Below are 115343 nucleotides of genomic sequence, written 5' to 3'. Positions count from 1 at the left end.
TTCCCACTACGATGTCGACTTTGCCGCGGCGCAGTTGTTTGACCGTTTCACGTTGCTCGGCGGCCGTGCAAAACCGGCTCAACTTAGCGATTTCCACAGGGAATTCGGCCATTCGAGCACAGAAACTGTGGTAGTGCTGTTCGGCGAGCACGGTGGTGGGTACGAGCACGGCGACTTGATAGCCGCTGATCACCGCTTTAAAAGCGGCTCGCATCGCGACCTCGGTCTTGCCAAAGCCAACGTCTCCACAAATCAACCGGTCCATCGGCTTGGGCGTCACCATGTCGTTTTTAGAGGCGTCGATGGCGGTGACTTGGTCATCGGTTTCGACATACGGAAAACTGGCGTCGAATTGTCGTTGCCACGCCGAATCGGCATCGAACGAGATCCCGCGTCGCGACGTTCGTTCGGCCTGCATCTCCAGCAATTCGCTCGCCATGTCGGTGACCGCCGACTCCGCTGCTTTGCGTTGGCGTTGCCACGCTTGGCTGCCGATTTTGGCCAGTCGTGGCTGCGTCTTCGTGCCGCCCACGTAACGTTGCACCAGCCCGATCCGTGACGCCGGTACGTAAATTTTGCTGCCGCCATCAAACTCGATCGTTAAATGCTCGAGATGCTGGCCGTTCTTTTCGATCTGCTGCAAACCGCGATACAAACCGATGCCGTGAGACAGATGGACCACAAGGTCTCCGACGTCGAGCCGCAGCAAATCGGCAATCGGTTTGCCACGTGCCCGTGATCGCCCCCGTCGCACGGGGCTGCGATGAAAAAGCTCGGCGCCGGTCAGCACCAAAACCTCGAGACCGGTCAAGCGGAATCCACCGCTCAGCTCCGCGACGGTCAAGTGCAACCGGCCGCGTGAGTTCGCCTCGGTGTCACGCAGCAATTCGGACAACCGTTCGCTGTCCGCCGCCGTGTCGCCCACCAACACGATGTCGTGGTTACTGGCGACCGTATCGATTCGCTTGCAGGCCTCGTCGAGCGTCACCGCAAACCCATCGGCGCTGGCGGATTGCAAATCGATCACCTTGCCATCGACCGCCTCGTTCAGCGAGCTGGCCATCGCGATGCGAAATTTTTGTAGCGAGCCCACGAGCTCTTCAAAGCCAACAAAACGTGGGTCGTCTCCCGATCGATCGATGATCGCGTCGGCCGAGGCCTTGCAGTCCTGGGGATCTACCAACACGACCAAGGTGTCTTCGGGCAAGTAATCGGCTAGCAGCGCGAAGGAGTCGGTTTCGGTATCGGTTTTCTCTTCGACATCCTCGCCGCTGATCGCGGTGATCTCGACCTCCTTGACCGCTTCGATACTTCGCTGGCTGCCCAAATCGAAGCGTCGGATGGATTCGATCTCGTCACCGAACCACTCCACCCGGAGAGGATGGGGTTGATCGGCCGAAAAGATATCCAAGATCCCACCGCGGGTGGCAAACTCACCCGGAAATTGGACCGCCGTGGTCGCTGCGAACCCGGCTTCGGCCAACCACCGCCGAATCGCTTCGGGATTCACCTGTTCGCCCACCTTCAACACCCGCGTTGCGGCGTCGAGCCGTTGGCGTGAGGGGACGCGTTGCATCGCCCCGCCGATATATGCGGTCACCAACAAGGGGGCCGCGTCGTCGGGGGATCGGTCCTGCAGCCGCTGTAGGACCTGCAACCGCTCCGCAAATTCGGCGTCACGGTGGTGGTGATTGCCTGAGGATTGTCCGCCGGAGGAGAGCGGCAACGAGATCGAATCGGTCAATCCGAATGCGATCGCATCGCCGGCGACAATGTCAGCTTCCGCCGCATGAGGCAGCAGGAATAGCAAATTGGGGCTGTGCTGGGAGAGCGTGGCAGCCAAAAGCCCTCGAATCGAGCCCCAAACCCCGTCAAACGCCAACTCGACGTTGGTCGTTCGCCGCGATGGCTTGCCCGAAGCGAGTTTGCGGGGACGCAATTTTTTGACCTGCGCAGCAATCCCCGCAGCCTCGTTCAACAAACGAGGTAAATCGTGCAAACTCTTGGCGGTTGTGACAGTGGCGTGAGCCAAACAGACACCGGGATTGCAGGTAGTAAAAAAGCTACAGAAAACGTATCGTGTGCTGTGCATTCTGGAAACACCACCTCAAGATACATTTACGCAAGATAGGGAAACAATAACGATGACGATTGGAATTGGCATTATGGGTTGCGGCATGATCGCCGGCTTTCACTCCAAGGCGATCGCGGATGCGGCAGGAGCCAAATTGGTCGGTTGTGCCGACCGTCGAGCTGAGAAGGCTGCCGCCTTTGCTGCCGAAAACAACTGCAAAGCCTACGAGTCCTTGGAAGCCATGTTGGCCGATCCAGAGATTCAAGCCGTTTCGATCTGTACCCCCAGCGGGGCACACCTGGAACCCGCTTTGCTCGCCGCCAAAGCCGGCAAGCATCTGTTGGTCGAAAAGCCCCTGGAAATCACCACCGATCGCTGTGACCAAATCATCAAAGCGTGTGACGACGCCGGCGTGCAAATCGGGGTCACCTTCCAAAGTCGTTTTCACCAATCCAGCCAATTGATGAAAAAAGCGGTCGAAGCGGGACGTTTCGGCAAAGTCACGATGGGCGATGCCTACGTGAAGTGGTATCGCACCCAAGAGTACTATGACAGCGGTGCTTGGCGTGGGACTTGGGATCTCGATGGCGGCGGCGCCTTGATGAACCAAGCGATTCATAACGTCGATTTGCTGCTTTGGTTGATGGGCGATGTCGTCGAGATCAGCGCGATGATGGACACCATGACTCACGAGCGAATCGAAGTCGAAGACATTGTCGTGGCGAATTTGCGATTCGCCAACGGAGCACTCGGCGTGATCGAAGCAACCACGACCGCCTACCCCGGAGCGCTCAAGCGAATTGAGATCAGCGGCAGCGAAGGCTCCGCCGTCATCGAAGAGGAAGACATCCACACATGGAAGTTCCTCAACGAAGACGAAAGCGATGAAGACATTCGCCAATCGATGGCTGACAAAACGTCAACCGGCGGTGGCGCCGCCGATCCGTCTTCGATCGGGCACCACGGCCACATGTTGCTTGTCGAAGAGCTTGTTGCGGCGATTAAAGAAAATCGGCCGTGTGTGATCGATGGTCGCGAAGGCCGCCGCAGCGTGGCCGTGATCGAAGCGATTTACGAAAGCGCACGCAGCGGCAAACGAGTGAAACTGGGCTAAGAATCGGGTGAAACTGGGCTGGGAAATCGCAACTGGCAAAATTCGCAGCCACCTTCACTCGCCAATGAACCCTTCGTAACAAACGGGCCCCCTCGGGGCTCGTCGTGGGAGCCACGAGCGAATTGAAAAAGTTAAATTGAAAAATGTAAAGCGGCAAAACGGATCAGAGACTCGCGATGCATCCTCGCGTCCTCCAATTCAAAGTTTTCAGTTTACCATTTAGCTTTTTCAATGGTTCACGCTGCGGCCGAACCGTTTCGATGTCGCTTCTCGCTCGGGACACCGATATCGCTCGGGACATGGAATTTTCCTCCAACGGATCGACCGCACGTCCCGAACGAACCGCGGCATTCACGCTTTGCTTTTTAGATCCGCCAATTGTTTGCGTTCGGGCATCGCTTTGTAGAAAGGATCCAAGGGATAACATCCGCTAACGATGCCGTTGCGTGGCGCGGTCGTGCAGTCACTAAAGGTGCGGCACACTTTCTTTCGCGTCATCACGTTACCGTCAATGACATCGGCGGGCAGATCGGGATACGACAACACCATCCGTCCCAAGCCAATCGAATCGGCCATCCCGGTTCGCACCACGGCTTGTGCCACGTTCGGTAACCAGTCTTGCAGATAGGTGTACCCCGAACCCACGAGCGTCAAATTCGGATGCATTTGTTTGATCTTGGCCGTCGCTTGAATCTGGCGAACGACGCCGACCAAGGGATCTTCAGGAGGCTGATACCCATCGCTCGGTGGAAAGTAGGCGGGGCGTTGGATATGAGGATTGTAGTACGGGCTTCCCGCCGTGGTACAAACCAATTGGATCCCCAGTTCTTCGAAAAGCTGCATCAAACGCGACGGTTCCGCCAGATCGATTCCGTGGCCTGACCCATCGCCGCCGAAGGCCAATCGGGGATCCGCTTTCTCATCCGGCACCCCGACGCGGTCCTCGCCCGGGCGATAGGGAACAAAGTCAAACAGACTGATCCGCACGCCTAGTTCAAGTCCGGCAGCTTCCGAGCGAATCCCCGCAACAATCTCTCGCAGGAACCGTGTGCGATTTTCAAACGAGCCCCCAAATTCGCCCACGCGATCGAAACCACTTAACAACTCGTGCCCCAGATACCCATGGCAATGCTTGATATCGACGAAGCGATAGCCCGCTTTTTGCGACCGCACGGCGGCCCCGATGAAGTCGTCGATCAATCGTTTCAGATCGTCATCGCTAAGTAACGTTGAATCATCGGTGATCCCGAGACGCGGGTCGAGCGCAGGGTTGTGCTGCGGGATCAACGGCTCAGCGCGAGCTTTTTCATTGGGTCGGGCATAACGTCCCGAATGGGTCAGTTGCAGACCCACCAACAGATCATCGCTGTTGCCAAAACGCGACTCGTGAGCGGAAACGAGGTCCAAACGCAGCGACTCGATTGACTTCAGATTGGCTTCGGTCAAGAGCAGTTGGTTGGGGTTCGCCCGTCCGTCGTGGCGCACCGCGACCGCTTCCCCGCCCCAAATCAATTTCGCACCACTGATGCCAAAATTCTTCCATCGGCGACGTGTCAACTCGCTCGGTTGACCGTCGGTCGTGCCGTCCCAACCTTCCATCGGCAAAATGCAAAAACGATTTCCAATCAGATCGTGGGTCAGCTGAATGGGTTGCGCGAGCACCGATGCACCGCCCTGTTGGACGTTTTCATCGCTTGGCAATTCCAGTCCAAGCTCCGTGAGTCGAGACAGGAATTGGTCGTGCGTTTTTAAACTTGCAATGCGAGGGTAAGCCATAAGTCACCTTTCTTTGAAAATGGATCGACCCCAAGACGACGTCGATGAACCTGTCTGCGCGGCGGCGTTAGCCTGGGTTTTTCGCAACCCGACGCGTCCGCGAGGGACCACACTTGGACGGTCGTGTGCCAGCGGTCCCTCGCTGACGCTTCGGGTTAGGATTCGTTGAGCTAAGCAGGGAGGCAGGAATGATTGGGTGAAATCCCATTAGCCGCTTGAGCGTTAGCCCCGGTTGAACCACTTGAACCGTGGCTAACGCCAAAGCGGCTAATCTACCGAAAGACTCCTGCCTACCTGCTTAGCACCCTGCGGTGCATTTTACGGAACAACTCTTTCCTGGGTGCTTAGAGCAACCGCTCAAGGTCTTGCAAAATGCTCTCCAATACCTCGAGATCCGAGTCGGGGCGAGCGGGAGATTGAGCGTGCGTGAGGTTGGTTTGGATCCAACCACGCAAGTGCATGAACATCGCTGCGGAATGCTTGTACGCAGGAACGTTGGGGCGAAATGCAAACGCACCGAGATATTGCAGCAAATCGTTCAATTCATAAAACGCTGGATCCCCAGCCGCCCACAACGCATCGCGTTTTGCAAACGCATCCGGTGCAAACGTACTTAGCCCCAGCAAGTAATCGCTGCCATACATCACCATGTCGATGGCGAGATCGTTACCGGTCAAAACCATGAAATCGGGACGCACGCGATTCTTGAGAACCAATCGCTCCCACTCTTGCAGGCGACTGAGTGACGAATGCTTTGCTCCGGCACAATTCGAGATTCCCAACAGTTGCTCGTACACTTCGAGCGAATAAATCTTGCCGAAGGGTGCAAACATGTGGCCAAGCTCAAAGGCCAAAAACGAGTCGCAATGTTTGCTCAGCTCGAGATAGGAGTTCACGATCTGTTGATCGGATTGTTCCACCAAACCGTAGCTTTGAAACAGAATCGGAGTGCCGTCGTGCGTTTGGATCTGATTCATGCCGGTGGTATAAGCATCAGCGTTGAAGTGGTTGCCGGGCGTATCGTTTACGAACACGCCGGCGACGTACTGCTTTCCTGAGGCGATCGATCGCGTTCGCCGCAGCACTTCGGCACGGGTCTCTGCATCGATCAAATGGCCATAGCCGGTATCCATATTGACCGCGGGAACTAGGCCGGCCACCAGCGTCCGCGTCACGTGGGCATCAAACCCGCTCCAATCGACCTGGCCGTTTTCCAAAAACGGCAGCAGGATTGCCGACATACCGGTGATTTTGCGGCGCGGGGTTAAGAGCGAGAGGGGATCCAATTCAGCCACGAGCGATTACCTGATTGCGAAATGGGCGTTTTGTCCTTAATGAACAGTGAAAGCTAACAGGAATGCAGTAATTCGTCTTTGGAAATCGGGTTATACTTGGGTTTGCAAATCGGGCACCCTTGTCGGCAACCCTGGAGGATAAAGGCCATGGCCCACGAAAGCCAACCTGCGTTAACCGATCTCGCCCTCGACGAGACGCTGCCTCCGTGGGGGGTTTTGGTGTTAGAAAGCCATCACTCGCCACGCTTTACGATGCCGTGGCGGTCGCATCAATTCGTCAAACTTTTGTACGTGCTCAGCGGTCGCGGGACGCTCTACGTCGATCCGCAGGATCAACCGACGATGCAATATCCGTTCGAAGTGGGCGACGTGATCGTGGTCCGCGGCGGTGACCGGAATCGGATCGTCGATGATCCCGCTTCGGCGTCCAGCTTGTATGTGGGCTGTATCGCGACGGAGTTGCTCAGGTTTGACCCCAGTATTGACGCGCATTTGCGTTCGGAGTGCTATCGCCGCGACGGACATTTGGCCAGCCGAATTGCCAGCCGGCTGCGGCGAATGATCCACTGGCAAAACCGCGAGGATGCTGCGCGAGCGATCGCGATGGTGACCGATGCGATGCAATTGATCCAGTGGATTGTCGAACGACAAAACACGCGTGAGGATGATTCGGCAAAGCCCTTTGACGCCGTACAGGATGGGGACGCGAGCACTCGACTGTCCCCGGTCCCCCCAACTCCCATTCGCCAGAAAATCCAGCGGTATGTTAAGGAGTTGCAGACTCAATTCTATGAAGCGACCACGATCGAAGCGGCCGCTCGTCACTTGGGGATCCCACGCCGCCGTTTTACCAAGCTGTTTGCGGAGATCACCGGAGCGACGTGGTTGGGTTACGTTCGCTCGTTAGCGATTGAACATGCCAAGCTTCGCTTGCGTGATTCGGACATCCCGATCATTTCGATCGCCTTTGAATGCGGTTTCAATGACTTGTCGACGTTTTATCGCCAATTCAAACGCCAAGTCGGTTGCTCGCCCCTAGCCTATCGCGAACGAGTATCCCAAATGGAAAGGGGCTCCCAAAATAAAACCGACTTAGGACGGCACCAGTCGGTTGATCGTTGAGCAGGCTTGGTCGAGTGTCAGTATCCGTGCATAGCGATCACGCAAAGTGGCCAACGAGGCTTCGTGCAACTCAGGCGTCACCGTGGCGCAACAATCTTCTACGACCGTGACGAGGTAGCCCAAATCGCACGCATCGCGAACGGTCGTTTCGACGCACTCATTGGTATACACCCCGACAATGAACAACGATTCGATGCCGAGATTCTTGAGCACGTAATGCAGGTTGGTGGAAGAGAATACACCACTCGCCGTTTTGTTGATCACGATCTCGTCTCGCTCGGGAAGCGGCGCGATGGCTTCAAGGAAGTCCGCTTCACGCGAACCGGGGGGGGCGAGCAAATGGAGTCGTTTGTGCCCTTTGCCGCGGTCACGCCCGTCTTGAGTGAGCGATTGAATCCGCGTGTGAATCACTTCCAATTCATGGCTGCGAAACGCATCTTGCAGTTTTCGCACGTTCGGCAATACCGTCGAGTCGAGACGATTGAAGTAGTATTCTTGGGCTTCGGGCGAAACGCCACTTTGAGCTGCATCACGGAACACTCCATGCCCTGGGGCGGCGTCGAGATATTGCATGTCAATGCACAACAACGCCGTGTCGCGATCGACTAGAAAATCACGATGGGCCGGGTTGTCAATAAACGATTCATGATAGACCTCCTTTAGCGGGTCGATGTGTTCGGGATGAGAGTCGTCGGAGGGATGGAAATCGTTCATGAAACCTTGGGGATTAGGGATAAGTAGGGGGGGACGGATAAGTGATGGGGCAAAGCTCGAGCTTAAAACAGAGCAACTTCAACCGTTGCCAAAGCGAGGGAATCTCACGCTTGGCGCAGTCCCTCGCTGACGCATCGGGTTAGGATCGACTGGTAGAAAACTGCAATAGTGCGACTTCCTAAACTGACACGTGCGGGTTATTCCATCAACGGATCCAATGGGGATGTTTGCTTCAACATTGCGATAAATACCTCAGCGTTTGCAACATCACGTTGGCACCCGCTTCGATATCGGACCACGCGGTCCATTCGGCTGGCGAATGACTTTGTCCGTTCTTGCTGGGGACAAAGATCATTCCGATGGGCACGATGCCTCCCATGATCTGGGCGTCATGCGCCGCACCGCTGGGCATGGTTTGATAGTCGAGTCCCAGTTGCTGGGTTTGTTTAATCAGCGCCTCCACCACGTTCGTGTCGCAGGCCACCGGCGTGATGAAGCTTTTTTGTTCGAACTCGAACATCAAATGACGTCGCCGAGCGATCGCCGAGAGGGCTTTGCGAAAGGCGCTAGACAACTCCTCCAGCACCCCCTCGGAAGTGTCTCGCACGTCGAGTGAAAATTCGACCAATCCTGGGACGGTGTTCGCAGCCCCGGGCAGGATTTGCACTTTCCCGATCGTTGCCCGACTGCGATCGCTGCCGTTTTCTTCCAACACGCGAGGGACTTCATGGGCGAAGTCGGCGAGTCCCATGAACGCGTCGTTTCGCATTTCCATCGGTGTCGTGCCCGCATGATTGGCCTCGCCCCGTAACCAAACCGACCAGGTGAACAGTCCCGTGATCTCGTCAACGATCCCAATTGGGATGTGAGACCGATCGAGCACCGGACCTTGTTCAATATGCAATTCGAGATAGCAGGCGATCGAATCGGGGGCCCGTGCCGCTTCGAGTGCGGCAAAGGGATCGTGGCCGTGCCGACGCAATTCGTCTTGAAGCAGCACGCCGTCGAGGTCCTTCATCGTGGCCAATCGTTCGGGATTGATCATGCCCGCAAACGATTGCGAACCAAACATCCCTCCAAATCGCCCCTCTTCATCGCTAAATGCAATCAATTCGAGGGTGCGCTGGGGTTCGATTCCCGCCTCGTGCATCCGCCTCAGGCACTCTAGCCCGACGATGACGCCGAGGGTCCCATCGAGGGCACCGGCACAGGGAACGGTATCGATGTGCGAGCCGACTAAAACGCGGGGTTGGTCAGTCGAACCACGTAATTCGGCGGAAAGATTGAGGGCTCCGTCGGAGCTATAGTGCAGTCCCGCGTCGGTGATCCGCTGGGAAAGCCATTGCTTGGCCTGCATGTCCGCATCGGTAAAGGCCATCCGGTAGATGCCGCGATCTTCGCTACTTTGCCCAATTTCGGCCAAAGTCAAAATGTCCGTTTTTATCCGTTCTAGGTTAACTTTGAGGTTTGAGCCGTCGAGCATAGATACAAAGGGCCTTGTTCGCTGAGGAGGGGGAGATGTTGGCTGAGTCGTTTGGGGCTCGTGGTCGTTTGGGCTCGTTAATGCGACGCATCGGGAGAGCGGGCGAACGCAGCATGTTTGCTGGCATTGCCCCGGTAAACCCGAAGCCCCCCAACCCTAACCGAGGCACCTCGTCCGGCGAGCCACCGATCGTCTCGCCTCCCTACCATAACACGAGGGAACTGGGGTTGGTCTAGACGGGGTTGCTTTGATAAAGGATCAAGATGCCGCTTCAATTCAACCGGATCCGGAATCCGTTCGCCTTTCAACGTTTGAGAATTTGCATGACGATCTGCAGAAAACGCATCACGTTTTCCCTGGGCATGTCGTTTTTGTTCGCGTCGCTATCTTGCTGCTTGAGCGGATGCCAAGACGGCCCTCTGTACGCGCTCAAAACGGTCAATCCTTGGTTTGTGATGAAGGAATGGCGTGAAGACGAAGCTTACGGGGTCACCGATCACGAGCGGCGAAAGCAACTTTCCCAGCTTGCCGATTCGATTGAATATTACCCCGCGGATCGCCAAGAGTACTGGGCCAATCACCTGCAACAAATCTTAGAAAATGACGACAGCGCCGAGATGCGCCGGCTCGCCGTGCTGGCCAGCGGCAAAATCAAATCGAGTCGCAACTTGGCATTGATTGAGAAAGGCTTGGACGACGATAGCGTTAAAGTGCGAATGGAAGCGTGCCGAGCGCTCAGCCGGATCGATGACGAACAATCTTCGCGAATGTTGGCTTCGATGGTCGGCAAAGAATCCAACCAAGACGTGCGTCACGCGGCCATTGCATCGCTCGCCAAACACAAAAACGCGGTCTCGGTTAATTCCTTGCGACTCGCACTGTCTGACCGCAATCCGGCCACTCGGGATTTGACAATGCAGTCACTCCGAGGCGTGACCGGAAAGAACCTTGGGAACGACCCAGAGGTTTGGGTCGCAGAACTCGAGAAGAACGATTTCAATGACCCCAACACTACTGGAACCATGCTCCGCTAAAACGCGGGCTCTCTGCAACGTTTTGCGAGGTTCACTCGGGCTCGCAATCTTCTTGGCATCGACCGTGGTCGCTGCGACCTCGCCCGTTCAAGCATCGGAACCGGTGCGGATTTGGGTCGATGAAACGGGGCTGCACTCAATTGAAGCGAGCCTGCAAAGCATCACGGATGGCGTCGCGCTGCTGAAACGCGCCAACGGAACGAAGGTCAATATCTCCGTCGCTCAATTGAGCCAAGTGGATCGTGATTACATTGAGAGTTGGACCGACCACTCCGCGCTCCGCGAGAACCACCTTCGCTGGACCCCTCCGGTTTTACCCGAGCTTGTCGCCCAACCTGTTTTGGAATTGCCGCCGGCCTCGAGTCTGTTGGACGAAGGTCAACCGCTCGCACCACTGAGTGGCCCCGCCCCGACGAAAAACCAATCGTTTCCGTCGAGTTTGTTGCCCGATCCACAAGCCTTTGCCATCGCATTGCCATTCGGCAAGCAAACGTTGGGGAAAATTCATTCCTACGATTCATGCTCGCCTCCGCTCGCGATTGCCACGCCAACCCAAACATTCCTGGCGGTATCGATCAGCACGGGACTGAGCTCAACGCCCTCTCCCAACGCGAACCGAATCGTCCGCTTTGATCCGGCGACCGGCAACGTCTCGACCGTGTTGCAGTCGAACCAACCGATTACGATTTTGGACCATCACCAAGCCAGTGGACGGACGCTGGTTCTCAACGGACACCGAGTCATGGGCCAAGGGGGCGAGTTGGCGATCGCCAAGGGATGGGACGACGACACGCTCACAATCCAATACTCGCGAGCGTTGCCGAATATCGGATCCGCAAACGCCGGATCGTCCGCGCACACACGCCAACTGCACTGGGCTCGCTGGGTCGATGGCGAGCATGTCGTTGCGTCGATCAACGGCGAGATTGCCGTTTGGAATCTCCTTTCGGGACAATGCCTGCACCGTGTTTGCAACGTCCAGCCGAAGGTCACGCCGGCAATCTCCGCCGGACGACGCTACATCGCGGTGCCTACATCCGTCGGCGTCGAACTCTACCAAACCAGCGATGGCAGCAGCTTGGGCACCATCCCGATCGAATCGGGACGATCCGCTCAGGTGAGTTTTTCCCCACGCGGCGATTCATTGGCGATCATCACCACGTCCCGGCTCCGCGTTTGGGAACTCTCTTCGGCGACGCTGCGGGGCGAAGCCAAATCACAGCGTAGCCTCGGTAAAGGGGCCCCAGTCTGGATCGATACCGACTTGGTCTTGTCCTCCACCGGCGTGCTGTTAAGCATCTATCGCGGCGTGCCGGTTTGGCGCTACGATCTATTGGGTTCCACGATCAATGCGTATGGCGTCGCATCACCTAACAAAGGGATCGGGCTGTTATCGCGGCGCCCCCATGGTGAAATTGGCTTTATCGAAATCCCGCACGAAACGGCGCGTCAATCGTTTGCGTGGGTTGACGAACAACTGATGACCAACACTACCGCCCGCTGGGACCTCCCAGGAAAAAGTGTGCTTGGCGAAGATGGCTGGGCCGATCGTGAGCTCCGCTTTGCTCAGCGGGAAGATGCCAATCGCTAAGGGAGCCTAACCCGCATGTGGTCGCTTTGAAGTGGCACGCTTTTCATAACCCGACGCGTCAGCGAGGGAATATCACACTTGGCTCGGTCCCTTGCTAACGCGTCGGGGCATGATTTGCTGGTGAAAACGGCAATAACGCATCTTCAAAATGCGGCAGCGAGAGGTCACCGTCTGCGGCAAAGGTGTTTTCGTGATACGCGCGGGTTATCAAACTCGCTCTCGTAGCATGTCGTGCCGAACGATCTTGCCACAAGCATCCGGCGTCCGATGAAGCATCGGCGCTAGCGAGCTGGCGCGGCCACCGTTGCCGAACCTTCTTTGGTGCGGTAACGCGCCCAAAGCCGACGCAACGCTTCGGTGATCGGTTGTTCGATTCGATGCGTGACAATGATCGCCAGCGAAAAGGAAAAGATAACGGCCATCAAAAAGCTGATGTTCGCGGGAATCCCGGAATGATTCAAACGGTACATCAACACACACCCCAGGTTGTTGTGACACAGATAGAGTGCGTAAGAAATCGTACTGACATAAATCAGGGGGCGAACCCTTAGTAAGGGCATTTTTCCGTAGGCACACAGGGTCACCAGAGCAATGATCAACACGGTGGCGACCGGATTGTGTTTGCCATGATCGATGGAGTGGAAAACGCCACAAGCAACGACCATTCCTGCCAAGTTCTGCCATTTTTCTCCTGTCCCTGTTTTGATCATGTAGAGCAGAAAACCGATGGCAAACAGCGGCACAAAATCCAACAGCATCAACAAACGAATGCTCGACAAGACGACGAACCATCCTGCGTTGTGATGTACCGCGGTCGCGGCATCCAACAGCGGACAAACGACGAGCGACAGAGCACATAGCGTTCCCCAGCCCACAAAATATCGTTTCAACGCCCCTATTTTGAACAGCACCACGATGGTGATGTAAAACATCATCTCGACCTGCAGCGTCCACATCACAGGGTCGACGCATTCATACCCAAGCACCCGAGGAAGCAAGGTCATGTTGGCAAAGAACTGGGCCGCGCCCAACGGTTCGCTCGACAGCGGCATTTGCCGCGTGATCCAAAGATTGGCAACGATCACCATCAAGAAAATAGGCACGATGCGAATCATTCGAGCGGCGACAAAGTCGACCGGTTTGCCACGTCGCATCAGCGACATGCTGTTCACAAACCCGCTCAGGATAAAGAACATCTCCACGCCGTATTTGCCGTAAGGCCAATCCCAGCCCAACGGCGAAACGAATCCATACTTGACCGCATAGACATACGACAGATGGAAGAGCAGCAAATTGATCGCCGCCAGCGCACGTAGAGCGTCAAGCTCGACGATACGTTGGTGGGGTTTCAAAATCGCTTGAGGTGACTCGGTCGTCATTGCGGTCGCATTACTTGGCGGTAGGAAAGACGGACTTTGCAGGATCATTGAGCTGGGTTTCATGCCGAGCCCCGTCGCAGCAAGCTTGGGTTACTGCGATTACCCAGGTCGAGTCCTACCCCCCTGAGAGTGCGAAATGCGATGCACAGGCGAAGGAAGCTTAGCGATTGTGCCAATTGTGCCGGCAACGTTTGCAACTCGTTTCACATTCTCGTCGCTCGCTACACCGGTTGGGAGGTGAAACGCCGATTGGGCCGCGACTCGCGGTTTCCTCGCTCAGGTCGTGAGGTTCATCGACCGCCGCGTCAATTTTGACGTTGCTGTTTTTCGTGCCGGAGGCACTTTGGGTGATCGCCTTGGCCTGTCGTCCAAGGTTTCGGTTTTTGAGATAGGCATTCAATCGTGGAGCGGGGGATTGTGGCGAACGATCGAATCACGAAACGTCCCGCGGGGACATCGATAGATGTTGACGGGAATTCCTCGGACTGAAGTCCGAGGCGATCGGGAATTGTCACGCTGCGGCAGCAAATAACGCCACTTCAAAATGCGTCCACCGGGGAACGCATGCCGTTGCCACGTTGCTCGATCAGGCTTCCTCGGCCGCAAATTTTTTCAGTTTGCGGTCCAACGTACTGCGTTCGATGCCGAGGATCGCAGAGGCCCGGCTTTTGTTGCCATCGGTGTGCCGCAAGACTCGTTCGATGTGCTGTCGCTCCAGCGCCGCCAACGTCATTTCGACGTCGTCAGCATCGGCAATGGCTTGCATCTCGCTTGCGGTTGCGGTGGGCGAAAGGGCGAGGTCCCTTTCGTCGATCACGTTTTTGGGGTTCAGTACGACGGCGCGTTCGATAACGTTGCGAAGTTCACGCACGTTTCCCGGCCAATGGTATCGCAGCAGCCGTTTTTGGGCTTCTTCGGTAATCCTTTCGATTCGTCGGCCCATTTCTCGGTTAAAGCGTTCGAGGAAAAAGTGGGCTAACAACAAACAATCTCGTTCTCGTTTCCGCAGCGGCGGCACGATGATTTCAACGACGTGCAGCCGATAGTACAAATCTTGTCGAAACGTGCCTTGGGTCACCATCGCTTGTAGATCTCGGTTGGTGGCGGCCACGACGCGGACGTCCACTTGAATCGGTTCGTGACCCCCGACACGTTCAAACGGATGTCCCTCGAGCACACGCAGCAATTTTGCTTGTAGCTCTGCGTTCATCTCGCCGATTTCGTCCAGCATCAAGGTACCGCCATCGGCCATTTCAAATTTGCCACGTTTGCGGTCCGTGGCTCCGGTGAAAGCGCCCTTTTCGTGTCCGAACAACTCGCTTTCGAGCAAGGTTTCGCTCAGTGCGGCACAATTTAAACAAACCATCGGGCCTTCGTTGCGGCGACTGTTGTGATGCAGTGCCGCGGCAACCAATTCTTTGCCCACCCCCGATTCGCCGCGGATCAAAACCATGGCATTGGTGGGGGCGGCTAACTTGATTTTCTCGACGACCGTTCGCATCGCCTCGCTATTGCCGACCATACGCACCTTGTCGCTGAGTTGCTCTTGCAACAGTTCGGCTTTGCGACGGCTGAGCCGAAGCGATTGCGTCAACCGGCGCTGGGCATCCAGACGCGAGACCGATTCGGCTAGAATTTCGGCGACCGCCACGACCACTTGCAAGTCGTCACTTGCAAAGGGGCGAATCCCGGCGGCGGTGGTCAAGTGGATCATGCCCAAAAAGCGATCGCGATGGTCGCGGATGGGAGCCAAAATGATGCTTTCGACGTCGATTTCACCCCGACTGTTTTGCGTCGCCAATTGGTCGTCGCCAGCGATGTTGCGAGCCAGCAGCGCGTGACCGTTTTCGCCGGCGAGATTTTGTAGCAGCGTTTCGGGGGGCCGACGATAACTGCGAGCCCCGCTTTGCCGCGTGGCGACGAGCGGGATTCCTGAAATCGAGGCGGGATGAGGGGAGCGCTCGGAAAGATAAACTCCGGCCGTATCAAAGTGGAGGTGCGCAACGAGGTCATCGAGACACTCGGCGACGGCCGACTCGGTGTCCTCCAATCGCGCGAGCGTGAAGGCGAGCTTCAACAGTCGTCCGCGGATCGCGAGTGCGTCATGGCCGCCGGTTCGGGGGTCGGAGGCCTTGGTTGGGGGCGTGTTTCCAGTGGGAGTGTTTCCAGTGGGAGTGTTTCCAGTGGGAGTGTTTCCAGTGGGAGTGTTTCCAGTGGGCGCGTGTCCCGTGGGCGGGCCCCCGTGCGGCGTTCTTGCTGCGGATTCCAACGAGTGACCGTGCAAATAATCGCTGTGGCGGCGGCGATCGGTGATCGCGTCGGGACTGATTTCGATGGTCTGTTGATCGTCGCTGGCCTGGGCAGCCGAATCGCGGGCGAAATTCGATTCGTTGCCGTCGGTATGGATGGTGTGGGTGAATTGGATGGAAAATCCGGCGATCCCGATTTTGTCGCCGTCAGAAAGCGTGTGTGCAGCGGTAATTTTGCTGCCGTTGACGTAGGTCCCATTTCGGCTGCCAAGATCTTCGATCGCCCATTGCCCGCTGGAATTCGTGAGCCCGCTGGGATTTGTGGGCCCACTGGAATTTGTGGGAACGCCCGAGGCGGCTTGCGGAGGGGTCCAGAAAATCCGCGAGTGTTGGCGGCTGGCTTGCTCGCTGCGAATCACAATCTGGTTGGCGGAGGCTCGTCCTAAAAACGCCTCGGCGGGGGGCGAGAGCCGAAACACGTCACTCCAGCGGCCTGCGGACTGCAGCACGAGGTAAGCACCCGAACGACCGAGCGTCGAGCGAGTCTCGGCGGGGATTGGCGATAGGTTTGTCCGAGGGGCCTTGGTGTTCAAGCTAATCCACGCTGGGTGATAAAGTGAGAAGACGAGGTGATCGATGAAATAGGTTTAAAAGGTGGCGCCCGACCCCATCGGGCAAGCCATGGGGGGGCAGGCGGTGATGGACTGGACCCCCGACAAACCCCGTACGCCCGACAAACCCCGTTCGTGAATTTGACGAGTAGGAGCGATCGGTTAGTAGCGATCGGTGCCAGGAAGACCGACGGGCCGTCAGGAAGACCGATGACGGGAAAAACAACGCATTTTCGTGGTTTCACCCGCGTCCGCCGCTACTTTGCCGCCATCGATTCGATTCGGATTCTACGATGATTCCTGTCGCACCGGCATTTTACCGGAGAAACCATTGGTTTGTGGGTTCTCAGCGAACAGACTTCTGTTGCGATAAGGATTTTCCGCAAGTATCCTGTGAGATAGTTGCCTGTCGGACCGTCGTCACTTGTCGATTTACTGTCGCGGTTTTTATCAAATAACGGGTATCCATTCTAAGCCTTGAACCCTTCCCCCGCCAAAAAAACGCGTGCCGTTTTGCGGGATACCTCGGAGATCCACTCGATGGAATTCGGTCCACTACGCATCCTTCGCTTCGTCGCTTCCGTGATCGCGGTGATCGGCGTGTCCGCATCGCTGCAAGCGGGACTCAATAATATCCAAGGACGTCAGTCCGTCGGGGGGGTGATGATTGATGCCGAAGGGATGGTTCGCAACGCCACCCTCGCCGAGCAACATGAGTTGGCCAATGCCGCCCGCGCCGCGCTGAAGCAGGCTGAGGGCGAGATGGCCGAAGCGACCGAGTTACGAATGATTTCGTTGGCGAAGCTGCAACGCCAATTGCAAGCCAGTCGCGAAGCGGGGGAGCCGATTTCGAGTGAGGTCGAATTTTTGGCCGGATTGCAACGGATCGAGTACGTGTTCGTCGACCCTGACAAGCAAGACATCATCATCGCGGGCCCCGCGGAGCCTTGGAAGATGCTCGACGATGGGAGCGTGGTCGGTACGGTGTCAGGCAAGTCGACGATGCGGTTGGCTGATTTGATTGTCGCCCTTCGCACCGTGGAAGACGCCCGTAACGGTGGCATCAGTTGCTCGATCGAACCGACAGCCGATGGTCGCCAACGATTGCAAAATTTGCTTCGCAACGTGAAGCTACGTCCGGGGCAAAACCCCGCGATTTACGAAGCGTCGATGAAGCAAGCGTTTGGCCCTCAGATGATTCATTTGAATGGCGTTCCGCAAGACAGTCGTTACGCCCGAGTGCTCGTTGCGGCTGACTTTGAAATGAAGCGTGTTGCGATGGAGTTGGCTCCTTCGCATGTCGCCGGGTTGCCGAGCTATTTGCAAATGGCCAAGAACAGCCGTCACAACGCATCGCAAAATCCGCGTTGGTGGATGGCATGCAACTACGACACGATGCTAAAAAGCGAAGATGCGTTGGCTTGGAAATTGTCAGGCCAAGGGGTGAAAACGTTGACCGATCAAGATTTGGTGGGTGCCGATGGCGATGTCAAAGCCGCCGGGCGTAGCGATAAGATCGCTCAAACTTGGGCCGAAACGATGACCCAAAAGTATCCCGAGTTGGCACAAAAGATTCATGTCTTTGGCGATCTCCAGAACATTATGGACATGACCGTCGTGGCAACCTTGATCACCCAAGAACGCCTCGATCAAAAGGCCGGTATCGATCTCTCGCTGCTCAAGCAAGAGAGCGAAGCGGTTGAGTTGACCTCGTACGCCGTTCCCAAAGCCCTGCATCCTCAGTGCAGTTTTGTTCGCGGTCGCAGCGGTTGGACCGTGACCGCATCTGGGGGCGTCGACATCGATGCCTTCTCGGTGGTTGAGAAACAGACCGTCAACGCCGCCGTCGCGACCGAGCGAGAAGCATCGCTCGCCGCCGCAAGCGACCGTTGGTGGTGGAACCGCTAAGTCGACGCCGAAACGACGACGCCAAAACAAAAAAAACGCCCTGCCTCGAATTGAGGAAAGGGCGTTTTTTTTCGGGAAAACCGCAGCTGCCGGCCCCCAGATCCACTCTTGGTCGGCGGCCACCGCTTTGCTGCGGATGCGCCGCGATGGCTACCGAGGCAGTTGGCTACCGAGGCAGTTGGCTACCGAGGCACTCGGCTATCGAGGCAGGTGGCTACCGAGGCACTTGGGCGGGATGACGAAACTCCAGTGGCGGACGGCGCGAATAGCGGCCCGGATAGCGACTGTCGAATTTGTGTTGATCGCGAAAATAGGGATCGTTCATCAGATCCGGTGCGCGGAAGCTGCCCGTTTGATAGGGATCGTAAATGTATCCGTAGCCGTAAAAGGGATAGCCATACGGATTGCGAATATCGCCGCGATCGTTGCGCTGGTAACGCTCCGCACCGAGACTCAATCTAGGACTCAATTGCGACGAGGATGCGTGCGATTGCCAACGAGGAGGGTGCGAATGCGGTCGGTGATTTTGTGATTGAACTTCGCTGCCAAGGTTGACCCAGAGCATCACGGTCAGGGCGATAAAGCTTCGCAACATGTTACATCCATCGAAATAAGAGGAGGTGTTACCTTTGAAGCCTACAACGTTTTTCCCGGAAATCAAAAAAACGAAGCATCCATTTTGAAGTGGTGCGAGTGCTGCCTCAAACTTTACTTTTGGCGTTAGCCACGGTTTTAGCGACAGAACCGTGGCTAACGCCAAAGCGGCTAATCGCTTTAACCCCAATTCCTAGGCTAGACGAAGCACTAGTGCCGTTTTCACTGCAAATCATCACTCGAAGCGTCCGCGTGGGACCGAGTCATGCAGGTGGTTCCTCGCTTACGCGTTGGTTTTTCAAGATCACGCAACATGCCAGCCCACCGCAGCATTGCACTTCATGCGCCCCCTCGTGGTGCGTGGCATGGGTAATCGTGAGCGTTTAGAATGCCAAGGCCCAAGTCCATCGCCAAGTCGTGTCCGTGACGGCACGTTTCCTCCCCTTCGACGAAAGTCTGGCCATGCTCCTTCGCTATCGTACCGCGTTCTTTGTCTCGGCATTGATGCTCGGCGAACTGATCGTCAACGGCCCCGCCTCGCTGGCCCAATCAACGAATGGCTCTCCGGATCGCTCGGCTGCAAACGTGACCTCTCGGGCGAATTGGTATGATCAGCACCAAAAAGGCTTTCTCGATCTGTATCGCTGGCTGCACAGCCACCCCGAGGTTTCGTTCCAAGAGCAAGAGACCGCAGCGATGCTGGCCGGCATCTGGCGCGAGCACGGTTTTGAGGTGACCACGGGCGTTGGCGGACATGGCATTGTCGGAGTGATGGAAAACGGCGATGGCCCCGTGGTGATGTTGCGAACCGATTTGGATGCATTGCCGGTGACGGAGCAAACCCCGTTGCCGTTTGCATCGACCAAGCGAATCCAACTCGAGGACGGCAGTAGCACCGGAGTGATGCACGCTTGTGGTCATGATATCCACATGACCAACATCACCGCCGTCGGACGTTACATGAGTGAACATCGCGACCAGTGGTCGGGAACGCTGATGATGATCGGCCAACCCGCCGAAGAGCGTGGTGCCGGCGCCAGGGCGATGCTGGATGATGGTTTGTTCGAAAAGTTCAAGAAGCCTGATTTCGCGTTGGCCATTCACGTTAGCGCGGACATGGCAACGGGGACGATCACTGTGATGCCTGGCTACACGATGGCCAATGTCGATAGCGTCGACATCACGGTCAAAGGACGTGGCGGTCATGGTTCGGCGCCTCATGGGACGATCGATCCGATCGTACAAGCGGCGGAGTTGGTGTTGTCGCTACAGATGATCGTGAGCCGCGAAGTCAAACCGATCGAGCCTGCCGTGGTGACGGTGGGCGCGATTCACGGCGGCACCAAACACAACGTGATTGGCGATCAATGCAAGCTGCAATTGACCGTCCGCAGCTACAGCGAGGAGGTGCGCCAACAAGTGCTCGCGGCGATCCGCCGACGCAGCTTAGCGGTTGCAATGGCTCATAACGCTCCCGAGCCCGATGTGGAAATCAGCGAAGGCACACCCTCGCTGCGCAACAACGATGCCTTGGCGACGCAAATGGCGGCGTTGTTCGCCGAAACCATTGGCGAAGAGAATCTTGTCCCCGGTGAGCAATCGATGGGGGGCGAAGACTTCAGTCGCTACGGCATCGCCGGCGTACCGATCTTGATGTACCGAGTCGGGACGATTGACCCCGCCAGACTGCAGCGTTTTGAGAAACTTGGCATCCCCGCACCGACGCTGCATTCGGCCCTGTTCTATCCCGATGCCCCCGAGACGCTGCGGACAAGTTTCCAAACGATGACCGCGGCGATGTTGGAATTGATGAAACCGTAGCGGCAATCCACAGCGACGTGTCAATCAGCGACGTGTCAATCAGCGACGTGTCAATCAGCGCATCGCCGGCTCGACACTAGTCTTCGGGACGTTCACCCGCCTCGGCCATCTTCACCAACTTGGGGTCAAAGCGAGCGATCGGTTGCACAAGATCTTGTTGCGCTGCCATCACCGTTTCAATGTCTTTGTAGGCCATCGGGACTTCGTCGAGTCCTGCCGACATCAACGTCACGCCGCGTTGATCGAGGAACCGTTTGACCTCGTTCCATCGGAATTTACGTTTCGCGGCGGTCCGGCTCATCTTTCGCCCCGCGCCATGCGCTGCACTTTGGAGCGATGATTCGACACCCTTGCCACGAACGACGTAGCCGGGGGTTCCCATCGAACCGGGGATGATCCCCAGGACCCCTTTGCCAGCGGGGGTTGCGCCCTTGCGATGGACGATTAACTCTTCGCCCGCATGCGTTTCCTTCCAGGCAAAGTTGTGGTGATTCTCGATATCCAATAAAACCTCGACGCCCAAGTTTTCGGCGATCGCTTGGTGAATACAGGCATGGTTGGCGGCGGCGTATTGGCCCATCAAATTCATTGCTGCCCAATATTCCGCACCCGCTTGGGAATCAAGATCCAACCACGCTAGGTTCACGAGCTCGCGGGGAAGTTCGGGATGCATTTGTTTTGCCACACGGCTGTAGTAATCACAAACCGCCGCTCCGGTGCCTCGCGATCCACTATGGCTGAGCAACGACAAGTAGGTGCCCGCCTGCAACCCGAGATCGTCGGCGTCGAGCGTCAAGGTCCCGAACTCGACAAAGTGATTCCCGCTGCCGCTGGTGCCCAGTTGTTTCCAGGCGCGATCGCGATTCTCTTGGGTAATGTGCGAAACGTTCCAATCGGCGTCCATCACGTCGTGTTGGCGAGGGTTTCGGAAACGAGCTCCAATACCAAATTGAGTCTCTCGCTCAATCGAGCTTCGCAATCGGTCTCGTTGGTTGTCGAGGGCTTGGGGGGGCATATCGAGAACCGTCATTTTCATGCGGCACGCGATATCGACGCCGACCGCATAGGGGATCACACAATTTTGGGTTGCTAAAACGCCACCGATCGGCAATCCATAACCTTGGTGCGCATCGGGCATGAGCGCACCGCGAACGGACACCGGCAACTGACACGCGTTGGCCATTTGTTGCACGGCGGTAGGTTCGAGATCTTCGCCCCATTGTCGCCACGCGGCCGGTTGTTCGCGTCCGACGTAACGGGCTTGAGCGGCAAACACGCCGGAGAGTTCGGTCGCCAATTCTCCCCAAATTTCGTGTTCGAGATAGGCGTTGGGCGTCTCGACGACTGTCGCGATCCGATCACGAAGTTCGCGGTGCCCGAGGCCGGATTGGACCGCCAATGGAATGGCTTTCTTGGCGATCTGCATCGCCGTTCCTTTGGGAACGCCCAAGTTGCACAGTTCACGCGTTTTCATCGTCGAATCCCCTAAAGACAGAGCGATAAAGACGAAGCGATAAGGACAGAGCGATCAGGACGAAAGGAACGTTCCCTTCATCGTCCAAGGACGCACCCCCAGTCGCAAGCCTGGATTGGGAATCGTGGCGATTTGTTTTTGAGGAGCTTGTGCGGATGCACGTTCGCCGAGCGGCTCAACTCGCCTCGAACCCTTTCATTGAACTATCGGAGACAAGAATCGAGCGATAGGCTCACGAGATTCCGTTCCGATTTCCAATTTTTCTCGCTCGCGACCTCACGTCCGGTTTGCCGGACGTGAGGGTGACTTTGATGGCCACTGCGGTGCCGAAGCTCCGCAATGGCCATGGCATTGTGACGACTTCGTCTGCGGTTACGAAGCTTTGATGTCTTCGAAGGAGCGCAAACCGTAGGGGATTCCGACGTAGTCCAACACGCGGCAGAAACCTCGAAGGGCAACGCCGAATCCATCGGGACCACTGAAACCACCGAATTGACCGCCGCCTTTGACGTGCGGTTCCAAGTCCATGAAGACTCCATCGGCACCGCGAGCGATCATTCGCTTGTGAAGCTCTGGTAGGAAGCCCTTCAGATCTCGCATGATGGCTTCATGTCCACTGTCACCGACGTCCGCAGGAACAAAGTTGCTGAGGCTCGCTTCGTCAACATGCTCGATCCGGCCGGTGGGCGATGGATCGTGGTAGTCCTTGATGTGCAACCAACCCAAGCTGGGTTTCATCGCCAGGTATTCGCCGTAGGTTTCATCGGCGGTGAAGCCTTGGGTGACAATGTTGGCAGCATCAAAAATCGTCAACATCGCAGGATGGTTGACCTTTGCCGCGATCGCTTCGAGCAATCGTCCCGATTGGCCGACGAGGTTCCCTTCGACTTCCAGACCGAAAGTGAGGCCACGCTTATCGCACGCTTCGGCGATCGCACTCAATTGGTCGGCGACCTGATCAATATGATCTTCGGGCTTGGTGCCTTTGGGGTGATAGAACGCAAAACCACGAATCAACTTGGAACCGAACGCTTCGGCACGATCACACGCGCGAGCAACGTCTTCTTTCAAGTATTGATCAAATGGCACGAATTTGTTGGCGGTGCCATCATCGACGTCTTTCAGTTTCACTTTCCCGATCGGCGAACCGATGCTGCTGACCTTCAACCCATAGTCGCTTTGCATTTTGACCAAATGGTTGATCTCGGCGTCGCTGAGCATCATCACATTCTTGATTCCCTCGCCAGCGTCGACGAAGCGGATCGAGTAGTACTTCAGCCCCAGTGCGGCGAACGCCGAGTATTGCTGGACCGCAAGTTTTTCGTTGGCGGCTTCGTCAGCAAATCCGCTTAGTAAAATAGGAGTTGTCATAGCTTGGTGTTGAGTTTTTGAGGTTTGAGTAGCAAGAGAGAAAAAACGAAGGGGCGGTTCGAATTGCCCCCAAATCGGTTGGCCGCCTGTGACCCGTTGGGTCGGCGGCAGCTCCACAACATTGCGGAATGGCAATTTGCGGAATGGCAAGTTAAGCCACCGCGACGCCGGAACGTGCGGCTAAATCTAACAAATGGAAGCCTGCAGCTAAATCTATTCGTAAAACGGATTGTGTTGTCGCCGCGGTCGGGGGAGAGCATCCTCGAATCTCAAAACAACCCAAGCGTTTGAACAGGCGGTCGGCCTGGACAAAGCCTGCGGTCTGGAGGATGCCTGCGGTTTAGGCGAGCGGGATATCGGGGTATTGGACGATGATATTGCTGTTCAAACCGCCCCGAGGGGTCCATCGGCTCTCGACGGTCGCTTGCCGCGGCTTTACGACAGCGACAAAGTCGTCCATGATTCGGTTCGTAATCGCTTCGTAGAAAATTCCTTCGTTGCGGAACCGTTGCAAATACATCTTCAAACTCTTCAGCTCGACGCAGTTTTGGTCGGCCACATAGGTAAAGATGATGGTTCCGTAATCAGGTTGGCCTGTTTTAGGGCAAACCGAAGTAAACTCGGGGCAATGGTGCTGGATCGTAAAGTTTCGTTCCGGGCTTGGATTGTCAAAGACTTCCAAAAGCTCGCGAAAATGATTTGAGTCGTTCAATTTTGAGTTCTCCGCTTCGTAATTCAGGATCTTTGCAGGCTTCGTCGGAATCGGCCAGGGGGAGAAAGGCCGAAACGTCTATGCTGCGCATTTCAGAAACATTTGCAAGCCGTCAAGGCGAAGGCCTGTTGACCGGAACGGACAGTTTTTTCATCCGTACGAGCGGTTGTAATTTACGCTGCTGGTTCTGTGACACCCCCTACGCATCGTGGCGTCCCGAAGGCGACCCGGTTTCGCTCGACGCGCTCGTCCAAGCGGTCGCCGAGGCCGACGTTCGCCACGTCGTGCTGACCGGTGGTGAACCGCTGCTGCCCAAGGAATCGGTGCGATTGTGCGCGATGTTACGTGAGCGGGGCTACCACATCACGATCGAGACGGCGGGCACGATCGATCGTGATATCGCCTGCGATCTGATGTCGATCAGCCCCAAATTTCGTACCAGCACGCCGGACGCCAAGGCCCATCCGCGGTGGAGTGCGTTGCACGAGCAGCGGCGGATGCCCATCGAAACGATGCACAAATTGATTCGACAATCCGGCGATCATCAAATCAAGTTTGTCGTCGACAACAAAAGCGATTTCGACGAGCTACAAGCCATCGTCGAGCAACTTGACGTTCCCGCAGACAAGGTTTGGGTCATGCCCCAGGGGATCAACGAAGACGATCTCGACCAGGCTGCAACATGGTTGCGGCCTTGGACGACCGAGCAAGGCTATCGGTACTGTGACCGCATGCAAATCCGCTGGTACGGCAATCGCCGCGGCACCTAAACGCATCTCGTAGGCCCGGTGGGAACCGGGCTGCTTGCGATCGGCCGGTGGGAACCGGCCCTGCATCCTCCATCCCTTTTCAAGAGGCTCGATGAGAGAGGCTCTGCGTGGCCGTAGCAAAAGCCGTTAAGACTTTTGCCACGGCTCTCGGTCCAGCGCAACCGGAGCGTTCTGGAGAACGCTCCGGGAAGCCAATCCCCGCTTAGCTCAGCGATTGGCGCATCGAGACTTTGGCCTGCTCGAGCGCTGCGGGCAACTTCTCAGGATCCTTGCCCCCGGCTTGTGCCATGTCGGGACGACCGCCGCCGCCGCCGCCCACCACACTGGCCGCCGCGCCGACCCAATCCCCCGCTTTCACTCCGCGATCCACGAGCTCGCGACTGACACCGCCAACCAACAACACTTTGTCGCCTTGGATTGAAGCCAAGAGCACGGCGGTGGGTTTGTCGCTCTTCTTGCGAATTTGATCGATCCAACCCCGCATCACGTTCGGATTGGCACCAGGCGTTTCAGCTACGATCAACATCGAATCCCCCACCATTTCTGCGGTCGCGATCAAATCATCGGCTGACAATTTTCCTCCCGCGGTCACTTGGCGAAGTTCCTTGACCAATCCCAAGCGATCCGCGAGTAGCGCTTCGATGCGAGTGACGACGTCATCGATCGAAACATTCAAACGTCGCGTGATTTCGCGAACCGCCGAACGAATCGCGTTGTAATCGTCCGTGTTGACGGGCGTATCCGATTTTTTGACTTCAAACGTTTCGGAATGTTCAATCGGCTTGCCTGCCGAAAGTTCTTTTTTCAACTGGCGCACTTCCGCAAACAATTGTTCGGTTCCGGCCACCGCGTCTGGCAAACGACAACCGAGCGTCTTTGCCACATGGTCGAGCAATTCGCGAGTTTGGACACGATGCGATTCGGCCCGTTCGCCGGTCAACGCTTCGATGCGGCGAGTGCCTGCTGAGACGCTTTCCTCGACGACCACTTCGAACGCTTGCACTTGTTGGGTGTTGGTCAGGTGCGTTCCCCCGCATAATTCTTTGCTGAAACCACCCATCGAGACCATGCGTACGGGGTCAGGATACTTCTCACCAAACAACATCATCGCGCCTGCGGTTTTTGCTTCCGCTAGGGGGACGGTTTTCCAATCGATTGGTTGAGCCGCGTCGATTTGAGCCCACACGTCCTTTTCAATTTGGACGAGTGTCTCATCATCGATCGCATGTTGGTTGGTGAAGTCGAATCGCAAACGATCCGCTTCGACCTTGCTGCCTTGTTGTTGCGCATGATCGCCAACGTTCTTGTGCAGGGCATAGTGCAGGATATGCGTCGCAGAGTGGGCGCGGGACAAGGCGTCCCGTTGCGATTGATCGACCGTCGCGGTGCACACATCACCCTCGTGGATTTCCCCACGTGTCAGTTTGCCGTGGTGCACGATCAAACCGCCGTGGCGTTGAGTATCGATGACGTCAAATTCAAATTTGTCACAGCGGATCACGCCAACGTCACCGACTTGCCCCCCCGATTCGCCGTAGAAGGGAGATTGGTTCAAGACCAAGCGGAGCTCGGCATCGCCAGCGCGATCGAGATGGCTGAGCAATTGCCCTTCATCGTCGCCCTTGCCGCCCACGCCGGTGATAATGCCTTTGACGACCGCCTCGGATTCGATCGAATCGTAACCGAGAAACGGAGTCTCGCGGAGCGCTTCTTTAAGCGTTTCCAACGGTCCGGTTTGGAACAATTCCTTCTGGCCCGCACCGCTCTTGATCGAATGCTCGTGCATCGCGTCGCGATAGCCGGTCCAGTCGAAGGTAAAGTTTTGCTCGGCGCTAAGTGTTTGTAGCAATTCCGGGGGCACGCCATAGGTCGTGTTCAGTTCCGCGGCTTCATCGCCGGGGACCATCACGGCGGATTCCTCACGCATTTGTTCGAACAATTGGCCGATTCGTTTCATGCCGCCGTCGATGGTTCCGAAGAACGCTTTTTCTTCGGCCTCGATCACGTCCGCAACCCGTTTGGTCGTGGCGCTCAATTCGGGGTAAGGAACCTTGGCGCTCTCGGCCACCGCTTCGACCAATTGGTACAGAAACGGACCACGCAAATCCATTTGATAACCGTCCAATACGGCGCGGCGGATCAAACGTTTGACGACATACTTGGCATCCTTGGGACCTGGGTACACGTTTTCGTGAATCGCAAAGACACATGCTCGCGCGTGGTCGGTGATCCGTCGCAAGCGGCGACCATTGTCGCTTTCATACTCGTACTTCACCCCGCACACTTCCGATGCCGCTTGGACGATCGGGAACAGGTTGTCGATGTGGAAGTTCGTCGGCACGCCCTGCAATACACTGGCGGTCCGCTCCAGCCCCATTCCGGTGTCGATGTTTTTGCTCGGCAACGGTTTCAAGTTGTTGGGCGGATCGCCGACCCGATTGAATTGGGTGAAGACCAGGTTCCAAATCTCGACATCACTGCCGTCTTCGAGGTGGTAGTAGATTTCGCTGCACGGACCACAAACGCCATCGGGCCCTTCGCTGGGCGCCGAGGCAGGCCAAAAGTTTTCGTCCTCTTCCATCCGCGAAATCCGCGATGTCGGCAATCCGATCTTCTCGTTCCAATACTGAAACGCTTCGTCATCGTCCTTGTAAACGGTGACGCTGAGGCGTTCCCCTGGGATGCCGAGCCATTTCTTGTCGGTCAAAAATTCCCAAGCCCAACGAATGGCGTCTTCTTTGAAATAGTCGCCGAAGCTGAAATTGCCCAACATTTCAAAGAACGTATGGTGAAACGCGGTCCGGCCGACATTGTCGATGTCGCCCGTGCGCAAGCATTTTTGGCAGGTCGTTGCCCGCGTAAAATCGAGCTTCACCTTGCCGAGAAAGTGGTCCTTGAACTGGTTCATCCCCGCCGGAGTGAACAAAACCGAGGGGTCCCAAGTGGGAACCAAAACGTCACTCGGTTTGCGGACACACCCTTTGGACTCGAAAAAGGCAAGGTATTTTTCGCGCAGCTCGTCAGTTTTCATATCGCTCGTCTATGTTCGAAGCTTGGTAGAAGGCTTGGATTGAGGCGTTTCTGCCATCGGAGATCCCTTGATAAACGCATCCGGCGTCATCCGTATTCGTACCCCAATATGGAATGATCATATCGAAACGAGTCTTTTCGGCAGAGGGCACGTCTGAGATCCAAGATTCGTCGGTTAGAATCGAATACTGACTCGAACCCATTTACCAAGAAAACGCTGCCGGGGCAAAGTCGCTCCTCTGTCCCGCATTGATGGAGATCCGTTTTGCGGATTTTCGCCTGGGAACATGTGTCCAGCAGCAATCCCCTAACCTTAAGCGAATCACCCCCATGGCAATCCCTCCTTGGACCGTTGAATTATTGCGCCGCGGCCTCAATGACGTCGCTCGACGTGCACGCGAGCCCGAGACGCTGGAAAAACTGAAAGCTCAAGCGAACGAAATCATCCAAGAATTGCCTCAAACCGCTGCGCGCGGCTTCGACGCGGTCATGCGAGCAACCGAAGCGGGTAAAAAAAATGTGCAACGATGGTCGAAAAAGCAAATCGCAATCGCGATCCCGTTAGTCAACGCTTCGGGTACGCTAATTACCCCCCTGGGGACCGGTGTGCCGGTCGCGGAAGACGCCGTCGAAGCCGCCTACGCCTGTCTGCATGGCGACGTTCGCAATGACCATCATGCCGCTCAGCGGCTGACACGAGAGCTGCACCATCATCTGGATGCCTCCGCGGAATTGGAGATCGCCGTCGCGGCTAACTTTAACGCGATCCTGACCGCACTGGTGATCGGGATGAGCCAAGAGGAGATCCTCGTGCACCGCAGCCAAGCGATTCGTTTGCGCAGTGGTGGTTCGCTCGTCGACGCGCTCAATTCGCTGGTCCCGATCGTTCAAGAAGTCGGAGCCAACGATGCCATCGAAGCCTCCGACTTTGATGGTTTTCAGTCGTTCTGCTTGATTTTGGCAGATGATGAAACTCAAGCCGATGCCCCGAAACCGTTGGAGTTTGGCCGAGCCGAGGTCACCCAGGTTGTCGTGCTGCCCGTGGCGACCCTGAAGCAGACCCAAGACTCGAAATTGCCGTCCGTCGAAGCCGCGATCCAGGCGGGGGCCGATCTTGTGATCGTGGAAGGGGGCGGCATTTTTGGAGGCCCCGAGTGCGGTCTGGTTATCGGAAAGCGAGCACTGGTCCAAGCGATCACCCATTCAAGCCTCTGGAAGTCTCTCGAAGCGACCAGCCCCGTCCAGGCCATGCTGGTCAGCACGCTCGGGAAGTACTCATCAGGCCAATTGCCGATCGATGGATTGATGCAAACGAGCGAGGAAAACTTGCGGGCCAGAGCGGAACGCTTGGCGATGCGGTTGAGTGCCAGCGATTCCATCAAAAGCTGCCAAGTGACTGCCGAAGACGCCCGCATCACCCCCAAAGGGCGGTGGCGCTATCCGTCCAGACAAATTCGTGTCGAGCATCGAACGCTCAGCGCTAAAGAGTGGGCCGACCAGCTGCGAGAAGAGTTGCCGTCGTTGCTCGTTCGCGAAGATGGACAAGCGATCATCGTCGATTTGAAGTGGGTCACGCCCGCCAGCGACGGGAAAATCGGCGAGTTGATCGGAGGGCTGCAATCCGCATCCGAAAATCCGGCGAGCCAACCCGCTTCTTGATCGCTACCCAAGTGTCTGGTCCAGCATCGGGGCCAGTCGTGGTTTTGCTCGGCGTGCCGAGCGTTGGGGATCAAGATCAGAGACCGACGTGTCCGCTTTGATGTTGCGCGATGGCAGTTCTACCTAGCCAATCATAACCCGACGCGTAACCGAGGGTCCGAGTCAATTGTGACTTTCGCCCTTAGGCTTACAGTGGATGGCACCGAATCCCGAATCAAAGCGTGGTCCACCGTCGGGCGACGGCAGCGACCTCAAGGTCGAATCCAAGCGTGATCTAGGGGGGCTAGCGGATTTAGAGGGGCCTGAGTTTAGAGGGGCCTGGCGAGTTTAGAAGGGCCTGGCGAGTTTGGAGGGGCCTGGCGGCGCTGTGCAAAAATGCAGGGGGCGCCGCAGCATCGAGGCGGGGGGCGTGTCGCGCGAGCGTTCGCGGCCGGGTACTCCATGTACCCGGCCCGTGAGGTTCGTGATTTATCGATCGACAATTGTTAAACAATTGCCAAACGACGCATCGACGAGTGTCAGCCCGTGGCCGCAAGCTGACCGCGCAAACCCCACGCGAGGCGAACTCGCGGAAGACGCAGCTGAAGGCAATCCGTTGCCAGCGCAATATACAATCGGAAGAGTTTGGATGCGTTTTCGCATTTCAAACTCGTCCTTCATAACTTGTAGTCTATCAACAACTTAGCAGCAATTGATGTTCGCATACATCCCCCACGTTAGAGCCCCGCAGAAGAACGGCGGATGAGTGATGTGTCGACACCGTTAGATTACGTTTTGCGGGTGACGGGTCAACCACAGTTTTCTCAAATTCGTTTCCCGCGCAGGGTGGCTCAAGCCATAAAGTCTTCCGCTTGCGGCAGTTAAAAAAGTTTGAGCGGATGGGGCTCATTCCCCAGGCCTCAACGAGCGACCGCCAAATGGGTTGTTTTTCGCTTGCAAAACGATTGTCTAACGAGGGCAAGGGATTGAGGGATGCCCCTCTGTGGAGTTGTTTTGTTTTGTTTCGTGGGTGGGGTTGGCGGGGTTGGGCGATTCCTTTCCGGCACGGGATGTTTTGCGGCGAAATGCGCAATCCGACGCGTCAGCGAGTGGCCGAGATAAAATCGATCTTCCCCCGCATACGCGTCAGGTGGTGAGCGGCCGGTTTGTGGTTGTGGAGGTCATTGCCGTGGCTGGCCTCGCCTTATCTAGATGCCCCCAGCCTTTTTAGGTGACCCTGTGTCTGCAGGTTTGCACATTCGCCCTGTCTTGAGCCACGCTTGTCCTGATTCCCACAGGAGGGGGGGGCAAGGTCGGTGGCTGGCGGTCCCTTGACCTTCTTTTTTTGATATCCTTTGCATCTCCACCACAAAACTAGCGAACTTGGGATTCACGAAGATGAGCTCGACTCCGGTCCATTTGGCAATCGATTTGGGTGCCTCCAGCGGCCGTGTGATCGCGGGGTCTCTACAGAACGACTTGATCGAACTAGCCGAAGTCCATCGGTTTGCAAATGATCCCGTCACGATCCAGCGATCGATGCATTGGAACGTGCACGGATTGTGGGCGGAAATTCAGCAAGGCCTACGCGCGGCGTCACAACAGTTCAGCGAAGTGGCCTCGGTAGGAGTCGATACGTGGGGGGTCGACTACGTGTTGGTGGACGATCATGACCAAATGACCGGTCCGGTTCACCATTACCGTGACGCGCGGACGCGCGGGATGATGGAGCGTGCTTGGGAAATTGTGCCTCGCCAGGAGATCTTCGCGGCGACAGGGCTCCAGTTCATGGAACTCAACACGTTGTATCAATTGGTCGCGGCCCGGTTAGCGGGCGAGCGTTCGTTGCCGATCGCAGACGGCTTTTTAATGATGGGCGACTTCTTCCATTGGTTGATGACGGGGACGCGAAGCATCGAGGCGACCAATGCATCAACGACCCAGTTGTTGGATCCGAGAAACCAGACTTGGTCGAGCGATTTGCTCTCGCGTTTTGACTTGCCTGCGAAAATTTTCCAGGACGTGATCGAGCCAGGTTCCCAGCTCGGCGTCATTCAACCCTCGGTCGCTTCGGCGACCGGGCTCGACGATGTCCCCGTGATTGTGCCGGCGACTCATGATACCGCGTCGGCGGTCATCGCGGTTCCGGTGAATGACTTCGCTCCGGAACATCCCAGTTGGTGCTACATCAGCTCGGGAACATGGTCGTTGATGGGATGCGAATTGGCCAAGCCGTTGGTGAACGACAAGTGTGCGGAGTTGAATTTCACCAACGAAGGTGGCATTCAAGGCAGCACGCGGCTGTTGAAGAACATTGGTGGACTGTGGATTTTCCAGCAAATTCGCAAATCGCTCGAGCGACGCGGAACCGCGGAGCCTTGGGATGTGATGGTGGATCGCGCGTTAGCCGCGAAGCCGTTTGAATTGTTGGTCGATCCCGACGACGCTGCCTTTGTCGCTCCGGACGACATGCTCGATGCGATCGTCCGTTATGCCGGGCGGACCGGGCAATCCGCTCCCCAGAGCAACGGGGTGCTCTATCGCGGCGCGCTCGAGGGATTGGCGCTCCGTTATCGAAGTTGTTTGGGGATGCTAGAAACCTTGGTAGGCAACCGAATCGACGTGATTCACATTGTCGGCGGCGGTTCCCAGAATGAGTTGCTTTGCCAGATGACCGCCGATGCGTGCAATCGCGTTGTCATTGCCGGCCCGGTCGAAGCGACTGCGGTGGGAAACATTGCGGTCCAGATGATGGGGACTCAGAAGCTGGGCTCGATTGTCGAGGCTCGCAATTTGATTCGCACCAGTTTTGGCACTAAGCAGTTTGACCCGACCAACGCAGCCGCTTGGGACGACGCAGCCGAAGTCTTTCGTAAACTTGAGCAATAAGCGGCTAGGCACGAATCATTGGGGGCAATCCCATTAGCCGCTTGGACGCTCGCTCCCGGTTAACGGATGCTTAATCAAAATCATAACCCGACGCGTAAGCGAGGGACCGAGTCAATGTCGATCTTCCCTCGCGGACACTGTGGGTTAGGAAGAGCACGCCAGGGGGTAGGAAAAACACCCCAGCCTCAATGCTAACACGCCCTGGATGCGAGTCGTCCGGGGTAGCGACGCCAGCAACGTTGTGCGATTTTTCTAAGCCCATGGTCTGCCTTTGATCTTGCCCCTTCGGTCTTGAAGCTCCCTTTTTGCATCGCTTGTTGTGAGTGCGTCCGTTATGAGTGCAAAGCCCCGTTATGAATGCGAAGAACTGAGTGCTATGAACGACGCTGCTCTTTCCGCACAGAAGCTAGGGATCCGCAAAGCGGCCCATCTCGCTCGGAAGGCTCAGCCCGACAAGGAAGCTGTCTCTTTGGCGATCACCGACCGCGTCCTGCAGATGCCGGAATATGTGGCCGCTCGATATGTGATGTGGTACGTCGATGCTCGTGACGAAGCGCGCACGCGCCAAGCGATCCCTGGCGAGGTGGCAGGCGACAAAGCCATCGTGGTTCCCTACTGCGCCGATGGCGAACTCAAGTTGTTTCGGCTCGAGTCGATGGATGAGTTGGAGGTTGGGATGTACCAAATTCTGGAGCCGCGCGAGCCGCTTCGCGAGATCGCGGCGAAGAAGATTGACATCAATCAACTCGATCTCATCTTGGTGCCGGGGCTCGGCTTCGATGCTCGCGGTGGACGTATCGGACATGGCAAAGGCTACTACGATCGGTTGCTTGAGCACGCCAAGCCCGAAACGTTGCTCGTTTCGCTCGCTTTCGAATGCCAAATGTTCGACGACGTTCCGATGCAGCGCCACGACATTTTTATGGACAAAGTGGTTACCGAAAAATGTGTCTATGAAGGAATCGGTCGAAGGGGGACCTCGTGAGTGCGAGTCCATAATTTCGGGTGAGTGGTTGGTTTTATCGGGGCTTCAAGTTAACGTTGCCGCAGGCTGCGTTAGTGTCTGGTTAACGGCTGGGAAACGGACGCTGGTGGAGGGCGTGTGGATTCAATCGAGCTCGCGTTTTGCCGCGGCGAATGCCGCTTGGATCTGCTAAGTTCCGGTGACCCCAAAACGAGGATTTGTGTATAAAGGACTCGTAGCCGTTCCAGGCTCGCGAACTTGAAGATTTCCGCCAGACGCAAGCAGCAATGAACCGTGTTGATCATTCGGCCTTTTTGCAACGCAGACTTACCGCGACTGGTGAATGTGTGGATCGAGCACTGGTCCTGCTTGGGCGCCTCGCCTCCCGTGGCGATGGCGACGATGGAGCAGGCGATTTTGGCGCGGACCTTTTTTGATCCCGCCAATTTGTTGATCGCTCAATCCGATGGGGACGTTTTGGCGTGGTGTCACGTCGCGGTCGATGGCGCAGTCGATAGCGAGATCGATACCACGGTGCCGAAATCGGGCGTTCCCGAGGAGAGCGTCGCGACACGATCGGGGCGGATTTTGGCGTTCTGTTTTTCACCTGATGGGGGGCTGGAAGTCTGCGATTCCTTGTTGGCCGCTGCCGAGGCGCGGGTCAAAGCGTTGGGGGCGGATGAGTTGAACGTGGGGCTCGTTCGCGATTGTTTTGATGGCTACGTTGGATTGCCACCGATCGGACATGGCATTGGCGTCCCTGAGGGCGACACTCGTATGACCGCCTTGCTGGCCCGCTCGGGCTACACCTTGGGCGAATCGATCTCGCGATTGGTGGCTTCAACGAGCCCCTACCGTCCTCCCATCAATCGAGAAGCGTTGCAGTTCCGGCGAACCACACGGGGAGTGCGCGAGACTCAGATTCCGACACAGCCACGGCTTGGTTCCGCGATGTCGCATTTTGATATCGAGCGGCATCAGGTGGTGGATCATCGGACCGCCGAAGTGCTTGCCGAGGTCGGGCTGTGGTGCAGCGATGTTGAAGCCCAGGTGATGGATGGTGCCCACGCGATCTTAGATTTGACGCCATTGGCCGAGGCGGGGCAGTTGAAGTCGGTGGAAAGTTTTTTGATTGGCAGTTTGATACAAACGTTGGCCGATCGCCGCATTTATTCGGTCGAAACCGCCATCAACAGCAGCCAAACGGAGCTGATCGGCCAATTGGAGAGCCTTCAGTTTGAAAATACCGAAAAAGGTAACTCGTGGAAAAAAAAGCTGATTTAATTGGTACTTTGTTGACTTCGTCCCTCCTAATCGCTCGTTAGCGAGGGAAATCGTGGCCCTAGAGTGGCTGGAAAATTTTGTCGCCTATTGACGAAATTTATCTATTTCGACTATTTTCTTGGGACTCGTCATTCTTTTGGCACAGTTTTTTGACAAGCTTTCTGAGCTTGCGTCCCGGGTGCCCTTAACGAGTGAACGCCAGCGTAGCTTCAATTGGCAGAGCATCGCATTCGTAATGCGAGGGTTGCGGGTTCAAATCCCGCCGCTGGCTTCTAGATTTAGACAATTCTTTTTCAGCGTAAGTTTTCCCCAAACTTACATTCCCAGCTTAAATAGCTCGCGACAGGAGATGCTTCTCGATGAGTGATATCGAACTCGATGTGCTCGATTTGAAAGAGATGGTTCTGGCAAACAATTCGTTTGGGCCATCCGATGTCGCAGCCATTCGTTCTGCGATCACTGAGAATTACGGCCATTTTGCTGAACTTCGCGACGCCGTAAACGAGATGGAAGCGGACGAGGCACTTAGCCCCGCTACGAAAACCAAAATGGGCGTTTGTTTGTTCTTGCTCGGCAAGTTCAAAGCTGCGCTGGAAATTCTTGGCAATGCCGACGGCAGCGCGATGGCGTTGTTCTATCAAGCTCGCGCCCAATTTGAGCTGAGCCGCTACGAAGAGGCGATTCCGGTTTACCTGCAGGCGCAAACGTCCGGTTACAACGCCGACGAGTGCAATATCCGTATCGCCGAGGCACATCGCTACGCGGGTCGCACCGAAAAATCGCTCGAAATCCTCGACAATATCTTCGGGCCTGCAGAGCAAACCTCGGAATACATGTACCAACGTGCCGCCACCGTTTCTGCGGTCGGCGGACGTTTGGAAGAGGCGTTGGCGTTGTACCAACGCGCCGTTAACGCCGATGAGAACCACGCCGGGGCACTGTTTGGACTGGCACTCGAAAACGACCGACTCGGCAACGATGTCGAAGCGCTGAAGTTGTACGAGCGTGCCGCCAAGGCATTCCCAACCGGCATCGGTGCCCTGATCAACCTCGGCTTGATCTACGAGGACAACAATCAATTCGATCGCGCCCAAGCGTGTTATCGTCGTATCCTCGAGTCGTATCCCGATCATCCGCAAACCAATTTGTATTTGAAGGATGCCGCAGCGACCGGCAACCTGCTCTACGACGAAGAAGCACAGCGCCGCAACGATCGTTTGGCACAAACGCTGAACCTGCCCGTGGCCAACTTCGAATTGAGCGTTCGGAGCCGAAACTGCTTGCAGAAAATGGGCATCGACACCATCGGTGACCTCACTCGCACCAGCGAAGCGGAGCTGCTTAGCAGCAAGAACTTTGGCGAAACGAGCTTGGTCGAGATCCGCGAAATGCTGACCAGCAAAGGGCTCTCGCTGGGACAATTCGCTCACGAAAAGAAGAGCAACGATCCGCCGATCGACACCAGTCACATGTCGCCAGACGAGCAAGCGTTGCTCGAACGCCCAATCTCCGACTTGAACCTTTCGGTTCGAGCACGCAAGTGCATGGCGCGTTTGCAGCTCAACTCCATCGGTGAGTTGGTTCGCAAGACGGGCGACGAGATGCTCGAGTGCAAGAACTTCGGGGTCACCAGCTTGAACGAAGTCCGCGAGAAATTGACCGACCTCGGTTTGAAATTGCGTGGCGACTGAGCCAGGCTCGCTTTCCAAAATGGATGATCATCAGAGTCGGCGAAACGGTTTATCCGCTTCGCCGGCTCTTTTTTTTGGGCGCTCGCACGCTGGCGCCCATGGGGCAAAGCGAAGTTGGCGAGCCGCAGTGGAGGCTGCTAACGCATTTTTAATTTTGATGCAGCGACCACGCAGCACAGTGGGCCGCGTTCTTGCGAACGCAGCTACGGTAGGTATCTCGCGTCATTGTCGAATTGCTCTAGCCACCATCACAACCGAAGGCGACTGGGGCTACGAACGGGCCGAGCGAGTGTCGACGATGATGTCCGAGAGTGCGTCACGCAACGGGTCGTCGTCGGGGCCACAGAATCCCCAGTGTTCACGGCGACGCCAACCTTCGGCGTGAGAGAACTTGCCACTCATGCGACCCATTTGGGCACTCGAATCACGCAGGGTTTGTAGGTAGCTGTCCATCCCCTGGCTCTCGTCGAGCCATTGTTTCTGGCTGGCGTGACAAGCGAGTGCGGCGACCTTTTGCTCAATCACGTCGGTTTCGTCGACGTAGAGGTGCGGCGTGATCAATTCTCCCAACGGCGTGCGATGCCCTGGGGGTTGAGCGTGATAAACCGTCACCGGGTCCATGTAGACCGGTAACTCAGGATCGCTTTCGAAGTTCGGCATGCCGTGCGTGAACGCAGCGGTGACCGCCAAACGGCACGCCGTTTCATGGTCTTCCATGTAATCGATCGGCGAATGGGTCAGCACGATCGTCGGCTTTGCCATGCGGATGATCGCGGCGACCTTGCGCACGTTTGCCGTGTTGTAGGTCGCTTCCATGTCGGGATAAATCGGAGGATAAAATGTCGCTCCAATCGATTTCGCCGCGTTGCGTGCTTCTTCTAATCGAACCGCCGCACACGTCTCACGATCCATGGTGGTCGAGCCACGTGAACCGTCACAAAGATTGACATAGTGCAAATCCCAGCCGCGTCGGGCAAGTTGCAACATGGCCCCGGCCATTACGAATTCAATGTCGTCGGGGTGCGCCGCGATGGCAAGAACGGACGGCATAATTGGGTCTCGTTAGAAAGAATCAAAGTTGGAAGTGAATCCGTTTTACCAAACTTGAGTGTGGTCGGTAACGGGAGCGATCCTCGTTCAAAAAAAAATCTCGACCAGGAAACCGGTCGAGATTGATTGGGAGGATGCCTGCCGCATTGCCAGGGGCTTAGCGGCGTGATGAAGACGTCGAATTTCGCGACGCCATCTGCTGTTTCGGTCGTAGCACATAGACCTTCGGGTCATCGACAATAAACGACGTGCTCCAACGATGACCGTCATCCGCACTGCAGATGTTGTAGAAGAACGTTCGGAAGCGTTCGGCGCGGTAATCGTACGGGAATTGGCTGGTGATGTAATCGTCCTCGGTCAAATCATCCACCCCTTCGGACGCATAGTAATGAACCATTCCATCGGGGGTCACGCTCATACCGAGCGTCCACCATCCCGTCGTAGTGATTTGGGGGCCACGAAAGTCGCCTCCGCGACGGTTGCTGCGGATTCGCAAGTAAGCGTAATCGTTGGCGCGGTGATCATCTCCCTTGCTCTCGAACTCGATAAACATGCCCGGCCAATAGACCTCGTTCCCCATTTCTTGGGTGGTCCGTTTAAAGATTCCGATGCCGACCTCTTTGTCGACCATGGCGGTCGTTTCCAAGGCGAGTCGGAAGCCGAAGTGCGGTCCACTGCGGTTTTCCCAATCGGCAACCGGTGGCAAGAAGACTCGGGTCGTCACGCTCGGCACCTCCGCAACATCGATTCGTCGTTTGAGCCGGTATTGAACATTGGCGACAAAATCGTCTTGATGCATTTTGCCACTCGGATTGCCGGGGATGCCGGTAAAGCGAGAACGCATTAGCAAAGCCCCTTCGCTGCCGGGCACGCCTCCGGCTGGCGTGGGGACGCGTTGGACGATGTCGGGGTGACCGCGTTTAATTCCCTCGTACCAACGACCGTTCGTCGAACGTCCCATCGGACTGCGTTGATTTTCGTCGATATCTTCGGTGCTCTTTGGGTCGTTGGGAATGTACGACCAATTGGGATCCTCGAAGTCGTCAGCAATGCCCACGATCTCCGACCCCGTTCCGGGGACGACGGCCCGTTGGGCGTGTGCCGATTGCAACGCCGATCCACTCAACAACAACACCGCGATCGCGCTTGCGATACGAGGATTCGAGATACGCATGTTTCGATCCATCCCTTGAGGCTCCGTTGAAGCAACGAAAGCCAAGTCATTTTTTGGAAAATCTCGCACACGCATCCACGTGCACGCCGCTCCTCCGCCCTGAAAGGGAGGAATCGGCATAATCGGTACAGGCTCTAAAGCGATTCCGCGCCGCTTTTCGTGGATTCAAGCTAGACCGCGTTGCCCCCAGTTTGGTATTGAGAATGGAAATCGTAGGAGTGCCCTTGGTGATCGCGTGCTAGCAATTTCGAGTGGGCGTCTCCGCCACGGCAGGTTGGGTTCGTTCATCGCTCGTAAATCGCCTGTAAACAGACCGTTCCACGTTCACTCTTTCGTCCCCCGATAGTTCTATGGCTGCTTCCGAATCGCGATTGTTACTGTTCGACGACAACATTCGGTCGATTGGCGGTCACTTCCTTGAATTGGCTACACTGTTGATGGAGGGGGCAGCCGAGCTGGGCTACCCCGCCAAGCTAGCGACCCATCAAAGCTTTGCAGGGTTTGATGCCATCGACACGACGCTCGACGTCGAAGGTGGGTTTCTCGCCCGCCGCATGGTCGATTGGTCGCTCGGCGTGGATGGCCACTCGAGCGTGCGGCGAAACCTCGAAGGTCGAAATGTCGGCGGTAGCGTGATTCAAAACACGTTGCAGAATCTTCGTGATCCGCTGTCGCGGTCGGAACGGCGCCCCACGGTGATGTTGCAACGGTGGTCTGATGATTTTTCGAATTTGCTCGCCCGTTGGAACGTCAACGCGAGCGATACGCTGCTGATCAATACGGCCGATGATTTTGTGATGCTGGCGATTGCCAACGCCTTGAAACAAATCCCCGATGAAACCCGTTTAACCATTCACATCGTTTTCCATTTTGCTGTGTTTGATCAACACAGCTCCGCGTCGCGGAAGCGGCAATTTGGTGCCCAGGTGAACGCCGCGCTCCAGGAAATGGCGTCCCATCGTGTCCATTTGCATGCTACGACCGCATCGTTAGCGCAGCAACTCGAACAGGTCGGGGTGACCGCCAAGGCGATTCCCTATCCCACCCGCTATCGCTCGCCGGTGACTCAGCAAAACTCGCGTGGGGATCGCTTCAAGATTGTGCTCGCCGGGGCCCCGCGAGCCGAAAAGGGGCGTCGCGTAATTCCCGCTGTGCTGTCGCAGATCCATGAGTCGCAGCTGTGCAGCGGCCAATACCAAATGTCGATGCAAATGCCCGCCAAGCGGTGGAAGCGGATGGTTCCCAAGCAGATGCAATCGACGTACGAGGCTGCGTTGGCGGCAAGCGATGCTGCTGACTCTTACTTTGAAATCAAGTCATCGGACATGCCGTCGGTCGACTACCACCATTGGCTCGACACGGCCGACGTGGGGCTTTTTCTATACGATGCGTCGCGTTATGTCGCGCGATGTAGCGGTGTGCTTTTGGAGATGTTCATTCGGGGAGTCCCCGTCATCGTGCCGGATGGATGTTGGTTGGCGGACCAGGTCCGGGCGGCGGGGGGCGATGGTTCGGTCGGATACATCTACAAATCGATTGATCAGATCCCCGAGTTTCTGGAACAAATGTATCACGATTATCGTGCCCTGCGTTGGCGGTCCACGCATCACGCGATGGCGATCGCGAAACGTCATCGCGGTGCCAACACGTTGATTCAGATGGGAATCCGTCCGTGCACCCAGAGCCATGGCAAGTTAGTGGCGTAGTGACGCCCCAGGAAATGGAATCCATTATGCAATTGAAGAATATCGTCAGGTTTCCGTTTGGCATTCGCCGTGCGAAACAGATTTTGGCAAGCAAGGTAGCGACGTCCGAATCACTGCGAGAACGCCCGGTGGTCTTGGATCTCTACACGCCGCAACTGTTGTTTGATTGCGCCCGCCATTTCGCCTCGCTGGCACTTCACAGCGCCGAGATTGGCTCGCCGTTTTATGTGCGAGGAAGCCGGTTGTTGCTTGCCAGCGTGGCGCGGAAAGGGCTAGGGGCCGAGATGTTGGCCGAGGGACATGCGACTTGGCTGTATCCGAATGAGCCGCTCCCTGAGGATGCGTTTGTCTTGTGCGACGTGCCGCTGGAAAACGCATCGCGAGTGGGGAAGGGGTATCGCCAAGTCGAAATGTTGATTGGTCGCGATATCTTGCCCGACCGTCCCGTGATGCCTTACCCCATGCACCCGGCGACCCTGCGCCGTTCGAATCATGCGTCGCGAGTGGCACTGCGATCCGCGTTTGATCGCGAAGCGATCTTGTTTGCGGGCAGCCAAAAGTCGCGATACGGACGGGCAAAAATGGAGGAATCCTTTGGCGTGCTGAGCCGGTTGGACATTCTCAACGTGCTCCACGATTGCTCGACCGAGAACGCGAGCATGCCGATACGATTACAGGACAGTGCGGTAACGCCGATTTCCTCTGCACAATGGTTGCCGTTTTTGGCACAGCATCGTTTCTTTGTTTGCTGTCCCGGGGCAGCACAACCGATGTGTCATAACTTGATCGAAGCGATGAGTGTCGGAACGATCCCGTTGATTGAATACGGCGACCGCATGCGTCCCGAATTGAGCGACGGTGAGAACGCGATTTGCTTTCAGGGTAGCGGCGGTTTACGCGACGCGGTCGATCGAATTCGCCGATTATCACCCACACAGCTCGAGGCCATGTCGCAGCGTGTGACGCAGTACTACGATGCTCATCTGTGCGGCAAAACATTTCTGGCGGCCCTGCGCGACAACGCGTTGACGTTGTCCTCAACGCAAGTGGTGATGCCGTTCCACAGCGATAACTTCTATGCACCCCAGCGCGCCAACGCGGCTTGACGTTGGTGCGTTGCCAGGGCGTCGCCCGAACAAGGGCTGCACTTTTACAACGCTTCGCTGCCTTCGAGTATCGGCATTTCGTATCCGTCTAGGAAGCTGACAAGCGATTTGGCTCGATAAGGCTGTTGCAGTTTGCGAACCGCTTTGCTTTCGATTTGACGAACGCGTTCACGGGTGACCTTGAAAATCCGGCCGACTTCTTCCAGCGTGTAGGTGTAACCATCGGCCAGGCCGTAGCGAAGTCGCAAGATTTCACGTTCACGATAGTTCAACGTTTCCATCGCCAAATCGATCTGGGTTTTCAACGCTTCGCGGTTGGTTTCCAGCAAGGGATCGTCGTGGCGATAATCTTCAAGGAATTCTCCGAAGACGCTCTCCTCGTGATCACCGATCGGTTGATCCAGTGACAAGGGTTGACGACTCATCTTCAAGATCACGCGAGTGTCTTCAAGGGCCAAGCCACTTCGCATCGCGACTTCCTCGGAGGTCGGTTCACGCCCGTTTTCTTGCACCAAGTCACGCGTGATTTGACGGATCTTGTTCATCGTGTCGATCATGTGGACGGGCACACGAATGGTGCGGCTTTGATCGGCGATCGCACGGGTGATCGCTTGACGAATCCACCATGTCGCATAAGTGCTGAACTTGTAGCCTCGGGCATGTTCAAACTTATCAACCGCTCGCATCAAACCGGTATTGCCTTCTTGGATCAGATCCAGGAACGACAAGCCACGATTGCGGTATTTCTTGGCGATCGAGACGACCAAACGCAGGTTGCCCGCCGATAAGACTCGCTTGGCAGCATCGTAGTCTTCGCTGTAGTGATCACATCGTTTGACACGGCGACTGAGGGTGCGAGGGGTTTCAAACGTCAACCGCATTAAGTTGTGCAGTTCGCTGTGCAGTTCGTCGGCGGCGGGCATGCCTGGCATCGCTAATCGTTTCTCGTCCTTGAGCAGCGATCGGATTTCGAGCATTCGATTGGCGGAATGGCGAAGCTTTTCGAATAGCGGTTGTAGTTTATTGGTTCGCAGGTTCATTTCCTCGACCAAGCGGACCGCTTTGTTGCGGCGTACGACGAGGTTCTTCCAAGCGGCACGTCGTTGACGCATGGGCAATCGCTTGTTGATGGCCACCATGTAATCGGCGCGGTTTTGGCGTAGCAGGAACTGCAACGTTTTCACGTTGGGAACGATCCGTTTCATGATCGCTTTCTTTTCCGCCGCATTGGTAACGCTGACCTCGATGGTACGATCCAGGCGAAGTTGTTTGTCGCGGACTTGCTCGAGCAGCTTGAGGGCACCTTGCAGCATGAAGTCCGTCGCCAACATCCAGTGGCGATAGCGCTCACGCGTCTTTTCGATCTGTTTTGCTGCTGAGACTTCTTGCTCTCGCGTCAGCAGTGGAATTTGACCCATCTGCATCAAGTACATGCGGACGGGATCTTCGGTGGGATCGGTATCGGTTTCAACGCGGCGACGGCTTCGCTCGCTGTCCTCTTCGCTTACCGGGACCGCATCTTCATCTTCGGCATCCACATATTGTTCACCCATCACGCGGGTCCGACGCGAAACAGATTCCTCTGCGTCATAAGCATCATCTTGTAGACTGCGACGGCTGTTCTTCTTTCCCATCAAGCTCTCCTCGGCACCCGTGTCAAAAACGTCGGTAACGTGGGGGAGGAACCAAGCAGTATCGGTACCAGCGGTTAGGCTGGGCGTCGCATAAATCATGGCAAACCGTTGTCAGTGAATAGGTTAGGTGAAATAGTGGGTTCGTTTTCCGAGTCCAGCGTGTTTCCCAAAAGCAACACCTTGATGTTGCACAAAGACAACCGTGTGTTGCGCTTCCCACACTCTGGCGGGTGTGCTCGGAGCCATCTAACGTCAAAACTCCCCCGTCACTGAAAGTTAGGTTACGATTTGGCCGCACTACACGAATCTCACGAAAGCTTTTAGACTTACAGACGCGGCAAATCCGCTTGTCGTGAATTTTCAATGCCTTCCCCCGGCGTTCCTCCATCTTGCTGCCCGATGGTCGTCACTCTCATGGACGCCGCTCCCCATTCCAATCCAGCTATGCAAGATCAATTCGAGTGGATTGCTTCACCGACCTTCGCAGCCCCCGAAGTCGCACGCCAACACGCCCACCAGATTTGGCAAAGCGGGGTTGCGGGCGATTTACTTGCCGCGTTGCGAGAGCAATTGATTGAGCAATTTCCTCAGCTGGACAATCCCGATGCGATGCTGGAGTGGTTGGCGCGGATGATCGCGTCGGCCACGACTGCTGAAACGTTACTCGCGTTATTTAAAAACGATCCCAGAACGCTCCCGGCACTGCTGCAACTCTTGGCCACCAGCCCCACGTTGCGAGAGCGTTTGATCGCCGACCCGCATGCCTTCGAGACCCTTTGCGCGCAGGATGGGCAACCGCTCGATCGCTCGCGGTTGGTGGAAGAGTTGCGGGCGAGTTTGAGTGAGATTACCGATTTCGAGCAAGCTTCCCAGCGGATTCGTGACTTTTTGGTCCGCCACACGAGCCGGATTATTTATGGCGAGTTCGTGCGCTCGATGGTCCCCGAAAAAGTGGGACGCCAATTGACGTATGTGACCGATGCGGTTGTCCAAGCGAGTCTCGATTTTCTGATTCGCTATCTCGACACGATCCGTGACACGCCAGTGTTGCCGAGCGGAAATACACCCCAAGTCACCCTGATTGCACTCGGCAGCTTCGGTGCCGAAGAGATGAGCTATGGTGACTCGTTGAATTTGATCTTTCTTTATGACCGGATCGATCCGTGGAATGTGACGCATCGCGAATTCTATGACCTGTTGGTCACTGAGTTCATCCGATTGCTGCGGACGGAGGATCGCTTTGACGAAGGTTTTAATATCGATCTTCGTCAAAGCCCCAAGTATGAAACCGGGACCCGGATCTGTAGTTCCTTTGAAGCGGTGCGTGTGTTTGAAACCTCGGGGCGCATTTGGCAGCGGCTCGGGTTTATCAAAGCACGCGTGGTTGCCGGTTCTCGGGAGCTGGGGGACGCGTTCCTCGATCGATTGCAGCCGTGGATCTTTCGACGTTTCATCAGCCGTTCGGATTTAGCCGAAATACGGACGCTGCGGCATAAGTTGGAACGTCGTACGGTTTCGTCAACCGAATCGTCCACCACCGCCGCCGGTGAGGAAGACGCGGGCCAGCGAGCGTGTAATGTCTTGCAAGCACCTGGGGGCCGACGCGATATCCAGCGGACGATCCAATTTCTGCAACTGCTGCATGGCGATCGCTTGCCCGATGTCCGCAAAGCGAACACCTATGATGCGTTGATCGCGCTGGAACGCTCGGGATGCGTCACCCATCAAGAGGCGGCGCTGTTATCCGAGAATCATGCGCGATTATGTCGTCTGCAACATCAACTCGCGGTGATGTTCGAACGCCTTGACAATCAAGTCCCCGGTGACCGCGATTCGACTCAGCGGATTGCGTGGCAATTGGGAATCCGTGACGCCAAGTCTAAACAGGGGGACGCCGATCGTTTCCGCAAACAATTGGACGAAGTCTTCGACGTCAATAGTCGCATGATCAACCACTTGATGCTCGATGCGCCCGATGATGGTTCGTCGGTCGCTGTGGAAACCGAACTGATGCTCGATCCCGATCCCAACGCCGAGACGATCGAGCACGTCTTGTCTCAACACGGTTTATCGGATCCACCGCGAGCGTTCGAGGATTTGATCGCGCTGAGCCGCGAATCGGTTCCGTTTCTGTCACCGCACCGCTGCCGCCATTTTTTCGCACAGCTGGTTCCTGCGCTGCTCGCCGAAATTTCGCTCACCCCTCACCCCGACCAAACGCTTGCGTCATTAACGCGTGTTGCCGATTCGATTGGGGCCAAGGCGACGTTGTGGGAATTGCTGGGCACCAATCGTCCCACGATGCAATTGATGGTGCGTTTGGGGGCGGCGGCACCGTACCTCGTTGAGATCTTGACTGAAAATCCAGGGATGATCGATGAGTTGATTGATTCGCTGTTGATGGATCGTTTACCGTCCGCAGAACGACTCGACAGCCAATCGATTGAACTGTGTCGCGGCGCCCAAGAGATCGACCCGATCTTGCATAGCTTCAAGCAAAGCGCTCATTTGACGATTGGGGTACGTAACATTCTTGGCAAAGAATCGTTGGCCTCCACTCAACAAGCGATCGGTGACACGGCCGAAGCGTGTCTCCGCCGTGTGATCGAATTTGAACAGGAGCGGTTAGCGGCTCAGTACGGGGATCCGGTGAACAGCGAAGGGGAAAAGGCCGAGATGATTGCGGTTGCCCTTGGCAAATTGGGAGGACGTGAACCTAACTATCACAGCGACCTCGATGTGGTCTTCCTCTATTCCGCCGATGGTGAAACGTGCCGCCGCGTTGGGGGGCCGCGATCGACGACGACCAACCGCAGTTTCTTTAATCAACTCGCCCAACGAGTGATCCAACGCGTCAATGCGCCCGGTCCTAAGGGGCGATTGTATGAACTCGATGGACGCCTACGGCCGAGCGGAGAAGAAGGCGTTTTTGCCGTTTCAACGGTAGACTTTCTCAACCGCTTTGAGCAGCGTCACGCGCCCCTTTGGCAATGGTTGGCGATCTGTAAAGCACGTGCGATCTCTGGATCGCGACCCAGTCGTCGACGTTTTGATTCGGCCATCGCGAGTTTGTTGACTCAGTCGCCATGGCAGCCGGAAATGGTGAGTGAGATCCAACAGATTCGCCAGCGAATCCAAGAAACCGCGACCCCCGATAATCTAAAACGAGGTGAAGGAGGGACGGTCGATGTGGAGTTTGTCGCCCAGATGTTGACCCTAAAACATGCCGCTGAATCGCCAAAAATTGTACACTCCAACACGACGATTTCGCTGGAACGACTGGCCGCCGCAGGCCATCTTCCCCAACACGAAGCGCTGCAGTTGATCGCCGGCTACCAAACCCTTCGCGGAGTCGAAATCAATTTGCGATTGATGAAAACACCTCAGCGGCACGCGCTGCCCGAACAGGATGCTGCGATGGAAAATCTAGCCTTTCTGATGCACGAGAAGGATCCCAAGATGATTCAAGCGGCATGTAGCCAAACGCGTCAGCGGAACCGCCGACTGTTCAATCAAATTTTGGCCCGTCCGTAAACGTTGAGTCCCACGTGATTCTGCCGATTTGTGAGTTTGCAGTTCGTAAGTTTGCCCATTCGTGAGTTTGTTGACCTGTACCCGCTTCTCCTCCCACTTGATTGCCAACGTCGATGCCAACCTCTTCCTTGATCTGCTCGCCGAGTGACAAGTCGATGCATCAACTGTGCGAGACGCTACGCCAGTGGTCGCTGCGCTGGAATGGCGTGTCCGATTGGCCCGCCGAAGCGCTCCGCGCGTGCGCCGATGCAGGCGTCTACCGCTGGTTCTTGCCGCCGTCATCGGGCGGTTTGGGGTGGAGTGATGAGGATCAAACTCGCGGCTACCTACAATTGTCGGCAGCCGATTTAACGACCACCTTTGTGATCACCCAATTGGTGGGCGCGATGCGGCGGATTGCTGGCAGCGAGAATCCAACGCCAGCCTCGCGGTGGCTGGAAAAATTGGTCGCCGGAGAGGCCTTTGGGACAGTCGGGATCAGCCATTTGACGACGAGTCGACGGCACCTCGCGAAACCCGTTTTATTGGCGACCGAGAATGCAGACGGCTTTGTGCTCAACGGCATGTCGCCTTGGGTGACGGGAGTCCCGCACGGGGATGTCTACGTGGTCGGAGCGAGCTTGGACGATGGCCGAGAATTGTTGGCCGCCGTCCCGCGATCGCTACCCGGTGTTGATCCTTTTCCCGGCACCGAATTGGTCGCGTTATCGGCCAGCTGTACTGATAAACTTGTCTTTGATCAGGTTCAAATCGATGCCTCCATGTTGATTGCCGGACCGATCGAAAATGTGATGCGGACGGGCAGCGGAGCCGGTACGGGGGGGCTGCAAACATCGACCCTGGCAATCGGGCTCTCGACCGCCGCCGTGGACTTTCTTGCCGGCGAAGCCAACAAGCGGCCTGAATTGCAAAGCGTGGCTAACGAGATGCAATCCGAGGTGAAGTTGCTTGCAAACGACTTGATTCACGCGGCATCAGGCGACACGAGCTGTGATGCGGCGGAACTTCGAGGGCGAGCAAACCGCATGGCACTGCGATCCACTCAAGCCGCATTGACTGCGGCCAAAGGGGCGGGCTACGTCCAAGGGCACCCCGTCGGCAAGTGGTGTCGCGAAGCGCTGTTTTTTCTGGTCTGGAGTTGTCCGCAACCGGTCACTCAAGCCTACCTGTGCGAATTGGCGGGAATTCAAGACTGAGCCGGGGGTTCCCCAACCCCGATGCGTCCGTTTTGAAGTTGCGAGTTTGCTGTTTTTCCCGGCAATGCACTCGTTTTCCCAGCAATGTACTCGTTCACGCTTCGAGGGGTGGAAGACATGCCACTTCGAAACGCGGCAAACGAAGCCCTCACCTCAAGCGAGGATCCGGCTATAGCTGGTGACAAACAAGACGAGATGCACGGCTAACAAACCGGCAGCCGGGACGCGTAAGTGCGAGTACAGCCCGAGGATGCTGAGCAGACACCCCAGTCCCGCGATCATCGTCCCCCCAACGGGAAACCAAGCGGTCGCGGCTACCGCGAAGAATACGACCATCGTCGCCGCGACCACCGCACCGATCGAGGTGTAGCGGAGCGGTGTCGCTTGGAAATAGATATCTTCGGCCTGAACCGCCTGCGGATTCGGTTCGGGCTCGGTTGCAAACGGCGAACCCACACGGATTTGCTGCTCTCCTGACGATGCCGTTCCCCCCACCGAGTTCGTGGACGCAGCCGGTTGAGCCGTTGGGGCCGAATGAGTCGAGTCGGGAGAGTCCGTGGAATCTTGCGTCACCAACGCTGCGATCACGATTCGATTTGCATCGCTAGCGGAGTCGTTTGTTGACACCCCCGCTCGACCGATTTGATCCCCGTTCGGGGTGCGTTGTGTCTCGCTCGAATCGTCTTTCATCGCGTTGACTCGCACCTCCGAAATGCAGCAAAAATGGGGGAATCGCTGGTGGTTTTCCGAAACAAATGGCCCGTAAATGTTGCCAGGTTTGGGTCGATCCGGCTATCTTAGGTCTATCGGGAATCCATCCTACACTTTCTGCTTGAATGAGACCGCCTTGAAATCGTTTAAATATTCAATCTCACTGCTTGCGATCTTCGGGTGTGTCATCGGCTTGGGTCTGAATCCGATCGTCAATGCCTTGGAAGCAACCGCGACCCAACCCCTTGAGCCGGAAGTGGCCGAAGCTTCGGACGAAGCCGCTCAATCGATGCAGGGGATCGCAGTCAAGCAGGGTTGGACGATCGATTTATTTGCGGCGGAACCGTTGGTTGCCAATGTGGTCTCGTTTGATATCGATCATCAGGGCAGATTGTTTCTGTGCGAATCGTTTCGACAAGATCGAGGGGTGACCGATAATCGAAGCCACAACGACGAGTGGGTATTAGCCGATTTGTCGGCCAAAACGGTCCAAGATCGGATCAACTATCACCGCTCGCTGCTGGGTGATGCGGCGATCACCTATGCTCAACACGATGATCGGATTCGACGGTTGGTCGATTCCAACGGCGACGGTCGAGCCGATCGCAGTGATCTTTTTGCTAGCGGCTTTAATCATTTGGAGGAAGGGACCGGAGCGGGCGTTTTGGTCCGTGGCAACGAGGTCTTCTATACCTGCATTCCACGTCTTTGGAAGCTGACCGACGACGACAACGACGGCGTGTCGGATCAACGCGTCGCCTTGTCCGATGGCTACGGGGTGCGCGTGGCCTTTCGCGGCCACGACCTACACGGATTGGTGATGGGGCCCGATGGACGCATCTATTTTTCGATCGGTGACCGCGGTTATCACGTCACCACGGGGGATGGAAAAGTACTTGCTAATCCGGCCGAGGGGGCTGTGTTCCGCTGTGAGCCCGACGGCAGCGGGTTGGAGGTTTTCTGTAGCGGTCTACGCAACCCCCAGGAGTTGGCCTTCAATGAACTTGGCGATTGGTTCACCGTCGACAACAACAGCGACAGTGGCGACAAAGCCAAAGTCTTTCATTTGCTCGAGAAAGGCGACTACGGATGGCGGATGTATTACCAATATTTGCCCACGCGCGGTCCTTACAACGAGGACCGTTTATGGGAACCGTTGCATCCCGAGCAAGCCGCCTATATCGTTCCCGCGATCGCCAATTTTACCGATGGACCGAGCGGTTTGGCGTACTATCCCGGCACCGGATTTGGCGACGAACTGAAGGACTCGTTTCTGGTTTGTGACTTTGTGGGTTCGTCGGGCCTCAGCGGGGTGCGCTCGTTCAAGTTGAACCGCCAAGGGGCGTCCTACAAATTGACCGAACCGGCCAACCCCGTCTGGTCGGTGCTGGCAACGGACGTTGCCTTCGGCCCCGATGGAGCAATCTACGTCAGCGATTGGGTCGATGGATGGAGTGGTACCGGGAAAGGCCGAATCTATCGCGTGACCGATCCAGAGCATCACGACTCCGAAATCGTCCGCGAAGTCTCCGCTGTGCTGGCAAGCGATTGGTCCCAACGAACCCCGCAGAACTTGGTCCTCGATTTGAGTCATCTCGATCAACGGATTCGACTCGAAGCGCAATGGGAACTCGCCCGCCGCGTCGATACCGCGTCGTTGCTGGGGATTGCGACGGATGCCAAACAAACGATGCTCGCACGCCTGCATGCGATCTGGGGAAGTGACCAGATCGCGCGGGTCAACAACGACCAAAGAGCCGAGGTCGTGGCGGCGCTTCGGCCGTTGCTGGCGGATACCGATCCGGTTCTTCGCGGTGCGGTTGTGAAGGTGTTGGGCGAACGAGGTGACCAAGAATCGGTACCAGAGCTGAGCCCCTTGTTAGCCGATGAATCTCCTCGCGTGCGTTATTTTGCGGCCATGGCGTTGGCAAAATTGAAGGCGTCATCCGCCATGCCTGCGGTGATCCAAATGATGCTTGAAAATAATAATCAAGATGCGGTGTTGCGGCATGCCGGCCAAGTCTTTTTCACGAGTGCGTGCTCGGCTGAGTCGATTATGAAGTTGCACAAGCATGAAAATGAGTCGCTGCGGCGAAGTGCCGTCGTGGCCCTACGGCGGATCAAGAGCGGCGAAGTCAGCAAGTTTTTAGCGGATGAAAGCACGTTGGTGGCCTTAGAAGCGGCGCGTGCGATTCATGACGAACCGATCCCGGTGGCGCTCGGTTCGTTGGCGGCATTGATCGAAAAACCATCGGCGAATTTGCCGCTGCTGCGACGCGTGATCAACGCCAATTATCAGCTCGGGACGGCCGCGTCAGCAACCGCGTTAGCCAAGTTTGCCTCGCGGTTGACCTCACCCGAAGCGATGCGATTAGAGGCCCTCGATGTGCTAATGAAATGGGACCAATCGGACCCTCGCGACCGTGTGCTCAACGACATTCGTCCGTTAGGGGAACGGGCCGCAACGGATCCCGTCGCCGCGTTGGATGCCCATATCGATACGTTGATGATGTCCAGCGAAAACGTTCGCGAAAAAGCGATCGAGGTCGCTTCGAAGCTGGGGGTCAAGAAAATTGCACCTGCCTTGGTGACGCGTGTTAATGATGCCAATCAAGCGGCTCGAGCTCGCGCATCGGCGCTGCGTGGTTTAGCCAAACTCGATCCTGCCAATGCGGTCAAACTGGCCAAAGAGACCCGTTTAGTGCCCGCCGACGCGCTCGCCGAAGCAGCGCTGCGAGTGCTCGCCGAGCATGACCTTGCCGCTTCGATCGAAGTGATGATTGCCGCCACGCAAAGCCGCAACGCGTCGCTCCAACGCATTGCCTGGGACACGTTGGCACAATCGACCGATCCGCGTGCCAGCGAAGCGATTCAAGCTGCGCTCCAGAGCTATTTAGCGGGGACGCTCCAGCCCGAAGTGCAATTGAATGTGGTCGAGGCTGCCGAGTCGTTGCTCGCCCAGGGCAAGTTGCCCGATACGGTGGCAGCGAATTTAAAGCAGTTTCAAACGTCGCTTGCGGAAAACGATCCGCTTGGCAAATGGTTGTTGTCGCTCCACGGTGGCAACGTCGCCAAGGGAAAACGACTCTTTGCCAAGACCGAGTTGTCGTGTGTGCGATGCCACAAAGTCGATCGCACCGGAGGCGAGGTCGGCCCCAATCTGACGACGATTGGTAGCGACAAAGATGCACGCTATTTGCTTGAGTCGATTTGTTTACCTAATGCCGCGATTGCCAAAGGCTTTGAAACCGCAGTGATTGCGGACGAAGACGGGCAAGTGGTCACGGGCATCGTGAAATCGGAAAGCGATGAGGTGATCGAAGTCATCCAAAGCGATGGCGTCTTGAAACGAATCGATCAAACGCAAATCGTCGCCCGTCGTTCAGGGAAATCTGCGATGCCCGCCGACTTGATTAAACAGCTCTCCGCACGCGAGCTACGTGATCTGGTCGCCTATCTAGCGAGCCTGAAAGATAAGTCTCCGGCCGCGGCGGGGCATTAGAGACCACGAGTCATTAGAGATTGAGTAGAGCACACGGCCCGACCGATTGTTCGCATCCAGCGCGTGCGCCTAACAAAGGGGCCGAGCCCTTGGCCGTGCTTTATCCACCACTTCTTTTTTGAGCCCAATGCCGAGCGGGATTTCAGCAATTAGCGGGTGGTTTGAGGGTAGCGAACTCGACCGGAAAACCTAAGCCAACCTCTGGATTGCCCCAGAAAGGGTCGCAGACAACCGGGCGACGCCCCCGTCAGGGGCGAAAGCGATTTTGCACTCTCGCATTGCGCAGCGGGCGCTTCGCTAACCTACGGCTAATCTCCTCAATCCCTATTGGGATAGGATCGAAGACCCGTTTTTGAAAATTTCTTGCTTCGTGTACGAACGTGACCTAGGGTTTTGTAATTCGTTCTGTTGTAACGAGCACGTCGGGGGGCCGTGGTGTTCGAGGGTGCAAGGAGCGATCGAATTGCCGTGTAATCATCGTCAAGCCCATTCCTTGACCAAACGTTGAGGTGGACCGTGCGTTCAACTTCAAGCCGTTTGGACAGAAATTAATCTCTCATGACTTGTCACGAACTCGCCCAGCGAATTAATGCCATTCACCCCGAATTGCCTCCTGCGGAGGTGGCGCGGTTGAGTCTGTTGATCTTGACCCAAACCACGGATACTCGAGAGTTGGCCGAAGAAGCATCGTTGATGCGAGCTTGGAAGAATGCAAGTTTTCGTCTCGAAGCCGCGGCGGATCAACATGCCGCGGTCGCCGATGAATTGGAACAATTGTGTAACAGCGGGCCGATTTCCTTTACCCCCGATCAATTGTGGATCTTGCTTCGCGCGGTGAAGGTGCAAAGCCAATTGCTCGATCTCTACACGGACCAACCGGCGTTGGCCTAGTCGCGTGGGAATCGTCCCTCACGCGGTCATGCGGTCGCGAATCTCTGCTGGATGTTTGCTCTTTTTGCACTCGTTTTTTCATCGTGGCATTAATTGAGACCTAAGTTTTTAAGTAGTGTTTAAAAACTTTCACGTTGAGACTCGTTATGTCAGCTGCTCCGATTCCGTGGAAACACGTTCGCAACGTTCTGGTCGTGTTCGCTCCCTTGTGGATGGGGGCTACCGTTTTATTCGCCTTTTTTGGCGTCTGTGTCGCCTTGTTTAGTAGCGACGTCTATTCGGCACGACAACCTTTGGTCGTGCGAAACGAAGCTTCCACTTCGCTCGATCGATCGGGACGATTTAACAGCCAAACGGAGTTGAAGTCGGCACAAGAAACGATTCTTGAAATGACTCAAAATCCCGAGGTGGTTGCCGGAGCGTTGCGCCAAATCGGCCCTCCATCGGGAACCAGCGACACCGCTTGGCCCACGACCAAAGTGGTCGACGCGATTGCCAAGGACGCCGTCAACTTGCTCGCTCCCCAGGGATCCGAGTTTGGCAGCACGGAAATGGTGTATTTGCAAGTCAAAGCAAAAGACCAACAACGCGCCGTCGAATTTTGTAAAGCGTTGTTTGATAACTTGACGTTGCACTTGAGGACCATTCGCCAAGTGCGAGCCGACAGCGTGATTGCTGAATTGACACACGCACGAAACTTGGCCCAGCACAATTTGGACGCGGCCGCCTCGCGAATGCGAGTGTACGAAGTCAAATTTGCAGCCGATCTCGGTGAACTGCGAAACCTCAACGATGCGATTGCCGGGGACGGTACCAACCGGCGAACGCTCGAGGAAACCGTCCGCGAGCTACAAGTCGCGGAACTCGACCTACAAAAACTGCATTCGTTGGAGGCACTTTTGGTCGCGGGATCGGAGAACCCCGATCACCTGCTCGCCAGTGGCAGCGATTTGTTATCGCTTCAACCTTCGCTGTTGCGATTGAAGGATGGCTTGGTGGACGCACAAATCCGAAGCAGCGAACTTGCGGCGAACCGTACCGCGGAACATCCCGCACTGCGGAATGCCAAAGCAACCGAAGCTCAAATTCGTAGCCGCATGCAAGAGGAGGCGCGGGGGGCAGTGCAAGCCATGCAGCCGACATTGAAGCTGGAAAAAGCACGCGTGGCACGATTGGAAGAACGCAAAGAACAACTAACCGTTCGCCTCGACGCGCTCGCTGCGGCGCGAACGGACTATGCCAACGTCGACGCCGAAGTACGCCATCGAACGACCCTGTTAGAAGAAGCCGAGCGGGCGCTTGCGGATGCCCAAGCCAGTCGCGCTGCGGCGTTGTCGACCAACTTGGTTGCGGAGCTTGGCCCTCCCCAAGTCTCCGATAAACCGGTCGGCCCCGGTGGAACCTTGGTCACATTGGGGTCGGCGTCCGCAGGATTGTTGTTTGGACTCGGGGCGGTGTTCTTGATCGCACCGGGACCGACGGAATCACGAAAGGGACGCCGCTGGAGCGATTATTTGCAACGTAGCGGACGACGCGAAAGCGACCAAAGCGGATCGGTCGATGTCGCCTCGGTTGCTCCCAGTGCCCAGATCGTTGATCGCCGGGCACCGCGTTAAGGCAGCTCGTCGACCATGCCCCAGCCCGCTTTCTTTTCGCGGACGTATTGCGCAAACGTGTTGTTTTCGATCGCCGCTCGCGCCTCGGACATCACCCGTTGGTAATACGTCAAGTTATGGATCGTCAATAGAATCGGTCCCAACATCTCTTTGGCCACGAACAAGTGCCGCAGGTAGCCGAGGCTGTGACGACACGCCAAACAGGGACAATGTTCTTCGAGGGGACGGGTGTCTTCGCGGTAGGTCGCGTTGCGAATTTTGACGTTCCCACGGTCGGTGAACGCCATCGCATTGCGACCGTTTCGGGTCGGCATCACACAATCGAAAAGATCGATCCCGCGAGCAATGCTCTCCAACAAATCGATTGGCCGCCCGACTCCCATCAAATAACGGGGCTTGTCGGCGGGCAGATGCGGGCAAGTGGCTGCGGTGATGCGGTACATTTCCGATGGCGCCTCGCCGACACTAAGGCCGCCCACGGCGAAGCCTTCGAAATCCATCGTCGCTAACTCTTTCGCACATTGGATGCGTAGTTCCGCCTCCAAGCCTCCCTGGACGATCGCAAAGCGAGCTTGATCGTCACGCGTCGCCGCGTTCAAACAGCGGCCGGCCCAACGGATCGAACGCTCCATCGCATCGACCACGGTCGAACGCGGCGCGGGCAACGCCACCACATGATCGAGCACCATCGCAACATCGCTACCGAGTGACTCTTGGATCTCGATGCTGTGTTCGGGAGTCAACTGGACGATCGAACCATCGATGTGGCTTCGAAACGTGGCCTGTTGTTCGGTGATTTCGCGGATCGACTCGAGACTGAAAATTTGGAACCCACCGCTGTCGGTCAAAATGGGGCCTTCCCACAACGTCATCCCATGCAGCCCGCCGAGCCGACGCACCGTTTCGTGGCCCGGCCGCAGGGCCAAGTGATAGGTGTTCCCCAGGATCATTTCGGCCCCAGTCGCGGCGACTTGATCAATCGTCACCCCTTTGACGGTCCCTTGGGTCCCCACGGGCATGAACGCGGGCGTTTGGACGGTTCCGTGCGGCGTCGAAAACACGCCCCGCCGCGCCCCGGTTTCGAGATCTTGAGAAAGCAGTTGGTAGGAAAATTGGCTCATGAAGGACGCTCGATGGGCTGCGGCGGACGTGAATGGCGAACGACCGAGGGGGCGCCAGACTGATGACGACGGTTCGACCCGTTTGGGACCCGTGATCCGTTGGGGACCCGTGATCCGTTCGGGGCCCGTGATCGACCGTAATGTCGCACTCGATCACGCGATCATTTAGCCCCTGTTTTGACAAACCCAAGGGGATGTGGAAAGGTGAGCCAGCCGAGAATCTTGTCGCGAGTGGGACTACGAAGGCCCCACTATGTTTTGCAATCCATTATGATGGTCGATCACTCCCCCCTGAGGTCGCTGCGACGAGCAACGCAAACCACTCCTCACTCTTGATTACCTTCCCCCAATCCATAGGGATTCCATGTTTCGATTCTGTCTCGTGACGATGGTCACGCTTTCCTCAATTCCTTTATTGAACTCAACCGCACTGGCCGACCTGCAAGTCGGAGCGGCGATTGTGAATATTTCTCCGAACGAGTTCCCCGTGATCGTCAACGGGAACATGACCGCTAGTTCCGGTCAGAAAATCAAAACGCCCGTCAACGCTCGTGCCATCGTGATCAGCGACGGTACCGAATCGATCGCGATGGTCGTCGTCGATAGTTGCATGATCCCCACGATGCTGTTAGATGACGCCAAACATCGCGCCGCCAAACGCAGCAAGCTCAAGCCAGATCACATCATGATTTCGGCGACGCACACGCACACCGCGCCTTCATCGATGGGGCTGCTCGGCAGCGATGTCGATCTGGCCTACGTTCCGCTGTTGCGCGAGGGGATTGTCGAAGCGATCGTCGCGGCGGAAAGCAATCTACAACCCGCCCGTGTCGGCTGGGGGACCGCCCAAGCGCCTGAGTTCACTGCGCTGCGACGTTGGATTCGTCGCCCCGATCGCGTGGATACCGACCCGTTTGGTAATCCCACCATCCGTGCCAATATGCACGCCGGACGGAACCCCGACGATGTCACCGGTGAATCGGGCCCCGAAGATCCTCAACTCTCGCTGATTGCCTTCGAATCCCACGCGGGCGTGCCGATCGCCGTGTTGTCGAATTTTTCGATGCACTACTTTGGCGATTCACCGATCAGCGCGGATTACTTTGGCTTGTTTGCCAACGGCTTGCAGGACTACATCAAAACTAAACATCCCGATGCAAAGAACGTCGTCGCTGCGATGTCACATGGTTGCAGCGGTGATATCTGGCGACGCGATTACACGCAAACCGATCACAGTGCCTACTCGACGATTGAGTCGTACACCGAGGGCTTGTTGAAGATTGCGACCGAGACGTTCGACACCATCGAATTCGAAAATGCCGATTCGATTGCCATGGCTGAGTCTCGGTTGCATTTGCCCTACCGCGTCCCCGATCAACAACGGCTCGAATGGGGCCAGCGGATCGTCGAATCGATGGAGGGACGCATGCCCAAGACAATCACCGAGGTCTACGCACGTGAACAGGTGCTGTTGCATGAACTGCAATCCACCGATGTCGTGGTCCAAGCCATCCGGATTGGTGAGATCGCAATCGCCACGACTCCGAATGAAACCTATGCCCTCTCCGGATTGAAGCTGAAACGTCAAAGTCCGCTCGAGAAAACGATGGTGATCGAATTGGCCAATGGAGCGGACGGCTATATCCCGCCGCCCGAACAACATCCGTTGGGTGGCTATAACACCTTTGCGGCTCGTTCGGCGGGTCTCGAAGCGCAAGCCGAGCCGAAGATTATCGCAGCCGGAATGCGATTGCTCGAAGAAGTGAGCGGCAAAGCACGACGCCCTCACATGCAACCTCAAGGACCGGCATGCACCGCGATGTTGGAAGCCGCGCCGTTGGGCTATTGGCGCCTCGATGAAATGGAAGCCCCGGTCGCGCGGGACATCAGCGGACACCAACGCGATGGTATCTACGAACCCGGCGTTGTCTTTTTCTTGGCCGGACCCCACTCGTCTGCGTTTACCAATGACATGGACCCCAATCGCAGCGCTCATTTCGCTGGCGGCCGGATGCGATCGCGAATCAGCGGCTTGAAGGATGGCTACAGCGTCTCGATGTGGTTCTGGAACGGGATGCCCGTCGAGGCGCGTGAGACCGCTGGTTGGCTGTTCTCACGCGACCACGCCCACAGCATCACCTCGGCCGGTGAGCATCTTGGCGTCGCAGGCGTGGGAGACCATCAAGGACGTTTGATGTTTCAACAGGGAACCGGCAACGAGCCCGTCTTCGGCACGACTCCGATCGAACGTTGGACCTGGAACCACCTTGTGCTCGTTCGCGAAGGTTCGAAAGTGCGAGTCTATTTGAATGGCAACGAAGAAGCGGAATTGCAAAGCGATTCGCTCGCCAATCTCGCTGGCGGCGTCGACTCGATCTTCTTCGGTGGACGCAGTGATAACGACTCGAATTGGGAAGGACGTCTCGATGAAATCGCGATTTTCGATCGAGCCCTTACTGCCGACGAGATGAAACCGATCGCGGCGAAATAAGTGTGCTGAGCCATAGCCTCTGCAATTCGCCTAGCCTGGGGCCCCTCAACAGGCTGGGCTAGGTGAAATTGCGAGGCATTGCCTCCTGCGACCAATCGCGTCGCTTCAAGAGGGACGCGCTAGGCGTGGCCGGCGACCCCGCATTTTAACATGCGTCACGTCCACCGAATCGTGCCGGTGGGCTGGTCGCTTCGATGGCAACGACCGATTCCACGACGCGATAGCGATGAGGCGCGCCACAGGGAACGAGCCAAGAATCGCCAGAGTGAAGCGTGGCCCTTCCTCCATCGAGCTCCAATTCGATCACGCCGCTTAACAAGTAGCCCACCGTTTCATAATCGCGACAATGCGACTCGGAGAACTCGCCAGGGGCTTCACGCCAATGACGCAAGGCGACTTGTTTCCCTGTCACCAAATAGGTTTGCCCCATCGATCCGATGTCGGCGTCCGAAGTGGAGTGAATTTGGGGGATATCCATCGCAGTCGTTTCGTTTCAATAATGGGGAGACGGAAACGCAAGCCGCGTTGCCCCGTTTCAGTTCAGGCAAAGGACGTGCCCGTGGCGATTATGGGATCGCCCGCACCTTGCGGGGCGGTTGAACCCGTGCGGCGCGGTTGAACCCGTATGACGCGTGAACCCGTGTAACGCGGTCGGGCCCTTGCGGCGCGGTCGGGCCCTTGCGGCGCGGTCGGCCCCCTTCGCCACGCTCGGATGCGAGGCTCGCCTAAGTCGAAATTCGATCCCGACGCAGGGCGAACGCCAGCACGGCGACGGCACCGATAATGGAGCCGATCCAGCCGGCGGATTGCAGCGGAGATCCGCCGGAAAATAAGTAACCGACAAACCCGCCCACAAACGAACCGACGATCCCAAGCACCATCGTGCGAAACAGGCCCAGCTCTTGGCGTCCAGGGATGAGCAAGCGAGCGATCGCTCCGATCACCAATCCAGCGAGCATCCAACCGAGAATTGAGATTAGCATTTTTTCCGATCCTAAAACGAATGGTCCTCAAACGACGAGGGTTCCCGCAAAGGTGGAGGGTTCCCACAGGTAACGGAGATGCGAATCATGTGCCATCTGAGCAAGTTTGCGGAGATCTGTGAGTGCGGTCCTGCGAGTGCGGTCCTGCGGACATCGTCGCTGGTTCCACGCCGGTTGAGCGGCTTTAGTTGCTACCATCCCCGTTCGCCACCTGCCCCACGCGCCACGACTCCACACGCCTGCGTGCCGGGCCGCGGGCCACATCCCCGCCGCTTCTGCTCGCCAAAGGCACCCTGGTTCGGCTGCACCCTCTTTGTGCGGCCACCAAGCAACATGGCCGAAAATCGAACGCCGTCTACCGGCGGTGTCACCGCCTTGGGGCCCCGCGGGATCGTTTAGGCCCGCGGGATCGTTTAGGGATGAGCGGGCGTTGAGTATGGCAGCATGAGAGACGTTGCTTCTCAGCGCTGGATCGTCTCGATGACGCGAACCGCGTTAGAGTCGGGCTGGACCCCGGCGCCGTAGCGAACCGCGTAAACCTGAGTCGCTTCGGCGCCAAGCAACACGATCATGGCCGTGTAGTAAACCCACACCAACAACACCGCGATCGAAGCGGTTGCCGCACTCAATTGTGCTCCGGGACTCGCATACGAAAAATACCACTGCAACGCATATCGTCCGACCAGGAATAACACGGTGGTGACCGAGGCGCCCACGAAGACGTCACGCCACTGCACTTTGGCGTCCGGCATGAACTTGAAAATCGAGGCAAAGACGGTCATCGCAATTAACGCCTGGACGACATAGCTGACTCCACTGACCAAACCCACGTTTACCCCGATCATCTCGGTCAATCGCTCGCCGAGTGCGGTCAAAATCGAGGAGACCAATAGCGAAACGATCAGCAAGAAGCCCAGTCCCAAGATCATCGCAAACGACAAGATTCGCTTTCTTAGCACCGCCTTCATCCCTGATTTTTCGGGATCGGGTTTGACCTCCCAAACTTGGTTCATCGCATCTTGCAGGGCACCCACGACCCCGGTCGCCCCCAGCACGATGCCGCCAAAACTGAGCAGCGTCTTCCACCACTTGCCTGTCGCAGCGCGGTCGTTTTCGAGTATCGCCGCGATCTCGTCGCTGATCGATTGATTCCCAATCATCTCAGCGGCTTGGCTCGTCAATACCTTCTCGGCCTTCGCTTGGGCATGCTCACTGTCGTACGCCAACGACAATCCAAAGGTCAGGATGACCAACAGTAGATAAATCAGCGGAGGCAGAGCAAAGGCGGTGTAGTAGGCCAAGGCGGCGGCGAGCGTACTGCAGCGGTTCCGCGAAAATTCCGAGAGCGTCTGTTTCAAATATCCCATCGACTCGGTCCGGATTTTGGCATAATGATCGGGCCCCGCCGCTGGCTCACCGCTACCAGCGGTCTACCGGACGTTCGAGAATTTCACGCAGCAAGACCGCTTGTTGGATGCCTTCGGGCGATTGCAGTAAACGCAATAGATCGCCCGCCACATCTCCGGTCATTTTCACTTCCGGAGCGGGCGGTGCTGCCGAGCGATTTGACGCTTTGACTTTTGCCAACGCTAACGCGGCGACCGATTCGGCTTCCTTGGCGGCCCGTTTGGCCTCTTCGATTTTGCGTTGGCGCTCTTGCCACGGGCTGGGCTTCTCCTCGACGACCTCGGCGACGTAGATCTCGTCTTCGACGTCGCGTGATATTCGCTCGGTGCGGCTGTTGCTGTATTGAGGTCGCTGAGGTTTCTGGGGGGCGGCCGGTCGTGGTGCCGCCGGTTGGCCTCCCGCGTTCGCTTGCCGACGCTGGGCTGCACGACGTAAGAAATCTTCGAGATCGCCCGCCATGATCGTTACTTTGTTTTTGATTTTTTGGGCATCGAGACGCCACTACTTGCGTGACGGCCCGACCTAAATGGAACTTGCGCGGTTTCGCGATTCGCCGCGTTAGTCTTTACCGTAATTGGTTTCGACCACGTGACGTCCTGTTCCCGCAATCGTCTTTCGCATTTCAGTGTCCGCACTGACGTTTTGCAGTTTGTAGTAATCCAAAATGTGCAAGTTGCCACTGCGAAACGCTTCGGCCATCGCTTCGGGAACCGAGGCTTGAGCCAAGACCAACGACGCGCGGCTCTCTTCAATCTTAGCCTGCATCTCTTGTTCTTCGGCGACCGCCGCGGCCCGTTTCCCTTCGGCACGGGCGCGAGCGACTTGAGTGTCCGCTTCGGCTTGATCGGCTTGCAGTCGAGCACCAATGTTGGCTCCGACATCAATGTCGGCGATGTCAATGGAAACGATTTCAAATGCCGTTTGGGAATCCAATCGTTTGGCGAGCACCGCTTTGCTGATCACATCGGGATTTTCGAGGACCGCTTTGTGGTTCGTGGCACTACCGATCGCACTGACGATCCCTTCACCAACACGCGCGATAATCGTTTCTTCGGTCGCTCCACCGATCAATTGTTGTAAGTTGGCACGCACGGTCACGCGCGCCTTTACCTTCAATTGGATGCCGTCCTTGGCAACCGCATCGAGCGAAGGTTTGACCGATCCACGCGGTGGGCAATCGATGACCTTGGGGTAGACGCTCGTTTGCACCGATTCCAACACATCGCGTCCTGCCAAATCGATCGCCGTTGCTTCGCGGAAGGTCAGCGAGATTGTTTTGGCTTTTTTGGCCGCGATCAATGCGCGAATGACTTGTTGGACATTTCCGCCCGCCAAGTAATGGGCTTCGAGTGCTTCGCCCGTGATCTCAGGATCCTCTAGTCCAGCCTGAGTCGCCATGATTTTACTGCGAACGATGCTGCGCGCGTTCACTTTTCGGAACGTCATCCCCAGCAAGTTGAAAATCGAGATGTTCGCCCCGGTCAACTGCGATTGAATCCACAAACCAAAGTAGCTGGCAAACACAAACAACAGCACCATCATCCCAGCGAATAAGACGAGGGCCCCGATCAAAATCGGCACGGTTGCGTTGGGCAACTCTTGAGCAAGAAGGGCAGGTTCTAACATCGGGTGCGTTTCCAAAGGGGAGGCAAGTCCAAAGGGGAGGCAAGCTCTGGCTAAAACACTTGCGGTGTGAAAGCGAATCGATCAAGGGTGTGTCGCAGCTCCCTAATGTCCCGCTCCGCCAGGGCGATGTCAACTATGCTGATGCGGCGATCCGCCGTCCAGAAGCCTTCCCAGGGCATTTCCTTAGGCTGCGGCGGCGAGCAACCCTGTTGGCGGCAACTGCAAAATTAAGCGGTCCGTTCGCAGCCCCGACGGTGTGCAATGGCTAATTGGGGTTTTCTAAATCGAGCGTATCGAAATCGAAGGAATCGGGCGAATTTTCCAGCGAGGGTGGCGAGATGGGGGGCGGCGACGGACCGCTCGCTCCGCTGGCCGCGGCGAGTGTCGCCAAACGCTCGGCTTCGCTGATCGGACGCACATAGATCTTGCCCGCTTCCACCTTCGTCACGATCACCGATTCGCCCGCATCGATCGCCATCCCCAAACTGACCGCATCCAGCCGCAATCCGCCAATCTTCACCATCCCGCTCGGCAAGAGATTGGTCATGGCGACGCCGACCGCTCCGACAATGTCGTCGAGCGGCTTGCCGTTGGCCAGCGTTCGCTGCGGCCCCGGTGAGTGCAATTGACCCGGCCGCCGATTCAAAATGCGTCGTCCAATCGGAGTGTGAGGCCAAATGCGAATCACGGCGAGAAAGATCAAGGGAGTGGAGAGTGCGACGATCATCAACAACGTCATTCCGGCGGTCGTGCTATGCGCAAACGCTACCGCCAGCGCGGAGATGACGGTCACCACCGCAGCAATGCCAACCAACCCGCCGCTCGGAATCAAAAATTCCAGCACTAGCAGGACGTAGAACACGAACAGCAAGGCGTAGGCGTAATAAAGCGGCATCAACTTTCAAATGCCTCAACCACAACCCGTGTCCCGCGGACCTCGCAGACGCGCACCGGTTCCCCGCTGGAAATCGTCGTCCCATCACTGACCACTTGCACGATTTGGTCTCCAAAACGCGCTTTCCCAGCCGGTCGTAGGGGCGTGGTCGCGACGCCCGTCTGGCCTTGCAAATGCGAGAAATCGGCGAGCTTTTCCGCTTCGTTCACGGCGGCCGAATCGGGCGGTTCCATCGTCAATCCACCCAGCAAGGGAACATGCGGCATCAACATCCGAAAGGCAATGAAGCCTCCAATCAATCCGAACCCCGCAAACAATGCCGTCCAAATACTTTGCGTCAAAACCTCCAATTGATAGACGTTTCGAGGCACGATGAAGGTTTGGCTCATCAGCACGATGCCGAGCACGGTGAGCCCGATACCGCCAATGCCAAACACCCCAAAACCGGGCACCACAAAGACTTCGATGGCAATACAGATCAACCCCAACGAAAAGGCTAATAATTCCAACCACTCCGCCGTGCCCGCTAAAAACTTAATCCAAAAATACATCGCGAAACAAATCACCGCGACGAAGCCGGGGATGCCTAAACCGGGCGCATTGGCTTCGGTCGACAACGCCGCAAATCCGATGAACAACAGCAAGAACGCCAACGCATGGCTGCGGCCGAGCTTCTCTACAAATCGCACCATTTTTCGGTCCGTCAACGGCGGCGGGATTTCGCTCAGCCCGACTCGACGCGAAACATCGGTCAATGAAGGAGACTCGCCATCGGCTAACCCCAACGCAATCGCTTGAGCCGTGGTCAAACCCGCAGCCAATTCAATGCGTTCCCCACGCTGCCATCGCTCGCGTTCGGAATCCACGTCGCCGGCCCCACGCAATAAGTCGGACTCCGTCGCATAGCGAATCCGTCCCGTTTTGCGGTTGGTGTAGCGATAGACTTCAAGCTCAGGGTCCAACAAGCCGCGGATCAAGGCGGCGGGCCGTTTTGTCGACCGGGCAATTTGCTCAATCAACTCGTCGTTGCGAATCACCATCGAGGCATCGATCGCTTCGCCACCCGGACCGCCCAGTTTTCCATTGGGATTCATCAACAACGGACGACACGCGATCGCGATCAACGCCGCGTCACCGCGGGCTTCGCCTTGGATATATCCCGCAACGGTCTGCAGCGGAGGTTGGGGTTGCGCGAACCAACCTGCTAACGTCGCACTTTGGCTTAAACTTCCCCCCGAGGAATCAATCGAGATCACCCATGTGTTGATCTCGCCCGACTCAAGCGTCGCGGTTAAATTGCTTTGCCAACGACGCGATCGGCCGGAGTTGATCGAGCCGATCAACTCCATCAAGACACCGACCGGTTCCCCTAGCGTTAGTTGGGCGTCGAGTGGATTGAGCGCGGCCAGATCAAGCAGCTCGCTGGCCTGGTCGTTGCTATTGACGATTCCCGACGCGATGCGTGCGGCGCGTAACTCTTTGGCATCGATCCGCAGGGGACTCTCCGAAGTCGACCAAATCGATTCGCTCGTGACTTGGCCGCTCGAACGCAGCGTTGCCAATGTTTCACCGACCGCGAACACCTCGCTGCCATCGACCTTCGAAACTCGGGCTAATTCAGCGCCGGGATCGACCAACGCCTGAACCACCTCGGCTGGAAACACGCCTCGCCGGGCCGCAATCGATCGGTAGCTGACCTCGATCGTTTCGTCCGCACTCGTTTCGTTCTGAGAGGCGTCGGCGATCACTCCGCCCGCGGAAACAAGCAATAAATCCGAAGCCAAAATGGGCAACACCGAATGCCCTTGCACCGTCCCTTGTACCCAAGCCACGACGCGGACGCGACGCAGTTCGGGGCCCGTCATCGCGCGCGCCAATCGCAACGCGTCTTCGAACGAGGTGTTACCACGCGAGGCAACATCCTCGCCCTCTTCGGACGCCGCGTAACGCATCACCACGGTGACGCGTGCACCGTCCGTGGACGATTCAGCCAGCCGTTGGAGTTGAGCCAGAATGCGGGTGGTATCCGCAGCCGTCAACGGTTCGGGCATTTCGATCGTGTAGCCAACCTTGCCGGGGTCGGCATCGGCTCCATCGCCGCCGTCTTGGGGGGCGCCGCCCTGGGCGGCGGGTTCCGCAGTGGCGGGGGACGCCGTCGCCGCAAAGGTCTCGGGCGAGGTCGCGACCGCGACGGTCAAAGCGAACAAAAACGCCATCACGCTACGGCAAACCATCGCGTTCGTTGAAGTCGCCTGCCCGCATGCTGCAGTCGCGGCTTTCATTGCTTCTTCCCTGTAAATGGACGAAAGGCCCTGGGCGGGAGGCGGTCCGCAAGCCCGAGGCCATTCGGTTCACTGTTCTGTTCTCTATTCAATGTTCAATGCCAATTATAGAACCAAAGCAATCGAGCGGGTAACGAAAGACGAACCACTCGTCGGGCAAATTTGCGACGTTACCCTGATTTTGTAGCCTACCGTATTACGCCTTTGGATACCGTATTACGGCTTGGGATAATGCCGCATTCGCTCGATTTCCCCGCCCGCTGCTGCTACCCCTGAGGAAATTTCCGGCGTACCATGGATGTTTCCACGCTCAAGACGGCATCGGTCTCAGCTTTTGACACTGCTAACTCTCCCCCCTGTGATAGATCGCAATGCCCAGTCGGGGGCCGCAATGCCCTGCCGGGGGGCAGGCGGTTTTCGCTGGGTAACGGAGGGCAGACGGCGTATCTAAGGGGTTCCCAAGGCATGAAACAAATCATCACCACCGTACGCCCTCATTTGGCGGAACAGGTACTCGCCAGTCTGCGACGCGCTCCGTTGGAAGCGCTCAGCGTGATGGAGGTGAAGGGCTACGGACGTCAAAAAAGCTACCTCAACGAGTACAAAGAGACCGAGTACTCCCACGCCTTTGTTCCCAAAGTGGAAATCACGCTGTGGGTCGACGATTCACGCTGTGAAGAAATTTTGCAAAAAATTGTCTCGGTCACTCGCACGGGACGTATCGGCGATGGAAAAATCTTGGTGTTGCCCGTTTCGGAGTACCTGTAAGCCAACGGCACCTGGCGTACGACCCCTCCACCGAGGTTTGCAGAATGCTGATTTAGTCGCATTGCACGCCCTCAAGGAAAGGCAAAGCGGGCTTTAGGAAAGGCAAAGCGGGAAACATCCTCCCGCTGGGAGGGTCGCGATGAGCGAGCGGGGAGGGTTTTATGGCCCTCGGTCCAAAGTTAGCGATATTAAAGCCATGATGCTCGGTTGATGGGGGCGCGGCTCACGATTGCCCCTCGCTTCACGATTGCCCGGCGTCTCACCGATTGCCCCCCGCAGCCCACTGAACTTCTCCCCGAAGTTCGCGGATCGGAGCTCTCCGCTGCGGAAGCATCTTGACGGGATCCGCTCCGATTTCGTACTTACACCCGCGGTCGACCGACGATACGAATCGGTCCCCCCCGAGGCGGAAGCGGATTCGATCCGTTTGCCATCGTGGCACGCTCGGATTCCCCAACCATGGCCTCCGCCAACCCATTGCCTCCCCCCATCTCCCTAGGATTGTTCATGTACCGAATGTTAATGATCACCGCAGCGTTGACGTTGTTGCCCGCACTCGCTTCGCCCAATGCGATCGCCAACGAGCCCACCCTGGCTGCGGCGAATGAGCTCGCGCCGGCCGATGAAATCGTGCGATACAGATTGACCGATTGGAAGGCAAAACACATCCATGACGCGAAGAAGGCGGACACGATTGCCAAAACGTTGAAAAAACTGGGCTGCGAAGTGACGCTCAGCGAGCACAACGGGCATATGGACGTTAAATATCGTTGTCCTGAGTGGCATGAATTGAAGCTCAACAGTCACGACGACGCCCACAAGTGGGAGCGATGGCTCAAGGAATTTCACTTCACCACCGAACACAAACACTGAGTCGATCGCTTGAATTCCCCCATTACGACCGCGCGAATGGCCTTCGAAGCTGCCAGTCTGGCGAGCCGAGTTGTCGGCGAGCTGGCCAGCGGTGTTCAGAAGGCCGTTGGATTCGACGAACTGCTGCAGAGCGATTCCGTAGAAAGCCAGCCGCTAAGCGATTCCAAGCTGCGTACCATGATCGACAAAGTCGCTGGGGCGATTCGTTCACGGCTGGAGGCCGCAGGTATCGGGGTCACGCCGCCGGTGGAGGTCGGATTCCAGCGAGGTGAATCGGGGTCGGATACAAAATTATCCGTTTCCGCAGCGCATCCGCGAGCGGCGGAGATCGAATCGATTTTGGCATTTGAGCCAGAGATCGTCGACCAATTACAACAAATTCGCGTGGGATCGAAGCTCGATCGGATCGTCGTTTCTCACCACAGTTAGACTGTTTTGATAAAATTGGATCGACTGGCTTCTACGCGGGCCAGATACACTTGACGCCAGCGGCAAGGCAGGCGATTATACCGCGTAGCAACATGCTAACCGAGCCGGAGGATAAGCGAATGGCTAGCAGGCTGATTCGAAATCAGTTGTCCAGAAATGGATTGCGGGTTCGAGTCCCGTGTCCTCCGCTTTGCTAAAAACACCCTCGAAAACCACGTGTTTTCGAGGGTGTTTTTTCTTTGGTACACCGCTGTGTGCCACGAGTGTGCCATAACTAATGTTCTGACAACGGTTTGCAGGTTGGTTAAGCCGTTGCGGCTAGGTCCTCTTCGTCGTTCTTTGTAACGGCCTCTTCGCCGAGAGGTTTGAGTTGGTCCATTGATTGTTGTGACCTTCCGTCGTTCAGATGGTAGTAGTGACGGACCATCTCGGTGTCGGCATGTCCGAGCTAGGACATGACCATCCGCGCCGGAATCCCAGTTGTTCGCGCACGTGCTGCAAAAATAGTGTTGCAGATTGTGGAGTCGACCATCCTTGAAGCATCGCTCGCCCGGATACATTTTCGGAAACTTGTCCTTAACCTTCGCGATGACTTCCCGGACAAGAATGTTCCGCACCGTGTCTGGTTTCAGACGCCCACCTCGTGGACAGAGAAATACATACTGGTGATCCTTTGAAAGGGATTGGAGCATCGCAAGGCGTTCTCTCCGAAGCGGAACGTGCCGACTGCGGCTGTTCTTGGTCGAACGACGATCAGAACCTTATTCTACGAAGCCACTTTTATCAGCGACGCGTAAGCGTCCTCACGTCGAACCGAATGTCTCACCAATTGCGCGATGCAAACTCACTGATCCGCAAGCCCGTGAACGCCAGTGCGATGGTGGCGCACCAAAGCCATGTCAGCTCTTTCGATTTAGCGCACGGTATGAGCATCGCGTTCACTTCTTCGGTCGTGTAGCAGTAGGCTCGCGGGAATCCAGCTTTAGCTTGGGTGTCTTTCGGTCGATGTGACCGTTGAAGCAAAGCCAACGAAACATCGTTTTGACGAGATTCAGTTCGCCGTAAATCGTTCTGCGAGCATCTTCGTTGTCCTCCCGGTGCGGGGCAACGTTTTCGAGGGTTCCCCCCGGGTCACCCGATGCCAATTTCGGAGATGAATGCTCGCCCGCTAGGCGACAAATTTATCCAAGATGGCGCGGTAGCGTTTTGGGGTGCGGGCTTTCGCACCGCCGACGAGAATCAGTCGAGCGTTGTGGGGGGCGAATCGTTTTCGTCCCGCCGCGATGGTAAGCCTTCCAACGAAACGGCAACGTCAAACGTTCGAGGTGCAGATCCGGCCGAAGCAGCATCAGCCTTGTGTCTCGTGTCAGAGATTCCGTTGCATTCATGTTGTTTCGAGTCTCAACGATTTCCCACGGTGAAACCGTTCGCTAGAACATCAAAGGCTAAGACGCGTTCTCATGTACATTGCCACGTCTTGGCCTCCGATGTGGCAAAAACAAATGTGTTTTGGCCACATCGTGGCCGCCCAGGGTGAATCCACCCTTTCCTATGCCGCATTTCGGCTTCTAATTTAGACGTCGATCCGTTAGCGGATGCCATCCGCGTTCTTGATAGCCGACGTCATTCTTCGATCTCAACGCTGGGACGTCCTACGGAAAATGGGACGTCCTACGGAAGAGTCGAAAGCGTCTTTCTTCGATCCATTCATAATGCCGCGGGGCAAGCTCGGCTGATGGCGGCTTGTAGGTCGGGGATGCTTACTGGCTTTTGTAGGTAGTCGACGATGGAGGTGTTCGTGTCACGGTTTGGCTTTTCGTGCGACGAGAGGATGATGATCGGTACCGACTGTGTTTTGCTGATTTCGGTAGCTGCTTCGATTCCAGACATCTCCGGCATCATGACGTCGGTAATGACGAGGTCCGGTTTTACCGTTTGACAAAGTTCGACCAGCTCGCGCCCGTTCTCAGCTTCGCCGACTAGTTCGTAGCCGAGTTTTGGAAGGAGTCGTCGAAAATACTGACGGATGTCTTCTTCGTCGTCGGCGATGGCAATTTTTATCGAGCGTATCACGAAAGTGTCCGTGGCAATGTTATTAGGAACTCGGCCCCGCCGTCCCTGGCGTCTCCGACCGCGATGGTTCCCTGGTGTGCTTCAACGATACGTTTAGCAATTGCCATGCCTAAGCCAGTGCCTTTCGACTTTGTCGTGAAGAATGCCTCGAAAACTCGTGCTCTCTGTTCATCAGTTAATCCTGGCCCGTTGTCGCAGATCGATACGCACACCGCTGGTGCACCATTGATTTCGGATTCGGTGCATGACACCGTGAGCCGAACCAGCGAACTGCATGCCGCCAGAGCGTTCTCCATCAAATTGCGAAACACCTGTTCGATTCGGAATGCGTCGATGATACACGTTAGCTCAAGACCGCCGGTGTTCTCCAACAGCTCTGCATCGCAGCCAGTTCGTGAAACTTCCAAATTGGCCCAAGCTTGATGCCAGACCTCGGCAAGGTTCTTTGCGCGTACGTCAAGTTGAATGGGAGCCGCGTAACTTCGCAGGTCTTCGAACAGATGCAGCAGGTCTTCTTTGGCGCGATTGATTCGTTGGAGATCGTTGTGCGCGTCGGAGTGTTCGTCAAGCTCGAGTCCGAGCATGTCCGTGCCGGCTTGGATTCGCTGGAGCGCGTTGCGACTTTCGTGCGCGATTGCGGAAATCATTTGACCTACTGCCGCGAGTCGTTCGGATTGCACGAGTTGCTCACGCGCATCGTGTAGTTCGGTAAAGTCGGAGATGAACGCTTCGATCGCAATCAACTCTCCCTCGTCGGAGAAAACGCCCTGCCCCCGCGCCCAAATCCGCCGTATTTCTCCATTTCGATGCCGGGCACGATGCACAAAATCAAACGGTTCTCGTTCGGCAACGCTGCGATTGAGCTTCTTCCTGACTTCGTCCAAGTCTTCAGGAAATAAGAGCATCCTTCCGGTGGTGAGTTCAGAGGCTGAGTATCCCGTTAATTCCAAGCAACCGTCGCTGACGAACTCAACGGTGAAGTCGGCGTCGCCTGCGATGCGAAACGCCGCACCAGGAAGATTACTCAGTAACAACGACAACTTGCGGTTGCTCTCACGGATCGTTGCTTCGGCGTGCTTTCGGTCTGTGATGTCGCGAATCAGGGCAAGATAACTGATCGGCTTTCCGGAACGATCGCGAATGATCGTTCCCACCGTTTCACCCGTGAACACATCGCCGTTTTTTCGTCGCCATTCGATCTCAACCACCTCGGTGTGCTGACGAGCAGCCGGATTAAATCGTTGCATCCCTTGCAAGGAGTGTTGGTCAGGGTTCGCGTACAAGATTGCTTTTGGCTGGCCAATGAGCTCAGTTGGCGCGTAGCCAAACATTTCGTACGCTCCTTGGTTGCAGTGCGTGAGTTTGCGATCAAGGTCCGCCATCAGCAACGCGTCAGGAATACCGCTGACGATCGTGTCAAGGACCGCACGTTCGCGAGCGATTTCGTCTTGGACCTGGACGCGCTGCGTGATGTCGTTTTGAACATCGACGAAGTGTGTTAGCCGTCCCTCCGTATCGCGAACGGGAGAAAGCGTCGAGGAAATGTGAATGCGTCGGCCGTCTTTAGTGACACGCACCGTCTCGTAATGGTCGACCTTTCCTCCTTGTCGAATCGTCTCTGTATTCGCTTTGAGTTCGTAGGCTCGATCGTCGGGAACTAGCATTGCGATTGGCTGGCCGACTGCTTCGGCGGCCGAGTAACCATACACTCGCTCGGCACCGTGGTTCCACTTTTCGATCACGCCTTTTAGATTTTTTAGGATGATTGCGTCATCGGTTGAATCGACGATTGCCGCCATTTGACGCAGTTGGCTGTCCACTCTCTCTCGCTCGATCGCGATCGCCGCGACCTTGGCGCAACTCTCGACAAACTGCAAATCTTCGGCATCCGGAGAACGGGGTTCGGTGTAGTACATCGCGAACGTACCGACAACTCGTCCGCACGAAGCGATGATCGGTTCCGACCAACAAGCCCGCAGATTCGCTCGGGTCGCTAGGTCGCGATAGTCCTCCCACAACGGATCGGTCTTGATATCTTCGACCACCACGCGTTCGCCGGTAAACGCTGCTGTACCGCATGAGCCGACCTTGGGGCCAGGCACCACACCGTCAATCACTTCCAGATAGAAATCAGGAAGTTGTCGTGACGCACCATGCCGTAAGCATCCCTCTTGTTTATCTAAGACAAGGGTCGAGGCGATCATGTCGGGCCGCGACTCTTCGGCAAATGCGATTAAAGTGTCAAGCACTTCGCTCAGCGGCCTACCTTTCGCCACACGCTCTAGCACGCGTTGACGACCACGCAACTCATCCTGCAGTCGATCTCGTTCGGTTAGGTCATGCACGATTCCTGCAAACCGTTTTCGTCCACCAACATGAACCTCACTGACGGCAATCTTCATGGGGAAAACCGTCCCATCTTTCCGTTGGCCAACCAGTTCACGTCCTATCCCGATGATCTTTTTCTCACCAGTTTGCAAATAGCTCGCAAGGTGGTCATCATGCCGTGTCGCGAACGATGGTGGCATCAGACGACTGACGTTTTGGCCAATGATCTCGGACTCATCGTATCCGAACATCACGCAGCCTGACGGGTTGCAGGACTCGATCCTACCTTGGTGGTCAATCGTGATGATTCCATCAACTGCTGAATCCACGAAGGCTTGCATCAATGTCTCGGACGACTCCAGCGATGACCGTTGCGCTTCGATATCCGTACAAATGCGTTGCCAATGGCTCACCGTTCCATCGGCGTGAAGCATTGGAATGGCACTGACAAGGTGCCAACGGTACGAGCCGTCCGCCATCCGATACCGCAATTCGATGTCGTGGCTGAGTGGGGTTTGAGTTGCGTGCTGCCAAGTCGCCAAAACTCGCTCTCGATCGTCGGGATGGATGACTTGCGCCCATCCGTCGCCCAGCGAGTCTTTCATTGACATCCCTGTCAGCTCACACCACTTCTGGTTGAAGAAGGTTGCCGACCCGTCCGCCGCGCAGGTCCAAATCATCGCCGGCATTGCATCCGCAAACGGTTGAAACGCTTCGTCGGCATTTGCTTTTGCAGTCATTTCGTCAGCATCGTCGCTGGAGTTGAAAGATGGATCAGAGAGTTTAACGGGCATGTGCTTGGCGTTTTATGAAGTGGCATTCGCTTTGCGTTCGCTAGTCAAGCAACCAGCGTACCCGGCGATTTTCGCCGCCAAAACTACCAGAATCATCCAGTGCCATCGCGTCAATTGGCGCAATTTGCCCGAATATGCGCAATCGTGTGTGCATATACGGGCAATTGGCAATTTGGAGCATGGGGAGCAAAACAGCATGCCTGAATCAATCGAGATTCTTTTTGTCGATGATGACGTCGACTTCAGCGAAGGCTGTGTTCGCTGGTTTGAGAAGAAGGGGCACCGGGTTTCGCAAACGACCAGCGGCCAAGAGGGGATCGGGCAATGTTTAAAGCATGACTTCGACGTCGTCATCCTCGACTGGAACATGCCGGGGCTATGCGGGATCGAGCTGGTCCAGCGGATGCGTGAATCCAATCCCGACACAGAAGTGATCGTGCTGACCGGCGAAGGCACGATCAATAACGCGGTCGAGTCGATGCGTTTGGGCGTGTTCGATTTTCAAACCAAGCCCTTTCCGATGGGTGACTTGGAACGCCGCTGCATCGCGGCGGTTGAACGTCGTCGACTGAAGAAGGAGAACACTCAACTACGCGAAGTCATCACACGCACCAAGAAGCCGGCGACCGCCATCATCGGCACGTCGGAGCCAATGCAACGCTTAGGTCGTTTGATCGACCGAGTCGCCCCTACCAACAAGGCTGTCCTGATCGAAGGCGAAAGCGGCACCGGCAAAGAACTGGTTGCGCAAGCAATTCACATCGGTAGCTCACGCAGTGAACGACCGCTGGTCACGATCAACTGCGCCGCTCTGCCCGAGAATCTTGTCGAGAGTGAACTATTCGGTCACGAAAAAGGATCGTTCACTGGCGCAACGGCGATGAAACCGGGGCTGTTTGAAGTCGCCGATGGCAGCACGTTGTTCATCGACGAAATCGGTGAACTGCCACTCGCGTTGCAACCGAAGTTGCTGCGCGTCCTCGAAGACGGATCACTCCGGCGCATCGGATCGCATAAAGAACGCCGGGTCGACGTTCGCATCGTCGCCGCAACGAACCGTGACATGAAAATCGAAGTCGACGAAGGCCGTTTCCGCGAAGACTTGTATTATCGCATCAACGTGATGGCCTTGGACTTGCCACCGCTACGAGAGCGTGACGGCGACATCGAGCTACTCGTCAGTCACTTTTTGGGCAACGACCATGAGATGGACGCAGATGCTCGGCAAGCATTGGTCGCTTATTCATGGCCTGGCAACATTCGCCAACTTATCAACACCTTGGAACGGGCCAAGATTCTTGCTGACGACGGAGTCATCACGATCAGTGACCTATCCGAAGAGTTTCGTCACGAGAATACGCAAGATCACGTCAGCCAATCCTCTACTACGCAATTTCCGAAGGTGGGTTCCTTGATCGCCCTGGAGCGAGCGCACATTGCTGAAGTTCTACAGCGAGAAAACGGCAACAAGTCGAAAGCCGCACGAGCGCTCGGCGTCGAACGCCGCAAGCTCTATCGCATGATGGAAAAGCACGGCATCGAGGGGTGATCCCAAATGGAGTGGACGAGGCCACCCTTACTCACGCTCCAGGGATTCGTAACCTCGTCTACTACGTTCCGTTGCCCATATGAGCGCGAATTGCCCGGATTGTTTTGCGCACTTCGTTCGACGTTTCGTGTTTTTCGATTGGCACGAACCATCCGTTAAGGAACGGTGTGGTTGATGATCTACGGCTTGATCGTCCCGACATTCTTAACGCTGTATGTCGTCTCTGCCTTGTACGCGAGCCTCGGCGAGACCTTCGGTATCCACCCCATTGATGAGTCAGAGTGACGACCATCGGCACAAGCTTTGCTTTCACGCTGACGATTAAACAACCGCAACCACAACTGAAAGATTTGACGATGTCGCAATCCCGCGAAATAAACCGCCGTGTCTTATTGAACTCCCGACCACAAGGCGCACCTACGCCTGACAACTTTCGATTGGAAACGACGGATTTGCCGCAACCGAGCGAAGGTCAAGTCTTACTGCGAACGGTCTATCTGTCACTCGATCCCTACATGCGGGGCCGTATGAGTGACGCGCCTTCTTACGCGCCGCCGGTTGAGCTTGGCGAGGTGATGGTTGGTGGTACGGTCTGTCGAGTTGAGCAGTCAATGCACCCCGACTTTGTTGAGGGTGACTGGGTGTTGGGCTACACCGGTTGGCAGGATTACGAAGTATCCGATGGAAAAGGGCTGATACCGCTGGGGCAGGAACTAGAGCATCCATCCCGATCGCTCGGCGTGCTTGGAATGCCAGGCTTCACGGCCTACATGGGGCTGCTTGATATTGGTCAGCCCAAACCCGGTGAGACCGTTGTGGTCGCCGCCGCAACTGGCGCGGTCGGCGCCGTTGTTGGACAGATAGCCAAGCTCAAAGGCTGTCGCGTCGTCGCAGTCGCAGGCGGGCCCCAAAAGTGCAAAGCGGGGATCGAAGCATTTGGCTTTGACGAGTGCCTCGATCACTACGCACCCGATTTTGCCGAACAACTCGCAGACGCGTGTCCGGACGGAATCGACGTGTATTTTGAAAGTGTCGGTGGGAAAGTGTTCGACGCAGTGCTTCCACTCTTGAATGTCAAGGCTCGGATTCCTGTTTGCGGATTGATCGCGCACTACAACGACACCAAATTACCCGAAGGACCAGACCGGTTGCCGTTGTTGATGCAAACGTTCTTGGTGCGACGCATCAAGGCTCAAGGCTTCATCATTTTCGACGACTACGGTTCTCGATACGGAGAGTTTCTCGCAGAAATGACGCCATGGGTCGCTGAAGGCAAAGTCAAGTTTATCGAAGACGTCGTTGATGGCCTTGACAATGCACCGAACGCATTCATCGGCCTGCTCGAAGGCAAAAACTTCGGCAAGCTTGTGGTTCGTGTTGGAGAAGAACGTTAAGAAACGTTAAACGCTGAATAGTACAAGTCGATCAACGACGTCTTTGGCAAGACGAAGCTGAGCGGCAGATCATTGCGATGACCAACAACCGGATCAATGATTGCGCCTATGGCATGCGGTTACGTCGCCCGTAGGGCGACGTCGTTCAACACCTTCATCGCTTCATCGGCACGGCCCGTTGGCACAAAACGGTGATCGTGAAAATAGGCCGAGACTACGTTCACACTGATTCCACTTTGAGCCAGTTTGGCCGTCACTGCAAAAAGAAAACCAACCACTTCGAGACTGGAGTGAACTTTGAGAGTTATCATCCTGCAAACGTACGAGAAGTCCAGACCATTCGCCTCTGCTTGGGCCTTCGCAAGTATCAGAGTTACCCCCTTCGACTTCAAGAAACGGACCGATGGGAGAAACGTAAAGATCAGACGCAGTCGCCGGTTTCATCGTGCAAAAAACGAACTCGCCGTCCTGGAGTACGGGCTGAATGTTTTGCAGCAACATTGGGAGATTGGTTTCGCCTGTCATGAAGCTTCCAGAAGATCGAAGTCGTCTACTGGTAAGTACCTCACGACAAGTCATTCGGTATCTCTGGTTTAGCATGGATCTTCTCGCCCCGTTTTGGGGAAAGGGGAGCAGAAAGTCATTATGCCAATTTACTTCTGCTGAGGTGCTTCGTTCTTGTTTTTTTGACGCGTTTATTGTCTGAGGCGAATCGATTCCGTGATGGCATTGCATCGAAGTCGTCACGCTTCGCTATTGAGTTTGGCCGACCTCGCCAGGAGCGAAAATGTGCTTGGAGATGTACGCGGGTGAGTGGTGTTCGTTGAATCTAGATCAGGCTTCATTGGCACCCGTCTTATTTGCCCTCTTCTCGACTCGTGGGAAGAGGATGTGTTCTTCTTTGTGGAGGTGATGCCGCACGTCGATTTCGATGCGGCGTAGCAGTCCGAGGGTTTGCCGATAGGTTGGGCTTGCGTCTGGCGGTGCGACATAATTCCCGGATGCATCACGGGCTTCGCTTAACGCAACGCCGATGTCGTTGTGCTCAAAACCGACACGACGAATCAGCTTGGCTATTCCACGCCAGTCTCGACTTGGACTCTCACCTTCGCTTTCCATTTGACGTATCGCCGGGAACAATGAGCGTTCTTCGGCGGCCATCACTTCCAAGGTTTCGTCCCGCCAAGCGACGAAATGGTGGTGGACTTCCAACAATTCCGGATGATCGTCGCTATGTAACTCGACGACGTGAGCAAGCAAAGATGTCGCTGTCGGTAGTGAGTTCTTTAGGAACGCATGATGCGACTGTTCGATATGGTCGCACAGATCGGCGAGCGGTGCGTGCAGCCACTTGTTTTTCGTCGCATCGTCAACGTCTGCGATTGTGCTTTGCAGCAAGGAGTGAACGCGAATGACTTCGAGCCCATTCTCCCGGCAGACCGTTTTCAGCGACTTGTCACCGCTGCAGCTATAGTCGATTCGCAGTGTCTCGTAGACGTCTGCGGTCACCGGATGCTGGGCAACCCAATGTCCCACGGATGATTCCTCGGTCAACCTTTGTGTTTGCAACGCGGACATCTCTAAATTCCTTTATGTGCTAGTTGCAGCGGGAGGGCGCGGAGGTTCTCGTGAGTTCCGGATAATGGATCATTTGTGACGAAGGTGTTGACGACTTCCGCTAAGCTCGGGCCAGTAGGTTCGCTGGCCGGTGAAGTCATCGCCGGATTGTTCCATAGCGATTGTGCTCCGTCGAAGATGAATTGGACTGCGACTGCTGCCAGAATTAGCCCCATCAGCCTCGTTCCAATGTTAATTCCGGTCCGACCGAGAAGTCGTCCGATTCGTTCGGCTAATCGAAGTGCTGACCAGATGCAAAATGCGAGTACCACGCAGACACCGATCATTGAAAGATGGTCGAGCCAGCCGTCGTTTCGATGTGCGAAAATGATCGCCGTGCTGATAGCACCGGGACCAGCAAGCAAAGGAATCCCCAAAGGTACGACTCCGATGGAGTCCTTGTCAGCCGCTTCCTTCGCTTCTTCATGAGTATGTTTAATGGAACTTTGGCGAGCCTGCAGCATCGAGATCGCAAGCAGTAGGATGAGAATGCCTCCACCTACTTGAAATGCCGGAATGCTGATTCCGAAGAATTTCAGAATGAGTTCGCCGAGAACGATATTGGAGGACAAGACAATGGCAACCGTGATTGATGCAAGTAGTGCTGCTCGTCGCCGCTCCCGTGTCGAATATTCTTTCGATAGAGACAGAAACAGTGGGATCGCACCCAGCGGGTTGGTAATCACAAAGATCGCAGCGACGAATTTGATTAGATCGGTTTCCATATTTTCGCAGTTCTCGATTATCTGTCTCGCGTACTTCTACTTCGGAATGGGGCGCTAACCAAGTTGACGGCGAAAATAGCTCATGCTGAGGCCGTAGGTTGCTACCGCGAACAATGCGATTGCTAGAATCGAATCCCATAGCAGGGCGACCCCGGAACCCTTCAGCATGATGCCAAGGCTGGCGTCGATGTAGTGGTGTAAGGGTGCGATCGAACTGAAATATCGAAGCACGGGTGGCATGTTCTCTGGTGGCGTCCAAACTCCTGACAGGAAAACCATCGGAATAAAGATCAATGCGGTCAACATTCCGACTTGTGCCAGGTTTTTGGCAATCGTTGCCAGCAACATTCCGATACCAGCGGTCGTAAACACGTACAACGCTGTCACCGCCATAAACAATGTCAAGCTGCCGCGAAATGGAACACCAAAGAACGGCTGCAGAATCAAGTGGATCGTTATTAGCGTTCCAACCAAGATCACGGTTGTCATCGCAAGCACTTTTGGGAACATCATCTGGAACGTCGTTAGTGGCGAAACCATCAGTTGCTCGACCGTGCCTCGCTCTTTTTCTCGCGCCATCGCCGATGCCGGCAGCAGGATGGCAAACATCGTAATGACGTTCAGCATTTCGACGACCGACATGAACCATGCGTCGTTCTGATTAGCGTTGTACCAGACCCGATGTTCCTCATTGATGATAGGAATCGCGAGTTCATTCAGACTCATACCTTCGCGTTTCATCGCCGCTTCGAGTCCATATTGGCCAACAATCTGACTGCCGTAACTGGTCGCTAAGAAGCCGAGGACAGGGTTGGAGGTGTCGATCTGCATCTGCACACTCGTCGTATCGCCGTTGAGCAGTGATTCCTGGAACTGGGGCGGAATATCGAGCACGACCATCGCTTCGCCACGATCCAGCAGTTCAATGCTCTCTCGATGGTTAAGGACTTCACCATCAATGCTGAAATGGGGAGGGCGAAAGCGGTGAATCAGTTCTCGCGATGCAAAACTGTGATCGGAATCATGGACCCACATTGCCGCGTTGTGCAACTGCATGCTCACGCCCGAACCCGCCAGAAACACCTCCAAGGTGAATGCATAAACCATGAACACGATCAAAATGCGATCACGATAGAGTTGCAAGTATTCCTTGATCGTCATCACTCGCATTCGGTTCCACCAAACGATCATGGCGCGAATACGGTTGTTGGACGGCATCTCGCTCATGTGTGGGTCCTCATGTGTTGGGCCTCTTGTGAAACATTCGGTACCCAAGCGTTAAGAGAACGGTCGCGTAGATCGCGAGCACGAGCACATCAGTCCACAGTTCTCGTAGCCCGACACCTTTCATGAAGGTTCCAACGATGATGTTGGTGTAATACATCGCTGGCAACGCGTGGGCCGTGACCTGCGCCGTTTCGCTCAGCGACGAAATCGGCACGATCACACCCGAGTACAGCATCGAAGGAATGACGGTGACGATGAACGTCACGACCATCGCCGCCACTTGAGTTCGGACCATGACGGAGACGACCAGCCCCAGGCCAGTCGTGCAAATGATGTACAGCAGTGTCGCCGGGATGAAAAACAGCAGGCTGCCTTTGAACGGTGCCCCAAACAATTGTGTCGCGATTAGCCAAAGAATCACAGCGTTCGCCGACGAAATCCCAACGTAGGGGATCAATTTCCCGACCAGGAACTCAAGCCGGCTGACGGTCGACGAATAAATGTTGTAGATCGAGCCGCGCTCTTTCTCGCGAACAATGCCAAGTGCCGTGTAGAACGGCGGAGTCATCATCAGGATCACCATGATTAACCGCGGCGCGAGCGCCCAGTCGCTTTTCATGCTTTGGTTGTAGAGGTACCTCGCCTCCAACTTGACCGGACGGAGTGATCTCGCAGCTTGTCCAAGCGGGATGCCTCGTTTTTTTGAAATAAACATTGCCAGCATCTCGCTGCTAAAAGCGGTGTTCATTGCCAGGACGTAGCCCTTCGTTGTCTGTGCACGGAACGGAAGCGTACCGTCGATCAGTGTCTGCACGACGACCGGACGACCGGCCAGAAGTTCCTTTTGAAAATTCTCCGGAATGATGATCGCAGCACGGACTTTATTGTCCTCCAGCAGCGGCGGCAATGAATGACGATCCAGTGCGTAGCCTTTGAAATCGAAATAGCGTGAATCAATGAATCGGTGAGCGTACTCGCGACTGAGATTTGTGCCGTCGCGATCGACAATCGCTAGTGGGATGTCTTCCACGTCTAGTGACAACCCGTAGCCAACGACCAGCATCAACGAGGTTGGTACCAGAAATGTCAACGCCAGGAACAAGCGATCACGTACGATTTCTCGCCATTCTTTCGATGCGGTGGCCGCAACACGACGAATATTCACTGTTTGCCCTCATCTATTTTTTCGAGAGCCAATACGCGGTTCACGAACACGTCTTCCATCGTCAACGGCTGTTCGCTTACCGAAAGAACTCCAACGCCTTTCTTGCCGAGAGCCTCTCGGACTTGTTGTTCCGCTTGGATCGGATCGGGAGCGAGTAAGTGAATGCGTTTGCCGAACAGGGATACGCCGACGAATCCACCGGATTCCAAGACATCCAATGCGGTGAGTGGGTTGTCGGTCGTAACCTCTAGAAGTTGTCCCGATGCTTCACGAAGGCTTGCTTTAAGCTCGCTTGGTGACGCGTCGGCAAAAACACGCCCGGCGTACATCATCGCGATGTGATCGCAGTGTTCGGATTCGCTCATGTAATGCGTGGTAACTAGAACCGCCACGCCTTCGTTGCGAGATAGATCGAAAATGATGTCCCACAATCGTCGTCGTCCGATCGGGTCGACCCCTGACGTTGGTTCGTCCAAAAATAACACCTGCGGACGATGAACGAGAGCACATCCGATCGCCAACCGTTGCCGTAACCCCATCGGCAAACTTCCTGACAATTCATTTTCTCGGCCGGCCAGACCTGCCATGTCAATGATCCAATCAGTCCGTTCACGCGTCATCCGCCGCGATAGCCCATAGATACCTGCGTACAGACGAATGTTTTCGACCACCGTAAGGTCTTGGTACAACGAAAACGCTTGCGACATGTAACCAATACGTTCTTTGATCGCCTGGCCGGCGCGACGCATGTCTGCACCCGCGACGCGGCCGGTTCCAGCAGTTGGGGGTAACAGACCTGTCAGCATTTTGATGACGGTGGTCTTGCCCGCTCCGTTGGCACCGAGAAGTCCGAATATCTCGCCCGGCTTCACCTGAAAACTGACTCCGTCGACCGCTTTGAAGCTGCCAAAGGATCGCACCAAGTCGTTAGCCTCGATAGCGAGTCCGTCGCCATCGTTGACGGAGTCCGCATTGCGGCCTAAGGAGGCAGGATGATCGTCGTCGGTCAGACCACGCCGTCGCAGCAACGCAATGAAGACATCTTCGAGGTCAGGTTCTGCGACATGAATTTCCTGCGGTTGAAAATTCTCAAGGCGTGTTGTGACGGCGGTTGTTGCTTGTTCATTGTCAGCGTCATCGACGAAGACCCGCAGCCAGGGTCCAACGGCTTCCGATTGTGGAAACGTCTCCTTCAGCAACGCGAACGCTTCCGCCTGTGGTTCCGCCTTCGCTTGCACGATTCGGCCCGGCACGAGCGCCGCGATTTCGTCGGGCTCACCGCGGGCAAGCACCTTACCGTCAAACAGTAACGCCGCGTGATGGAATCGCGTCGCCTCGTCCATGTATGCGGTTGAAACCAACGCCGTGATTTGTTCTTCACGCAGGAGTTGAGCGAGAATGCTCCAAAAGTCTCGTCGAGAAACGGGGTCGACACCGGTGGTCGGCTCATCAAGTATGACGAGCTGTGGATGGTGGATCAGACAGCAAACCAAGCCCAGTTTTTGCTTCATTCCGCCGGACAGATTCTTCATCGGCCGGGCACGAAACTTGTCCAATCGGGTCATGCCCAGCAAGCGATTTTTTCGCTCCTGAAGTACATCCTTGGGGATCAGTCGTATTTGACCGAAGAAGTCAACGTTTTCTTCAATCGACAAATCTGCGTAAAGATTCAAACCGAGTCCCTGCGGCATCAATCCAATGCGATCCTTGATCGTCTCGGCCGATCGCTCGGAATCGACGCGGACACCAAACACATCGAGCGTGCCACTGTCGTACGTCAGCACGCCCGCGACCGCTTTCATCAGACTGCTTTTGCCGGCTCCATCAGGACCGATCAGCCCATAGATTTCGCCACGCTGGATTTCCAGGTCGACGCCATCCACGGCGATCGTGCTGCCGTAATTCTTTCGCAACTCTGATAGTTGGACGACCGGTTTTGAATCTGCGGATTCCGATGTCCCGGTGGCGGACGGCGGAGTGTCAATCGACGTGGCCGTCGCAGCACGGCTGGTTTCTACCATTGCGGTTTCATCCACGGTGTTTCCTCCTTCCAACGCATCACAGCATCGGCCGGTAAACCAGGCGTCAGTTGATGGTCTGGATTCTCATCCAAGTACAATTTAACGGCGTAGACGAGCTTCACTCGCTCATCGGTCGTTTGCACTTCCTTGGGTGTGAACTCAGCGCGAGAGGAAACGTAGCGCACGGTTGCCGGAAACGGATTGTCGGGAAACGCATCCGTATGGATACGAGCGGGCAGGTCAAGCCGAACGTGGCCAATTTCGATTTCTGGCACGTAGACCTTCAAGTACAACCGATCGAGATTCACCAGGTCGAACAGCGGCGAACCCGCAGCAACGATTTCTCCTGCGTCAACGACTCGGGTCGTAATCACGCCCGCGGCTGGTGCGGTGATGGTCAAGTCGTCGAGCACACTTTGGGCTTCGTCACGCACCGCTTCGGCACCTGCGACTTGCGCGGCCAGCGCTTCCAATTCCTGTGCTTTGGCGTGAACGCGGCGACTACCTAAATTGGCTTCGGCGAGTTGTTTCTCCGCTCGGGTTAGAGCGGTCTCGGCGACGCGCACATCGTTCTTTGCGACCGTCCAAGCGAGCTGAGCTTCTTCGCCCTTACGCTTGTCGATCGTGCCACGCGATGCAAGGTCTGAAAAACGCGACGCGTCGCGAGCCGACTGTTGCTCGGCCGCTTGCGCTTTCGCGACCACGGCTTTTGCGTGTTCCAACGACGCCTGAGCCGTGTCGATCATCAGAGGCACTTCCTGCTTGAGCAACTCAAGGCCTGATTGGGCAGCACGGTGCTGAGCGCGAGCCGCTTCGATTGCCTGTTCAGCCTGTCGCAGCTTCGCCTTGACTTGCTCACTGCTCAATCTCGCCAGGACTTGCCCCGCTTCGACGCTCTCGCCTTCACGAACCAGTATCTCGTTGATCTTGCCGGCAAACTTGCTGGCGACCGTGACGTGATCGCCTTCGATCCGCCCATTGGCTTGTACCAGCCCATCAGCCAGCGGTTCGACTCGCCCCCAACGATCCCAAGCGTAGTAACCGCCAGCCGTGCAGCCCACCAGTAGCAGGAGTATGACAACACGTTTGAAGAACTTCGCCATTTCGACGTTTCCTGATTTCGGAATCCGTCGCCGGCCTCTTCACGAAGTCACACGCATGACTTGCCGCGATCTTTTCGAGGTACGACGAACGCAGTACGTCGCAATGCACAAGGCGTGCCGTTCGTTCCCTAGGCTTCCAGCCTGGGGAAAAGAGAGTCCCAGGCTGGAAGCCTAGGCTACGTTGTCGCTATAAGTGCCTACATGTGAGCACTGCGCGTATTCGCACGCCGAAACAAGTTATCCTCAACCGAAAGCTCCAATGCCCCCGCTACGATCAAAGACTCCCGGTCGCTCGATCGAGCATCACGCGTGCCAGAGCGGCGTCATAATTGGCCGCGAAATAGTTGTTTCGACTTTGAGCCAGCAGCGTCTGAGCGTCAAGCACTTCGGTGTTCGTGCCCACCTCTTTGCGATACCGGTCCAAAGCGACCTTGAGGTTTTCCTCCGCCTGTTCGACCGACGTCTGAGCGACGGCGATCCGATCCGTCGCGTTCTGCAAATTGAGCCAAGCCTGACGAACCTGTAGAGCAATCCGGCTTTCCAAGTCGCGTTTCAGTAGAGCGAGCGCGGACGCCTGCTGTCTGAGCGAGGCTGCTTTATTATGAGCAACGCCACCGTCGAAGATTGTCCATTCGGCCAACAGAGACGCAGACCAAAAGCCTTCATGAGTTAGGTTTTCGTTTTCCAGAAAACTGAATCCGCCCGCAGCACCAACCTGAGGGCCGAGCACTGCGAGTTCCCGTTTCGCTTGATGACGGAGCGAGTTGGATTTGTGCGCAACGGCCTTTAGTTCTGATCGTTGTGCGGAAGCGAGTGCGACCAATTCGTCGGGGCCCGCCTCCATTGGAACGCCAGAATTTGCGAGTTCCGAACTCGTCGGTTGCGAATGCATCAGTTCCGCAAGCGCTAACGGTGCATCCAGCGGTCGTCCGACAAACCGATTGTAGGCCGCACTCGCAAGGTCTAGCCCGTTGGTCGCTTGCAGATATTTATCGCGAGCATCGGAAAGGACTGTCTTGACGGCCAGCACGTCGCTGTTGGCGACCACACCCTCGTCAAACAAGTCCTGGACGTCGACAAGATGCTTTTCAAGCGTGCTGACGCTAATCCGCGCAACCTCGACCAACTTCTCCGCCTTCAACACATTCACGTATGCCTGAGCCACTTCCATCTTCAGGTCGTGCATTTCCGAGCGTTGGTCGTATCGCGACGCATACACATTGGCACAAGTCGCGTTGATCGTGCTGCTGATGCGGCCACTCGTGTACAGGGGAATCGACGCGAGTGTCGCGGACGAGAAGAAATCTTTTTCGCCAATGGGTAGCGAACTAAAACCGAGTGAAGAGAGTCCGGGAATGCTGACACCAATCCCAGGCGTTCTATCAAGTGCCGTGTAAGAGTTGAATGTCCGGAGCGAGGGGTTTCTCGCCGACTTCGCCGCTTCATGAGCGTAGACGGCCGCACCGGTCACGTTCGCTTTGGATTGCAATTTTTGATCGACAGTGACCGCCATCGCCCAAGCTTCTTGAAGGGACTCGCTGCCCGATGAAGGTGGTTCAATCGTGTCAAGCACTATCGTCATCGGCTCCTGTTCATCATCTGAGTCAGCGTCATTCAACTCCATTTTGCCGTCCGATTCAGTGCCTTTCTCCTTCTCGTCCGTAGGGCCCTTTCCATCCGCGTCCGCGAAGCTCGCCAGACTGACTGGCGAAGGAAGCTCTTTGTCGTAACCGTCATCGTGTTGCTGCGGTATCGCGACGACTGAATTGCTAACTGGATTACTAACCGTTGATGTCTTCGCCAAACGCTGCGCATCAGTTCCTGCGCACCCAATGACACTCACGAGTAGTAGTGCGAGGGCAATTTGATAGTTTGAATGCATTCTTGAGCCCTCGGATGACGCCGGTTTGATGGTTAAAAGTCGCACGACCCCACAAACGGCAGGACCGGATTTCGACGACAGTTCGCGATCATCACTTTCATCGGCACTCCCGTTAGGAAGGTTTCAGCCAGTCGATGCAACATGGAGCAACCGGCATCACCGCTACGACACGAACCGTCATATTTGGGAGAACCTGCAAGGTCGACGTTTCCGGTTCACCTAGATCGTGATGCGACCTAGCGAGTCGATCGCATTGGAAATGATGCCAGCACTTTGCTTCAGTGCCACCGATTCATCAATCGCAAGATCAAGCGGCACCGATGCAATCACGCCGTCGCCACCGAGTAGATGAGGGATGGAAATGGTGACTTCCGGCAAGCCTTCCATTCCCAGAATTCGTGAACAGACCGTCAAAACCGAACCTTGATCGTGCAGAATCACGTCGACGATTCGAGCCAATGCACTTCCGATCCCATCATACGTCGCTCCCTTGCCTTCGATTTCAAGTCGCAGTCTTACTGGGGGGCTCCAGGTCCTGGAACTGTTTCCGCAGCTCCTGCAAGTTTTCAGCGTAGCCTTCTGCGTCACCAAACTCGCAGAACAAACACGTGCGGCTGTGGCAGCCTTTGGCTCGTCGAGCGTGCTTGATGGGGCACCAGTACTGCTCGGTCCTTGAAGCGACCTCGCGTGCAAAGGCCAATACGCCATTGCAATAGCCGCAATAAACACAGTTCACCTTCTCGATCACGTTCAGATATGCCAACGATTGCCTATCGACGACGACGTATTCTTTGCGTGGAACATGGGGGACCTCGTAAACCGGAAAGCAAATCCATTGATAGAGGCTGACAAAGAGGTCCAGTATCGAAATCGGGATCAGTAGCGAATAGATGACTGGCGCGGTCGCGATCGTCAAAAACGAAGACTCACAAATGGTCCGCCAAGCTCGTTTGGCCAGTGCCCTGTGACGCCGACGCACATCTTGGCCAAAAACTGCCCGCCCGTGGGCAATCTCATAAGTCAGCTCCTTTTTCGTTTGCTGAACTTTGTCCGCGACGGATCGTTCAAGTGCATGAATCTCTTCGAGGAGGTGGTCGAGTTGCATGGGCATCGCGTGAACCAAAACGGTTGGAGTGAGGGAACGAGTGAGTCAGCGAGGTGGCAATGCGAATTCGATTCCGTTTGGTACACGCCTTGCGTTATCAAACAAATCAGAAACCCGATTAATGCACGCTCAAGGAGCTAACAGAATGACCATTAGTTTGAAGACGGCTGCCGAATCGCACGCCGACCACCGACATTGGCACAGCGACGTGGAATGCTGGAAAGACGACATCGAAAACTGGCGCGCAGAACACTCCACCGCAGTCGCGCAGCTTCAAGAAGCCCTCCGGCAAATCAATGAACATGGTGCCTCGCTGGACCAGCACGCGGATTCAGTCGCGTCGCTCGAAGGAAGCATCGAGTATCACGAAAAGAATTTGGCGACCAGCCTTCAAAATGGTTCCGACACCGAGTTGGATCAGACGCTATGCGATCAACACGTCAAACAATCGGACCTTCACCGACGTCAGCAAGAAGCCCACGAGCGTATCAAAAAGCATCATCACACGGCGATGGCGCAAGTCGCGATCTTGAAGGCCGCATTGGCAGCACCGATGTAAGGTCACCGGCACGCTCGTCTGGGGCTATGCAAAGGATGCCGTTGGGAATCTGACTCATTCTGCACATCCACACGCGTGCGTCGTTTGTTTAAAGACGAAACAACAGGGAAGCTTCTCACCGGACACATCGAAAAGGTCGGTCTCGCCGAAGGAGCGGAGCTGATGCTGCCAAAATAGAGCGATGGACAAGCCACTTCTTAGCCGAATCTCATTGTCGTTGTTGTTATTTGCGTCGTTTGTACTGTTGGCGAGTCTGGTGCCCGGCGGACCGATTGAAACCCGAGACTTCTCTCATATCAACCCTGCAATTCTAGCGGCTTTCAACCTCTTCCTGGCCACACTGGGCATCGTCAGAATCGTCGCGGCATTCTTGGTCAGACCCGGTTCTACGCCGGTTTACTGGGCATCCGTGGTGATTGGATTCTGCTATTTCCTTGTCTACGTTCTGGACTTGGCAAACGTCTTTCCTAAATCACCCGATTCGATGCCGCCGTTGTTGTTGGTCATCGAGTTAATCGGTACGATCCTCTCGATTCCGCTTATGGGGCTCTCCGTTCTCCATGCGAGGTTGGTGACGCGAGGTTGGTGACGGGCACTGTGAGTAACGTATCGACTTCCATCGGATGGCGAACCGTCCTCACACTCATCGTGCTGGCGATGATTGGTGCAGGAGTCGCCGTATTTGCAACGATGGCAGCGTTGCGTGGTTGAGACGCAATCGATGTAAACAATACTCGAGAGCGAACGCAAGCGTTTTCATACCGCTGCTACTCATCCACATCCCAACTTGACTTGCGTTTGATCGCTCGCGTGATTCCATCACCCATCACGATGGCGATTCTGTAGCCGAGGAATCCGGGGATGGAAAAACCGCAGGTCGTGGGTGGGAATTGGGTGCTGCAGAGTGAAACTGATCCCACGAAGAGGGCTGCGGTGAGGATGCCTAGCGTGAAACGATTGGTCACCGATGGGCAACTCGCTGCGCAGTTGTGCGACTGGGCACAAGTCTTGAGTTTGAAACATACGGCTTTGAAGATGTCGTTGCGTGCGGTACGACGTTTGCCTTTTACGTTCAAGCAACGGGTTTAGCACAATCTCCAACGCAACGGAAACGAACGATGACGGGAACAATGAAGGCGTTTGTGATGCAAGGACTTGGCAAAGTCGAATTCGTTGACAAGCCGGTTCCCGAACCCGGCCCGAATGACGCGATCGTGAAAACGACTCGAGCACTCGTGTGCACCTCGGACGTCCATACGCTCAAAGGAGCCATCGGAGACCGGCACGGTTTGACACTAGGTCACGAAGCCGTTGGTGTGGTTGCGAAACTTGGCAGGGAAGTTCGTGGTTTTAAAGAAGGTGACCGCGTCGCAGTGAATGCGATCACCCCATGTTTCCATTGCGAGAACTGTCAGCGAGGCTACACGTCGCAGTGCGGAACGATGCTCGGCGGATGGAAGTATGCGAATACAAAAGATGGCAACTTTGCGGAGTACTTTCATGTCAACGATGCAAACGCCAATTTGACACAGATCCCTCGCTCGGTCTCTGACGACATCGCTGTCTATGCTTGCGACATGTTGTCGACCGGCTTCATGGGTGCCGAACATGCGAATATTCCGCTGGGAGGAACGGTGGCGATCTTCGCCCAAGGGCCTGTGGGACTGATGGCAACCGTTGGGACGAGGTTGCTCGGTGCTGGACTGGTCATCGGTGTGGACGGCGTGGCGAAACGTTTGGAAATGTCTCGTCATTTCGGCGCAGACGAAACGATCAACTACACGCAAGGCGATCCAGTCGAAGAGATTCGCAAGCTGACAGGCGGCGTCGGCGTCGATTCGACCATCGAGTGCCTGGGCGGACAGACAACATTCGAGGCGTGTGTGAAAGCGACTCGACCTGGCGGGACGATTTCCGTCGCGGGTTACTTCGGACACGGCGACAGTGTGGAGATTCCTCGCGTTGATTGGGGAGTCGGCATGAGTGACAAAGTCATCCGCACAGGACTCTGTCCAGGCGGAAACGTCCGCATGTCACGCTTGCTCGCGCTAATCGAACGTGGACGAGTCGATCCGTCCCCGTTGACGACACACCGATTCGCGTTTGATGAAGTCGACAAAGCGTTGCATATGATGGAAACCAAAGAAGACGGAGTTCTCAAACCACTGATTACGTTCGATGACTGAGCCGCCCAACAAAACGCTGGTGCTACTCCGACATGGCCAGATCACCTGGAACGCGGAAAACCGCTTCACTGGCTGGACCGACGTTGGATTGTCTGAGCTCGGCCATGTTGAAGCAGTGGAAGCGGGGCGAAGATTGCTCCACGATGGATTGCAATTCGACATCGCGTTCACATCCGTGCTTAAACGAGCGATCAAAACGGTTTGGTTGGCCCTCGAAGAGATGGATCAAATGTGGATTCCCGTTCATCGCAGTTGGCGATTGAACGAACGGCACTATGGATCACTGCAAGGCCAATTCAAACACGAAGTGGCAAAGAAGGTCGGCGAAGAGCAGGTGCAACGGTGGCGGCGTAGTTTCGATGTTCGTCCACCCGCTTTGTCTGAAGGCGACAAACGTTTTCCGGGAAACGACCGTCGCTACGCTAGCCTCGATCCGGCGCAGTTGCCGTGTGGTGAAAGTCTCAAGGACACCATCGAGCGAGCGTTGCCGTACTGGCACGAAACGATCGTGCCTGCGTTCGCATCTGCTGACTCAATCTTGATCGTCGCCCACGGCAATACGTTGCGAGCACTCATCAAGTACCTCAAGGGTCTTACGGATGAGAAGGTTGTCGGACTGGAGGTGCCCACTGGCGAGCCAGTCGTCTACCGCTTCGATCATGAACTCCGATTGCAGCAGTTGCCCACATTCGCACATTCGATGTCTAGGTGCGCACATGGATGTTCTCCCCGGAGCCGTTTTCGCGATTTTTTCAGTTTGGCATCGCATCTGCGTAGCCACTGTTCCTCGATCAGTTTTCAACAACGATTAACCAAAAAGAGGTGAAGCCATGTCGGTCGAATTGTGTGAAGTCCAGCTAGGAAAGTATCTGGAGATTCAAATCTCTGGGAAGCTTGACAAAGAAGCATACGAATTGTTCGTGCCGTCGGTGGAACGTCAGATTGAAGAGTGCGGCAAGATTCGTATTTTGTTTGCGATGCACGATTTTCATGGCTGGGATGCCGGGGCGATGTGGGAAGACATCAAGTTCGACGTTAAACATTTTAATGACATCGAACGACTAGCGATCGTCGGGGAGAAGAAATGGGAACGCGGCATGGCGGTGTTCTGCAAGCCGTTCACGACAGCCAAGATTCGTTATTTTGATGTCAGCGAAATTGATCAAGCACGCCAGTGGTTGGCAGAATAGCTATGTCCACGAACCCGCGACACGTGCACCCGATCTACGATCTCCTGCCCGTTGAAATCGACGGCTTTGATTCGCTGGCCGAGTTGGCGCTGGACTTGCGGTCGTCGTGGAATCACGCGACCGACGAGGTTTGGCGTCGACTGGATGCTGAGCTTTGGGAGATCACTCACAATCCGTGGGTGGTGCTGCAAACAGTGTCGCGGAAGCGCATCGAGCACGTTTTGGACGATACCGAGTTTCGTAGCAAAGTGGCTGAATTGGTGAAGGCTCGTCGGCAAGCGGCAGAACAACCAGCGTGGTTTCAGCAAACCCATGGTGACAAGTCCGTAACGGGCGTCATGGATGCGACTACGAGTCCTGCGGTGCGAGACTCGTTGCCTCGTCCACTACAAATTAAAACGGACTCGATACCTCATCCACTACCAATGGTGGCGTACTTCAGCATGGAGTTCATGCTCAGTGACGCATTGCCGATCTATTCCGGAGGTCTGGGAAACGTCGCGGGCGATCAGTTGAAAGCGGCCAGCGATCTGGGCGTGCCGGTTGTTGCACTCGGCTTACTCTATCAACAAGGCTACTTTCGGCAAGCGATCGACAACGAAGGACAGCAACACGCGCTGTATCCGTACAACGACCCTGGTCAGTTGCCGATCCGACCCCTTCGCGACGCGGATGGAGAGTGGTTGCGATTGAGAATCAAACTGCCGGGTTACTCGGTTTGGTTGCGTGCTTGGCAGGTTCAGGTGGGGCGTGTGAAGTTGTACTTGCTCGATAGCAACGACGCCGCCAACTTCCCAGAGCATCGAGGAATCACGAGCGAGCTGTATGGTGGCGGACCCGAGTTGCGGCTGAAGCAAGAGATGATCTTGGGGATCGGTGGCTGGCGGTTGCTGACGGAGCTTGGGATTGCTCCGGACGTGTGTCACTTGAACGAAGGACACGCGGCGTTTGCTGTTTTGGAACGCGCCCGCTGCTTTATGGAAACATCGGGCCAGCCTTTCGAGGTGGCATTAGCAGTGACGCGGGCGGGAAATCTGTTCACGACGCACACCGCCGTGGCAGCCGGCTTCGATCGCTTTGCACCGAACTTAATCGAGCAGTACCTAGGGCCATATGCGCAAACGAGTCTCGGTATTTCAGTCGAAGACCTGCTAGCACTCGGTCGGCAAAACCCCGGTGACGCATCGGAGACGTTTAACATGGCGTACTTGGCGATCCGTGGAAGCGGCAGTGTCAATGGTGTGAGTCGGTTGCATGGCCAGGTAAGCCGCCGAATCTTCGAGCCATTGTTTCGTAATTGGCCCGAGGACGATGTACCGGTGGGACACGTGACCAACGGCGTTCACATGCCGAGTTGGGATTCGGCGGCAGCGGACGAGGTGTGGACGCATTCCTGTGGCAAGGATCGTTGGCTTGGAACGAGCGAAACGTTGGAGTGTGATATTTGCCAGGTTTCGGATGAGCAACTGTGGCAATTTCGAGTGGATTCAACTCACGCGCTGGTCGACTACGCCCGCCACCGTCTGTCGCGTCAGTTGGCGGGTTCGGGGGCGTCGCCGGAGGAAGTCGAAGCGGCCAAGCACCTGTTTGATCCGAACACATTGACGCTTGGTTTTGCTCGTCGATTCGCAACTTACAAACGGCCGAATTTGCTTTTGCATGATCCGGAGCGGTTGCTGCGTTTGTTGACCAACACCGAGCGTCCGGTGCAACTCATTATCGCTGGCAAGGCACATCCAGCGGACAACGCCGGGCAAGACCTGATTCGCCAATGGATTGAGTTCATTCGACATCCGGGCGCGCGACAGCATGTGATTTTCTTGAGCGACTACGACATGTCGCTCACCGAGCATCTCGTCCAAGGCTCGGACGTTTGGGTTAACACACCTCGCCGTCCCTGGGAAGCGAGCGGAACCAGCGGCATGAAGGTGCTGGTCAACGGCGGGATCAATCTGTCGGAACGGGACGGGTGGTGGGCCGAGGCTTATACGCCGGAAGTTGGCTGGGCGATCGGCGACGGCCAGGAGCACGGCGATGACCCAGCTTGGGACGTCATCGAAGCCGAACAACTTTACAACGTGCTTGAAAACGACGTCATTCCGGAATTTTACGACCGCAACGAGCAAGGCATTCCCGCTAAGTGGTTGTCTCGAATGCGGGCCAGCATGTCGCAACTGACTCCGCAATTTTCGGCCGTTCGCACGGTCCGCGAATACACCGAGCAACACTATTTGCCTGCGGCGACTGCCTATCGTAATCGTTCGGCGCTCGGCGGCACCGTGGGGACGAACATTGTCCATTGGGAACGCTCACTTCGTGAAAAGTGGGCTTCGTTGAAGTTTGGCGATCTTAGAACCGTATCCAACGACGAGGAGCATGACTTTGAAGTCGACGTGTATCTGGATGGGCTTGATCCGAGCTTTGTTCGAGTCGAACTATTCGCTGATGCAGTCAATGACGAATCAACCATTCGACAAGAAATGACACGAACCAGCATGCCGGAGGGGGCAAATGCAAACTGGGCGACCTATCGCGCCGCAGTATCGGCAACGCGCCCAACCACAGACTTCACGCCGCGAATCGTGCCAAAACACGAAAGCGTCAATGTGCCGTTGGAACTCGACCTGATTCGGTGGCAACGATGAGTGTTTCCGGCGATCCAAGGTCAACCCATAACAAAATGCGTCAAGAATTTTGGTCCCCCTCGCGGAAAGTTTTGACGACGTTCAATACCGAAAAAGGAACCTATCCATGACCACCATGCAGGATCAACGCACGCTTTCCCCTGAGCTGCTTCACAACATTGACGCCTACTGGCGTGCAGCCAACTACTTGTCGGTCGGACAGATCTATCTCTACGACAACCCGTTGCTGAAGCGACCGCTTGAACTCGCTGACATCAAACACATGTTGCTCGGCCACTGGGGAACCACGCCGGGACAGAATTTTGTTTATGCCCACCTCAACCGGATCATCAAGAAGTTCGACCTCGACATGATCTATGTCTCCGGCCCAGGCCACGGCGGGCCATCGGTCGTTGCCAACACGTACCTGGAAGGCACGTACAGCGAAATCTACCCCGAGATTAGTCAGGACGAAGCAGGGCTGCGCAAACTGTTCATCCAGTTCTCGTTCCCCGGTGGCATCCCCAGCCACGCTTCACCCGAGTGCCCCGGCTCGATTCACGAAGGCGGGGAGCTTGGCTATTCGCTTAGTCATTCGTTCGGTGCCGTGTTCGACAATCCGGAACTGATTGTCGCCTGTGTTGTCGGCGACGGTGAAGCAGAAACGGGACCGTTGGCGACGGCATGGCACTCCAACAAATTCCTCAACCCGGCCAGCGACGGCGCGGTGCTGCCGATCCTGCATCTCAACGGCTACAAGATCGCCAACCCAACCGTTTTGGCCCGTATCGAACACGAAGAACTCGATCAACTACTTCGAGGCTACGGATGGACGCCGCATTTCGTCGAAGGCGACGATCCGGAGCTAATGCACGAAGCAATGGCAACGACGTTGGACACGGTGATCGAGCAGATCAAGCGTATCCAACATAACGCACGAGAAAACGGAGACTTAACACGTCCGCGTTGGCCGATGATCGTGTTGAAATCGCCAAAAGGTTGGACGGGACCGAAAGTCGTCGATGGCGTGCAGATCGAAGGCACGTTTCATGCACATCAAGTTCCCCTTTCCGATCCCGCGACTCACCCCGAGCATTTGCAGCAATTGGAAGACTGGCTGCGAAGTTATCGGCCGGAAGAATTGTTTGATGATTCGGGGCGTTTGAAAACAGAACTTGCTGAATTGGCCCCGCAGGGAGATCGACGCATGGGCGCGAACCCTCACGCCAACGGCGGCAAGTTACTACAAGATTTGAAGCTACCGGACTTCCGTGACTACGCCGTGCATGTTCCTCAGCCGGGAGTTCAGGGAATCGGTGACACGCACGAACTCGGCCGCTTCATTCGTGACGTGGTTGAAATGAATAGCGACGAGCAAAACTTTCGCGTTTTTGGTCCGGATGAGACGGCATCCAATGGTTTGGAAGCCGTGTTCAACGTCACTGACCGCCAATGGGACGCTCGCACGGTCGCCAACGACGAGTCGCTCGCGCCAGCAGGCCGCGTGATGGAAATGCTCAGCGAACACCAATGCGAAGGATGGCTCGAAGGCTATCTGCTGACGGGCAGGCACGGCCTGTTCAATTGTTACGAAGCGTTCATCCACATCGTCGATTCGATGTTCAATCAGCACGCCAAGTGGCTCAAGGTCACCAGCGGTTTGCCGTGGCGTCACAAGATCGCTTCGCTGAACTATCTGCTCGCCTCGCACGTTTGGCGACAAGACCACAATGGGTTCACGCACCAAGACCCTGGCTTCATCGACCATGTCGTCAACAAGAAAGCGTCCGTCGTGCGTGTCTACTTGCCGCCGGACGCAAACTGCTTGCTGTCGGTCACGGACCATTGTTTACGCAGTCGACACTACGTCAACGTCGTGATCGCGGGCAAGCACCCCGCACCTCAGTGGTTGACGATGGAAGCGGCGGAGAAACATTGTGCCGAGGGAATCGGAGTCTGGGATTGGGCCAGTAACGATGACGGCGGCGAGCCCGACGTGGTGATGGCTTGTTGCGGCGATGTTCCGACGCTGGAAACTCTGGCAGCGGTTTCGATCATGCGAGAGCACTTACCGGAGTTAAAGATTCGCGTGGTCAATGTGGTCGACCTGATGAAATTGCAACCTCAGACCGAGCATCCACACGGCCTGAGCGACGACGCATTCGATGCACTATTCACACAAGACAAGCCAGTCATCTTTGCCTTCCATGCTTATCCGTGGTTGATCCATCGGCTGACGTATCGCCGCACCAACCACGATAACTTTCACGTTCGCGGTTACAAGGAAGAAGGAACGATCACCACACCATTCGACATGACCGTGCTGAACGACCTCGACCGATTCCACTTGGTCATGGACACGATCGACCGCTTGCCGCAAACCGGCGAACCAGAAGCCACGCTGAAACGACAGCTCGCCGACAAACTGATCGTGCACCGGCAGTACATCTGCAAGCACGGTCGCGACATGCCCGAGATTCGCGAGTGGAAATGGAGTCATTGAGTCGACCTTCGTCCGAAACGTAGTGGACGAGGCTACGAGTCCCTCGCCCCCCAGGGGCGACAAATGAATCGTCCGAGTAGCTACGTTCGCCAGAACGTGGATTCCGCCGTCTGGCGAACGTAGCTACGAATCCAATGACGTGTTTTATTGTTTCGGCGTCCCTTACCGGTTCTTGAATCATGAACACCACGCTCGAATCCAAAAGCAAACCGTTGCAAACGCTCAGCGCTGCGGAGCTGGAAACTCAGCTTGCAACCACGCCAGCAGGACTGACTCAGGTCGAAGCAGCCGCGCGCTTGGCAAAGTACGGGCCGAACGAGTTGGCAGAAGAGGCCGCTAATCCGCTGTTGAAACTTTTTAGCTATTTCTGGGGGCCGATTCCCTGGATGATCGAAGTAGCTGCCGTGCTCTCAGCCTTGGTGCAACACTGGGCCGACTTCGCAATCATTCTCACGTTGTTGATCGTAAACGCCATTGTCGGATTTTGGGAGGAGTTTCAAGCGGGCAACGCGATCGCGGCACTCAAATCACGACTGGCACTCAATGCACGTGTCAAACGTGACGGAAAATGGACTTCGATGCCCGCTCGTAAGCTTGTGCCTGGCGATGTCGTCCGAGTCCGTTTAGGGGATATCGTGCCCGCGGATGCCAAATTGCTCGACGGTGATTCGGTCGAAGTCGATCAGTCGGCGTTGACGGGTGAATCGTTGCCGGTGACTCGCAACTCGGGCGAGACCGTCTATTCAGGTTCGATTATCAAACAAGGCGAAATCGACGCGTTGGTCTTTGGCACAGGTGGCAATACCTATTTTGGACAAACAGCCCACTTGGTCGAAACGGTTCACACGACAAGCCACTTTCAAAAGGCCGTGTTGAAAATCGGCGACTTCCTCATCATTGTCGCGGTCGTTTTGGTCGCCTTGATCTTGTTGGTTGCTCTGTTTCGGGGCGATCCGATCGCCGAGACGTTGCAGTTCGCATTAGTGTTGACCGTGGCCGCGATCCCTGTTGCGATGCCGACCGTGTTGTCCGTGACGATGGCCGTCGGGGCGAGAGTGCTGGCACGTGGTCAAGCGATCGTCAGTCGGCTGGCGTCGATCGAGGAACTGGCGGGCATGGATGTGCTGTGTAGCGACAAAACCGGCACGCTAACGCAAAACAAATTGAAGCTCGGTGATCCGTTCTTGATGGAAACGATCACACAGGAAGAGATTCTACGCGCCGCCGCGTTGGCCTCGCGTGCCGAGAACCAAGACGCGATTGACCAAGCCATTTTGGCCGAATGTGATTCGGCGACAACCGCACCCTATCAAGTCGTTCACTTCCAACCGTTCGATCCGGTGCACAAGCGTACCGAGGCGACAGTCCACGCCCGCGACGGTGGCGAATTCAAGACTTCTAAGGGCGCTCCGCAGGTTATCCTCGATCTGCTGCCCGATGCCGAAGCGATTCGTGGCTCGGTCAACGATGCCGTCGACCAGTTCGCAGCCCGTGGTTTCCGATCGTTAGGCGTTGCCCAGTGGGATGCACACAACGGTTGGCGCTTGCTGGGCGTGTTGCCGCTGTTTGATCCACCGCGAGAAGACTCCAAGTCGACGATCGCCACGGCACGCGCGATGGGGTGTGCCGTGAAGATGGTGACCGGCGATCAGTTGGCAATCGGTCGCGAGATCGCCGCTCAGCTGGACATGGGACGCGAATTTGTTGACGCCAAAGTGTTTCAGGACACCAGCTATCAAGAATCAACACAAGTCGACGCCATGATCGAATCGGCCGATGGATTCGCCCAGGTCTATCCCGAGCACAAGTTCCATATTGTCAGCGTTTTGCAAAATCACGGGCACATCGTCGGCATGACGGGAGACGGAGTCAACGACGCTCCGGCCCTCAAAAAGGCGGACTGCGGAATCGCAGTTTCGGGAGCAACGGACGCGGCACGGGCGGCTGCCGACATCGTACTGCTTTCGCCGGGCCTTTCGGTCGTGATCGACGCAATCAAGGAAGCTCGCAAGATTTTCCAGCGGATGAACAGCTACGCCATCTATCGAATCGCCGAAACGATCCGTGTGCTGTTCTTCATGACGCTGTCGATATTGGTGTTCAACTTCTATCCCGTCACTGCGGTCATGATTGTGTTGCTCGCGTTGCTCAACGATGGTGCGATCTTGACAATTGCTTACGACCGTGTTCGATACGCCGAAATGCCCGAGCAATGGAACATGCGAATGGTGTTGGGTGTCGCCTGCACATTGGGAGTCGCAGGAGTCGTTGCCTCGTTCCTGCTGTTCTATCTGGCCGAGCAAGTCTACAAGTTCGACCGGGACACGATTCAATCGTTGATCTATTTGAAACTTTCCGTCGCCGGTCATCTGACCGTTTTTGTGACGAGAACGCGTGGTCCGTTTTGGTCGATTCGGCCTGCAAAAGTTCTGTTCGCCGCAGTCCTGGGAACGCAGGTCATCGCGACGTTGTTGTCCGTGTACGGCATCTTCATGGCTCCGATCGGCTGGGAATTGGCAGGATTGGTGTGGGTGTACGCGTTGGCTTGGTTCCTGCTGAACGATCGCATCAAGCTGTTCGCCTATCGAGTCTTTGAAGGCATCAAACTCGCGTAGCCTAGGCTACGAGAGAGAACAAAAATGAAAACCTGGTCACAAATCGAGGGCACGCCCTACCCGCTCGGCGCGACGTGGGTCGAGGAGGAGCAAGCGTTCAACTTCTCGCTCTATTCCAAACACGCCGAAGCGGTCCGGTTGCTCTTGTTTACCAAGCAGGACATCGTCCATCCGATTTTTGAGTATGACTTCGACTACTTGAAGAACAAATCGGGGCCGGTTTGGCATTGCCGCGTCAGTGATCTGAACGCGAAAGGCGCCGCCTACTATGCCTACCGCGTCGACGGGCCAGCGCCGCAGGCGGGCTACGATTGGCACAGCTTCGACCACGAGAAAATCCTGCTCGATCCGTGTGCCCAAAGCGTCTACTTTCCTGAAGGCTTCTGTCGCGAAGCAGCGTGCCGGCCAGGATCGAATGCGGGTCAAGCACCGCTGGGAGTGTTGCCGAATCAATTGTGTGGATTCGATTGGCAAGACGATCGGCAGCCACGTCACGGCAACGACCTCGTTATCTACGAATTGCATATCCGTGGATTTACACGCAACCCGAACTCCGGAGTACCCGAATCCCATCGCGGCACGTTCCTTGGCGTTGTCGACAAAATTCCGTACCTCGTCGATCTTGGGATCACGGCAGTCGAATTGATGCCGATTTTTCAGTTTGATCCCGACGACGGAAACTACTGGGGATACATGCCGCTGAATTTCTATTCGCCGCACCATGCGTATGGAACCAATCCTGACGTCTGTAGCCAGCAACTCGAATTCCGGACCATGGTCCAAGCCCTTCACACCGCTGGAATCGAAGTCATCTTGGACGTCGTTTACAACCACACGTGTGAAGGCGACCACACCGGGCCGACCTACAGTTTCAAAGGCATCGACAGTAGCTCGGCCTACATGATGACTGGTAATCCCAACTCGCCATTCGCCAACTACAGCGGCACGGGCAATACGCTCCACACTGCCAATCGAGCGATGCGACGACACATCGTTGACAGCCTGCGATTTTGGGACCAACAGCAGCACGTCGACGGATTTCGTTTCGATCTCGCGTCCATCTTTACCCGTAACTCCGACGGTTCGATCAACCTCCACGACCCGCCAATCGTCAGCGAGATCGGCACCAACGCCGACCTAACCAACAATCGCCTCATCGCCGAACCGTGGGACGCGGGAGGCGAATTCCAACTCGGACAAAAATTCCCCGGGCAACGTTGGATGCAATGGAACGCACATTTTCGCGACACGTTGCAGCGTTTCGTTCGCGGTGACACCGGCATGATTGCCGATCTGATGACACGACTCTACGGAAGCGCCGATCTATTCCCCGACGATCGCTTTCACGCCCTGCAACCGCCGCTCAGCATCAACTACATCACGTCGCACGACGGATCGACGCTTTACGACCTCGTTTCCTACAACGAAAAACGTAACTGGGCCAACGGTCACAACAACACCGATGGCAGCAAAGAATACCGTTGGAACAGTGGCTGGGAAGGCGACGAGGGCGTCCCACCCGAAGTCCAGCAACTCCGCAAGCAGCAAATCAAGAACCTCATCTGCCTGCTGATGCTTTCCAACGGAACGCCGATGTTCCGCATGGGCGATGAATTCATGCAAACCCAGGGCGGCAACACCAACCCGTACAACCAAGACAACGAAACTAGCTGGCTCGACTGGAACCGCCGAAGTGAATGCGGCGAAATCTTTCACTTCGTCAAACAGATGATCGCCTTCCGCAAAGCACACCCTTCGATCAGTCGCTCAAGATTCTGGCGAGATGACATCAAGTGGTACGGCACCGGCCACCTCGTCGACATGTCGCCCCCCTCCCAGCAACTCGCCTACTGCCTTCACGGATCCTCCCAAAACGACGGCGACCTCTACGTCATGATCAACGCCGCAGCCGAACCCATCGAATTCGGAATCCAAGAAGGAGCCCCCGGTACCTGGGAAATAGCCGTCGACACTTCCCAGCCCGAACTTGTTTCACAAAAGCCCGTCGATAAGTCAATGTATGAAGTTCCATCGCGGGCGGTTATCGTTCTGAAGAAGGATTGCCATGAGACTATTTGAATAAAACTCGTCATCCGTGTCGTCTTTGTCCATGAACGCAGTCTGACGCGAAGCGATTCCAACATGTTTGCAATCACGTTGTGCTGGACTGCTAAAACATGGGCCGTATCACGGTGATTTGATCATCGTGCTCAGGCGGTGGCTGCACCTCGATGCGCCCAAGGACGTGCCATCTATAATTGCGGCATTGCTTTTGGCAAATTTTGCATGCGCTGCCAATCGCATCGCGTGATAGCCGGGAAAGTGTGATAGCCGGGAACGCCAGCCCCAAGGATAGAACGAGCGTTAGGCATCGTTAGGCATCGTTAGGCATCGTTAGGCATCGTTAGGCATCGTTAGGCATCGTTAGGCATCGTGCGCCAGCCCCAGGGAGAGTGCGCGGTGCTCTCCGCCTTTGACTCGTTTTTCCGCGGCTTGGCGACGGATCGTGAGAATCCCGCGTGAGAATCTAGCGTGAGGGGCTGCACTCTGCAGCCTTCTTCATTTTGCGGTCGCTACCGTCATTAGACGGTCGCCCCCGTGCTGGCGGTGCGCAGCTATGGCTTGAATCCTACGTCATTTGTCAGATGAACCTCGATTTGTCAGACGACGCTAGGAAACCCGGCCAGTGCAGGAAGGGTCTACGCTCGCTGGGCGTCCGCGTTACGAACCGAATCCATTGACCCGAGGGTACTGAGGCCCTCGGGAGCGTGGGGAAACGGGGCGGGCGGCGAGATTCGTTGAGATCGCACTGCGGCCAGACAAGGTCGCGACCGGACTAGCGGGCGGGTTTGGAAACCAATTGCACGTCGAACGTGTTGTCGCCGGCGCTGACGTCGACGGTGAGCTTGCTGCTGCCGACGTCTTGATATTGCGGTGGGATCTTCATTGCATTGGCGGATTGTGCCGGATTCAGAGGAGCCCCGTCCTCGCCGACTTCCACGGCAAGGGGCATGACTGCGGCCAAGTAGCTGCCCGGTTTGCAGACCAGGCTATACGTTCCGTCGGCGTTCAATTCGCCTCCTCCGCTGTCACCTGTTTCGGAAAGCAACAGGATGCTGCCGGCATTGAGTGGCTGGTCGTCGAGCGTCACGCGTCCAACCACCGTGGACGTACGCGGTTCGCCTGCGCCGCATCCCAGCGTCACGATCAGGCAGGGGATCAGTGCGATCCATCCGGCACGCTTGATCAAGTTGGCAATCCGAAGCGGAGAATTCATGGAAGGAAGATTCATTGTGATTTACGTTGTGTCAAAGTTGGGCTAAGAGAAAGCGAACCTGATCGCCGCCTCGGTCTGGGGCAACCACAGCAAGCATCGTGCGGTTGCTCCCAGACTCTCAAGCGGCAAATGATTAGAAAATGTCACCGGGGATGACGTTGCCGTCGTCTCGGATGCAAAGGTTTCGCAGGATAACAAATTCCATGCTTTCGGTCATAAACGCGACGCCACCATCGGCGCGTAGAACTTGCGTTCCGCCGGGGTGCATCGAGTGCAGCGAGTTATTAACACCGTCGCGATGGTTGCCGCCGGATCCCGTGATCTCGCGAGTCAAGCCAATCGGATAGCGAATCGAAGTGATGTTCCGGCAATAGGGAGTCCCGCTCCAGGTGTAACCGGTCCCGTTGTTCGGTGGTGTTTCGCTTGCCGCAGAACCAGCCCATCCGCCCCACTCCGCCGAGCTGCGAATTTCGGTACGGGCACCGGCGGCGGTTTCGCCCCATGACGACGACTCGCCAATCACCATCGTATTGCTCAGCCCGTCGGTGAGATCGCGAAAGCGAGAGGTGCGATTGGGAAGCAAGGTCCCATTGGCACATCCGTAGCCTTGACTTCCGCTGATGCAGCGTCCTCCGCCGGTGGGATCGGTCGAGCTGGTCGCGCTCGTTGGAGCACCCGCGATTCCGATGTAAGAGATGGTGCTGAATTTAACCGTGCTGCCAGACGTGGTGCGGAGATGCATACGCTCGGCTGCGCTCGAGGGGCACCAATACACTTCAGGTGCCCAATTGTCGAGAACGGCGGCATTGATACCGGTGACACTTGAGCTGCCTTCGATCCCCAGAACCAATTTGTCGTAAACCGATTGCTGCTCCATCTGAGGCAGGATGGCCAAGGGCCACGAATTCCTTAGAAAGCCGTGCGAGCCGATCGGCAACTTGATGAAGGTGTCGTGGTAGTTGTGTAGTGCGAGCCCCATTTGCTTGAGGTTGTTCGAGCACTGCATGCGACGAGCTGCCTCGCGCGCCGCTTGAACCGCGGGTAACAGGAGTCCGACGAGGACTCCGATAATGGCGATGACCACGAGTAGCTCAACGAGCGTAAAACCACGTTTTGTACTGCGCCGCATGGATATAATCCTTGAGTGAAGTTAGTTGGAATGGTGAAGAAGAAAACGAAAGTAAGACCACAAAAAACGATGAACGGAATTCTGGCAGCGCCTGGATTCCTGAAGGGAAATAAAGTGTGGGGGGGCCGCCTGCTCGTTGTCTCCGAATATCTCAATGCCAGGGGGCGATATTAGTTCGGCAGGCGGGGTGATGGAAGTCCGTTAGGGGTGAAGAAATCGATTTTGCTCTGCCGGTAGAGAAAATCGCCGGTAATGGTGATCGAGGCTTAGGCGATAATGTCATCGATGGCCTTGCCATGATCGATCTCGAGGCGTTTACGGCCGGGAATCTCTAACTTGCGTGAGTCGAGCCCGAGTTGTTTCAGGATCGTGGCGTGGATGTCGGTTACGTAGTGACGGTTTTCGACCGCATGAAAACCGATGTCATCGGTCGCCCCATGAACCACGCCGCGTTTGAGTCCACCACCGGCCATCCAGACGGTAAAGCCGTAGATGTGGTGGTCGCGTCCATCACTTTTTTGCGAGCCGGGCGTCCGCCCAAATTCCGTAGCAAAAACGACGAGGGTTTCGTCGAGCAATCCTCGTTGGTCGAGGTCTTGCAGCAAACCTCCGATCGGTTGGTCGACCGACAACGCATGTTTGCTGTGGTTGGCCTTCAATCCGCTATGGGCATCCCAGGCGCCGGCGCCACCGCCGCCATGTTGAATTTGGATGAAGCGAACCCCTTGTTCGACCATTCGACGAGCGGCAAGGAGTTGCATGCCAAACTCGCGCGAGTGTGGTTGATCGATTCCATACAACGACTGGGTCGCCTCGGTCTCTTGAGAGAAGTCAACGATATTTGGAATCGAAGTTTGCATGCGAAACGCCAACTCATACGAGGCGATCCGGGCCGCCATCGCGGGGTCGTTGGGATATTCCAACTCGCGACGCTGGTTGAGTTGTTGAATCAGATTCTGGCCGATGCCTTGAGAGGTTTCCGCAAAGGGGCGTTCCGGGCTGCTGAAGTCGAGCGGATTTTTCGGGTCGATACGCAACGGCACCGCATCATGCGCAGGCCCCAGGTAGTGCCCGTCTCGTTTGTTCCAATACTCACGCTTGCCGAGCGAGATGAACTGCGGCAGGTTCTCATTGAGTGAACCCAAACCGTAGTGAACCCATGCCCCAAGGTTGGGGAAGGCGCCGTCGTTTAGGTGGCGTCCGCAATGGAATTGGGCCTGGGCACCGTGGTTGCTGTCGGTCGTGTACATCGATCGGACGATCGCCAACTTGTCCACCTGTTTGGCGACATGCGGAAACCAATCGCTGACCTCGATCCCACTTTCACCATGCTTTTTAAATCCGATCTGCAGCGGATACAGTTCGTTGCGCTGATTTCCATTGCCATCGGGCGCCGAGACGCGCGCCAGTGCCAACTTCTTGGGATCCTGGGTCTCGGCGAACGGGGTCTCCGAGATGGTTTTGCCACTGAATTTGGTGAGCATCGGTTTGGGGTCGAAGCTCTCCATCTGGCTGACTCCCCCGTTCATGAACAACCAAATCACATTCTTCGCCTTGGGCGGCATGTGTGGCTGTCCGGTCGGCGGTGCCCAGCCGATTTCGTTGCCGCGTGTTTCACCGTGCATCATCGCGCCCATCGCCAAGCCGGTGAAGCCCATGCCCAGGTCCGCCAAAAACGCTCGTCGCGGGGAGTGATCGTTGTTGAAGTTGCTCATTGCTACTTGTCCTCTCTCGATAGGTGGCCGCTAACGCAGCGTGACAAAGTCGTTGTGATTGATCAGAGACCAGACCAGGTTTCCGCGGGCCGAATCCGCCGTCGCCTCGGGTAACTTCTGCCAAGCGGTCAGTGCCGCTTGGCAATCGCTCAGTTCGCCGTCGCTGACCTCGATGCCCAGCAACACCAAAAACGCTTGACGGATGAAACTCTCATCGTCCAGCGGTGTTGCAGCGATCGCCTGGGCGATCTGCTGCGATGATTCAAGCACCAACGCGCTGTTGGTCAGTGCCAGTGCCTGTTGCGGGACAATACTCTGTTCCCGCTGATAACACTCCGTCACCGATGCTTCATCGAACGTCGTTAGCAACAGGTTTCGCTCGTTGTTCGAATGAAAGAAGTAAAGGCTGCGACGGCGCGATTTTTCCTGGTCGCGAGGCAGAATCGAAGGGCCACCCATCGACTCATCCAGCGTCCCGGCACAGGCCAGAACCGCGTCGCGAACCGCCTGGGATTCCAAACGAATCGGAACGCGTCGCCACCAATAGTGATTGTCAGGGTCTTTCGATAGCGAGTCCTCGCGGCCCATCGTCGATGACCCCATGCGGTAGGTGCTCGAGAGGACAATCAAGCGGTGCAAGTGTTTCATGTCCCAGTCGTTGTCCATCAGCTCAGACGCCAACCAATCGAGCAGTTCGGGATGCGTCGGCAGCGATCCGTTGCGTCCAAAATCAAAGGTGGATGCGACCAACGGTTGCCCCAGATGCCGAGTCCAAATTTGGTTGGCGGCCACCCGTGCGGTCAACGGATTGCGGCGATCCGTAATCCATTTTGCCAAAGCCGTTCGTCGCCCGCTGCTTTGTTGGGGAAACGTAACCTCAGGGTCGTCTTGGCCGGTGTGCAGAAAACGCGTCGCCGTCCACTTCGCGCCCGCCATCGGCGTGAATTGATCGGTGTCTTTGATCTCCGCTTGCAGCAGCGACTCCGCCTTTTTCAGAGCTTCGTTGGCTTTGTTGAGTTTCGTTTGGGCCGCCTTTTTCTTGTTCTCCGCTGCTCGCCGCAACGTGTTTTCGTTCGCGATCACGTCGGCTTTTGCGACGGCCAACGCGTGTTTGCGTTCCGCCCGGATGGCGGCGACCGCGAGGGCGCGAACCGCTGCGGCGTCGGAAACCGCTTCATCGTCGGACTCGCTCCATGTCGCTCGCATCGCATCGGCACGCGCTTGCACGCTTTCCAAATCGGCGCGGGCCACTGCGACTTGCGCCACCGCGGCGGCCATCGCCCCTTCAGCCTGGACGACAGGATTGGGGCTCGGAGGCGCCCCCTCCTTAGGCTCAACGAGTTCGACATCATCGGCTAACGCCGACAACGTGAATTCAGAGAAGGAAGTGATCGCATCAAACGTGATCAATTGAATCGTCCCTTCGCGACGGATGAGTGGCGTTCGCCACGCTAACACCGGTTCGTCATTGAACGAAGCATTGATCAGATCCCCGCGAACTTGAAGGCGAAGGGTGTGTTCCGCACCGAGCTTCACCGGGATGCTTTGTTTCGCATTGGAGGGATAGTACGAGTCGCCATTGTCGGTGTAAGTGCCCTGCAACTTTGATCCGCCATCAATGCCACTGGCGTAGACGAACTGGGGCGCATCCGCCGCATCGTGCTCGGTGCTGCCCTCGATCCATTCGGCATCGAAACCGATTCCGACGCTGCGGTGGACGTTGCCTCCCTGCAATCGATAGCGGAGCGTCACATCAAAGTCTCGAGGAGCGTTTTTGATTAGTTGTAGGACGGAACGCGATGGCCCAGCCATTGTTTGTTCCACTTGTCCCGGAAGATGCGCCCATTTTCCGCGGAGGAACCGCCAACGAGAAGAATCGAACGTGGCGAAGTCTTCGTGGATTGGCACAAACGCTTGGTCGGAGGCCGCGTTGGCTAGGGCCTCGTCGTTGGCGCTACGGGCGGCTTCCAATGTGGCAGCCGCTTTCTGCTCATTCGTTTCGCTGATTTGCAATCGCTTGCGAGCCGCTGCGAGGTATTCATCGAGAACCCATGGCCGGAGGGCCGGCTGCCACGCTTCGGGTGGTAGCTCCACTTCCTCAATCCTAAGCTTTTCAAACTCGAGCAGCTCGGGAACGCCAGGCGCGATCACCGTCGATTCGTCCGGTTGCGAATCATCGCCGCGAATGAACCGATAGGTCGGTTTGTCGAGCATCGCATCGAATACCCGCGGAATCCCGTTATTATCGACGTTCAACTCGCCCGGTACCATGTCCAATCGCACCAAGTACGGCTCGAAGAACGCGCGCATCTTGTAGTAGTCGGCGTGGTCGATGGGATCGAACTTGTGATCATGGCACTTGGCACAGTTCATTGTCAGCCCTAGAAACCCCTTGCCGACATGCTCGACCGTTTGGTCAAGCCAGGTATTCCGGTTGAAAATAAAGTAGTTTCGTGCCAGAAAACCGGTGGCTCGCAACTTGTCAGGATCGGTGGGCGCGAGTTCGTCCGCAGCCAACATCAACCGCACCATCTCGTCGTAGGGAAGATCATTGTTGAGCGATTCCACGATCCAGTCGCGCCAATGCCACATGTGCCGTTGGCTATTGCGTAGCTGTGTCCCCAATCCCCACCAATCGCTGTACCGCCAATTGTCCATCCAATGACGCGCCCACCGTTGCCCATGACGCGGGTCATCCAACAATCGGTCCACCGCCTTTTCATACCAGTCCGGCGAAGGATCATCGACGCAAGCGGCAATCTCTGCGGCGGTCGGCGGCAGTCCAATCAAATCAAACGTCAGACGCCGTAACAACAACACTCGCGAGACTTCGTCTTGGGGCACCACCCCGTGAGTGTGATGGCCCTGGGCGATCCAGGCATCGATCGGATTTCGAACCCATTTCGAATTTTCAACTTCAGGCACCTCCGGTCGGACCACGGGCTGAAACGACCAGTGTTGTGCGGGATCGGCTTCGGGAGTCTCGTCGGCGGGAATGGATGCACCTTGGGCAATCCATCGTTTCAGCAAATCGAGATGGGCGCTCGTCAACGGCTCGCCCTCATGCTCCGGTGGCATGCGAGAACCGGGGTCCGTGTCCGCGGTGCGCTCGATAATCAAGTTGAACTCGGGTGTGTCGTCGGGATCAACTGCTGCCCCTGAATCGCCACCCTGGCGCATCAACGCAACGGTATCCAGACGTAGGCCGCCTTCCTGCTTCAATGCACCGTGACACGCGTAACATCGTTCACGCAGCAACGGCTTGACTTGGGTCAGATAGTCCACCTTCGCCGCTTCGGCTGACGCCTCGCCGCTGAGAACAACCGCGATGCAGGCAATCGCAACGCAGATCTGGCAAGCAAATTTCATGATCGTACCTTAGGGAGGTCTTTTCTCGGGTCGTTGTCGGACGCCAAGTTTGGACGCCAAGTTTTCTCATCAACCGTGGGGGATTGTCATCAAAACCGAGGCAATTGCGTGCATGGCACGAGCGCATTTTTCGAACGCATTTTTAAGTTTGCTGTCGCTACCGTCGCCAAAACGGTGGGCGACGTTCTGGTGAACGCCGCTACAACTTGATGCCCACGGCATTTCTCAACACGTCATTTGTCAAATGGCTCTAAACCGACACGTTCCCCGCTCGCTCGCGATCTTCATCACGTCGTGCCAGTGCTTGTGCAGACAAAACATTCGTGTTGCCTTCCATGCATCGCAGCACCAAGTCATCGAAAATCCCTTTTGGGGCACATGCGGGGTATCGCTCAGGCGGGGTAATGCTAACGCGTTGCAACTCAATCAAAGGAGTCCAAGGCTAGCGGTGGGAACCGATTTGAACCAAATCGCCATCGTCCGGCGAGGTTGTTTCTGATCGAGTCCACGCCAGTATCGCAACAATAAAAATACTTGTCATTGGAGACAAACACAAGTACTTTTGTCGCCAAAAACAAGTTTTCAATGGCGAAATCAAATAAAAAAGGGGGGGAATGTGCATTTAGACGCCAACGAATGGCGTGCTAACTTCCCAAATCCAGGCGGCCGTCCGCATGGAATCTCCGGACCCGCTGCCAGTTCGGCGCGACACTTTGGGGGAAATGGGGCGCGGCTGGGGTGCTGAACGCGGAGCGTTGATCTGGCTTTAGGGGGCTGCTTTTCCATCAGCTCATTCCGCGAGTCAGGTCATTCCGCGAATCAGGCCGCTCCCGGGGCATCAAGGAGGCGGTGTTAGGGGGAATAGGTCGAGTGCGTCCTTTAGCCGCTGCTGGGAGGAGGGGGCGATGACGCAGCCGGCGAGCAATCGAGGGGGGCTTAGGTTGGGCTGCTAAAGCTTTGGTATGGACAGGACATTTCGCGAAGGTATTTTTGTTCCGCGATCTTTATCCTGAAGGCTTTGTCTTCATCCCGTCGGGATGAAAATTGCGCAAACCCCAAAAAACACAACCCCAGCTTTTCCACGGTCCAGGCTTAGGTGGTATCGCCTCCAATCGGTAAGGGCCGATTGGTAAGCGGCATGCTTAGCGGCGCAACTGCATTTTGGCGTTGAGCACGGTTCCCGGGGCTCCGCTTTCGAAATCCCGCGTTTGACTGTTGCGGAGCGACCATTTTAGACCGCTGCGGACGTGAGTCCGAGGCGTTTTCGTCAAACGGAATCAAGATGTCAGCGGGACGTTTGGTGGTTCGGTCGATTGCCACGAACTGTCGCACCGCGAATGGGACGTCTAATTCAGGACCGAAACGCTTGGGCGAAAATCTAAGACGATTCCACAAGGTGCCTGCCGCGCAAAAGCTCGCAGCGGTAAATCGCATCAGCGATGGCCGATGGCCGGTGCCCGAAGCGAAGCCACCCCCCCGCCGGAAACCCAGCGTGTTAGTAGGTGCCCGTATTATGGCAACTAAATTAAGGCAGTTGGGTGGGGGTCACGGTTGCTTCGGTAGCCTCTTCCGTGTCAACGATCACGTTACCCGAATCCGAGCCGCTGGCCGCCGCAGCGCCCAACGCCGCCATCCCAGCAATGCCTGCCAATCCGGCCCCGCCGATTCCACCTCCCCCGCTGCCAGATCCGCCGCCAGAACCAGGTCCGCCGCCGGTTCCTGTGCCAGCGGTGCCGCCAGCACCCGGGGCACCGGGGCCGTTAGCACCATTTAGCCGGTTCAGGATGGTCTGCTCCACCGCAGGTACCGCCGAGCGTGGCAGTAGCAACGCGCCCAGAGGTCTGGAGGGGGATTGTTGCATGCTGACTAAACGCGTCGAATAGGCGTTTTCGGACGACTGGGAAGCCGTGGTGCCGCGAGTGGGGAACGCGGTGACTTCGATGCCGAATGCGGCGTAGCCCAGAGCGCTAGAGGCGCTGATGCCGTAATTCCCTGGTGTCAGACCGTTCACTTCGAAATCACCGGATTTACTTGGCGTGACTTGCGCGACTTGGCGACCGTCTTTCAAGATCACAACTTCGGTGCGTTGATAATCCAGATCACTATTAGGATTCGTGAACGCATAAACACGCCCTTGTAACACCCCGTCCGCACTCAATTGAGCGCGATGAAAATTCCCGGGATGCGTTTGGTATGACTCAAACCCTTCGTAATCTTCGTACGCGTGATGCGGTTGTTGGTAAGGGATATGACTGGCTAGATTGCGGATCTGCATGTCATCGCGAACCTGGATCACCGGCATTTGGAACGATTCAGCGTTGCCCACTTTTTGCTTTTTATCGGTGACGAATACGGCGACGGTCGCATAGATGCCTGGTCCCGCGACCACGATTCCGTAGGCGCCTGGCGCCGTGTTGTTAAAGGATGCGGTGTCGTCGTCGCTCACCGCTGCGGCGCGGACCGCTCCATTCGCCGAGACCAAGTGGACCTGGACCGCGCCCTGGAGTGCCTGTTGGGGCGTTTGTAATCGGAGCAATTTAATTTTGAAGACGCCATTTTCGCTGAACGCGAAAAAGCTTTCCGGTACTGTTCTTTCAGCCGCGATGGTCTCTGCCGTCGCATTGGCCTCGGCCGCCACCGTCGTTGCTGTCGCTACTGCTGGGGTGGGGAGCCCTTGTTCGGTAGCGACGTCCTGAGCCGTTATCCGAAGGTTACCCATCGCGACCAAGAGCCCCGTCAGAACAATCGCAAGCGTGATTTTTCGATGCATCATATCTCTTTGGCAGTAGCGCTTTGGTGATTGGCGGAGAACCGCCCAGAATACCCAGGCTGCACACCCAAATCAATCCCCGCGGCAAAACAGTGCTGCGGTCGTTGAGCGAGGGGGGAGTAATCCAGCATGGCATTCAGCTCGTTTTTTTGCTCGGTTCACGGTCCCGTCACTGGAATCTCGTCCTGCGGATTCGCTCCGATCGATGTTGCCAACAGTAGGCATGCCAGCACGATCCCCGTGATCAAACCGAGCACTCCGCCAGCGCCCACATGCAGCAACGCTTGGGGTTCCACCTGTTGTCCAGGAGACGCCGGCGACAAGATATCCACCTGGACCACGTCCGCCGTAGGGCCGGTCGCGGCGTGCTGGATTCCGGCGGTGAGTTGTTCGCGTACGAGGAGTGATTGAGCCAGTTCCTGCCGCAAGCGAAGCTCTTCTTGGAGGGCGCGGTGTTCTTCGGCAACCGTGGTGGCGGTTTGCTCCGCCACCGCCTTCATCTCCGCGGACTGCTGCTGCACTTGGCGTAACCGAAGGCGGAGCGACCGCAACAACACCGATACTTGCGCCGCTTTGGATGTTTCATTCACTTCGGACGCGTCATTCGCTATGGGGGAAGCTGGCGTCTCCGCAGCTTGATCGCTTGCGACAATGTCTCGGTCCGCGTATGGGGCAAGATCCACGGTCGGCGGCTTCATCGTTCCAAAAGGATTCTCGTTATCCCCGCCGGGGGCCACGGGACCGCCGGGGATATCCCCCAGTGGTGGCAATGCCTCGAGTTTTAGTCGCACTTGATCGATCTTGGCTTGCACGCCTTGGACCGTCGGGTGGGCGCTGCCGAATTTTTTCAGCAAGTTATCCAGCTCGAATTGCAGCGGCTTGAGCTCCCGCTGGATTTCGCGGGTCATTCGCTCGCGCTCTTGCTTTTGAGCTAGGAATTGCTCTTGCGTTTCGCGCTGGGCTGCATCCGTCTCTGCCTGTCCCAAGTTGGGTTCCCTCGCAACAACGGCTTCCCGGCGCGGTTGCGGAATGCGTTCGAGGGAAGAGGCGGCATGCCCGAGGGCACTCAGCACGGCACCCACCGGTGCGGATTCCGCAATCAGCGATTCCGCGCGCTGCATTTGAGTCTGCAGGGCAAACTGTTGCGATTCGAGTGCATTGATCCGCGGCCGCAGTTGCTGCAAACGCTCCGCCGCAGCCGAGACAACCGAGTCGTTTTGCAGGGACGCCCCGCGGGGAATATCCAATTCCTTTAATTGTTGCTCGAGTTGGGGCACTCGCTCAGTTTGAATCCTCTGCAATTCTTGCATGATCGCGAGCGGCGATTCGCTCGTTTCGCCGCTCGCATCACCCATCGCGTAATCTCGGTAAGCTGTGACAATCGCCTCGGTCGTTTGTTGACTCGAGCGAGGTGTTTTGCCGCGTGCATGCACCTCGTACGTGGTGCCCGTCGACGTGACGATCGGCGTGTCGATTCTCAGCTCCCGCTCCGCAATGATCGCTTGGATCGCAGGCTCCTGTTTCCCCAGAGCTAACGCTCGCGAGATCACCGGTGCGCTCAGGATCACGGTGCGGTCGTCGATCTCTGGCGATAGTGGATTCGGCGATTGGCTCTGGGGGCCGCTTGCGCGCGAAACCTGGATCGTCGCCGAGGATTCAAACACCGGCGGCTTTTTGACGTAAGCGAAATAGCCACCACCCACGCCGACCACGGTGCCGAGCATCGCCCAGCCCAGGAGGATCAGTGCCCGAGAAGCGTTTGATTGGGCTCGAGGAGAATCTGATTGGGACTCGGGCACATCATCACCGCGGTTTAAATCGAGCTTCATGGTCAATGTCGAGTTCGTTTTCGTCGTCGTTCAAAGGTGAGTTAACCCAGGGCGGCGCTGCGGGCTGACAAAATAGCCGCCCCGTCGGGGCTGGGGCGTCGCAGTGGATGCGGTCCCTCGCGTACGCGTCGGGTTGTGAAAGATCCGGATTGGTCACGGGGCTTTCGAGATTGAATGGTTGTTTTGCTTCGTCGCCCCCAACGGGGCAGCTCTATGTCAGCCCAGGGTGCAGCCCTGGGGTTTCTTCCGAAATGAGGCCGAGAGCCCCAACGGGGCGGCCCTAAAACCTTGGTTGGTTAGGACCGCCCCGTTGGGGCTCTGTGTATCGTTTTTTTCTTCGTTTTCCTGGGGGGGAAAGCCGCAGGCTAGTCCCATCGTAATTGGTCGTCATCGCGGCACGTGACTTTGCGTGGCAAAATCGAAGCCGACTCATTCACTCGCTGCGTTTAAGTTTTCGGGTTTTGTTCGGATGGGTTACTTATGCGTGTCCCCAGGATGTACTTTGGCTAATTGTTCGAGTTGTCGGAGGGTGCGTGGGTTGCGGCAACGCAATGTCGCCGCCTGGGACAATAGCTCAGGGCTGGCGGCACCTGCGTGATTGTCGAGCATGTCTAATTCAATCAACATGATTCTTGCTCGATCATCCAGGGGGCACAAAAGCAATGCCGCCAGTGCGTGCTTTCGCGCCTCGATCCAAGTGCCCAGCGATTGAGGGGGCAGGATGAAGGGCGCGATGCCCAAGCGATCGGCATTGTTGCCACTGTAATAGGCCCGGCGCACATTGCGCGGCGAAACCCAACGCGTGGCCTCTTTGGCGGCAAAGTTCTGCTGGTCGACCAGGTACATCGCTCCCAACCGACGCTGTTGGGCCATCATCACTCGCGCCAGCACCAAGTGGGCTTCGGAGTGGTGGGGGGACCGCGCAACGACCTGCTGCATGCTTCGGATCGCGTCCTCAAAATCAGGCAAATCGCTGGCGTTCCGTTGAGTGTGCCGGTCGTGCAGGATTCCAACCCGCTCGACCGCCGCCGCGTCGCGAAGATCGCTTGCCGCAACCATCAATCCCACGCTCAATATCCCCACTACCGCGATCGTCAAGATGGTCTGCAGCGATCGAGATGAATGCCAACGCGTCGGGGAGACACGTGGTGTCGTCGTGCCGGGCCGCAGCGTCGCTTGGCGCGATGCCAGCTCGCTAATCGCGCCGCACAGGACGGCGAACGTCAGCAACAGCGGCGGTTGTAGGATCCCAAAATCAAAACTCTGGGTCACCAACAACGACGGCAACACGAACGTCATCGCGCTCAGCATCGCGGAGGTGTAGCACGCATCATCTGGGCTGGAGTTGTCCGGGGCGGTGCTATCTGGGGTGGTGCTGTTCGGGGCGGTGCTATCCAGAATGGCGTTGGAGCGTATCGCGTCGCAGGAACGCGTTGGAGAATGACGCGAAATCCGTTGCAACTGGCGTATCAATCCGAGCACCCCGATGACCACAAGAGGTAGCAGCCAAATGCCCCCCTCGACCCACCATTCGATGTGCATCCCATCGGCGTTCACGAACCATCCCGGACCGCTGAGGCGTTGATAGGGCAGGTAGGCGAAGCGATAGCTGCCGATTCCCGCTCCGGTCACTAAGTAGTGTTGCCCCGCATTCCATCCATCTTGCCAATGGCTAAGCCGGGGATCTTCCAGCGCTCCGCCATCAGTCAACGTCTTCAGTCGCTGGCCGGTTTGCTCTTGCATTCCCAAAGAGCCCAAGAACGTCCATGCAGCGCCCAGCACGATCATTCCCGCCATCAGGGGCACGAACATTGCGCGGCCGCGTAAATGGAAACATCCGAGCGCGGTGAAGCCCACCGCCATCCCCAGAAATCCGCCTCGCGATTGGCTGCCCATCACGCCCGCAATCATTACGCCAATCAAAAGAACGATCGCCACGATGCGCCAATCTTGTAGCCGTTCGATCCGCCACGCACGGTTTGGGTTTCGTTTGGCTTGGTTCCGCCGCACCGCAAACACAAGCACCCCCACAGCGCAACCGATCGCGAGATTCAAATATCCCGCCCCCGTGTTGTTGTTCACAAACGGGCCAAACGGATCGTCGGCACCGACCGGAGAAATGATCAAACGCTGTCGCAGTTCGACCTCCGAGTCTCGACTCAGACGCAGCCCATCGGCTAGCCCAAAAAACGCGAACCCGCCACCTGCCACCGCGGTTGCGAGTAACAACAGCATCCCGCAGCGGCGGCGAGCGAAGCATAATGCCGCTAACCAGCATGCGGCCGCAAACATCACCGGTCCCGAGAGTGCGGCCCGGGTAAAGGTCGCCGCGACGGTGATTGGGGCCGGCCGACTCGCGATCGATCGCAACCACTCGGCCTGGTCGTGATGTGCCTCTTCGACCAACGATGCAGGCAAGCTGTCCTCATACGCAGCGACGCTGCCCGGGGCAATCATCCCGCGCAATCCGCTCCCCAGCGGCAGGCATTGGCATACGCCGATAATCCACACCAGGCAAGCCAGCACCGTCAACAACGGTGGCCGAAGCGAAACAAGGTCGCCCGTTCGTGCTTGACGTCGTCCCCACCAAGCCAGGCACCCCAGTGGCATTAACGCCAGCATCCCGATCGCCGCTGCCGCCTGGGTGCGCCGGTAACCGCCACCGAAGTCCCACGCCGTCCAAATCGCCAATGCAGAGATCGCAACCACGATCAGCACACAGACGGCGTCGAGCCAGCGACGAGGCGCCGCTCGCGTTGCCTCGTTGTGCTCGTTTGCGATGGAGATTGCCGAAGGGTCGATGCGGACGGTTCCTGTGATGGGGGGCGGGGATGCCAGGATGTGCTGAGCCAGGACGTGCTGATAAGGATAGCGGTTTGCGGTTTGCGAGGAGAGAGGGAGGCAAGGAGGCAAGGAGGCAAGGAGACAAGGAGACAAGGAGACAAGGAGACAAGGAGACAAGGAGAGAGGGAGAGAGGGAGAGAGGGAGAGAGGGAGAGAGGGAGAGAGTC

At 56.4% G+C, this 115343-nt stretch carries 79 protein-coding genes, 2 tRNA genes and 1 pseudogene (1 of these 82 running past the window's edge); 38 read left to right on the top strand and 44 right to left on the bottom strand.

Going from position 1 to position 115343, the window contains the following annotated elements:
* Positions 1–2032 carry the 5' portion of a transcription-repair coupling factor gene (mfd, locus tag Pla52o_RS17095; protein WP_146595842.1) on the bottom strand. The gene continues 1289 nt to the left of window position 1, outside the view, so the window shows 2032 of its 3321 coding nt (coding positions 1–2032); its start codon is at positions 2030–2032; its stop codon lies beyond the left edge, outside the window.
* 112 nt (positions 2033–2144) lie between these two features.
* Between mfd and Pla52o_RS17090 the strand changes: the two genes are divergently transcribed.
* The gene (locus Pla52o_RS17090; RefSeq protein ID WP_146595841.1) at positions 2145–3188 is read left to right on the top strand and encodes a Gfo/Idh/MocA family protein; all 1044 of its coding nucleotides are present in this window, start codon (positions 2145–2147) and stop codon (positions 3186–3188) included.
* 351 nt (positions 3189–3539) lie between these two features.
* Here the strand turns inward: Pla52o_RS17090 and Pla52o_RS17085 are convergent, their stop codons facing one another.
* Together Pla52o_RS17085 and Pla52o_RS17080 are read right to left on the bottom strand one after the other, a co-directional pair.
* Positions 3540–4964: an oxidoreductase gene (locus tag Pla52o_RS17085; RefSeq protein WP_146595840.1), complete on the bottom strand. Its 1425-nt coding sequence runs from the start codon at positions 4962–4964 to the stop codon at positions 3540–3542.
* Positions 4965–5308: 344 nt separating this feature from the next.
* On the bottom strand, positions 5309–6259 hold the full coding sequence (locus Pla52o_RS17080; RefSeq protein ID WP_146595839.1) for a dihydrodipicolinate synthase family protein: 951 nt from the start codon (positions 6257–6259) through the stop codon (positions 5309–5311).
* A 147-nt stretch (positions 6260–6406) separates the two neighbouring features.
* Here Pla52o_RS17080 and Pla52o_RS17075 point away from each other — a divergent pair, with 147 nt between their 5' ends.
* The gene (locus Pla52o_RS17075; protein ID WP_146595838.1) at positions 6407–7381 is read left to right on the top strand and encodes an AraC family transcriptional regulator; all 975 of its coding nucleotides are present in this window, start codon (positions 6407–6409) and stop codon (positions 7379–7381) included.
* On the opposite strand, the gene Pla52o_RS17070 is transcribed toward Pla52o_RS17075, so the two are convergent.
* Positions 7352–8095 carry a cysteine hydrolase family protein gene (locus Pla52o_RS17070; RefSeq protein ID WP_146595837.1) on the bottom strand — a complete coding sequence of 248 codons (744 nt, stop codon included), beginning with the start codon at positions 8093–8095 and terminating at the stop codon, positions 7352–7354. The two genes, Pla52o_RS17075 and Pla52o_RS17070, sit on opposite strands and share 30 nt — an antisense overlap.
* A 232-nt stretch (positions 8096–8327) precedes the next feature.
* The gene (locus Pla52o_RS17065) at positions 8328–9578 is read right to left on the bottom strand and encodes a Zn-dependent hydrolase (RefSeq protein WP_146595836.1); all 1251 of its coding nucleotides are present in this window, start codon (positions 9576–9578) and stop codon (positions 8328–8330) included.
* 323 nt (positions 9579–9901) lie between these two features.
* On the opposite strand from Pla52o_RS17065, the gene Pla52o_RS17060 reads away from it, so the two are divergent.
* Both Pla52o_RS17060 and Pla52o_RS17055 read left to right on the top strand, forming a co-directional pair.
* Positions 9902–10612, top strand: a complete 711-nt coding sequence (locus Pla52o_RS17060; RefSeq protein WP_231612429.1) for a HEAT repeat domain-containing protein — start codon at positions 9902–9904, stop codon at positions 10610–10612.
* A complete protein-coding gene (locus tag Pla52o_RS17055) occupies positions 10578–12203 on the top strand; it encodes an SHD1 domain-containing protein (RefSeq protein ID WP_146595835.1) in 1626 nt (541 codons plus the stop codon). The genes Pla52o_RS17060 and Pla52o_RS17055 overlap by 35 nt, the downstream gene beginning before the upstream one ends.
* Positions 12204–12484: 281 nt before the next feature.
* Here the strand turns inward: Pla52o_RS17055 and Pla52o_RS17050 are convergent, their stop codons facing one another.
* Together Pla52o_RS17050 and Pla52o_RS17045 are read right to left on the bottom strand one after the other, a co-directional pair.
* Positions 12485–13645: an acyltransferase family protein gene (locus Pla52o_RS17050; RefSeq protein ID WP_231612428.1), complete on the bottom strand. Its 1161-nt coding sequence runs from the start codon at positions 13643–13645 to the stop codon at positions 12485–12487.
* A gap of 523 nt (positions 13646–14168) precedes the next feature.
* Complete coding sequence (locus Pla52o_RS17045; RefSeq protein ID WP_231612427.1) at positions 14169–16424, bottom strand: sigma 54-interacting transcriptional regulator; 2256 nt, start codon at positions 16422–16424, stop codon at positions 14169–14171.
* 558 nt (positions 16425–16982) lie between these two features.
* Here Pla52o_RS17045 and Pla52o_RS17040 point away from each other — a divergent pair.
* Positions 16983–18350 carry a DUF1598 domain-containing protein gene (locus Pla52o_RS17040; RefSeq protein ID WP_146595834.1) on the top strand — a complete coding sequence of 456 codons (1368 nt, stop codon included), beginning with the start codon at positions 16983–16985 and terminating at the stop codon, positions 18348–18350.
* Between the two features lie 214 nt (positions 18351–18564).
* Here Pla52o_RS17040 and Pla52o_RS17035 read toward each other — a convergent pair whose 3' ends face one another.
* Positions 18565–18945 (bottom strand): hypothetical protein, encoded by a 381-nt coding sequence (locus tag Pla52o_RS17035; protein WP_146595833.1) that lies wholly within the window; start codon positions 18943–18945, stop codon positions 18565–18567.
* A 461-nt stretch (positions 18946–19406) separates the two neighbouring features.
* On the opposite strand from Pla52o_RS17035, the gene Pla52o_RS17030 reads away from it, so the two are divergent.
* Positions 19407–20765, top strand: a complete 1359-nt coding sequence (locus Pla52o_RS17030) for an amidohydrolase (protein ID WP_146595832.1) — start codon at positions 19407–19409, stop codon at positions 20763–20765.
* A 76-nt stretch (positions 20766–20841) separates the two neighbouring features.
* Here the strand turns inward: Pla52o_RS17030 and Pla52o_RS17025 are convergent, their stop codons facing one another.
* From Pla52o_RS17025 to queF, 3 genes are all read right to left on the bottom strand, one after another.
* Positions 20842–22239 (bottom strand): RtcB family protein, encoded by a 1398-nt coding sequence (locus Pla52o_RS17025; protein WP_146595831.1) that lies wholly within the window; start codon positions 22237–22239, stop codon positions 20842–20844.
* Positions 22240–22611: 372 nt separating this feature from the next.
* A complete protein-coding gene (locus Pla52o_RS17020) occupies positions 22612–23610 on the bottom strand; it encodes a TIM barrel protein (protein ID WP_146595830.1) in 999 nt (332 codons plus the stop codon).
* A 340-nt stretch (positions 23611–23950) separates the two neighbouring features.
* Positions 23951–24322 carry a preQ(1) synthase gene (queF, locus tag Pla52o_RS17015; protein ID WP_146595829.1) on the bottom strand — a complete coding sequence of 124 codons (372 nt, stop codon included), beginning with the start codon at positions 24320–24322 and terminating at the stop codon, positions 23951–23953.
* An 80-nt stretch (positions 24323–24402) separates the two neighbouring features.
* Here queF and Pla52o_RS17010 point away from each other — a divergent pair, with 80 nt between their 5' ends.
* Positions 24403–25092 (top strand): 7-carboxy-7-deazaguanine synthase QueE, encoded by a 690-nt coding sequence (locus Pla52o_RS17010; protein ID WP_146595828.1) that lies wholly within the window; start codon positions 24403–24405, stop codon positions 25090–25092.
* A 202-nt stretch (positions 25093–25294) separates the two neighbouring features.
* On the opposite strand, the gene alaS is transcribed toward Pla52o_RS17010, so the two are convergent.
* Positions 25295–28123 (bottom strand): alanine--tRNA ligase, encoded by a 2829-nt coding sequence (gene alaS, locus Pla52o_RS17005; RefSeq protein ID WP_146595827.1) that lies wholly within the window; start codon positions 28121–28123, stop codon positions 25295–25297.
* Between the two features lie 329 nt (positions 28124–28452).
* Between alaS and Pla52o_RS17000 the strand changes: the two genes are divergently transcribed.
* The 6 genes from Pla52o_RS17000 to Pla52o_RS16975 all read left to right on the top strand — a co-directional run bounded on the left by Pla52o_RS17000 (position 28453) and on the right by Pla52o_RS16975 (position 36588).
* Positions 28453–29781 (top strand): hypothetical protein, encoded by a 1329-nt coding sequence (locus Pla52o_RS17000; RefSeq protein WP_197169307.1) that lies wholly within the window; start codon positions 28453–28455, stop codon positions 29779–29781.
* A 1377-nt stretch (positions 29782–31158) separates the two neighbouring features.
* Positions 31159–32649: a rhamnulokinase gene (locus Pla52o_RS16995; RefSeq protein WP_146595825.1), complete on the top strand. Its 1491-nt coding sequence runs from the start codon at positions 31159–31161 to the stop codon at positions 32647–32649.
* A 376-nt stretch (positions 32650–33025) separates the two neighbouring features.
* Positions 33026–33634, top strand: a complete 609-nt coding sequence (locus Pla52o_RS16990; protein ID WP_146595824.1) for a 5-formyltetrahydrofolate cyclo-ligase — start codon at positions 33026–33028, stop codon at positions 33632–33634.
* A gap of 276 nt (positions 33635–33910) precedes the next feature.
* Entirely contained in the window at positions 33911–34897 is a 987-nt protein-coding gene (locus Pla52o_RS16985) for a hypothetical protein (RefSeq protein ID WP_197169306.1), read from the top strand.
* A 197-nt stretch (positions 34898–35094) separates the two neighbouring features.
* Positions 35095–35168 (top strand) — tRNA-Thr (locus tag Pla52o_RS16980).
* 88 nt (positions 35169–35256) lie between these two features.
* Positions 35257–36588 (top strand): DNA-directed RNA polymerase subunit alpha C-terminal domain-containing protein, encoded by a 1332-nt coding sequence (locus Pla52o_RS16975; RefSeq protein WP_146595822.1) that lies wholly within the window; start codon positions 35257–35259, stop codon positions 36586–36588.
* Positions 36589–36858: 270 nt separating this feature from the next.
* Here the strand turns inward: Pla52o_RS16975 and Pla52o_RS16970 are convergent, their stop codons facing one another.
* Both Pla52o_RS16970 and Pla52o_RS16965 read right to left on the bottom strand, forming a co-directional pair.
* Positions 36859–37638, bottom strand: a complete 780-nt coding sequence (locus tag Pla52o_RS16970) for a PIG-L deacetylase family protein (RefSeq protein WP_146595821.1) — start codon at positions 37636–37638, stop codon at positions 36859–36861.
* Positions 37639–37795: 157 nt separating this feature from the next.
* Complete coding sequence (locus Pla52o_RS16965; RefSeq protein WP_231612426.1) at positions 37796–38812, bottom strand: hypothetical protein; 1017 nt, start codon at positions 38810–38812, stop codon at positions 37796–37798.
* Between the two features lie 350 nt (positions 38813–39162).
* Between Pla52o_RS16965 and Pla52o_RS16960 the strand changes: the two genes are divergently transcribed.
* Together Pla52o_RS16960 and Pla52o_RS16955 are read left to right on the top strand one after the other, a co-directional pair.
* Complete coding sequence (locus tag Pla52o_RS16960) at positions 39163–40518, top strand: hypothetical protein (protein WP_146595820.1); 1356 nt, start codon at positions 39163–39165, stop codon at positions 40516–40518.
* A gap of 26 nt (positions 40519–40544) precedes the next feature.
* Positions 40545–41624: a hypothetical protein gene (locus Pla52o_RS16955; protein WP_146595819.1), complete on the top strand. Its 1080-nt coding sequence runs from the start codon at positions 40545–40547 to the stop codon at positions 41622–41624.
* 44 nt (positions 41625–41668) lie between these two features.
* Here the strand turns inward: Pla52o_RS16955 and Pla52o_RS16950 are convergent, their stop codons facing one another.
* Entirely contained in the window at positions 41669–43357 is a 1689-nt protein-coding gene (locus Pla52o_RS16950; protein ID WP_146595818.1) for a sigma-70 family RNA polymerase sigma factor, read from the bottom strand.
* A 345-nt stretch (positions 43358–43702) separates the two neighbouring features.
* Here Pla52o_RS16950 and Pla52o_RS16945 point away from each other — a divergent pair, with 345 nt between their 5' ends.
* Both Pla52o_RS16945 and Pla52o_RS16940 read left to right on the top strand, forming a co-directional pair.
* Complete coding sequence (locus tag Pla52o_RS16945) at positions 43703–46792, top strand: [protein-PII] uridylyltransferase family protein (RefSeq protein ID WP_197169305.1); 3090 nt, start codon at positions 43703–43705, stop codon at positions 46790–46792.
* A gap of 113 nt (positions 46793–46905) precedes the next feature.
* Entirely contained in the window at positions 46906–47988 is a 1083-nt protein-coding gene (locus Pla52o_RS16940) for an acyl-CoA dehydrogenase family protein (RefSeq protein WP_146595816.1), read from the top strand.
* Between the two features lie 153 nt (positions 47989–48141).
* On the opposite strand, the gene Pla52o_RS16935 is transcribed toward Pla52o_RS16940, so the two are convergent.
* On the bottom strand, positions 48142–48678 hold the full coding sequence (locus Pla52o_RS16935) for a hypothetical protein (protein ID WP_146595815.1): 537 nt from the start codon (positions 48676–48678) through the stop codon (positions 48142–48144).
* Positions 48679–48835: 157 nt separating this feature from the next.
* Here Pla52o_RS16935 and Pla52o_RS16930 point away from each other — a divergent pair, with 157 nt between their 5' ends.
* The 3 genes from Pla52o_RS16930 to Pla52o_RS16920 all read left to right on the top strand — a co-directional run bounded on the left by Pla52o_RS16930 (position 48836) and on the right by Pla52o_RS16920 (position 54708).
* Entirely contained in the window at positions 48836–52201 is a 3366-nt protein-coding gene (locus tag Pla52o_RS16930) for a PVC-type heme-binding CxxCH protein (protein ID WP_146595814.1), read from the top strand.
* A gap of 558 nt (positions 52202–52759) precedes the next feature.
* Complete coding sequence (locus Pla52o_RS16925) at positions 52760–53092, top strand: hypothetical protein (protein WP_146595813.1); 333 nt, start codon at positions 52760–52762, stop codon at positions 53090–53092.
* Positions 53093–53238: 146 nt separating this feature from the next.
* Entirely contained in the window at positions 53239–54708 is a 1470-nt protein-coding gene (locus Pla52o_RS16920) for a hypothetical protein (RefSeq protein ID WP_146595812.1), read from the top strand.
* Here Pla52o_RS16920 and tgt read toward each other — a convergent pair.
* Positions 54705–55829, bottom strand: coding sequence for a tRNA guanosine(34) transglycosylase Tgt (gene tgt, locus Pla52o_RS16915; RefSeq protein ID WP_146595811.1), 1125 nt, complete (start codon positions 55827–55829; stop codon positions 54705–54707). The two genes, Pla52o_RS16920 and tgt, sit on opposite strands and share 4 nt — an antisense overlap.
* On the opposite strand from tgt, the gene Pla52o_RS26985 reads away from it, so the two are divergent.
* Positions 55828–55998: a hypothetical protein gene (locus Pla52o_RS26985; RefSeq protein WP_197169304.1), complete on the top strand. Its 171-nt coding sequence runs from the start codon at positions 55828–55830 to the stop codon at positions 55996–55998. The genes tgt and Pla52o_RS26985 overlap by 2 nt on opposite strands.
* 195 nt (positions 55999–56193) lie before the next feature.
* Positions 56194–58320, top strand: coding sequence for a neutral/alkaline non-lysosomal ceramidase N-terminal domain-containing protein (locus Pla52o_RS16910; RefSeq protein ID WP_146595810.1), 2127 nt, complete (start codon positions 56194–56196; stop codon positions 58318–58320).
* Positions 58321–58465: 145 nt separating this feature from the next.
* Here the strand turns inward: Pla52o_RS16910 and Pla52o_RS16905 are convergent, their stop codons facing one another.
* From Pla52o_RS16905 to Pla52o_RS16875, 7 genes are all read right to left on the bottom strand, one after another.
* Entirely contained in the window at positions 58466–58798 is a 333-nt protein-coding gene (locus tag Pla52o_RS16905) for a cupin domain-containing protein (protein WP_146595809.1), read from the bottom strand.
* A gap of 247 nt (positions 58799–59045) precedes the next feature.
* Positions 59046–59303 (bottom strand): GlsB/YeaQ/YmgE family stress response membrane protein, encoded by a 258-nt coding sequence (locus Pla52o_RS16900; protein ID WP_146595808.1) that lies wholly within the window; start codon positions 59301–59303, stop codon positions 59046–59048.
* Between the two features lie 461 nt (positions 59304–59764).
* Positions 59765–60670, bottom strand: a complete 906-nt coding sequence (locus Pla52o_RS16895; protein ID WP_146595807.1) for a YihY/virulence factor BrkB family protein — start codon at positions 60668–60670, stop codon at positions 59765–59767.
* 52 nt (positions 60671–60722) lie between these two features.
* The gene (locus tag Pla52o_RS16890) at positions 60723–61169 is read right to left on the bottom strand and encodes a hypothetical protein (RefSeq protein WP_146595806.1); all 447 of its coding nucleotides are present in this window, start codon (positions 61167–61169) and stop codon (positions 60723–60725) included.
* Between the two features lie 99 nt (positions 61170–61268).
* A complete protein-coding gene (gene floA / locus Pla52o_RS16885) occupies positions 61269–62336 on the bottom strand; it encodes a flotillin-like protein FloA (RefSeq protein WP_146595805.1) in 1068 nt (355 codons plus the stop codon).
* Positions 62337–62601: 265 nt separating this feature from the next.
* Positions 62602–63231, bottom strand: coding sequence for an NfeD family protein (locus Pla52o_RS16880; protein ID WP_146595804.1), 630 nt, complete (start codon positions 63229–63231; stop codon positions 62602–62604).
* Positions 63231–65513 (bottom strand): NfeD family protein, encoded by a 2283-nt coding sequence (locus Pla52o_RS16875; protein WP_146595803.1) that lies wholly within the window; start codon positions 65511–65513, stop codon positions 63231–63233. The genes Pla52o_RS16880 and Pla52o_RS16875 overlap by 1 nt, the downstream gene beginning before the upstream one ends.
* Positions 65514–65978: 465 nt before the next feature.
* Between Pla52o_RS16875 and Pla52o_RS16870 the strand changes: the two genes are divergently transcribed.
* From Pla52o_RS16870 to Pla52o_RS16855, 4 genes are all read left to right on the top strand, one after another.
* Positions 65979–66281 carry a P-II family nitrogen regulator gene (locus Pla52o_RS16870; protein WP_146595802.1) on the top strand — a complete coding sequence of 101 codons (303 nt, stop codon included), beginning with the start codon at positions 65979–65981 and terminating at the stop codon, positions 66279–66281.
* A 507-nt stretch (positions 66282–66788) separates the two neighbouring features.
* Complete coding sequence (locus Pla52o_RS16865; RefSeq protein WP_146595801.1) at positions 66789–67154, top strand: hypothetical protein; 366 nt, start codon at positions 66789–66791, stop codon at positions 67152–67154.
* Between the two features lie 9 nt (positions 67155–67163).
* Positions 67164–67583 carry a hypothetical protein gene (locus Pla52o_RS16860; protein WP_231612425.1) on the top strand — a complete coding sequence of 140 codons (420 nt, stop codon included), beginning with the start codon at positions 67164–67166 and terminating at the stop codon, positions 67581–67583.
* 106 nt (positions 67584–67689) lie between these two features.
* Positions 67690–67771 (top strand) — tRNA-Ser (locus tag Pla52o_RS16855).
* A 1519-nt stretch (positions 67772–69290) separates the two neighbouring features.
* Here the strand turns inward: Pla52o_RS16855 and Pla52o_RS16850 are convergent.
* On the bottom strand, positions 69291–69656 hold the full coding sequence (locus Pla52o_RS16850) for a response regulator (RefSeq protein WP_146595799.1): 366 nt from the start codon (positions 69654–69656) through the stop codon (positions 69291–69293).
* Positions 69653–72724 carry a PAS domain S-box protein gene (locus Pla52o_RS16845; RefSeq protein ID WP_197169303.1) on the bottom strand — a complete coding sequence of 1024 codons (3072 nt, stop codon included), beginning with the start codon at positions 72722–72724 and terminating at the stop codon, positions 69653–69655. The genes Pla52o_RS16850 and Pla52o_RS16845 overlap by 4 nt, the downstream gene beginning before the upstream one ends.
* A gap of 250 nt (positions 72725–72974) precedes the next feature.
* Between Pla52o_RS16845 and Pla52o_RS16840 the strand changes: the two genes are divergently transcribed.
* A complete protein-coding gene (locus Pla52o_RS16840) occupies positions 72975–74327 on the top strand; it encodes a sigma-54-dependent transcriptional regulator (RefSeq protein WP_146595797.1) in 1353 nt (450 codons plus the stop codon).
* A gap of 356 nt (positions 74328–74683) precedes the next feature.
* Positions 74684–75721, top strand: a complete 1038-nt coding sequence (locus Pla52o_RS16835) for an NADP-dependent oxidoreductase (RefSeq protein WP_146595796.1) — start codon at positions 74684–74686, stop codon at positions 75719–75721.
* Positions 75722–75840: 119 nt separating this feature from the next.
* Here the strand turns inward: Pla52o_RS16835 and Pla52o_RS27490 are convergent, their stop codons facing one another.
* From Pla52o_RS27490 to Pla52o_RS27480, 11 genes and pseudogenes are all read right to left on the bottom strand, one after another.
* On the bottom strand, positions 75841–76032 hold the full coding sequence (locus Pla52o_RS27490; RefSeq protein WP_231612424.1) for an ACT domain-containing protein: 192 nt from the start codon (positions 76030–76032) through the stop codon (positions 75841–75843).
* A gap of 127 nt (positions 76033–76159) precedes the next feature.
* A pseudogene (locus Pla52o_RS27935) lies at positions 76160–76222 on the bottom strand (ACT domain-containing protein); the annotation flags it as partial.
* 333 nt (positions 76223–76555) lie between these two features.
* Positions 76556–77299 (bottom strand): DUF542 domain-containing protein, encoded by a 744-nt coding sequence (locus Pla52o_RS16825; RefSeq protein WP_146595795.1) that lies wholly within the window; start codon positions 77297–77299, stop codon positions 76556–76558.
* 2 nt (positions 77300–77301) lie between these two features.
* Entirely contained in the window at positions 77302–78063 is a 762-nt protein-coding gene (locus tag Pla52o_RS16820) for a MarC family protein (RefSeq protein WP_146595794.1), read from the bottom strand.
* Positions 78064–78117: 54 nt separating this feature from the next.
* A complete protein-coding gene (locus Pla52o_RS16815; RefSeq protein WP_146595793.1) occupies positions 78118–79290 on the bottom strand; it encodes an ABC transporter permease in 1173 nt (390 codons plus the stop codon).
* Between the two features lie 10 nt (positions 79291–79300).
* Positions 79301–80455, bottom strand: a complete 1155-nt coding sequence (locus Pla52o_RS16810) for an ABC transporter permease (protein WP_146595792.1) — start codon at positions 80453–80455, stop codon at positions 79301–79303.
* On the bottom strand, positions 80452–82491 hold the full coding sequence (locus Pla52o_RS16805) for an ATP-binding cassette domain-containing protein (protein ID WP_197169301.1): 2040 nt from the start codon (positions 82489–82491) through the stop codon (positions 80452–80454). The genes Pla52o_RS16810 and Pla52o_RS16805 overlap by 4 nt, the downstream gene beginning before the upstream one ends.
* The gene (locus tag Pla52o_RS16800; RefSeq protein ID WP_146595791.1) at positions 82470–83579 is read right to left on the bottom strand and encodes an HlyD family secretion protein; all 1110 of its coding nucleotides are present in this window, start codon (positions 83577–83579) and stop codon (positions 82470–82472) included. The genes Pla52o_RS16805 and Pla52o_RS16800 overlap by 22 nt, the downstream gene beginning before the upstream one ends.
* Positions 83580–83853: 274 nt before the next feature.
* On the bottom strand, positions 83854–85461 hold the full coding sequence (locus Pla52o_RS16795) for a TolC family protein (RefSeq protein WP_146595790.1): 1608 nt from the start codon (positions 85459–85461) through the stop codon (positions 83854–83856).
* A 219-nt stretch (positions 85462–85680) separates the two neighbouring features.
* Entirely contained in the window at positions 85681–86049 is a 369-nt protein-coding gene (locus Pla52o_RS27485; protein ID WP_390620892.1) for a hypothetical protein, read from the bottom strand.
* Complete coding sequence (locus tag Pla52o_RS27480; protein WP_146595788.1) at positions 85964–86572, bottom strand: hypothetical protein; 609 nt, start codon at positions 86570–86572, stop codon at positions 85964–85966. The genes Pla52o_RS27485 and Pla52o_RS27480 overlap by 86 nt, the downstream gene beginning before the upstream one ends.
* 139 nt (positions 86573–86711) lie before the next feature.
* Between Pla52o_RS27480 and Pla52o_RS16780 the strand changes: the two genes are divergently transcribed.
* The 10 genes from Pla52o_RS16780 (at position 86712) to Pla52o_RS16735 (ending at position 100322) form a co-directional block, all read left to right on the top strand.
* On the top strand, positions 86712–87125 hold the full coding sequence (locus Pla52o_RS16780) for a hypothetical protein (RefSeq protein ID WP_146595787.1): 414 nt from the start codon (positions 86712–86714) through the stop codon (positions 87123–87125).
* A 181-nt stretch (positions 87126–87306) separates the two neighbouring features.
* Positions 87307–87714, top strand: coding sequence for a hypothetical protein (locus Pla52o_RS16775; protein ID WP_146595786.1), 408 nt, complete (start codon positions 87307–87309; stop codon positions 87712–87714).
* Between the two features lie 272 nt (positions 87715–87986).
* The gene (locus tag Pla52o_RS16770; RefSeq protein WP_146595785.1) at positions 87987–88214 is read left to right on the top strand and encodes a hypothetical protein; all 228 of its coding nucleotides are present in this window, start codon (positions 87987–87989) and stop codon (positions 88212–88214) included.
* 29 nt (positions 88215–88243) lie between these two features.
* Complete coding sequence (locus tag Pla52o_RS16765) at positions 88244–89311, top strand: NAD(P)-dependent alcohol dehydrogenase (RefSeq protein WP_197169299.1); 1068 nt, start codon at positions 88244–88246, stop codon at positions 89309–89311.
* Positions 89304–90137, top strand: a complete 834-nt coding sequence (gene gpmA / locus Pla52o_RS16760; protein ID WP_146595784.1) for a 2,3-diphosphoglycerate-dependent phosphoglycerate mutase — start codon at positions 89304–89306, stop codon at positions 90135–90137. Before Pla52o_RS16765 ends, gpmA begins: the two co-directional genes overlap by 8 nt.
* Before the next feature lie 4 nt (positions 90138–90141).
* On the top strand, positions 90142–90501 hold the full coding sequence (locus Pla52o_RS16755; protein WP_146595783.1) for a SpoIIAA family protein: 360 nt from the start codon (positions 90142–90144) through the stop codon (positions 90499–90501).
* 2 nt (positions 90502–90503) lie between these two features.
* Positions 90504–93146: an alpha-glucan family phosphorylase gene (glgP, locus tag Pla52o_RS16750; protein ID WP_146595782.1), complete on the top strand. Its 2643-nt coding sequence runs from the start codon at positions 90504–90506 to the stop codon at positions 93144–93146.
* A gap of 106 nt (positions 93147–93252) precedes the next feature.
* On the top strand, positions 93253–95628 hold the full coding sequence (locus Pla52o_RS16745; RefSeq protein WP_146595781.1) for a phosphoketolase family protein: 2376 nt from the start codon (positions 93253–93255) through the stop codon (positions 95626–95628).
* Between the two features lie 179 nt (positions 95629–95807).
* Positions 95808–98243, top strand: a complete 2436-nt coding sequence (locus Pla52o_RS16740) for a plasma-membrane proton-efflux P-type ATPase (protein ID WP_146595780.1) — start codon at positions 95808–95810, stop codon at positions 98241–98243.
* A gap of 24 nt (positions 98244–98267) precedes the next feature.
* On the top strand, positions 98268–100322 hold the full coding sequence (locus Pla52o_RS16735) for a glycogen debranching protein (protein ID WP_146595779.1): 2055 nt from the start codon (positions 98268–98270) through the stop codon (positions 100320–100322).
* A 757-nt stretch (positions 100323–101079) separates the two neighbouring features.
* On the opposite strand, the gene Pla52o_RS16730 is transcribed toward Pla52o_RS16735, so the two are convergent.
* The 7 genes from Pla52o_RS16730 to Pla52o_RS16700 form a co-directional block, all read right to left on the bottom strand.
* Entirely contained in the window at positions 101080–101535 is a 456-nt protein-coding gene (locus tag Pla52o_RS16730) for a hypothetical protein (RefSeq protein ID WP_146595778.1), read from the bottom strand.
* Between the two features lie 118 nt (positions 101536–101653).
* Positions 101654–102649 (bottom strand): DUF1559 domain-containing protein, encoded by a 996-nt coding sequence (locus tag Pla52o_RS16725; RefSeq protein WP_146595777.1) that lies wholly within the window; start codon positions 102647–102649, stop codon positions 101654–101656.
* A 266-nt stretch (positions 102650–102915) separates the two neighbouring features.
* Positions 102916–104364, bottom strand: coding sequence for a DUF1501 domain-containing protein (locus tag Pla52o_RS16720; protein WP_146595776.1), 1449 nt, complete (start codon positions 104362–104364; stop codon positions 102916–102918).
* 30 nt (positions 104365–104394) lie between these two features.
* The gene (locus Pla52o_RS16715; protein ID WP_146595775.1) at positions 104395–107733 is read right to left on the bottom strand and encodes a PSD1 and planctomycete cytochrome C domain-containing protein; all 3339 of its coding nucleotides are present in this window, start codon (positions 107731–107733) and stop codon (positions 104395–104397) included.
* Positions 107734–109258: 1525 nt separating this feature from the next.
* Complete coding sequence (locus tag Pla52o_RS16710; protein ID WP_231612422.1) at positions 109259–110503, bottom strand: hypothetical protein; 1245 nt, start codon at positions 110501–110503, stop codon at positions 109259–109261.
* Between the two features lie 158 nt (positions 110504–110661).
* Positions 110662–112332, bottom strand: coding sequence for a hypothetical protein (locus Pla52o_RS16705; protein WP_146595773.1), 1671 nt, complete (start codon positions 112330–112332; stop codon positions 110662–110664).
* Positions 112333–112806: 474 nt separating this feature from the next.
* Positions 112807–115245, bottom strand: coding sequence for an O-antigen ligase family protein (locus Pla52o_RS16700; protein WP_146595772.1), 2439 nt, complete (start codon positions 115243–115245; stop codon positions 112807–112809).
* Positions 115246–115343: the final 98 nt, after the last annotated feature.

Origin of the sequence: Novipirellula galeiformis, from assembly GCF_007860095.1 — a bacterium.
Lineage (GTDB): Bacteria > Planctomycetota > Planctomycetia > Pirellulales > Pirellulaceae > Novipirellula > Novipirellula galeiformis.
The sequence above is the reverse complement of the archived record's forward strand: the minus strand, read 5'-3'. Positions and strand labels throughout refer to the sequence as shown.

Bases quoted from the DNA above. Each gene is read 5' to 3' on its own strand.
- Pla52o_RS17090 (WP_146595841.1), top strand. From the start codon at position 2,145: ATGACGATTGGAATTGGCATTATGGGTTGCGGCATGATCGCCGGCTTT.
- Pla52o_RS17085 (WP_146595840.1), bottom strand. From the start codon at position 4,964: ATGGCTTACCCTCGCATTGCAAGTTTAAAAACGCACGACCAATTCCTG.
- Pla52o_RS17075 (WP_146595838.1), top strand. From the start codon at position 6,407: ATGGCCCACGAAAGCCAACCTGCGTTAACCGATCTCGCCCTCGACGAG.
- Pla52o_RS17070 (WP_146595837.1), bottom strand. From the start codon at position 8,095: ATGAACGATTTCCATCCCTCCGACGACTCTCATCCCGAACACATCGAC.
- Pla52o_RS17065 (WP_146595836.1), bottom strand. From the start codon at position 9,578: ATGCTCGACGGCTCAAACCTCAAAGTTAACCTAGAACGGATAAAAACG.
- Pla52o_RS17060 (WP_231612429.1), top strand. From the start codon at position 9,902: ATGACGATCTGCAGAAAACGCATCACGTTTTCCCTGGGCATGTCGTTT.
- Pla52o_RS17055 (WP_146595835.1), top strand. From the start codon at position 10,578: ATGACCCCAACACTACTGGAACCATGCTCCGCTAAAACGCGGGCTCTC.
- Pla52o_RS17050 (WP_231612428.1), bottom strand. From the start codon at position 13,645: ATGAAACCCAGCTCAATGATCCTGCAAAGTCCGTCTTTCCTACCGCCA.
- Pla52o_RS17040 (WP_146595834.1), top strand. From the start codon at position 16,983: ATGGAATTCGGTCCACTACGCATCCTTCGCTTCGTCGCTTCCGTGATC.
- Pla52o_RS17035 (WP_146595833.1), bottom strand. From the start codon at position 18,945: ATGTTGCGAAGCTTTATCGCCCTGACCGTGATGCTCTGGGTCAACCTT.
- Pla52o_RS17030 (WP_146595832.1), top strand. From the start codon at position 19,407: ATGCTCCTTCGCTATCGTACCGCGTTCTTTGTCTCGGCATTGATGCTC.
- Pla52o_RS17025 (WP_146595831.1), bottom strand. From the start codon at position 22,239: ATGAAAACGCGTGAACTGTGCAACTTGGGCGTTCCCAAAGGAACGGCG.
- Pla52o_RS17020 (WP_146595830.1), bottom strand. From the start codon at position 23,610: ATGACAACTCCTATTTTACTAAGCGGATTTGCTGACGAAGCCGCCAAC.
- Pla52o_RS17010 (WP_146595828.1), top strand. From the start codon at position 24,403: ATGCTGCGCATTTCAGAAACATTTGCAAGCCGTCAAGGCGAAGGCCTG.
- alaS (WP_146595827.1), bottom strand. From the start codon at position 28,123: ATGAAAACTGACGAGCTGCGCGAAAAATACCTTGCCTTTTTCGAGTCC.
- Pla52o_RS17000 (WP_197169307.1), top strand. From the start codon at position 28,453: ATGGCAATCCCTCCTTGGACCGTTGAATTATTGCGCCGCGGCCTCAAT.
- Pla52o_RS16995 (WP_146595825.1), top strand. From the start codon at position 31,159: ATGAGCTCGACTCCGGTCCATTTGGCAATCGATTTGGGTGCCTCCAGC.
- Pla52o_RS16990 (WP_146595824.1), top strand. From the start codon at position 33,026: ATGAACGACGCTGCTCTTTCCGCACAGAAGCTAGGGATCCGCAAAGCG.
- Pla52o_RS16975 (WP_146595822.1), top strand. From the start codon at position 35,257: ATGAGTGATATCGAACTCGATGTGCTCGATTTGAAAGAGATGGTTCTG.
- Pla52o_RS16970 (WP_146595821.1), bottom strand. From the start codon at position 37,638: ATGCCGTCCGTTCTTGCCATCGCGGCGCACCCCGACGACATTGAATTC.
- Pla52o_RS16965 (WP_231612426.1), bottom strand. From the start codon at position 38,812: ATGCGTATCTCGAATCCTCGTATCGCAAGCGCGATCGCGGTGTTGTTG.
- Pla52o_RS16960 (WP_146595820.1), top strand. From the start codon at position 39,163: ATGGCTGCTTCCGAATCGCGATTGTTACTGTTCGACGACAACATTCGG.
- Pla52o_RS16955 (WP_146595819.1), top strand. From the start codon at position 40,545: ATGCAATTGAAGAATATCGTCAGGTTTCCGTTTGGCATTCGCCGTGCG.
- Pla52o_RS16950 (WP_146595818.1), bottom strand. From the start codon at position 43,357: ATGATTTATGCGACGCCCAGCCTAACCGCTGGTACCGATACTGCTTGG.
- Pla52o_RS16945 (WP_197169305.1), top strand. From the start codon at position 43,703: ATGCAAGATCAATTCGAGTGGATTGCTTCACCGACCTTCGCAGCCCCC.
- Pla52o_RS16940 (WP_146595816.1), top strand. From the start codon at position 46,906: ATGCCAACCTCTTCCTTGATCTGCTCGCCGAGTGACAAGTCGATGCAT.
- Pla52o_RS16935 (WP_146595815.1), bottom strand. From the start codon at position 48,678: ATGAAAGACGATTCGAGCGAGACACAACGCACCCCGAACGGGGATCAA.
- Pla52o_RS16925 (WP_146595813.1), top strand. From the start codon at position 52,760: ATGACTTGTCACGAACTCGCCCAGCGAATTAATGCCATTCACCCCGAA.
- Pla52o_RS16920 (WP_146595812.1), top strand. From the start codon at position 53,239: ATGTCAGCTGCTCCGATTCCGTGGAAACACGTTCGCAACGTTCTGGTC.
- Pla52o_RS26985 (WP_197169304.1), top strand. From the start codon at position 55,828: ATGAAGGACGCTCGATGGGCTGCGGCGGACGTGAATGGCGAACGACCG.
- tgt (WP_146595811.1), bottom strand. From the start codon at position 55,829: ATGAGCCAATTTTCCTACCAACTGCTTTCTCAAGATCTCGAAACCGGG.
- Pla52o_RS16910 (WP_146595810.1), top strand. From the start codon at position 56,194: ATGTTTCGATTCTGTCTCGTGACGATGGTCACGCTTTCCTCAATTCCT.
- Pla52o_RS16905 (WP_146595809.1), bottom strand. From the start codon at position 58,798: ATGGATATCCCCCAAATTCACTCCACTTCGGACGCCGACATCGGATCG.
- Pla52o_RS16900 (WP_146595808.1), bottom strand. From the start codon at position 59,303: ATGCTAATCTCAATTCTCGGTTGGATGCTCGCTGGATTGGTGATCGGA.
- Pla52o_RS16895 (WP_146595807.1), bottom strand. From the start codon at position 60,670: ATGGGATATTTGAAACAGACGCTCTCGGAATTTTCGCGGAACCGCTGC.
- Pla52o_RS16890 (WP_146595806.1), bottom strand. From the start codon at position 61,169: ATGGCGGGCGATCTCGAAGATTTCTTACGTCGTGCAGCCCAGCGTCGG.
- floA (WP_146595805.1), bottom strand. From the start codon at position 62,336: ATGTTAGAACCTGCCCTTCTTGCTCAAGAGTTGCCCAACGCAACCGTG.
- Pla52o_RS16880 (WP_146595804.1), bottom strand. From the start codon at position 63,231: ATGCCGCTTTATTACGCCTACGCCTTGCTGTTCGTGTTCTACGTCCTG.
- Pla52o_RS16875 (WP_146595803.1), bottom strand. From the start codon at position 65,513: ATGAAAGCCGCGACTGCAGCATGCGGGCAGGCGACTTCAACGAACGCG.
- Pla52o_RS16870 (WP_146595802.1), top strand. From the start codon at position 65,979: ATGAAACAAATCATCACCACCGTACGCCCTCATTTGGCGGAACAGGTA.
- Pla52o_RS16865 (WP_146595801.1), top strand. From the start codon at position 66,789: ATGTACCGAATGTTAATGATCACCGCAGCGTTGACGTTGTTGCCCGCA.
- Pla52o_RS16845 (WP_197169303.1), bottom strand. From the start codon at position 72,724: ATGACTGCAAAAGCAAATGCCGACGAAGCGTTTCAACCGTTTGCGGAT.
- Pla52o_RS16840 (WP_146595797.1), top strand. From the start codon at position 72,975: ATGCCTGAATCAATCGAGATTCTTTTTGTCGATGATGACGTCGACTTC.
- Pla52o_RS16835 (WP_146595796.1), top strand. From the start codon at position 74,684: ATGTCGCAATCCCGCGAAATAAACCGCCGTGTCTTATTGAACTCCCGA.
- Pla52o_RS27490 (WP_231612424.1), bottom strand. From the start codon at position 76,032: ATGATAACTCTCAAAGTTCACTCCAGTCTCGAAGTGGTTGGTTTTCTT.
- Pla52o_RS16825 (WP_146595795.1), bottom strand. From the start codon at position 77,299: ATGTCCGCGTTGCAAACACAAAGGTTGACCGAGGAATCATCCGTGGGA.
- Pla52o_RS16820 (WP_146595794.1), bottom strand. From the start codon at position 78,063: ATGGAAACCGATCTAATCAAATTCGTCGCTGCGATCTTTGTGATTACC.
- Pla52o_RS16815 (WP_146595793.1), bottom strand. From the start codon at position 79,290: ATGAGCGAGATGCCGTCCAACAACCGTATTCGCGCCATGATCGTTTGG.
- Pla52o_RS16800 (WP_146595791.1), bottom strand. From the start codon at position 83,579: ATGGCGAAGTTCTTCAAACGTGTTGTCATACTCCTGCTACTGGTGGGC.
- Pla52o_RS16795 (WP_146595790.1), bottom strand. From the start codon at position 85,461: ATGCATTCAAACTATCAAATTGCCCTCGCACTACTACTCGTGAGTGTC.
- Pla52o_RS27480 (WP_146595788.1), bottom strand. From the start codon at position 86,572: ATGCCCATGCAACTCGACCACCTCCTCGAAGAGATTCATGCACTTGAA.
- Pla52o_RS16780 (WP_146595787.1), top strand. From the start codon at position 86,712: ATGACCATTAGTTTGAAGACGGCTGCCGAATCGCACGCCGACCACCGA.
- Pla52o_RS16775 (WP_146595786.1), top strand. From the start codon at position 87,307: ATGGACAAGCCACTTCTTAGCCGAATCTCATTGTCGTTGTTGTTATTT.
- Pla52o_RS16770 (WP_146595785.1), top strand. From the start codon at position 87,987: ATGGAAAAACCGCAGGTCGTGGGTGGGAATTGGGTGCTGCAGAGTGAA.
- Pla52o_RS16765 (WP_197169299.1), top strand. From the start codon at position 88,244: ATGACGGGAACAATGAAGGCGTTTGTGATGCAAGGACTTGGCAAAGTC.
- gpmA (WP_146595784.1), top strand. From the start codon at position 89,304: ATGACTGAGCCGCCCAACAAAACGCTGGTGCTACTCCGACATGGCCAG.
- Pla52o_RS16755 (WP_146595783.1), top strand. From the start codon at position 90,142: ATGTCGGTCGAATTGTGTGAAGTCCAGCTAGGAAAGTATCTGGAGATT.
- glgP (WP_146595782.1), top strand. From the start codon at position 90,504: ATGTCCACGAACCCGCGACACGTGCACCCGATCTACGATCTCCTGCCC.
- Pla52o_RS16745 (WP_146595781.1), top strand. From the start codon at position 93,253: ATGACCACCATGCAGGATCAACGCACGCTTTCCCCTGAGCTGCTTCAC.
- Pla52o_RS16740 (WP_146595780.1), top strand. From the start codon at position 95,808: ATGAACACCACGCTCGAATCCAAAAGCAAACCGTTGCAAACGCTCAGC.
- Pla52o_RS16735 (WP_146595779.1), top strand. From the start codon at position 98,268: ATGAAAACCTGGTCACAAATCGAGGGCACGCCCTACCCGCTCGGCGCG.
- Pla52o_RS16730 (WP_146595778.1), bottom strand. From the start codon at position 101,535: ATGAATCTTCCTTCCATGAATTCTCCGCTTCGGATTGCCAACTTGATC.
- Pla52o_RS16725 (WP_146595777.1), bottom strand. From the start codon at position 102,649: ATGCGGCGCAGTACAAAACGTGGTTTTACGCTCGTTGAGCTACTCGTG.
- Pla52o_RS16720 (WP_146595776.1), bottom strand. From the start codon at position 104,364: ATGAGCAACTTCAACAACGATCACTCCCCGCGACGAGCGTTTTTGGCG.
- Pla52o_RS16715 (WP_146595775.1), bottom strand. From the start codon at position 107,733: ATGAAATTTGCTTGCCAGATCTGCGTTGCGATTGCCTGCATCGCGGTT.
- Pla52o_RS16710 (WP_231612422.1), bottom strand. From the start codon at position 110,503: ATGCATCGAAAAATCACGCTTGCGATTGTTCTGACGGGGCTCTTGGTC.
- Pla52o_RS16705 (WP_146595773.1), bottom strand. From the start codon at position 112,332: ATGAAGCTCGATTTAAACCGCGGTGATGATGTGCCCGAGTCCCAATCA.